At 58.2% G+C, this 115,343-nt stretch carries 96 protein-coding genes and 4 tRNA genes (1 of these 100 running past the window's edge); 59 read left to right on the top strand and 41 right to left on the bottom strand.

Translation table 11 applies throughout. The features are described 5' to 3' along the window. Nucleotides 1-783, top strand: the 3' portion of a protein-coding gene (locus tag DW937_RS09120) for a site-specific integrase (RefSeq protein ID WP_120120725.1). The gene continues 606 nt to the left of window position 1, outside the view; the window shows 783 of its 1,389 coding nt (coding positions 607-1,389); the start codon falls outside the window, past its left edge; its stop codon occupies nt 781-783. A gap of 150 nt (nt 784-933) precedes the next feature. On the opposite strand, the gene DW937_RS09115 is transcribed toward DW937_RS09120, so the two are convergent. Continuing rightward, nucleotides 934-1,010, bottom strand: a tRNA-Arg gene (locus tag DW937_RS09115). A gap of 265 nt (nt 1,011-1,275) precedes the next feature. Between DW937_RS09115 and tig the strand changes: the two genes are divergently transcribed. Continuing rightward, entirely contained in the window at nt 1,276-2,571 is a 1,296-nt protein-coding gene (tig, locus tag DW937_RS09110) for a trigger factor (RefSeq protein WP_120120724.1), read from the top strand. 74 nt (nt 2,572-2,645) lie between these two features. Here the strand turns inward: tig and DW937_RS09105 are convergent, their stop codons facing one another. The 6 genes from DW937_RS09105 to DW937_RS09080 form a co-directional block, all read right to left on the bottom strand. Beyond that, nucleotides 2,646-3,422, bottom strand: coding sequence for a sulfite exporter TauE/SafE family protein (locus DW937_RS09105; protein WP_120120723.1), 777 nt, complete (start codon nt 3,420-3,422; stop codon nt 2,646-2,648). Nucleotide 3,423: 1 nt separating this feature from the next. Beyond that, on the bottom strand, nt 3,424-3,858 hold the full coding sequence (locus DW937_RS09100; protein WP_120120722.1) for a MarR family transcriptional regulator: 435 nt from the start codon (nt 3,856-3,858) through the stop codon (nt 3,424-3,426). A gap of 133 nt (nt 3,859-3,991) precedes the next feature. Then, entirely contained in the window at nt 3,992-6,337 is a 2,346-nt protein-coding gene (gene feoB / locus DW937_RS09095; protein WP_120120721.1) for a ferrous iron transport protein B, read from the bottom strand. A gap of 378 nt (nt 6,338-6,715) precedes the next feature. Further along, nucleotides 6,716-7,741, bottom strand: coding sequence for a UDP-glucose 4-epimerase GalE (gene galE, locus DW937_RS09090; protein ID WP_005937424.1), 1,026 nt, complete (start codon nt 7,739-7,741; stop codon nt 6,716-6,718). Between the two features lie 433 nt (nt 7,742-8,174). Next, nucleotides 8,175-9,248 (bottom strand): aldose epimerase family protein, encoded by a 1,074-nt coding sequence (locus DW937_RS09085; protein WP_097776808.1) that lies wholly within the window; start codon nt 9,246-9,248, stop codon nt 8,175-8,177. Nucleotides 9,249-9,707: 459 nt separating this feature from the next. Then, nucleotides 9,708-13,652, bottom strand: a complete 3,945-nt coding sequence (locus tag DW937_RS09080; protein WP_120120720.1) for an efflux RND transporter permease subunit — start codon at nt 13,650-13,652, stop codon at nt 9,708-9,710. A gap of 413 nt (nt 13,653-14,065) precedes the next feature. On the opposite strand from DW937_RS09080, the gene DW937_RS09070 reads away from it, so the two are divergent. The 8 genes from DW937_RS09070 (at nt 14,066) to DW937_RS09035 (ending at nt 20,970) form a co-directional block, all read left to right on the top strand. Then, nucleotides 14,066-15,019, top strand: coding sequence for a stage 0 sporulation family protein (locus DW937_RS09070; protein WP_120020790.1), 954 nt, complete (start codon nt 14,066-14,068; stop codon nt 15,017-15,019). 286 nt (nt 15,020-15,305) lie between these two features. Then, nucleotides 15,306-15,473 carry a 4Fe-4S binding protein gene (locus DW937_RS09065; RefSeq protein WP_005937576.1) on the top strand — a complete coding sequence of 56 codons (168 nt, stop codon included), beginning with the start codon at nt 15,306-15,308 and terminating at the stop codon, nt 15,471-15,473. Between the two features lie 141 nt (nt 15,474-15,614). Then, complete coding sequence (locus tag DW937_RS09060) at nt 15,615-16,289, top strand: methyltransferase domain-containing protein (RefSeq protein ID WP_243111452.1); 675 nt, start codon at nt 15,615-15,617, stop codon at nt 16,287-16,289. Nucleotides 16,290-16,292: 3 nt separating this feature from the next. Further along, entirely contained in the window at nt 16,293-17,150 is an 858-nt protein-coding gene (gene rsmI / locus DW937_RS09055; protein WP_120120717.1) for a 16S rRNA (cytidine(1402)-2'-O)-methyltransferase, read from the top strand. A 40-nt stretch (nt 17,151-17,190) separates the two neighbouring features. Beyond that, a complete protein-coding gene (locus tag DW937_RS09050) occupies nt 17,191-17,682 on the top strand; it encodes a metallophosphoesterase (protein ID WP_120120716.1) in 492 nt (163 codons plus the stop codon). Beyond that, nucleotides 17,679-18,446: a biotin--[acetyl-CoA-carboxylase] ligase gene (locus DW937_RS09045; protein WP_118529175.1), complete on the top strand. Its 768-nt coding sequence runs from the start codon at nt 17,679-17,681 to the stop codon at nt 18,444-18,446. The genes DW937_RS09050 and DW937_RS09045 overlap by 4 nt, the downstream gene beginning before the upstream one ends. Nucleotides 18,447-18,727: 281 nt before the next feature. Next, nucleotides 18,728-20,617: an oligopeptide transporter, OPT family gene (locus DW937_RS09040; protein ID WP_097774115.1), complete on the top strand. Its 1,890-nt coding sequence runs from the start codon at nt 18,728-18,730 to the stop codon at nt 20,615-20,617. Further along, nucleotides 20,617-20,970, top strand: coding sequence for a PqqD family protein (locus tag DW937_RS09035; RefSeq protein ID WP_120120715.1), 354 nt, complete (start codon nt 20,617-20,619; stop codon nt 20,968-20,970). The genes DW937_RS09040 and DW937_RS09035 overlap by 1 nt, the downstream gene beginning before the upstream one ends. A gap of 119 nt (nt 20,971-21,089) precedes the next feature. Here the strand turns inward: DW937_RS09035 and DW937_RS09030 are convergent, their stop codons facing one another. Beyond that, complete coding sequence (locus DW937_RS09030) at nt 21,090-22,373, bottom strand: serine hydrolase (protein ID WP_120120714.1); 1,284 nt, start codon at nt 22,371-22,373, stop codon at nt 21,090-21,092. A 153-nt stretch (nt 22,374-22,526) separates the two neighbouring features. On the opposite strand from DW937_RS09030, the gene DW937_RS09025 reads away from it, so the two are divergent. The 3 genes from DW937_RS09025 (at nt 22,527) to DW937_RS09015 (ending at nt 24,625) form a co-directional block, all read left to right on the top strand. Further along, complete coding sequence (locus DW937_RS09025; protein WP_120120713.1) at nt 22,527-23,045, top strand: gamma carbonic anhydrase family protein; 519 nt, start codon at nt 22,527-22,529, stop codon at nt 23,043-23,045. Between the two features lie 65 nt (nt 23,046-23,110). Further along, the gene (locus tag DW937_RS15050) at nt 23,111-23,653 is read left to right on the top strand and encodes a twin-arginine translocation signal domain-containing protein (protein ID WP_097776800.1); all 543 of its coding nucleotides are present in this window, start codon (nt 23,111-23,113) and stop codon (nt 23,651-23,653) included. A 372-nt stretch (nt 23,654-24,025) separates the two neighbouring features. Continuing rightward, nucleotides 24,026-24,625: a twin-arginine translocation signal domain-containing protein gene (locus DW937_RS09015; RefSeq protein ID WP_120120712.1), complete on the top strand. Its 600-nt coding sequence runs from the start codon at nt 24,026-24,028 to the stop codon at nt 24,623-24,625. A 51-nt stretch (nt 24,626-24,676) separates the two neighbouring features. On the opposite strand, the gene DW937_RS09010 is transcribed toward DW937_RS09015, so the two are convergent. The 5 genes from DW937_RS09010 to nifJ all read right to left on the bottom strand — a co-directional run bounded on the left by DW937_RS09010 (nt 24,677) and on the right by nifJ (nt 33,234). Next, nucleotides 24,677-25,642 carry a hypothetical protein gene (locus tag DW937_RS09010; protein ID WP_097776798.1) on the bottom strand — a complete coding sequence of 322 codons (966 nt, stop codon included), beginning with the start codon at nt 25,640-25,642 and terminating at the stop codon, nt 24,677-24,679. A gap of 11 nt (nt 25,643-25,653) precedes the next feature. Continuing rightward, nucleotides 25,654-26,298, bottom strand: coding sequence for a rhomboid family intramembrane serine protease (locus DW937_RS09005; protein ID WP_120120711.1), 645 nt, complete (start codon nt 26,296-26,298; stop codon nt 25,654-25,656). Between the two features lie 610 nt (nt 26,299-26,908). After that, the gene (mgtE, locus tag DW937_RS09000; RefSeq protein WP_120120710.1) at nt 26,909-28,486 is read right to left on the bottom strand and encodes a magnesium transporter; all 1,578 of its coding nucleotides are present in this window, start codon (nt 28,484-28,486) and stop codon (nt 26,909-26,911) included. A gap of 20 nt (nt 28,487-28,506) precedes the next feature. After that, complete coding sequence (locus DW937_RS14725; RefSeq protein ID WP_133300973.1) at nt 28,507-28,881, bottom strand: hypothetical protein; 375 nt, start codon at nt 28,879-28,881, stop codon at nt 28,507-28,509. An 807-nt stretch (nt 28,882-29,688) separates the two neighbouring features. Further along, entirely contained in the window at nt 29,689-33,234 is a 3,546-nt protein-coding gene (gene nifJ, locus DW937_RS08990) for a pyruvate:ferredoxin (flavodoxin) oxidoreductase (protein ID WP_118529184.1), read from the bottom strand. Nucleotides 33,235-33,624: 390 nt separating this feature from the next. On the opposite strand from nifJ, the gene DW937_RS08985 reads away from it, so the two are divergent. The 3 genes from DW937_RS08985 to DW937_RS08975 are packed head-to-tail and all read left to right on the top strand — an operon-like array spanning nt 33,625 to nt 35,566. Then, nucleotides 33,625-34,179 carry an NUDIX hydrolase gene (locus DW937_RS08985; RefSeq protein WP_120120708.1) on the top strand — a complete coding sequence of 185 codons (555 nt, stop codon included), beginning with the start codon at nt 33,625-33,627 and terminating at the stop codon, nt 34,177-34,179. Continuing rightward, nucleotides 34,176-34,865 (top strand): RluA family pseudouridine synthase, encoded by a 690-nt coding sequence (locus tag DW937_RS08980; protein ID WP_120120707.1) that lies wholly within the window; start codon nt 34,176-34,178, stop codon nt 34,863-34,865. Before DW937_RS08985 ends, DW937_RS08980 begins: the two co-directional genes overlap by 4 nt. Nucleotides 34,866-34,888: 23 nt before the next feature. Continuing rightward, complete coding sequence (locus DW937_RS08975) at nt 34,889-35,566, top strand: GntR family transcriptional regulator (protein WP_120120706.1); 678 nt, start codon at nt 34,889-34,891, stop codon at nt 35,564-35,566. A gap of 83 nt (nt 35,567-35,649) precedes the next feature. Here DW937_RS08975 and DW937_RS08970 read toward each other — a convergent pair whose 3' ends face one another. From DW937_RS08970 to dnaA, 11 genes are all read right to left on the bottom strand, one after another. Further along, nucleotides 35,650-36,231, bottom strand: coding sequence for a manganese efflux pump (locus DW937_RS08970; protein WP_120120705.1), 582 nt, complete (start codon nt 36,229-36,231; stop codon nt 35,650-35,652). Between the two features lie 296 nt (nt 36,232-36,527). Continuing rightward, nucleotides 36,528-37,505, bottom strand: a complete 978-nt coding sequence (locus DW937_RS08965; protein ID WP_165852919.1) for a glycosyltransferase family 2 protein — start codon at nt 37,503-37,505, stop codon at nt 36,528-36,530. An 18-nt stretch (nt 37,506-37,523) separates the two neighbouring features. Continuing rightward, nucleotides 37,524-38,522: a glycosyltransferase family 2 protein gene (locus DW937_RS08960; protein ID WP_165852918.1), complete on the bottom strand. Its 999-nt coding sequence runs from the start codon at nt 38,520-38,522 to the stop codon at nt 37,524-37,526. A 27-nt stretch (nt 38,523-38,549) separates the two neighbouring features. Continuing rightward, on the bottom strand, nt 38,550-39,518 hold the full coding sequence (locus DW937_RS08955; RefSeq protein ID WP_097776788.1) for a glycosyltransferase: 969 nt from the start codon (nt 39,516-39,518) through the stop codon (nt 38,550-38,552). Nucleotides 39,519-39,661: 143 nt separating this feature from the next. Then, the gene (gene gyrA / locus DW937_RS08950) at nt 39,662-42,244 is read right to left on the bottom strand and encodes a DNA gyrase subunit A (protein WP_118529190.1); all 2,583 of its coding nucleotides are present in this window, start codon (nt 42,242-42,244) and stop codon (nt 39,662-39,664) included. Between the two features lie 12 nt (nt 42,245-42,256). Beyond that, nucleotides 42,257-44,251 carry a DNA topoisomerase (ATP-hydrolyzing) subunit B gene (gene gyrB, locus DW937_RS08945; protein ID WP_097774101.1) on the bottom strand — a complete coding sequence of 665 codons (1,995 nt, stop codon included), beginning with the start codon at nt 44,249-44,251 and terminating at the stop codon, nt 42,257-42,259. An 83-nt stretch (nt 44,252-44,334) separates the two neighbouring features. Then, the gene (locus tag DW937_RS08940) at nt 44,335-44,592 is read right to left on the bottom strand and encodes a DUF370 domain-containing protein (protein ID WP_005937016.1); all 258 of its coding nucleotides are present in this window, start codon (nt 44,590-44,592) and stop codon (nt 44,335-44,337) included. A gap of 82 nt (nt 44,593-44,674) precedes the next feature. Further along, on the bottom strand, nt 44,675-45,796 hold the full coding sequence (locus tag DW937_RS08935; RefSeq protein WP_005937019.1) for a DNA replication/repair protein RecF: 1,122 nt from the start codon (nt 45,794-45,796) through the stop codon (nt 44,675-44,677). Then, nucleotides 45,796-46,011, bottom strand: a complete 216-nt coding sequence (locus tag DW937_RS08930; RefSeq protein WP_005937022.1) for an RNA-binding S4 domain-containing protein — start codon at nt 46,009-46,011, stop codon at nt 45,796-45,798. Before DW937_RS08930 ends, DW937_RS08935 begins: the two co-directional genes overlap by 1 nt. A 12-nt stretch (nt 46,012-46,023) precedes the next feature. Next, complete coding sequence (gene dnaN, locus DW937_RS08925) at nt 46,024-47,130, bottom strand: DNA polymerase III subunit beta (protein ID WP_120120702.1); 1,107 nt, start codon at nt 47,128-47,130, stop codon at nt 46,024-46,026. Nucleotides 47,131-47,526: 396 nt separating this feature from the next. Next, complete coding sequence (gene dnaA, locus DW937_RS08920) at nt 47,527-48,849, bottom strand: chromosomal replication initiator protein DnaA (RefSeq protein ID WP_005937115.1); 1,323 nt, start codon at nt 48,847-48,849, stop codon at nt 47,527-47,529. A gap of 356 nt (nt 48,850-49,205) precedes the next feature. Between dnaA and rpmH the strand changes: the two genes are divergently transcribed. The 23 genes from rpmH to DW937_RS08810 all read left to right on the top strand — a co-directional run bounded on the left by rpmH (nt 49,206) and on the right by DW937_RS08810 (nt 71,865). Then, the gene (gene rpmH / locus DW937_RS08915) at nt 49,206-49,340 is read left to right on the top strand and encodes a 50S ribosomal protein L34 (protein ID WP_005924258.1); all 135 of its coding nucleotides are present in this window, start codon (nt 49,206-49,208) and stop codon (nt 49,338-49,340) included. Between the two features lie 212 nt (nt 49,341-49,552). Then, a complete protein-coding gene (gene rnpA, locus DW937_RS08910; protein ID WP_044953169.1) occupies nt 49,553-49,963 on the top strand; it encodes a ribonuclease P protein component in 411 nt (136 codons plus the stop codon). Continuing rightward, nucleotides 49,960-50,274, top strand: coding sequence for a membrane protein insertion efficiency factor YidD (yidD, locus tag DW937_RS08905; RefSeq protein WP_120120701.1), 315 nt, complete (start codon nt 49,960-49,962; stop codon nt 50,272-50,274). The genes rnpA and yidD overlap by 4 nt, the downstream gene beginning before the upstream one ends. Nucleotides 50,275-50,368: 94 nt before the next feature. Further along, nucleotides 50,369-51,430, top strand: a complete 1,062-nt coding sequence (locus tag DW937_RS08900; protein WP_243089102.1) for a YidC/Oxa1 family membrane protein insertase — start codon at nt 50,369-50,371, stop codon at nt 51,428-51,430. Nucleotides 51,431-51,447: 17 nt separating this feature from the next. Continuing rightward, entirely contained in the window at nt 51,448-52,611 is a 1,164-nt protein-coding gene (jag, locus tag DW937_RS08895; RefSeq protein ID WP_120120700.1) for an RNA-binding cell elongation regulator Jag/EloR, read from the top strand. Between the two features lie 303 nt (nt 52,612-52,914). Then, nucleotides 52,915-54,726: a 5'-nucleotidase C-terminal domain-containing protein gene (locus tag DW937_RS08890; protein WP_243111451.1), complete on the top strand. Its 1,812-nt coding sequence runs from the start codon at nt 52,915-52,917 to the stop codon at nt 54,724-54,726. Between the two features lie 209 nt (nt 54,727-54,935). After that, nucleotides 54,936-55,991 (top strand): GGDEF domain-containing protein, encoded by a 1,056-nt coding sequence (locus DW937_RS08885; RefSeq protein WP_120120698.1) that lies wholly within the window; start codon nt 54,936-54,938, stop codon nt 55,989-55,991. Nucleotides 55,992-56,001: 10 nt separating this feature from the next. Beyond that, nucleotides 56,002-57,372: a tRNA uridine-5-carboxymethylaminomethyl(34) synthesis GTPase MnmE gene (mnmE, locus tag DW937_RS08880; protein ID WP_120120697.1), complete on the top strand. Its 1,371-nt coding sequence runs from the start codon at nt 56,002-56,004 to the stop codon at nt 57,370-57,372. Nucleotides 57,373-57,394: 22 nt separating this feature from the next. After that, complete coding sequence (gene mnmG / locus DW937_RS08875; RefSeq protein WP_120120696.1) at nt 57,395-59,263, top strand: tRNA uridine-5-carboxymethylaminomethyl(34) synthesis enzyme MnmG; 1,869 nt, start codon at nt 57,395-57,397, stop codon at nt 59,261-59,263. A 318-nt stretch (nt 59,264-59,581) separates the two neighbouring features. Next, a complete protein-coding gene (locus DW937_RS14720; RefSeq protein ID WP_133300972.1) occupies nt 59,582-59,809 on the top strand; it encodes a hypothetical protein in 228 nt (75 codons plus the stop codon). A 31-nt stretch (nt 59,810-59,840) separates the two neighbouring features. After that, the gene (locus DW937_RS08870; RefSeq protein WP_347561902.1) at nt 59,841-60,398 is read left to right on the top strand and encodes a prolyl-tRNA synthetase associated domain-containing protein; all 558 of its coding nucleotides are present in this window, start codon (nt 59,841-59,843) and stop codon (nt 60,396-60,398) included. A gap of 19 nt (nt 60,399-60,417) precedes the next feature. Further along, nucleotides 60,418-61,125 carry a 16S rRNA (guanine(527)-N(7))-methyltransferase RsmG gene (rsmG, locus tag DW937_RS08865; protein ID WP_120120695.1) on the top strand — a complete coding sequence of 236 codons (708 nt, stop codon included), beginning with the start codon at nt 60,418-60,420 and terminating at the stop codon, nt 61,123-61,125. Between the two features lie 159 nt (nt 61,126-61,284). Further along, the gene (locus DW937_RS08860; protein WP_120120694.1) at nt 61,285-62,082 is read left to right on the top strand and encodes a ParB/RepB/Spo0J family partition protein; all 798 of its coding nucleotides are present in this window, start codon (nt 61,285-61,287) and stop codon (nt 62,080-62,082) included. A gap of 379 nt (nt 62,083-62,461) precedes the next feature. Continuing rightward, on the top strand, nt 62,462-63,295 hold the full coding sequence (locus DW937_RS08855) for a ParA family protein (protein WP_097774091.1): 834 nt from the start codon (nt 62,462-62,464) through the stop codon (nt 63,293-63,295). Between the two features lie 18 nt (nt 63,296-63,313). Further along, nucleotides 63,314-64,183, top strand: a complete 870-nt coding sequence (locus DW937_RS08850) for a ParB/RepB/Spo0J family partition protein (protein ID WP_005937142.1) — start codon at nt 63,314-63,316, stop codon at nt 64,181-64,183. A gap of 86 nt (nt 64,184-64,269) precedes the next feature. Beyond that, complete coding sequence (serS, locus tag DW937_RS08845) at nt 64,270-65,601, top strand: serine--tRNA ligase (protein WP_005937144.1); 1,332 nt, start codon at nt 64,270-64,272, stop codon at nt 65,599-65,601. A gap of 203 nt (nt 65,602-65,804) precedes the next feature. Further along, nucleotides 65,805-65,881: transfer RNA gene (locus tag DW937_RS08840), tRNA-Met, on the top strand. A gap of 92 nt (nt 65,882-65,973) precedes the next feature. After that, nucleotides 65,974-66,045 (top strand) — tRNA-Glu (locus DW937_RS08835). Between the two features lie 1,025 nt (nt 66,046-67,070). Beyond that, entirely contained in the window at nt 67,071-67,934 is an 864-nt protein-coding gene (locus DW937_RS08830; protein WP_097776774.1) for a branched-chain amino acid ABC transporter permease, read from the top strand. A 1-nt stretch (nt 67,935) separates the two neighbouring features. Next, nucleotides 67,936-68,991: a branched-chain amino acid ABC transporter permease gene (locus DW937_RS08825; RefSeq protein WP_120020815.1), complete on the top strand. Its 1,056-nt coding sequence runs from the start codon at nt 67,936-67,938 to the stop codon at nt 68,989-68,991. A gap of 2 nt (nt 68,992-68,993) precedes the next feature. Further along, nucleotides 68,994-69,743 carry an ABC transporter ATP-binding protein gene (locus DW937_RS08820; RefSeq protein ID WP_005937157.1) on the top strand — a complete coding sequence of 250 codons (750 nt, stop codon included), beginning with the start codon at nt 68,994-68,996 and terminating at the stop codon, nt 69,741-69,743. Further along, nucleotides 69,736-70,443 (top strand): ABC transporter ATP-binding protein, encoded by a 708-nt coding sequence (locus tag DW937_RS08815; RefSeq protein WP_005937160.1) that lies wholly within the window; start codon nt 69,736-69,738, stop codon nt 70,441-70,443. Before DW937_RS08820 ends, DW937_RS08815 begins: the two co-directional genes overlap by 8 nt. Nucleotides 70,444-70,542: 99 nt before the next feature. Continuing rightward, complete coding sequence (locus tag DW937_RS08810; protein WP_120120693.1) at nt 70,543-71,865, top strand: ABC transporter substrate-binding protein; 1,323 nt, start codon at nt 70,543-70,545, stop codon at nt 71,863-71,865. Nucleotides 71,866-71,928: 63 nt separating this feature from the next. Here DW937_RS08810 and DW937_RS08805 read toward each other — a convergent pair whose 3' ends face one another. From DW937_RS08805 to DW937_RS08785, 5 genes are read right to left on the bottom strand one after another with little or no spacing between them, the layout of a single operon-like run. Beyond that, entirely contained in the window at nt 71,929-72,585 is a 657-nt protein-coding gene (locus DW937_RS08805) for an HAD family hydrolase (protein ID WP_120120692.1), read from the bottom strand. A gap of 21 nt (nt 72,586-72,606) precedes the next feature. Then, on the bottom strand, nt 72,607-73,959 hold the full coding sequence (locus tag DW937_RS08800) for a PH domain-containing protein (protein ID WP_120120691.1): 1,353 nt from the start codon (nt 73,957-73,959) through the stop codon (nt 72,607-72,609). Beyond that, complete coding sequence (locus DW937_RS08795; RefSeq protein WP_097774085.1) at nt 73,956-74,387, bottom strand: hypothetical protein; 432 nt, start codon at nt 74,385-74,387, stop codon at nt 73,956-73,958. The genes DW937_RS08800 and DW937_RS08795 overlap by 4 nt, the downstream gene beginning before the upstream one ends. Next, nucleotides 74,384-75,049 (bottom strand): NAD-binding protein, encoded by a 666-nt coding sequence (locus DW937_RS08790; protein ID WP_118529207.1) that lies wholly within the window; start codon nt 75,047-75,049, stop codon nt 74,384-74,386. The genes DW937_RS08795 and DW937_RS08790 overlap by 4 nt, the downstream gene beginning before the upstream one ends. A 16-nt stretch (nt 75,050-75,065) precedes the next feature. After that, a complete protein-coding gene (locus DW937_RS08785; RefSeq protein WP_005937093.1) occupies nt 75,066-75,479 on the bottom strand; it encodes a TrkA family potassium uptake protein in 414 nt (137 codons plus the stop codon). Between the two features lie 223 nt (nt 75,480-75,702). Between DW937_RS08785 and DW937_RS08780 the strand changes: the two genes are divergently transcribed. Both DW937_RS08780 and DW937_RS08775 read left to right on the top strand, forming a co-directional pair. Next, nucleotides 75,703-76,563 carry an undecaprenyl-diphosphate phosphatase gene (locus tag DW937_RS08780; RefSeq protein ID WP_256372191.1) on the top strand — a complete coding sequence of 287 codons (861 nt, stop codon included), beginning with the start codon at nt 75,703-75,705 and terminating at the stop codon, nt 76,561-76,563. A gap of 411 nt (nt 76,564-76,974) precedes the next feature. Beyond that, nucleotides 76,975-78,099, top strand: coding sequence for a DUF362 domain-containing protein (locus DW937_RS08775; protein WP_120020820.1), 1,125 nt, complete (start codon nt 76,975-76,977; stop codon nt 78,097-78,099). Between the two features lie 78 nt (nt 78,100-78,177). On the opposite strand, the gene DW937_RS08770 is transcribed toward DW937_RS08775, so the two are convergent. Then, the gene (locus tag DW937_RS08770; protein WP_120120690.1) at nt 78,178-78,789 is read right to left on the bottom strand and encodes a hypothetical protein; all 612 of its coding nucleotides are present in this window, start codon (nt 78,787-78,789) and stop codon (nt 78,178-78,180) included. A 248-nt stretch (nt 78,790-79,037) separates the two neighbouring features. On the opposite strand from DW937_RS08770, the gene DW937_RS08765 reads away from it, so the two are divergent. After that, on the top strand, nt 79,038-80,585 hold the full coding sequence (locus tag DW937_RS08765) for a PTS transporter subunit EIIC (protein WP_120120689.1): 1,548 nt from the start codon (nt 79,038-79,040) through the stop codon (nt 80,583-80,585). A gap of 75 nt (nt 80,586-80,660) precedes the next feature. Further along, on the top strand, nt 80,661-81,638 hold the full coding sequence (gluQRS, locus tag DW937_RS08760) for a tRNA glutamyl-Q(34) synthetase GluQRS (RefSeq protein ID WP_120120688.1): 978 nt from the start codon (nt 80,661-80,663) through the stop codon (nt 81,636-81,638). 54 nt (nt 81,639-81,692) lie between these two features. Here gluQRS and DW937_RS08755 read toward each other — a convergent pair whose 3' ends face one another. The 3 genes from DW937_RS08755 to DW937_RS08745 form a co-directional block, all read right to left on the bottom strand. Next, complete coding sequence (locus DW937_RS08755) at nt 81,693-82,352, bottom strand: phosphatase PAP2 family protein (RefSeq protein ID WP_118529211.1); 660 nt, start codon at nt 82,350-82,352, stop codon at nt 81,693-81,695. Between the two features lie 183 nt (nt 82,353-82,535). After that, the gene (locus tag DW937_RS08750; RefSeq protein ID WP_120120687.1) at nt 82,536-83,903 is read right to left on the bottom strand and encodes an MATE family efflux transporter; all 1,368 of its coding nucleotides are present in this window, start codon (nt 83,901-83,903) and stop codon (nt 82,536-82,538) included. Between the two features lie 90 nt (nt 83,904-83,993). Next, on the bottom strand, nt 83,994-84,791 hold the full coding sequence (locus DW937_RS08745; RefSeq protein WP_243111450.1) for a hypothetical protein: 798 nt from the start codon (nt 84,789-84,791) through the stop codon (nt 83,994-83,996). A 232-nt stretch (nt 84,792-85,023) separates the two neighbouring features. Between DW937_RS08745 and DW937_RS08740 the strand changes: the two genes are divergently transcribed. Further along, nucleotides 85,024-86,679 carry a putative manganese-dependent inorganic diphosphatase gene (locus DW937_RS08740; protein ID WP_120120685.1) on the top strand — a complete coding sequence of 552 codons (1,656 nt, stop codon included), beginning with the start codon at nt 85,024-85,026 and terminating at the stop codon, nt 86,677-86,679. A 1-nt stretch (nt 86,680) separates the two neighbouring features. Then, the gene (locus tag DW937_RS08735) at nt 86,681-87,013 is read left to right on the top strand and encodes an acylphosphatase (RefSeq protein WP_120120684.1); all 333 of its coding nucleotides are present in this window, start codon (nt 86,681-86,683) and stop codon (nt 87,011-87,013) included. Between the two features lie 62 nt (nt 87,014-87,075). Here the strand turns inward: DW937_RS08735 and DW937_RS08730 are convergent, their stop codons facing one another. Further along, nucleotides 87,076-87,747, bottom strand: coding sequence for a hypothetical protein (locus DW937_RS08730; RefSeq protein ID WP_120120683.1), 672 nt, complete (start codon nt 87,745-87,747; stop codon nt 87,076-87,078). A gap of 421 nt (nt 87,748-88,168) precedes the next feature. Between DW937_RS08730 and DW937_RS08725 the strand changes: the two genes are divergently transcribed. The 6 genes from DW937_RS08725 (at nt 88,169) to DW937_RS08700 (ending at nt 96,258) form a co-directional block, all read left to right on the top strand. Continuing rightward, nucleotides 88,169-88,645 carry a hypothetical protein gene (locus tag DW937_RS08725; RefSeq protein WP_120120682.1) on the top strand — a complete coding sequence of 159 codons (477 nt, stop codon included), beginning with the start codon at nt 88,169-88,171 and terminating at the stop codon, nt 88,643-88,645. A gap of 397 nt (nt 88,646-89,042) precedes the next feature. Continuing rightward, the gene (locus tag DW937_RS08720; protein WP_120120681.1) at nt 89,043-89,636 is read left to right on the top strand and encodes a hypothetical protein; all 594 of its coding nucleotides are present in this window, start codon (nt 89,043-89,045) and stop codon (nt 89,634-89,636) included. 390 nt (nt 89,637-90,026) lie between these two features. Beyond that, complete coding sequence (locus DW937_RS08715; protein ID WP_120120680.1) at nt 90,027-90,551, top strand: hypothetical protein; 525 nt, start codon at nt 90,027-90,029, stop codon at nt 90,549-90,551. 406 nt (nt 90,552-90,957) lie between these two features. Continuing rightward, the gene (locus DW937_RS08710; RefSeq protein ID WP_120120679.1) at nt 90,958-92,385 is read left to right on the top strand and encodes a Wadjet anti-phage system protein JetA family protein; all 1,428 of its coding nucleotides are present in this window, start codon (nt 90,958-90,960) and stop codon (nt 92,383-92,385) included. Then, on the top strand, nt 92,372-92,968 hold the full coding sequence (locus DW937_RS08705) for a DUF4194 domain-containing protein (RefSeq protein WP_005937508.1): 597 nt from the start codon (nt 92,372-92,374) through the stop codon (nt 92,966-92,968). The genes DW937_RS08710 and DW937_RS08705 overlap by 14 nt, the downstream gene beginning before the upstream one ends. After that, the gene (locus tag DW937_RS08700) at nt 92,965-96,258 is read left to right on the top strand and encodes an SbcC/MukB-like Walker B domain-containing protein (RefSeq protein ID WP_120120678.1); all 3,294 of its coding nucleotides are present in this window, start codon (nt 92,965-92,967) and stop codon (nt 96,256-96,258) included. Before DW937_RS08705 ends, DW937_RS08700 begins: the two co-directional genes overlap by 4 nt. Nucleotides 96,259-96,404: 146 nt before the next feature. On the opposite strand, the gene DW937_RS08695 is transcribed toward DW937_RS08700, so the two are convergent. Together DW937_RS08695 and DW937_RS08690 are read right to left on the bottom strand one after the other, a co-directional pair. After that, nucleotides 96,405-97,142 carry a Type 1 glutamine amidotransferase-like domain-containing protein gene (locus DW937_RS08695; RefSeq protein ID WP_005937502.1) on the bottom strand — a complete coding sequence of 246 codons (738 nt, stop codon included), beginning with the start codon at nt 97,140-97,142 and terminating at the stop codon, nt 96,405-96,407. Between the two features lie 128 nt (nt 97,143-97,270). Then, nucleotides 97,271-98,620 carry an MATE family efflux transporter gene (locus DW937_RS08690; protein WP_120120677.1) on the bottom strand — a complete coding sequence of 450 codons (1,350 nt, stop codon included), beginning with the start codon at nt 98,618-98,620 and terminating at the stop codon, nt 97,271-97,273. Nucleotides 98,621-98,960: 340 nt separating this feature from the next. Here DW937_RS08690 and DW937_RS08685 point away from each other — a divergent pair, with 340 nt between their 5' ends. Continuing rightward, nucleotides 98,961-101,018: an MMPL family transporter gene (locus DW937_RS08685; protein WP_120120676.1), complete on the top strand. Its 2,058-nt coding sequence runs from the start codon at nt 98,961-98,963 to the stop codon at nt 101,016-101,018. Between the two features lie 5 nt (nt 101,019-101,023). After that, complete coding sequence (locus DW937_RS08680; RefSeq protein ID WP_120120675.1) at nt 101,024-102,730, top strand: hypothetical protein; 1,707 nt, start codon at nt 101,024-101,026, stop codon at nt 102,728-102,730. A 574-nt stretch (nt 102,731-103,304) separates the two neighbouring features. Here the strand turns inward: DW937_RS08680 and DW937_RS08675 are convergent. From DW937_RS08675 to DW937_RS08665, 3 genes are read right to left on the bottom strand one after another with little or no spacing between them, the layout of a single operon-like run. Next, nucleotides 103,305-103,844 carry a histidine phosphatase family protein gene (locus DW937_RS08675; RefSeq protein ID WP_120020837.1) on the bottom strand — a complete coding sequence of 180 codons (540 nt, stop codon included), beginning with the start codon at nt 103,842-103,844 and terminating at the stop codon, nt 103,305-103,307. Nucleotides 103,845-103,854: 10 nt separating this feature from the next. Beyond that, the gene (locus DW937_RS08670; RefSeq protein WP_120120674.1) at nt 103,855-104,757 is read right to left on the bottom strand and encodes a 2-dehydropantoate 2-reductase; all 903 of its coding nucleotides are present in this window, start codon (nt 104,755-104,757) and stop codon (nt 103,855-103,857) included. A 16-nt stretch (nt 104,758-104,773) separates the two neighbouring features. Beyond that, nucleotides 104,774-104,989, bottom strand: coding sequence for a hypothetical protein (locus DW937_RS08665; protein ID WP_120120673.1), 216 nt, complete (start codon nt 104,987-104,989; stop codon nt 104,774-104,776). 137 nt (nt 104,990-105,126) lie between these two features. Between DW937_RS08665 and DW937_RS08660 the strand changes: the two genes are divergently transcribed. The 5 genes from DW937_RS08660 to DW937_RS08640 all read left to right on the top strand — a co-directional run bounded on the left by DW937_RS08660 (nt 105,127) and on the right by DW937_RS08640 (nt 112,200). After that, the gene (locus tag DW937_RS08660; protein ID WP_165852917.1) at nt 105,127-106,044 is read left to right on the top strand and encodes a LysR family transcriptional regulator; all 918 of its coding nucleotides are present in this window, start codon (nt 105,127-105,129) and stop codon (nt 106,042-106,044) included. 313 nt (nt 106,045-106,357) lie between these two features. Then, the gene (locus tag DW937_RS08655; protein ID WP_097776745.1) at nt 106,358-107,857 is read left to right on the top strand and encodes a carbon starvation CstA family protein; all 1,500 of its coding nucleotides are present in this window, start codon (nt 106,358-106,360) and stop codon (nt 107,855-107,857) included. Between the two features lie 429 nt (nt 107,858-108,286). Next, nucleotides 108,287-109,792: a carbon starvation CstA family protein gene (locus tag DW937_RS08650; protein WP_120120672.1), complete on the top strand. Its 1,506-nt coding sequence runs from the start codon at nt 108,287-108,289 to the stop codon at nt 109,790-109,792. Nucleotides 109,793-110,020: 228 nt separating this feature from the next. Then, the gene (locus tag DW937_RS08645; RefSeq protein WP_120120671.1) at nt 110,021-111,043 is read left to right on the top strand and encodes an ATPase P; all 1,023 of its coding nucleotides are present in this window, start codon (nt 110,021-110,023) and stop codon (nt 111,041-111,043) included. 128 nt (nt 111,044-111,171) lie between these two features. Next, entirely contained in the window at nt 111,172-112,200 is a 1,029-nt protein-coding gene (locus DW937_RS08640; RefSeq protein WP_120120670.1) for an aldo/keto reductase, read from the top strand. A 40-nt stretch (nt 112,201-112,240) separates the two neighbouring features. Here the strand turns inward: DW937_RS08640 and DW937_RS08635 are convergent, their stop codons facing one another. Next, complete coding sequence (locus tag DW937_RS08635; RefSeq protein ID WP_120120669.1) at nt 112,241-113,605, bottom strand: MATE family efflux transporter; 1,365 nt, start codon at nt 113,603-113,605, stop codon at nt 112,241-112,243. 160 nt (nt 113,606-113,765) lie between these two features. Here DW937_RS08635 and DW937_RS08630 point away from each other — a divergent pair. Continuing rightward, nucleotides 113,766-113,842 (top strand) — tRNA-Arg (locus DW937_RS08630). A gap of 442 nt (nt 113,843-114,284) precedes the next feature. Here the strand turns inward: DW937_RS08630 and DW937_RS08625 are convergent. After that, nucleotides 114,285-115,061 carry a type III pantothenate kinase gene (locus DW937_RS08625; protein ID WP_120120668.1) on the bottom strand — a complete coding sequence of 259 codons (777 nt, stop codon included), beginning with the start codon at nt 115,059-115,061 and terminating at the stop codon, nt 114,285-114,287. Nucleotides 115,062-115,343: the final 282 nt, after the last annotated feature.

Below are 115,343 nucleotides of genomic sequence, written 5' to 3'. Positions count from 1 at the left end.
CCCATCCTGCATCTGGCGGTGCACCTGACGCTGGTGGGTGCGCTGCGGGAAGGGGAGGTGGCAGGTCTGACCCCGGAGGACATCAACTTTGATGCTGCCAACGGCATGGGCACCTTCACCGTCAACCGTTCCATGCAGCGGGTGCAGAAGGACACGCTGGCACAGGTGGACAAGGGCTGCATCCTCCGCATCTTCCCGGACAAGCTGGAGGGCAGCAAGACTTCTCTTATCCTGAAGGACACCAAGACCGAGGCTTCCTGCCGCACCATCTTTATGACCGCCGCCCTGCGGGAGGAACTGAAGCAGTGGCTGGAACGCTTGAAACGGGAAGAAGCCCTCGACCCGGAGCGCTACCGCAACAGCGGGATGCTGCTGCGGCTGCCCAACGGTCTGGCGGTGGAGCCGGTGCTCATCCGCAAGAAGTTCCTGAAATGGCAGGACGCCCACCCGGAGTTTCCCCGCATCGTCTTTCACGGTCTGCGGCATTCCAGTGCCACCTACCAGTTGATGATCTCCGGTGGCGACATCAAGGCGGTGCAGGGGACCACAGGTCACGCCAGTGCGGATATGCTGGTGAACACCTACGCTCATATCCAGCAGTCCTCCCGTGTGGAGCTGGGCAAGAAGTTTGAAAGCGGCTTCTATGCCAAGCCCAACACCCCCAGCCCGCAGGCTGTACCCGCCGCAGGCGAACCCACCATCTCCATGACGGCTCTTTTGGAATTGCTCAAGGATGCCGACCCGGAAATGAAGGCAAAGCTGCGCCTGGCCCTGCTCACCTGATGCAAAAAAGGGCACTGATTGCAATGCAATACAGCGCCCTACATCATCGGACATGGAAAATACCGACCGTGCAAAAACCGTGCAGAAACCGTGCACTCATGGCTTATAAAACAAAAAAGCCATGAAATCTTTCGATTTCACGGCATTTTCTGGTGCGATGGAAGGGACTCGAACCCCCGGCCTACTGATTCGTAGTCAGTCACTCTATCCAGCTGAGCTACCAACGCATACGTTCCGTTCGGAACATGATGTATTTTATCACTCAGACTGGGTTTTGTCAACCGTTTTTTGCAAATATTTTTGTCTTTTTCAAAAAGCAGCATTTTTTATGATTTTTCTTGTATCGTTTTTGTCGTTCTTGTGCTATAATAGCTTTACTATATGTTTTTAATCTGTGTCCGTGCAGGGGTACAGGAGCTTTACGGGCAGCACCGCGTGGAGGCTGCGCCGCCTGGTTTTCTCTGCAGCGAGGCACCACGGAGGGTAGATCCTATGAAACTGGTAAGCGTGGAAACTCCCGAAAAGAGTGTCTGCAAAATGACCTTCAGCGCCAGCCCCGAAGAGCTGGAAGCTGCATCCAACGCCGTTTACGAACGCACCCGCGCCTCCTATACGATCCGCGGCTTCAAGAAGGGCGAAGCGGACCGCGCACAGATCGAGGCTGACCGCGGCGAGCACACCTTCTGGTACGATGCCATCAACGATCTGATGGACAAGGACGTGCCCGCGCTGTATGATGCCGCCATGGCAGAGCACGGCTTTGTGGCTGTTGACAATCCTGTGTACGATCTTGTGAGCGTGAAAAAGGACGAGGGCTTTGTGGCCACTGCCACTGTTGCCCTGCAGCCTGAGCTGAACCTGACCAAGACCACCGGCTTTACCGCCGAGTGCGTCACCCCGGAAGTGACCGACAAGGAGATCGACAATGTGCTGGAGCGCCGCCGCGCTGCTGCCGCTGAGCTGGTGCCGCACAAGGGTCCGGCCGTAAAGGGCAACATCGTACATATCGATTACGAAGGTCTGCTGGAGGGCAAGCCCTTCCAGGGCGGCACCGCAAAGAACCAGGCCGTCCAGCTGGGCAGCGGCCGCATGATCCCCGGCTTTGAAGAGGGCATTCTGGGCCACAAGGCAGGCGAGGAATTCGAGATCTTCGTCACCTTCCCGAACCGCTACCACGCAAAGGATCTGGCCGGCAAACCCGTCGTGTTCAAGATCAAGCTGATCGACGTATGTGTGCGCCAGATCCCTGCTCTGAACAGCGACTTTGCCAAGAAGGTTGCCAATCTGGACACCATGGACGAGCTGCGTGCACAGGTCAAGCAGCAGCTGCACGACGGCAAGCACGCCGGTGCACTGAACCATGCCAAGGATCAGATCCTGACCCAGTTGGCCGATGCTTCTGAGGGCGAATTGCCCAGTGTGCTGGTGGAGACCACCTACCAGCAGCAGATGGAGCAGATCCAGCAGCAGCTGCAGATGCAGCGCCTGAGCCTGGATCGCTACCTGAGCCAGATCCACGAGACCCGCGAGAGCTTTACTGCCAAAGTGCGCTCTTCTGCCGAGAAGACCGCCCGTGTGCACATGGCTCTGCTGCAGATCGCACAGCAGGAAAATCTGGTGCCCACCGAGGAAGATATCGATAAGGCTCTGGCCGCTCGTGCAGAGCGCGCCAAAAAGACGCTGGAAGAGATCAAGGAAAAATCCGATATTCCCGCCATGCGCCGCAACGAAGGCATCCGCAAGGCTGCCGACTGGGTGATCGAGCACTCCACCATTGAAGAAAAGTAAGTTCTGATACAGAGAAAGCCCGTGCAGTTTCCGGCTGCGCGGGCTTTCCTTTTTCATTTGAAGGGCAGGGGATATCAGCTCAGAAGGTTGAAGCCCATAATGACCACGCCCAGCACCACCAGCACAACACCGGTGGCACGGTTCAGGGTCTTGGGGTCTGCCTTATTGGCAAACACAGCGGCAATGCGCGCCCACAACAGGGTGAACGCCACGCACAGCGCCCAGACGAACCAATTGGGCGCACCGCCGATCATGAAGTGGGAGACAGCACCGGTCAGGGCGGTGAAGGTCATAATGAACACGCTGGTGCCCACGGCGGTCTTCAGCTCGTAGCCCAGCACACTGGTGAGGATGAGCAGCATCATCATGCCGCCGCCTGCGCCGATGAAGCCGCAGATGAAACCGATGAGCACACCGCACACGATGGACTGGATGGCACGCTTTTTGGCGCTGACACCCTGCATAGCTTCCTTGGTCGTCATGACCGGGCGCACAATGAACTTGATGCCCAGCAGGAAGGTCATGAACACCGAGAAGCCGCCCATGGTGGCCGAGGGCACTCTGCTGGCCACCCAGCTGCCCACCACCGTGAACACCAGTACGCTGGCCATCATGATCAGGCCGTTTTTGATATCCAGGTTCTTGTTTTTGTGGTAGGTATAGGCCGAAACGGCGCTGGCCAGCACATCCGAAGAAAGGGCAATGCCCACCGCCATATAGGGGTCCATGTGCAGGAAGGTAATGAGCATGGGGCTGATAACTGCAGCCGCACTCATACCGGCAAAGCCGGTGCCAAGGCCGGCCCCCATGCCGGCAAAAAAGGTGACAAGAACCGTAAACAACACGTTCATTTTATGCGTTCTCCTTTATAATTTCGTCCAGATTTTTCCCGATCAGCTCCATGGTCCGGAAAAAGACCTCCTGATCGGCCGGCTCCACATGATCCAGCAGGCGCTTGAAAAAGGCATTCTGCACCACACGCCCCTTGCGGATGATCGGGTCTGCCTTGCCGGTGCAGAGAAGCTTCGTTTTGCGGCGGTCGCCGGCCACAGCGTACCGTTCCAGATACCCTTCCTTCACAAGCTTATCCACATACATGGAGACGAGATTTGCCTTGATATGGCGCACCTCCACGATATCGCGGGCGGTTTTGTAATCCGGGTTGTTGGCAAGAAACATCAAAATGTCAAATGCCGTCTGCGGCAGCTTCAGTTCCTGACACAGCGGCTTGCAGACGGCATTGTACGCCTGCGAGGTCTTGATCGCAAATTCTACGTTCGGGTTCACAGCAGGTCTGTCCTTTCATCTTTGAATGATTCATTTTTGAAGTATTATAGTGCAGATGAGGGGAGTTGTCAAGAGAAAAAGAGGTCCTGAAAAGCCCGCAGGCTTTTCAGGACCTCAAAACCAAACGAATCTTTCAGAACAGCGCCACAGCCGCCAGACGCACCAGCAAAGCGCACAGCCATGCCACGGCGCACTGGTTCACCACCATGATGACCGCCCACTTGTTGCCCAGCTCCCGCTTGACCGATGCCACTGCCGCGATGCAGGGGGTGTACAGCAGGCAGAACACCAGCAGGGGAGCCGCCTGCGCCGGGGTGAGGGCCACCGACAGCGCCGCTTCGGAGCCAAAGAGGATGAGCAGCGAGGACACCACGCTCTCCTTTGCCATAAAGCCGGTGATGAGGGCGGTGGAGATGCGCCAGTCCGCAAAGCCCAAAGGCCCGAACAGCGGGGCGATGTCGCCCGCGATGCGGGCAAGGATGCTGGCCTGCGGGTCGGCGGTCAGCCGCAGCTGCAGGTCAAAGTTCTGCAAAAACCAGATGACGATGGTGGCCGCAAAGATCACCGTGAAGGCTTTCTGCAAAAAGTCCCGGGCCTTTTCCCACAGCAGCTGCGCCACATTTTTCAGGCCGGGCAGGCGGTAGTTGGGCAGCTCCATGACAAAGGGCACTGCCTCGCCCTTGAACACCGTGCTCTTGAGCAGCAGTGCCGCCAGCACGCCCACCACGATGCCGGTAAAGTACAGCAGCACCATCACAAGGCCCGCATACTGCGGGAAGAACGCCGCCGCAAACAGGCTGTAGATGGGCAGCTTTGCCGAGCAGCTCATGAACGGGGTGAGCAGGATGGTCATTTTGCGGTCGCGCTCCGAGGGCAGGGTGCGGCTTGCCATGACTCCGGGCACCGTGCAGCCAAAGCCGATGAGCATGGGCACGATGCTGCGGCCCGAAAGGCCGATGCGGCGCAGCAGCTTATCCATCACAAAGGCCACGCGGGCCATGTAACCGGTATCCTCCAGCATGGAGAGGAAGAAGAACAGCACCACGATGATGGGCAAAAAGCTCAGCACGCTGCCCACACCGGTAAAAATGCCGTCGATGAGCAGGGAGTGCACCGCCGCGTTAACGTTCCAGTTTGTAAGCGCCGTGTCCACGATGCCGGTCAGGGCATCGATGCCCGTTTCCATCAGGTTCTGAAAGAACAGGCCGATGACGTTGAAGGTGAGGAAGAACACCAGACCCATAATGGCGATAAAGGCCGGGATGGCGGTGTATTTGCCGGTGAGGAATCTGTCGATGCGGTTGGAGCGCAGCTGCTCTTTGCTTTCGTGGGGCTTGACCACTGTCTTTGCCACAAGCTCCTGAATGAAGGAGAACCGCATATCCGCAATGGCGGCGGCGCGGTCCAGCCCGCGCTCCCGCTCCATCTGCACGATGATATGTTCGATCATCTCTTTTTCGTTCTGATCCAGCTTCAGGGCTTCCTCGATGCGCCGGTCGCCCTCCACCAGCTTGGTGGCGGCAAACCGCACCGGAATGCCCGCCGCCCTGGCGTGATCCTCGATCAGGTGGATGATTCCGTGGATGCAGCGGTGCACCGCGCCGCCGTGGTCGTCCTCACTGCAGAAATCCATGCGGCCGGGCCGCTCCTGATACTTTGCCACATGAAGGGCGTGGTCTACCAGCTCATCCACGCCCTCATTCTTGGCGGCGGAGATGGGAATGACCGGGATGCCCAGCATGGCTTCCATCTTGTTGATGCGCACCGTGCCGCCGTTGCCGCGCACCTCGTCCATCATGTTCAGCGCCAGCACCATGGGGATGTCCAGCTCCATGAGCTGCATGGTCAGGTAGAGGTTGCGCTCGATGTTGGTGGCATCCACGATGTTGATGATGCCGGTGGGCTTTTCGCCGATGATGAATTGGCGGGTGACGATCTCCTCGCTGGAATAAGGGGACATGGAGTAGATGCCCGGCAGGTCGGTGACCTCAGTCTCCGGGTGGCCCTTGATAGCACCGCTCTTGCGGTCCACCGTCACGCCTGGGAAATTGCCCACATGCTGGTTGGAACCGGTGAGCTGGTTGAACAGGGTGGTCTTACCGCAGTTCTGGTTGCCAGCCAGCGCAAAGGTGAGGGTCCTGTCCTCGGGCAGGGGATTCTCCCCCTTTTTGATGTGGTATTTTCCGCCCTCGCCAAGGCCGGGGTGATCCACCATTTTATCATCTGCCGGAGCCGCCGACATTGCCGGGGCCTTTTCGGTGGGGGTGATGCCGATCTGCGCGGCATCATCCAGCCGGAGGGTCAGCTCGTAACCATGGATGCGCAGCTCCATGGGGTCGCCCATGGGTGCCAGCTTGACCAGCGTGACCTCCGCCCCCGGGATCAGGCCCATATCCAGAAAATGCTGGCGCAGTGCGCCGCTGCCGCCGACGGTATCCACAACAGCGCTTTTTCCGATCTGCAATTCTTTTAATGTCATAAGATCGACCTTCTCATTTTATCCACTGTCAAAGTGTGTTAGTTTGTGTTAACAATAGTAATATAGGCTAACTTTGCGCGGTTGTCAATAGATAAAATGGTGAAGGTTTAACTCCCCCAGTCTGCTGCGCAGACAGCCCCCTCTGGGATGGGGCCTTTGGCATAGCGGGAAAGTTTGCAGCTAAAACGCAAAGCTTGCAGGCACGCCAGAGGCTCCCTCTCCGAGGACGACTTCCCCCGGCCGGGGGAAGATGTCACCGCAGATGACAAAAAGGGGAATCTGGCAAAACCGTCAGGTTTTGGCTGAGGGAGTTTGCGGCAACAAAAAAGCCGTGCCCCCTCTTTTTCAGAGAATGCACGGCTTTGAAAGCTTATGCGTTTACTTCACAGTGTGGTAGCCATCGGGGTTGTTCTTCTGCCAGTTCCAGCTGTCGGCACACATTTCCTCGATGCCGTATTCCGCCACCCAGCCAAGCTCGTTCTTTGCCTTGGTGGGGTCTGCATAGCACTCGGCAATGTCGCCGGGGCGGCGCGGGTCGATCACATAGGGGATCTCCTTACCGCATGCCTTGGAGAAAGCGTGGATCACATCCAGCACGCTGTAGCCCTTGCCAGTGCCCAGATTGCAGATGAACAGGCCGCAGTTCGTTTCCAGCTTCTTGATGGCGCACACATGGCCGCGGGCCAGATCCACCACGTGGATGTAGTCGCGCACGCCGGTGCCGTCCGGGGTGGGATAGTCGTTGCCAAAGACATGCACCTTTTCCAGCTTGCCCACGGCCACCTTGGCGATATAGGGCATGAGGTTATTGGGGATGCCGTTGGGGTCCTCGCCGATGAGGCCGGACTTGTGCGCACCAATGGGGTTGAAGTAGCGCAGCAGGGCCACGTTCAGGCTGGGGTCTGCCTTGCACACATCCTGCAGGATGCGCTCGGTGAACACCTTAGTCGTGCCGTAGGGGTTGGTGGTGGCACCGGTGGGGAAGTCCTCGGTGATGGGCACGCTGGCGGGGTCGCCATAGACGGTTGCGGAAGAGCTGAACACGAAGTTGTGGCAGTTGTGATGGCGCATCACGTCCAGAATGACCAGCGTGCAGTTGAGGTTGTTGTAATAGTATTCAATGGGCTTGGAAACACTCTCGCCCACTGCCTTGTAGGCTGCGAACTGGATCACAGCAGTAATGTCCGGGCACTCAGAGAAGATGTGCTCCACATCCTCGTGCTTGGTCATATCCGCCTTGTAAAAGCGGAAGTCCTTGCCGGTGATCTGCTTGATACGGTCCAGCACCACCGGAGATGCATTATAATAGTTATCTGCCACAACAACGTCGTAGCCAGCGTTCAGCAGTTCGATGCAGGTGTGGCTGCCGATATAACCGGCGCCGCCGGAAACCAAAATTGCCATAGCCTAGTACCTCTCTCGCTCATTTACATTACAGTTGATGCCGGCATTCCCCGGCCTTGCCTAAAGAATACCGCTTTTATGGCTCAGAATCAAGGGATGCGTCTTCTATTTAGATGAATTTTTGTTGCATCTTTGTTTTTGAGGTTTTGATTTAAAAGCGTTTTTTGGCATTTTGTCATGGATAAAAGGCACGGTTTGTGCAAAACATAGAAATGGTGTCAGCATCCTCGCCCTCTCAGGCATCGCGTAGCGATGCCAGCTCCCCCAAAGTGGGAGCCTTTGGCAGTCCACGCAAAGTTCCCGGTTTTGCCAAGGGCTCTCCCTTTGGGAGAGCTGGCGCGTCAGCGCCTGAGAGGGCGAGCCCGCTATAAGCAATTCCATTTACGCAAAAAACGCCTGCCGGAGCAGACGTTTTTGTGTGGTACATCATTTTTTACAATTTTCCGCACTGCTTGCCGGTGAAGAAGCGCAGGGTGGTGGTGGCGCGGAACACCTTGCCTGCCCGCAGCACCGTGGTGGGGAACTCCGGGTGGGAAGGGCTGCAGGGGTAGTGCTGGGTCTCCAGCGCAAAGCCGCCGTACTTCTGCATGGGCACGCCGCCCTTGCCGGGGGTGGGGCAGTCCTGCAAAAAGTTGCCGGTGTACAACTGGATGCCCGGCTGGGTGGTGTACAGTTTCATGCTGATGCCAGTCTTTTCACTGGTGACCCATGCGCAGATGCTCTGGCTGGAGCCGCGGGCGCGGTCGATCACAAAGCAGTGGTCGTAGCCACCGCCCACCATGGTGGTCTGGGCAAAGCCGGTATCGATATCCCGGCCAATGAGCTTTCCCTCGGTAAAATCCATGGGGGTGTTTGCCACCGGCAGAATGGCACCGGTGGGGCAGGTCTGATTGTTGCCTTCCAGATAGTTGGAGGCATAGATGCGCAGCTTCTGGCCCAGAACATCGCCCTCACCGTTCAGGTTGAAGTAGCTGTGGTTCGTGAGGTTCACGATGGTATCCGCATCCGAAGAGACGCGGTAATCCATGCGGAAGGCATTGTCCTCGGTGAGGGTATAGCGCACCGCCAGCTTCAGGTTTCCGGGGAAACCGTCCTCACCGTCCGGGCTCTCGGCCTCCATGAGCAGGGTGTCGCCAAAGGCCTTCACCCGGTACAGTTTGCGCGAAAAGCAGCCGTGCAGATGGTTGGGGCCGTTGTTGGCTTCCAGCTGGTAGGTCTTGCCGCCCACGCTGAAGGTGGCATTCTCGATGCGGTTGGCATAGCGGCCTACGAACGCGCCGCAGCAGGTGCTGCTGGAGGACGTGAAGTCATCCTCATAATCTGCCATGGTGTCGTGGCCCAGCACGACATCCACCGGGCCGTTCTTGGCCGGAACGATGATGTTTTTAATGATGCATCCGTAGTCCAGAACGCTCACCGTCAGGCCTCCGGGATTGGAAAGGATGTACTCTGTAACATTTGCGCCCTGTTTGGTCACACCGAAGGGCTTGGAGCGGATCTGTGCCATTGGGCATTCGCCTCCTCAGATTTTACTCGGACATACAGTCAGGCAGACTTCCACTGTATTCTATCTTATTTATGATTATATCACAGTTTTATACCTTTGTGGGGAACCGATTTTAGAATTTGCATCCAATTTTTCCAGCTATTTTTTGTTGAAATTATTCAGGTGGCGAGGCATGTAACACAAAAAAATCCAAGCCGCTCCGCTAAATGATTTTTTGTGTTACGCCGATTTTGAGTCGCTGCGCGACGAAACGTAAGGGCAACAGCATGTTTTCATGCTGACGCGAATGCTCCCGCAGGGAGCCAGCGTCAGCACATGCCGTTTGCCGTTATGGCCTTTCCCGTGAAAACGCAATGCCGGGCGGTCCGCAGACCGCCCGGCATTGCTCTATTATAAATAATTCTTCCGCTGATGATACGCAAAGCAAAGCGGCGCGCATTCTAAATCGTCATGCTGTCGTCAGGCTTCCGGCTGTGCCGTGCCCGCAGACTTCTGCGCCGCAATGAACTCGGCTGCATCGTCCGGGATGTCGTCCAGATCATCGTCGCTGCCAACATCCACGTTGAGCGGCGGCTTCTTGAACAGGATATCGTACAGCACCGGAACGATATACAGGGTCATCAGGGTGGCGTAGCTCAGGCCGCAGATGATGACGATGGCCATACCGCTCATCAGCTGGCTTGCCATATCGCCGCTGAACACCAGCTGCAGCATGGCCAGCACGGTGGTCAGGGTGGTCATGAGGATGGGGCGCATACGGGTCTTGCCGGTAGCCACCAGCGCAGCGCGGCGCTCCATGCCGCCAATGCGCAGCTGGTTTGCATAGTCCACGAACACGATGCCGTTGTTGACAACCGTGCCCATCAGCACGATGAATCCCATCAGGGAGATCATGGTGAGCTGCTGGCCGGTGATCAGCAGGCCCAGCAGGCCGCCGGTAAAGGCCAGCGGCACCGTGAACAGCACGATGAAGGGGGACAGCAGGCTCTGGAACTGTGCCACCATGACCAGATATACAAAGGGCAGGGCCAGAGCCATCCACTGCACCATTTCGTTCACCATGTAGTCGGTGCTCTCGGTCTCGCCGCCCAGCGTGACGCTGCAGCTCTCCGGCATTTCGCCGCTGGCTGCGTACTCGTCCAGCTTCTTCTGCAGCACGCGGGACTGCACCATGGTGTTGTAGCCATCCAGCGTATCCGCCGTCACAGTGACATACTCGGTCTGGTTCTCGCTGGTAATGGCATCCGGTGCGGTGCCGGTGGTCCAGCTGGCGATATCGTTCAGGGTGCAGGTACCATTGGTCACTGTGCCGTCTGCCGACATTTCGGTGGTCTCAAAGGTAAGCTCCATCATGTTTTCCTTGGTGACGGGGTCCAGATTATTGGTGATCTTCACCTCCATGGTGGTGCCGTTCACCGTGACGGGGGTCTGGGCCGTGGCGGTGGTGGTGAGCTTTGCCGCGATCTGCTGGTACACCTGCGCAACGGTCAGGCCGTAGGCGCGCACCTTGTCGCGGTCCACCTTCAGGATGATGGTGGCATCGCCGCTGCCAAGGCCGTTGTCCGCATTGGCAAAGCCCTCGGTATCGTTGACGATCTCCATTACCTTCTCGGAAACGGTGGTCAGCGTTTCCGGATCCTTGCCGTAGACCTTGACCGACAGGCCGGTGGCCAGCTGGCTGGTCAGATCATCGGTCATGCCGTACAGCTTGACCTCAGCGGTGCAGTTCTCGATCTGGGACACTGCATCCTCCATGGCCTGCCGGGTCTTTTCCACCTCACGGGAGGAAAGGCTCTCGCTCATCATGACGTTGATCTTGTATCTGCCGTAGGCATTGGCGGAGTTCAGGATATCAGTGATGGCAGTGGGCAGGCCCAGCTGGCTGATATCCAGACCGGCCATGCTGGTGTCGAGGGTGATGCCCACCTCTTCCACATTTTCCACATTCAGGGCCGCCTGTGCCACCTGACCCGCAATGGCATAGGATTCCTCCTTGGTCAGGCCGTCAGCGGTGGACAGGGTGATCTGCGCCTCGTTGCTGGTGATGCTGGGCAGCAGCTCCACGCCCATGTTCAGCACCTGCCAGCCGCTGAACACCAGCAGCACCACCGCCGCGATCAGGGGCAGGGCACGGTGCTGCAGGCACCATTCCAAACTATGGGCATACTTTTCCTGCACCTTTTCAAACCAGGCAAGGCGCTTGGGTTCAGCTTTTTTCAGCACAGTAGAGGATGCCGCCGGGACCACCGTGAGCGCCACGATGAGGGAGGCCATCAGGCAGTAACCGATGCACAGGGACATGGGCATCATCAGGCTGCGCACAATGCTGGCCGAGAACACCACCGGCAGGAACACGCACACCGAGGTAAGGGTGGAGGCCACCACCGACATGCCCACCTGTTTTGTGCCCTGCACGGCAGCGCGGGCCGCAGGCACGCCGCGGCTGCGCAGACGGTAGACGTTCTCAATGACGACCACCGAGTTATCCACCAGCATACCAATGCCGAGGGAAAGGCCGGCCAGGGTCATCACGTTCAGGTCCAGCCCGGTAAAGTACATGAGCACCACCGCGAACAGAACGGAAAGCGGGATGCTGATGCCGACCACGAGGGTGGGCTTGATATCCTTCAGGAAGATGGCCAGCACGATGATGGCCAGTGCAGCGCCCACCACCATGCTGGTGAGGATGCTGTTGATGACGATGGTGATGTAGTTGCCCTGATTGGACAGCACCACCATGTGCAGGCCGTCGTATTGTTTTTCCAGCTCTTTAAATGCGGTCAGGCAGTTGTCGGAGACCTCGCCTGCGCTGGAAGTCGCATTCTTATAGATTTTGAGGATGGATGCCTTTTCGCCGTTCAGGCGGGTGTAGCTGTCGGCGGAGTTATCAATGACCTCCACATCCGCCACATCAGAAAGGCGCACGTCGCCGTAGCCCTCCACATGCAGCAGCAAGGCACCGCTGATATCCTTCACACTGTCGTACTCTTCGCCGACTTTCAGCAGCCAGGACTCGCCGTCCTTATCCTGCACGTAACCGGCCGGCATGGAGAAGTTCTGGGCATAGATGAGCTGCGCCAGCGTTTCAATGTCCAGCTGCTTTGTCACATCGGCCTGTGCCAGAGCGTTGGTCTTGGCCGTCTCGTACTCTGCCTTGGCAGCCTCCAGCTGCTTTTCGTACTCGTTCAGCATTTCACGCGCTTCGGTGAACTGCATATAGGCGTTGAGCTGCTGCTGGGAGAAGCTGCCCAGTGCGCCGGAGAATTCGGTCATCAGCTGGGGCACATTGTCCATGGCCTTGATGGTGCTTTCCAGCGTGTTATAGACCACATTCAGGCTTTCCTGCAGCTGCATCTCATTGGCAAGATCCTCTGCGGTGCTGCCTTCGGAGCCGGTCTCGGTGTTCACGCGCTCCTGCAGCTTCTGCAGGGCGGTAGTGAGCTTATCGGTAATGGTGCGCAGCTCAGCCACAATATCGATCAGAGAGTCGATATCTCGCATACCGGTCTCGTTGAACTTGTCCATGACCTTCTGCAGACCGTCGCGCACCTCGATCAGGGCCTGCTGGATCTCAGGCTCCTTGACCACAGCGATCAGGCTGTTCACGCTCTCCAGAAGAGCCTGCGCCTGCGCGCGCACCGTTTCCACTGCGGCACCCACCTCGGTGCTCATCTGGCTCATGACCGAGTTGGACACCGTATTGCCAAAGTTTTTCAGCTGCTTTTCGTATTCCTTGCGTCCGGCGGTGATCTGCGCCTCGGCGCTTTCCAGCTGGGAGCGGGCTGCAGCCAGCTGGGTATCGATCAGTTCCAGCAGCTTTGCGTTGATCCCGTCGATCTTATCCTGATTGAGCTGCACCTGCACCAGCTTTTCCACCAGACCGCTGGACGAAACGCTGGACACACCGCCCTTGCGCTGCACTTCCGGCACAAGGGTGTTCTGGATAAACTCAGAAAGCTCGTACTGGTCGGCACCTTCGCGGCTGACAGCCACCGTCATGAAAGCATTCATGTTCAGGCTGTACTCAATGATGGAGGGGGTCAGACAGGTGCTGGGCAGGTCGCTTTTGGCCTGATCCAGCTTGTTGGACACCTTGACCAGCGCGCTGTTCATATCCGTATCCTCGGCAAACTCCATCAGCAGCAGGCTGTAGTTTTCTGCCGATGTTGCGGTGATCTTGGACACGCCCGGCACTGTGAGCGAGTTCTGCAGCACATCCGAGACCTCGCTCTCCACGCGCTCCGGGCTTGCGCCGGGATACACGGTGACCACCATCAGATACGGTGTGTTCACGTTGGGCAGCAAGTTCGTATCCATCTTTGTGACCGCCACAAAGCCCAGAATCAGGATCATGACCACTGCAACCAGCACCGTAAACGGCTTTTTGACACTGAATTTTTCCATTTTCTCCTACCGTTTCTCTGCCTTGCCGCAAAGCAGGACAGCTGCTTTCCCTGCGGGAAAGGCTACACTTCAACATTTTTATTATACACGCAAGCCCCCGCCTTGCAAGAGCGGGGTGGGATTCTTTTGCGATTCTTTAGATACTTTCGCAAGATTTTAACATTTGCCGTTCCATTTTTCCATTTTTCGGCTGCGGGTGCGACCAAATTCGGTCAGTCTTCCTTTATGGATACGCGGCAGCAGGGCAGATTGTTGCACCTTTTTAAAATTTTTCTGCTGAAGCGCCAGAGCCGCTTTTTGTTTTTTGCGTGGAAATGTGCATTTGAATATGTTATACTAGAGTACAGAATGGATCAGCAGGCTCTTTTTCGGGCCTTATCCTATAGATTCGACCGATAAAAACGAGGAACACTATGAAAAAAGTCATTTCCGTCCGTTTCAAAGAGAACGGCAAAAGCTATTATTTTGATCCCGCCGGGGCCGACATCAAAACCGGCGAATACGTGATCGTGGAGACCGCCCGCGGCATTGAGTGCGGCGAGGTGGTGCAGGGCGTGAGGGAGATCGCCGATGCGGCAGTGCCCAAGGCCCTCAAGCCCATTACCCGCATGGCCGACAGCGTGGATATCCGCCGGATGCGCCAGAATCGTGAGGACGAAAAGCGCGCCTACCGCACCTGTCAGGAGTGCATTGCCCGCCACGGCCTGGAAATGAAGCTTGTGGAGGCCGAGTATACCCTGGACCGCTCCAAGATCATGTTCTACTTTACCGCCGATGGCCGCGTGGACTTCCGCGAGCTGGTCAAGGATCTGGCCGGTATCTTCCACACCCGCATCGAGCTGCGCCAGATCGGCGTGCGCGACGAGAGCAAGATGATCGGCGGCCTTGGCATCTGCGGCCAGCCCTTCTGCTGCAGCCGCTTTTTAAAGGACTTCCAGCCCGTCTCCATCAAGATGGCCAAGGAGCAGGGCCTTTCGCTGAACCCCACCAAGATCAGCGGTGCCTGCGGCCGCCTGATGTGCTGCCTTGCCTATGAGGAGAGCGCCTACGAGTACCTGAACAGCATCATGCCCATGGTGGGCAGCACCGTGCGCACGCCGGACGGTCTTGGCACCGTGCTGGAGGTGAACCCGGTCTCCGGCTACCTGCGGGTGCGCTGCGGCACCGAGAGCCTTTCGCCCCGTTACTATAAGGTGGGCGTGTGCGAATATATCAGCGGCGGCAAGCGTGCGCCCCGCCGCCCGGACCCGGACGACGATTACTCCGGCGTGCGCAACCCGGCCCCGGTGGTGGCTTCCTCCGACGATGGCGAAAAGCGCTGCGCGGGCGGTGGCTGCGCCCGGAAGCGCGCTGCCGAAAAGGAGTGAGGGCCGCGCCGGCGGCTCTGAGGGGTTAGTCTGCTAAAACTAACTGTTCTTCGTGATTTTTGCTAAAAAACTCCTGCAAATTTGGCCATAAGTTAGCCTGTGCTTTTGTGCAACCCAACAAAAAACAGACTTTTGTGTTTTTCGGGTCACGGTTAGTCTTGCCTTTTCTCACCTGCTTTGTTAAAATGCAGGCAAGGATATGATTTCCAGAGAGACATGCACAGCCGTGCCATACATGACTCTTCATACAATACTTCGGGCACGGAGATAAAAAGGAGAGTTTATTATGGCACACAAGGTTTCTGACGCATGTGTTGGCTGCGGCGCTTGCGAGGGCGCTTGCCCGGTTGGCGCTATCACCGTTGATGGTGTTGCTTCTGTGAACGCAGACGCTTGCATCGACTGCGGCGCTTGCGAGGGTGCTTGCCCCACCGGTGCTATCACTGCTGAATAATTTTAGCAGCTGCACAAAAAACGCATCAAAAGCAGCAGGCCTGTCCAAAGCAGGTCTGCTGCTTTTTTGTTTTGCAGTAATTCGCACAAATTCCCCGAGCAATTCCACGCATTTTTTTGAGAGGGTACGGCACACTTATCTATGGAACATTCTACCGAAGTCTTGTATAATAGAACTATGGTTTATTGCTCGCCGGAGCATCGTTTCGCCTCCGACGCGCTGCTGCTGGCCCGTTTCTGTGAGCCAAAGCGTGCCCAGAAGGCCGCAGACCTGTGCTCCGGCTGCGGCATCGTGGCGCTGGAATGGCACGACCGGGGCCACCGCGGCCCCTGCATAGGGCTGGAGCTGCAGCCCGAGGGCAGCGCCCTGCTTTCCGCTGCGGTGCAGGAGCAGGACATCGGGCACATTGAGCCTGTCTGTGCCGACCTGCGCGCTTTCCGGCAGGGCGAGGGCAGTTTTGACGTGTGTGCGTGCAATCCGCCCTATTTCACGGATGGGCCCCAAAGCCAAAACGCAGCCCACGCCCTTGCCCGGCACGAGAACACCTGCACACTGGACGATGTGTGCCAGTGTGCGTTCCGCCTTTTGAAGGACGGCGGGCGCTTTGCGCTGTGCCACCGGCCGGAACGACTGGCGGAGGTGCTGGCGGCGCTGCGGGCTTCCCGGCTGGAGCCGAAACGTCTTGCCTTTGTAAAGAACAAGGCGGACGGCGCACCATGGCTCTTCCTTGTGGAAGCGCAGAAGAACCGCAAGACCGGCCTGCGGGTGGAGCCGGATGTGTTGATCAGCGCCGGTGCGGCGTTATATGGGAGGTAAACTATGGCAGGAACTCTTTATATCGTGGCAACGCCCATCGGCAATCTGGACGATATGCCGCCGCGCGTAGCGGCCACCTTTGGCGCGGCAGACTTTATTGCCGCCGAGGACACCCGTGTGACCATGAAGCTGCTGAACTTTCTGGGCCTGAAAAAGCCCATGGTCAGCTACTATGAGCACGCCCTGCAGAAGGGTGAGGGCATCCTGCGCCGCATTGAGGCAGGCGAGAGCTGTGCCCTGTGCAGTGATGCCGGCATGCCCTGCGTCTCCGACCCGGGCGAGGTGATCGTGCGGGACGCACTGGCCCGGGGCATCAAAGTGGTGCCGGTGCCGGCGGCCTCTGCCTGCGTCACCGCGCTGGCCGTGTCCGGGCAGGACACCTCCCGCTGGGTGTTTGAGGGCTTTCTGCCCGTGAACCGCAAGCAGAAAAAAGAGCGGCTGGCTGAGCTTTTGCAGGAAAAGCGCACCACCATCTTTTACGAAGCGCCCCACAAGCTGCGCACCACGCTGGACGATCTGGCCAATGCCTTTGGCGCAGACCGCAGCATCACCCTGTGCCGGGAGCTGACAAAGCTGCACGAGGATATCTGGAAGACTACCCTCGGCGAGGCGGTGGAGCACTACAAGACCAACGAGCCGCGCGGCGAGTATGTGCTGGTGATGGCCGGTGCGCCGGAGACCGCCGACCCGGAGCGGGAGCTGACGCTGGAGCAGGCAGCGCATCGGGCGCTGGAGCTGACCGGGCAGGGCTTTGGCCCCACCGCCGCAGCCAAGGCGGCGGCACAGGGTACACCTTATTCTAAAAGCGAAGTGTACAAGCAGCTGCTGGTATTGCAACAGGGCCAGCAGGCTGGTGAATGACAGCATCTCAGGTAAATGGTAATAGAGGAGGACCCCTTTTGTGACAAAACTTCTGGTTTTGAGCGACAGCCACGGCGGACGTGCCGCCATTGAGCGCGTGCTGATGAAAGAGAGCAAAAGCATCGATGCCCTGATTTTTCTGGGCGACGGCCTGCGGGATCTGGAACTGGCTCTGACGCAGTACCCCAAGCTGCGGGCCTACTCGGTGGCGGGCAACTGCGATTACGGCGCACTGGAACCCACCGACGGCCTTGCCGCCTTTGACGGCGTGGTGATCTTTTACACTCACGGTCATATGTACGGTGTGAAATACGATCTGGATACGCTGGCAGATGCCGCATCTGCCCGGGGAGCCGAGGTGGCCCTGTTCGGCCACACCCACATCCCCCATGCAGAGGCCCGCAGCGGGGTGTTCCTGTTCAACCCCGGCTCCTGCGGCCGGTGTTACACCGGGCCGGACACCTACGGCATCCTGACGCTGGACGAAGGCAAAGTGACCACATACGAACACAAAGAGGTACCCAGACAATGAGCATCAATGAGGTGCGCTATCTGCCGGAATGCGGCAGCACCAACGCTTACGCGAAGGAACATTTTGAAGAATTCGGCCCGGTGGGTGCGGTGTATACCGAGAACCAGACCGCAGGCCGGGGCCGTCTGGGCCGCAGCTGGGTGAACGCCGAGGGCAAGGCCCTGTATTATACAGCAGCCATCCGGGAACCGCTGGCCCAGCCTGCCACCCTGCCGCTGCTGGCAAGCCTTGCCGTGCGCACCCAGCTCAAGCTGCGCTACGGCGTGGACTGCCAGATCAAGTGGCCCAACGACCTTCTGCTCAATGGCAAAAAGGTCGTTGGCATCCTGTGCGAGAGCGTGAGCTACGGCTACCAGCAGCAGGGCAGGGGCATTTTGTGCGGCATCGGCATCAATCTGGCCCAGCCGCAGAGCTACTTTGATGCCGCCGGTCTGCCCAACGGCACCTCGCTGGCGCTGCAGGGCGCAAAGGTGGATCTTTCCACCGACCCCGCATGGCTGGCCGAGGGCCTGACCGACTTTGGCTTTGACCGCAACATGTATGTGTTTGCCCGCGATGGCTTTGCACCCTTCCGGGAGGAATACAAGGCCGCCTGCGTCAATCTGGGCCGCCGGGTCACCTTCGACCTGCCGGACGGCGGGCAGGGTGCAGGCGAAGCCGTCGATGTGGACGAAGAGGGCCGTCTGGTGGTGCGCACCGACAGCGGCGAAGTGCACGTTTTTACCGGCGAAGTATCGGTGCACGGCATCTACGGTGCCGTCTGAGTTTTATAAAGTTGTATGCTCCATGCGGACAGTTTTAAGTCTGCATGGAGTTTTTTGCACGCTTTTGCCCGAATTTCCCGCAAAATGCTTGAATAAACGAATTTTTTGTAAATTTCTTGTGTACATTTCCAGTTGCCAATTCAGTCATACTTTAGTATAATAGAGTACGTGCCAGCGCGTCCTTTTGGATGGGATGCGCGTGTTTAGGAAATCGGAAAACGGACAGCACAAGCGCCCTGCCCAAAAAGCAAGGCGCTTGTGCTGTCGCAAGGAGTGCAAGCATGAAAGATCAAGAATCCTTCAAGCCGTATATTCCTGCGGAAAAGATCACCGCAGAAATGACGGCGACCTCTGTGATCATGGGCATCATCCTGTCTGTGGTCTTCGGCGCTGCAAATGCCTATCTGGGCCTGCGCGTCGGCATGACTGTTTCTGCCTCCATCCCGGCAGCAGTCATTTCTATGGGCGTGATCCGCGTCCTGCTCAAGAAGAACTCCATTCTGGAGAGCAACATGGTGCAGACCATCGGTTCCGCAGGCGAGAGCCTGGCCGCCGGTGCCATCTTCACCATGCCCGCACTGTTCCTGTGGGCAAAAGAGGGCCTGTGCGACAAGCCCAGCATCCTGGAGATCACCCTGATCGCCCTGTGCGGCGGCATTCTGGGCGTTCTGTTCATGGTGCCCCTGCGCAACGCCCTGATCGTCAAGGAGCACGCCACCCTGCTGTACCCGGAAGGCACCGCCTGTGCAGACGTTCTGCTGGCCGGTGAAGAGGGCGGTGCAAACGCCTCCACCGTGTTCTCCGGCATGGGTCTGGCAGCCATCTTCAAGTTCATCGTCGATGGCCTGAAGATGATCCCCGCCGACATTGCCGTGGCCTTCAGCTCCTTCAAGGGTGCTCTGGGCATGGAAGTGTACCCCGCTCTGCTGGGCGTGGGCTACATCGTCGGTCCCAAGACCGCTTCCTACATGTTCACCGGTTCTCTGGTGGGCTGGATGGTCATTATCCCGCTGATCTGCCTGTTCGGCGCAAACATCTCCCTGTACCCGGCAGCAGCCGGCACCACCATTGCTGATCTGTATGCAGCAGGCGGTGCAGACGCTATCTGGTCCAACTACGTCAAGTATATCGGCGCAGGTGCCATTGCTACCGGCGGTATCATCTCGCTGATCAAGAGCCTGCCTCTGATCGCATCCACCTTCCGTGATGCCATGAAGAGCATGAAGGGCGGCAGTGCTTCCGGCACCTCCCGTACCGAGAAGGACCTGCCCATGCCCTTTATTCTGGGCGGCATCCTGCTCATCATCCTCATCATCTGGCTGGCTCCGGCCATCCCCGTCAGCCCGCTGGGTGCTCTGCTGATCGTCATCTTCGGCTTCTTCTTCTCCACCGTCTCTGCACGTATGGTCGGCATGATCGGCAGTTCCAACAACCCGGTCTCCGGCATGACCATTGCCACCCTGCTGATCGCTACCATGATCCTGAAGGCCACCGGCAACGTTGGCATCGAGGGCATGATCGGCTCCATGGCCATCGCCTCTGTCATCTGCATCTGCGCTGCCATTGCTGCGGATACCTCTCAGGACCTGAAGACCGGCTACCTGCTGGGTGCGACCCCGGTCAAGCAGCAGATCGGTGAGCTGATCGGCGTTATTGCCGCCGGTCTGGCCATCGGTGGTGTGCTGTACCTGCTGGACAGCGCATGGGGCTACGGCGGTGCCGAGGTCCCCGCACCGCAGGCTACCCTGATGAAGATGATCGTCGAGGGCATCATGGGCGGCAACCTGCCCTGGAACCTGGTGTTCACCGGTGTGTTCCTTGCCATTGCTCTGGAGGTCCTGCGCATCCCCGTGATGCCGTTCGCCATCGGCCTGTACCTGCCCATCTACCTGAACACCTCCATCATGATCGGCGGTGTTGTGCGCTGGTTCATGGACAGCCGCAAGAATGTTGACGCGAAGCTCAAGGAAGAGCAGACCACCCGCGGCACCCTGTTCTGTGCCGGTATGATCGCAGGCGAGGGCCTTGTGGGCATCCTGCTGGCTGTGTTTGCCGTGTTCGGCATCAGCACTGCCCTGAGCATTGATCTGGGCAACATTGGCGGCGTGGTCCTGATGATCGTGATGATCGCATGCCTGCTGGCCTTCTCCATGAAGAAAAAGAAGAACTGATGAGTAAGAAAAAGCAGTCCATCAACTATCTGGACCTCATTCCGCAGCGGGCGGAAACCCTGCGCTGGCACACAGACGAAGCCACCGGCCTTATCACCCTTGAGGTGGAGAACACCGGTGTGTTCAACACGATCGCGCAAAAAGTGTTTCATAAACCGCGCACCACACAGGTGCATCTGGACGAGACCGGCAGCTATCTCTGGCCGCTGATCGACGGCCAGAAGACCGTTGCAGACCTTGCTGAATGCATGAAGCAGCAGTTTGGCGAAAAAGCCGAACCGCTGTACCCGCGCATCATCAAGTATTTCCAGATCGTGGAATCTTACCACTTCATCCAGTTTCTGAACAAGTAAGCAAAAGCGGCACATCGGGCCTTTGTGCAAGGCTCCGAGTGCCGCTTTTTGCTGTTCTTTATTGTTTTTTGCAGTTTGCCGTGGTATTCTGTAATCGCCGCATCTGCGACCACGGCATTTTATCTGCGGCGCTTTCTCCTTTTAAGGTTCAGTGAACCGCCGCCGGCCGCAAGCGTGAGCACCATCATTGCAAACAGGATGAGCACCAGCGCGCACAGCAGAAGCACTGTCGCCTTTATGTCGGTGCGGAAATCGGAGACATACTCCTTGTGGGTCACAAGGTCTACCGTGCCCACCTCGTAGCCGTCCAGATAAACAGTGGCCGAGCCGATCACACTGCCGCTTTTGACGGTAGCGGAAACACTTTCCGGCAGGTCGAAGGAGTAGGTAACGATATCGTCTGCGTGGCCGTAGCCGCTGACCGGCGCAGCGGCATACAGCGCCACCGCCGGTTCGGTGCGGCACTTGGTCAGCGCCACGGTGGTGAGCTCGGTCTGGGTATCCACCAGCGGACGGTCCGCAAAGCTCTCAAAGGCCCAGTCGAACAGATCATCGCACTCGGCAAAGAGGTGGTCCAGCGTATCGCAGCCAAGGATCACCAGCCCGTAGGTGTGGCCGTCTTTTTCCGCAAAGGCCACGATGCAGCGGCCTGCCAGCGTGGTAAAGCCGCCCTTGACCCACCGGACATACTCCCGGTAGTTAGCGCTCTCGCTGTTCATCAGGCTGTTGGAGCTGCTGATGGTGTACTCGGCCTTGCGCAAGTTGGTAGCCGGCAGGACATAGCTGGCGGTGCCCGCCACCTGTGCAAAGGTCTGGTTTGCCGCACAGGCGGCGGCGATCTTTGCCAGATCCTGCGCGGTGGACACGTTGCCGTAGTCAAACAGGCCGTGGGCACAGGTAAAGTTCGTGCCGGTGCAGCCCAGCTCCTGGGCACGGGCGTTCATCTGCTTGACGAAATCCAGCACGCTGCCGCCCACATCGTAGGCAATGACGCTGGCGGCGTCGTTGGCGCTGACGATGAGCATGGCGTTCAGCAGGTCGATGCGGCGCACCGTCTCGCCGATGCGCAGGCCCATAGTGGTGCCGTTGGCGTTCTGGATATCCCGGAACTCCTGGGTCAGCGCGGTGGGCACGGTCACTTCACCGTTCAGGTCCTTGCCGCTTTCCAGCAGCAGCAGGGCCGTCATGAGCTTGGTCAGGCTGGCAACATACTGCTGCTGGTCAGCATTCTGGTTCAGGATGGTCTTGCCGGTGTCGGCGTTGAACAGGTACACCGCCTCGGTCTCGCTGGCGGTCTGGATGGGCATGGGATATACCGCAAGGCCCGGCAGTGCAGCAGCAGCGGCCAGTGCCAGCGTGAGCACCAGCGCCGTCATGCGGCGGAAGATGGTGTTTTTGAACATGAGCGTGCCCCCTTGTATCTGCTTGCCGACGCACGGCAAAAATTTTTGTTTTGAAACAGCTCCTACTTGCCGGAAAGGCTCTGGCTTGCTATACTACTTTAAAGAATACCATAAACCAGCCAAAAGAGAAAGAGAGAAAGGCGGTTTTTAACAATGTTTCTGTCCTTTTGTGGAAAATCTCCCCGCGACGAGGGGGCTGCTTTTGTTGCGCCCAACGCCACCGTGCAGGGAGATGTGATCCTGAAAGCCGGTTCCACGGTGTGGTACGGTGCTGTGCTGCGCGGCGACGACGGCACTTTGACCATTGGCGAAAACTCCAACGTGCAGGATAACGCCGTGCTGCACTGTGATGTGGGCGGTGCTGTAATGCTGGGCAAAAACGTCACCGTGGGCCACAGTGCGCTGGTGCACGGGTGCACGGTAGGGGACGGCAGCCTGATCGGAATGCACGCCACCCTGCTCAACCACTGTGTCGTGGGCAAAAACTGCATCATCGGCGCGGGTGCGCTGGTGCCGGAGGGCATGGTCATCCCGGACGGCTCGGTGGCCGTGGGCGTGCCCGCAAAGGTCATCAAGCAGGTGAGCCCCGCACAGATCGAGGCCAACCTGCACAACGCCGCCCACTATGTGGAGCACGGCAGAGTGCACGCAGCACAGTGCAAAATGGATTGACCCCCGTTTTTAGCCATGGTATACTGTACAAAAAGCCCTTGTTTTGGGGGCAGGAGGTAAAAAACATGAAAAATCTTTCAAGACGCGCATTCCTTAAGCTTTCCGGCGCAGCACTGCTTGCGGCAGGGCTCACCGGCACCCTGACCGCCTGCGGCGGCACAGGCAGCATTGACATCCCCGGCACTGTGAACGGCATCGGATACGTAAGCGGAAGCGCAAACCGCACGATCCTTGGCACGCAGGAATACGGCACCATCCATGTGGTCAAGGTGGTTGTCACCCTGAAAAACGTCAGCAGCCGTGCCGTCACCCTGACCGCCGACAACTTCCCGGCTGAGATCGACCATTCTGCTGCATCGCCCATCTACTTTGGCTTTGCGGACAACGCCAGCGGCGACAGCTGGTGGACCCAGAAGGACTACGAATTGCAGCCGAACGAAGAAAAGACCTTTGTGCTGATCTACCGCATCAGCGAGAGTGCCTACAACAGCTGGTTCAAGCAGGTTCATACTGTCAGCCTCACCTTTACCAGCGGCCACCAGAAGGTGACCGGCAGCTACTCCTCCGAGACCGGTGAGCTGGTGGTGGGCGAAGTAGAAAAAGCATAAGGGAAAAACTGCGATTCAGATTGACACTTTGCACCTTATCTACTATAGTGAAAGTGACAGTCTGCCGCATTCTGGAATACCAGAATTTTTGTACACCGCGCTGTTTGGTTTTTATCATTGGGGGAATTTTGTAAAAAGTTCATTGCGGGATGTTTTTTCACAGAAATGTAATGACTTTTCACTTAAAATCGGGTATACTATATCCTGCGGGGAGGCGGGGCCGCAACCGTCTTTCCGCACATGATTCCTCCTCACACCAAAGCAATACCCCAAACAGAAACTCCCTCCGGTGTACCGCAAGCGCCGGAGGGAGTTTCTGTTTGCATCAGCTTTTGTATTTTATGATTTCCTGCAATCAAAGGAGAGATTTTTATGTCTGAACTGATCACTCGCCGTACTTTTTTAAAGGCCACTGGTGCCGCCGCACTGGCCGTTGCCGCAAGCGGTATGCTGGCAGGCTGCGGCGATGGAGCGTATGCTTCCACTCCCGAAAATCTGGTTGCCCCTCCCATCGATAATAGCGATTTCGCTAATTTTGGCTCTTTTACCGCAGATATCGGCCCCTTGAGCGGGCAGTGGACTTCCAGCTCCATCTATGAATCTGATACCCGCCACAACTATTTCTACACCGGCTTCAAACTGGATAATGGCAGCGGCACCAGTGCTGTCACTGTCAACATCAGCAACTTTGCTTTCAACCATGCCGCTGGCGGCACTGGTAAGGTATGTGGTCTTGGATACAAAGGTCTGAACAGCAGCAAAACCGCCTATGTATTCAACCAGTCTCTTACTGTTCCTGCAGGCCAGTCCAGAACCGTTATTCTTTTCATCGACATCGGCCCCGTCACTACCTCTTCTTTCGATAAATTCTATAGAGGAGCCATAACCATCACGCTGGGTAAATTTAATCAGCAAACGGCCACCTTTACTTTTAACGGCCTGATCGGCGACCCTTCCTCTACCGTTTCCTGACAGCAAAACTCCCCTGAAATGCCGTAAAAAGCTTTTCAGGGGAGTTGTTGTTTACAGCGCGCGGAACTTTGCCGCAAACACGCTGAGCACGATCTTGGGGTTCACCTGCGCGCCAAGGCGCTGGATGGCGGCTTCGGCCAGCCGCAGGGCACGCTGGGCGGCAATGCCCTGCACCGGTGCGTGGGGGCTTTGCCGCAGGCCCGCTGCCGCCACCGCACGGAAGTCCGTCAGCAGGGCGGCGGCACCGGCCTTGTCTTTTTCGTAGGCGGCCAGCAGGCAGGCGGCGGCATAGCTGTCACGGTCGGCAGCGGCCTTTGCCAGCTGCAGGGCCTTTTCCACCTGCGCGGTGCGGGCTTCGTCCTGTGCGGCGGCAAGCACCGTGCCAATGTGACCGTCGAACAGTTCGCTGTACAGCGCGGCCGTCTTTTTGTCCACCCCCTGTGCGGCGCAGTAGCGGGCGCACTGCTCCGGCGAGACAGGAGCCACTGCAAAGCTGACGCAGCGGCTTCGGATGGTGGGCAGCACGCTTGCCAGCGAATCCGCCGTAAGCAGGAACAGCACCCCCTCCGGCGGCTCTTCCATCACCTTCAGCAGGGCATTGGCGGATTCCTCGTTCATCTTTTCCACATGGTAGAGCAGCACGGCACGGCCCTCGGCCGAAAGGCTGGTGTTAAAAATCTCGCTGCGCATAGCCTTGACCTGACTGACCAGATATTTGCCGCCTGCGCCCATACCGGCAACGCTGATCGCTTCACGCACGATGCCGGTCTCCACATGGCCGCTGTCGCGGTCGCCGGGCTTACCCACAGCACGGCAGCATTCGCCCCGCAGAAGGGCCTCAGCGGGCGCTCCGCCTGCAGGGTAAAGATAATCTGCCGCAATGCAGCGGGCCGCAAAACCGGCTCCAAGGCCCTCTTCACCCACCAGCAGCACGCTGTGGGTCAGGCGGCGGGCTGCCAGCATCAGCTGCACGCTGCTTTTCAGTTCTGCATTGCCCTCCATGCGGTCCAGCATCATGGTGTTTCTCCTTACCTTCTGTTTCTCCGCTTCCACTGCTCACGGCGTACCCAAGCGCGGACGGAACGATAGGCCATCGGGCCAAAGAACAGCCAGACGTTCGCCATGCTGAGCAGCAGGCTCAGCTTTTGCGGCAGCGGCGCGCCCAGAAAGCTGAGCACCCACAGTGCTGCCGCAAAAAAGCCAAAGTATTTTACCCGGATGGGGATGACAAAGAACAGCAGCACCTGCACCTCCGGGTACAGCATGGCAAAGGCCAGCAGCAGCGAAAGCGACAGGCAGTAGGTGCTGCCGGTCACGCCGGTGAGCAGGCAGGCCAGCACAGTGCCCAGCATCCCGGAGAGCAGATACACCGTATAGCGGAAATCGCCCCACTCCTGTTCCAGCGCTGTGCCGATGAACCATGTGAAATAGATGCCCAGCACCGCGCTGAGGATGCTGCCGCCGTAAGAGGGGATGAACGCAAAGGTGATGATGCGCCAGATCTGGCCGCGCAGCAGAAAATAGCGGCTGAGTGCCAGCCAGACACTGATGGTCTGGTTGACAAACAGCTCGATGGCCAGCACAAGGATCTGCCCGCCCACCAGAATGTTGGTCAGGTTCGGGATGCCGAAGCGGCCGTATTTGCGCTCCAGCTGGTTGAGCCAATTGTTCATATAGGGTGCCTCCAACGCATTGTATTCCGATATCGGTGAGTTTTGCCGCATTTTTCTGCTGTTATTGTACCATGATTGGCCGGGGCATTCAAGGCAATGCCCCCGTGTGGAAAACTGCTGCATCTTCCGCCCAAAAATACAGCTGTCAAGCGGATCTTGCGGCACAAAAGCACAACCGGAAAGTGTATGGATTTTCCTGTCTGGAATGAACTTTTCACTTTTTCCACCGGGTTTTCCACCGTTTTTGTGAAGAAAAGGGCAAGTTTTCCATGAGGTTTTCCACTTTTTCCACCGGGTTTTCCACAACAAAAGGGCATCAGCCCTATACACACCGTAATTCAGGCCGCAGCTTTCTGGTAAGTTTTGGGCAAAAATGCGGGCATTCTGCCTTTTATAAAAAAGAAAGTCGAAGGATTTTCTTTGCATTCTACAAACCGTTCCTGAGCGGCGATTTATTTTTCTCCAATCTGGAATGAACCGGTCACAAGTTTTCAACACCGGACCGCTGCCGTTTTTCTGTGTGGAAAAGGCGGGGAAACATGCAGTTTTCCACACCGGAAAAAGCAATGCCGGGCAGTCACTTCAAGACTGTCCGGCATTGCTCTATTCTTTACATCATATTGTGGAACACCAGCTGTGCGATCTGGAAATACAGGATCAGGCTGCAGGCATCCACGATGGTGGTGATGAAGGGGGTAGCCATGATGGCCGGGTCTGCACCCAGCTTCTTGGCTGCCAGCGGCAGCATACCGCCCACCAGCTTTGCCAGAATGACGCTGAAGAACAGCGAAACGCTGACCACGATGGCATAGCCCATCACGTTGGCGTACTGGCCGGGGAAGAGGAAGGTGTACATCAGGTAGATACGCAGGCCGTTCACGATGCCCAGCACCGCGCCCACGATGGCCGACACCCGCAGCTCCTTGCCCAGCACCCGCACAAAGTCGGCGGGCTCCACCTCGCCCAGAGCCAGACCACGCACCATCAGGGTGCTGATCTGGTTGCCGCAGTTGCCGGCGGTATCCATCAGCATGGGCATGAAGGAAACCAGCAGCGGCAGGCTGACAAAGGCCTCCTCATAGTGGGTGGTGACCATGCCGGTAAAGGTGGCGGAAAGCATCAGGATCAGCAGCCATGGGATGCGCTGCTTTGCGTGGGTCCAGACGCTGGTGCCAAAGTAGGTGGTGGCATCGTCGTCCGGCAGAATGGCGGCCATCTTCTGCATATCCTCGGTGCTCTCGTCGGTCAGAACGTCGATTGCATCGTCGATGGTGATGATACCCACGAACATGCCCTCGTTGTCCAGAACAGGCATGGCGGTAAAGTCGTAGCGCTGCATCTCACGGGCCACGTACTCCTGATCGTCGGTCACTTTCACAGTGACCACGTTATCATCCATGATCTCGGTGATGGAAGTATGCGGCTCTGCCAGCAGCAGGCTTCGGGCAGAAACAACACCCTTCAGGCGGTTGCGCTCCACCACGTAGCAGGTGTACACGGTCTCTGCGTTTTCGCCCTGCTTGCGGATGGCTTCAAAAGCCTGCGCCACGGTCATATCCTCGCGCAGACGGACATATTCGGGGGTCATCAGGCTGCCGGCAGAGCTTTCGGGGTAGTTCAGCAGCTTGTTCAGGCTCTCACGAGTCTGCTTGGAGGATTTCTCCAGCACCCGCTTCACCACGCCTGCAGGCATATCCTCCAGCAGGTCGGCGGCATCGTCCAGACTCATCTCTTCAATGGCGCCCACCAGCTCCACATCTGAGAAGGCGTTCACCAGATCGTCGCGGGCTTCGTCGGACATATAGGCAAATGCCTCGGTGGCCACTTCCTTTTTCAGCAAGCGGAACACCACAAGGCGGTTGTTTTCGTCCAGCTCTTCCAGCAGCTCGGCCAAGTCGGCAGGCTGCTCTTCTTCGGTGACTTCGCGCAGCTTGACGTACTGCTTCTTGATGAGCAGCTTGAGCAGGCGGCTCTTGGTGAGCATCTCAGGGTTGGCCTTGACCTCTTCGTCGTTGGCTTCCTCTTTTTCGGCCTCGCGCATATCCTGCTTGAGGTCTTCCGTAGCTTCCTCATTCAGATCTTCAGCCAGCTTCTGGCGGACCTCGGCGGGGATATCAGCAGGCAGCTCCTGCACCGGCAGCGCCTGTTCCGCAGCATCAGCCGTCAGCTTCTTTTCTTCCATATCCATTGGGCGTACCTCCTCAGTTTTTACGGAACAGGAGCAGCTCCTGTATCCGGAGGACGCAGCAGATCGGGAAACAAAAAACGCGCCGCCTTGCCTGCCGGAATGCCGCAAACGCCGCATTCTGCGCACACAAAGCCGCGCCTTCCTCTGCCGTTTTGCGGAAAGCGACACCGTTGAAGCGGTGCTTTTCCGCAGGACTCAGCGAAGGAGGCGAACGGTTGGGGAAAACGCAGTTGTTTTTGTTTTCTGATCCACCGCGCCGGTGGTTCTACTTCGACTATGATCCGGGTCCATTTTCCTGCGTTCACCTCCAAATTTTCATATTCATTTTTATTATAGCGCCGCAAAAAAACGGGGTCAACCCTAAACCACCGATTTACCAGAATTTTGCAAAACAAAACACCCTCTTCCGTGTTGCGGCACACGAAAAAGGGTGTTTTGCTTGGATATTGCCTTGGTGTGAGGAGGAATCATGTTACTTGGGTAAGCGGTTGCGGCCCCGCTTCCCATGGCAAAAGTATAACAGCTTTCACAATTGAATTCGTTAAGAAGCTATGAAGAAACTGTAAAAAGGGAATGGTATCTTTTGGAAGATTTTGTGATAACATTTTTTGATTGACCTTCGTTTTTTCACATGCTAAAATGGAACTGTAAAAGCAGCTGTAAGGGAGGGCATCCATGAGTGAAAACGGCTTCTTTGGAGAGAACTGACGCAAAATAATATTTTATAATTCAGCAGAGGCTGCTGCATCGGACAACGTGCAGCAGTCCCTGCTGTTTTTTTGCACAAAAAAATACGCCCCGGTCACCTTACGGTGAACGGGGCGCTAAAAACGATATTCGTTTTTTACTGCGGCAAGATCCCTGCAAAGCAGGTCTTATGCAGCAGGCGGAGCAAGGTATCTGCAAGCAGACCTTATGCTCCTGACACACGCGGGGTGTGCTTTCAAGGACCCTCGCGGGCGCTTTGGTATCTCATATCCCGCTGCGGTGCTCCGCACGGAACAAAGCACCGCCCGGGAAGTGAAATCAGATAGAACTCGTTCGGTAGATGCTGTACTTCAGCACATCACCTGCATGGATGGATGCGTTTCTCCGCTTCGTACCGCTGCATTGCGCAGTAACCGCCGGTACGGGGCAGCCGCCCTCTTGCATTGTGGGGCTAAGGTGCCGCAAATATCTGCATCCAAAGCGCAGAAGAATGCTTACTTGTACAGGTCGACCAGACGGGTCAGGTGCTCGTAGCGGTCGTTTGCAACTTCCTGGTTGCGTGCGAACAGCTCCTTAGCACGGTCGGGGAATGCACGAGTCAGGCGGCTGTAACGGGTCTCGTTAGCCAGCAGTGCCTGATACTTCTCGTTATCCACAGCCTTGGAGGTCAGGGTGAACGGATTCTTGCCCTGAGCCTTGTTTGCCGGGTTGAAGGTGAACAGGTTCCAGTAACCGGCCTCAACTGCCTTCTTCATCTCGTTCTGGCAGTTGGTCATGCCGCCCTTGACACCGTGCAGCTCGCAGGGAGCGTAGCCGATGATCAGAGACGGGCCGGGGTAAGCCTCAGCCTCAGCGATGGCCTTGACAGCCTGAGCCGGGTTAGCACCCAGTGCGATCTGAGCAACATAGATGTAACCGTAGGTCATAGCGATCTCGGACAGGCTCTTCTTGCTGATTTCCTTACCAGCAGCAGCGAACTGGCAGACTTCACCAATGTTGGAAGCCTTGGATGCCTGTCCACCGGTGTTGGAGTACATCTCAGTATCGAAGACCATCACGTTGACATCCTCGCCGGAAGCCAGAACGTGATCCAGACCACCGAAGCCGATGTCGTATGCCCAGCCGTCACCACCGAAGATCCAGACGGACTTCTTGGCGATGTACTGCTTGCTCTTCAGGATCTCTGCAGACTTCTCGCAGCCGGCAGCAGCAGCCTTCTCCAGCTCAGCGATCAGGGCCTTTGCGGGCTCGTCGTTGGCCTTGGTGTTGTTCTTGGTTGCGATGAACTGCTCGTAAGCAGCCTTCAGCTCAGCAGAAGCCTTGTCGGAACCAGCAACCTCTGCGATCTCCTTGATCAGGTTCTCGCGGATGGTCTTCTGGCCGATGTACAGGCCCAGACCATGCTCTGCGTTATCCTCGAACAGGGAGTTGCACCATGCAGGACCATGGCCGCTGTCCTTGTTGACGGTGTACGGAGAGATGGAAGCGGTGCCGCCCCAGATGGAGGAGCAGCCGGTAGCGTTGGAGATGTACATCTTCTCGCCGAACAGCTGAGTGATCAGGCGAGCGTAAGAAGTCTCGGCACAGCCTGCGCAGGAGCCAGAGAACTCCAGCAGCGGCTGGTTGAACTGAGAACCGATGACGGTATCGTCAGCAAACTTGGAAGGCTTCTTGGAGATGTTGGCCACGCAGTAGTCGAACACTGCCTGCTGATCGGCCTGGCTGTCCTGCGGCACCATGGTGATAGCCTTGGTGGGGCAGACGGTGACGCACTCGCCGCAGCCCATGCAGTCCAGAGGAGACACAGCCATGACAAACTTGTACTCGTTTGCGGGCTTGTTGTCGCGGCTCTTGGTCTGTGCAGGAGCAGCTGCCAGCTCGTCGGCGGTCAGCTGGAAGGGACGGATGGTAGCATGAGAGCAGACGAATGCACACTGGTTACAGCCAACGCACTTTGCAGCATCCCACTCGGGGACGTTGACAGCGGTGCCGCGCTTCTCGTATGCAGAAGCGCCCTGCTCCCACTCGCCGTTTGCATTTGCCACGAAGGAAGAGACAGGCAGGCTGTCGCCGTCCATACGGGCAATGGGCTCCATGACCTCGCGGATCTGCTTGACCAGCTCCGGACGGCCGGTGAGAGCCTTGGGTGCGGGATCAGCCTCGGGGTTGGACCAGGATGCGGGCACGTCCACCTTGTGGATGGCATCAACGCCTGCATCGATAGCCTTCCAGTTCATCTCAACGACGTCCTGGCCCTTCTTGCCGTAGCTCTTCTGAGCTGCCTGCTTCATGAAGTTGACGGCATCCTCGATGGGCATGACGTCAGCCAGCTTGAAGAATGCAGACTGCAGGATGGTGTTGGTGCGCTTGCCCATGCCGATCTCGATAGCCTTATCGATTGCATTGATGGTATACAGCTGGATGTTGTTGTCAGCAATATACTTCTTTGCCTCGGCGTTCAGGTGCTGGCCCAGCTCCTCATCGGACCACTGGCAGTTGATCATGAACACGCCGCCGGGCTTGACATCCTGGACCATCTTCATGCCCATGTGGATGTAAGCGGGGTTGTGGCAGGCCACGAAGTCAGCCTGGTTGATGTAGTAGGGGCTGCGGATGGGCTTGTCGCCGAAACGCAGATGGCTGATGGTCACGCCGCCGGTCTTCTTGGAGTCATACTGGAAGTATGCCTGAACATACTTGTCGGTATGGTCGCCGATGATCTTGACGGAGTTCTTGTTAGCACCGACAGTACCGTCGCCGCCCAGACCCCAGAACTTGCACTCCTTGGTGCCAGCAGCTGCGGTGATGGGAGCGGGCTTGACTTCCGGCAGAGACAGGAAGGTGACATCATCGGTGATACCCAGAGTGAAGCGCTCCTTGGGCTGATCCTTCTCCAGCTCCTTGAACAGAGCAAAGATGGAGGACGGCGGGGTATCCTTGCTGCCCAGACCGTAACGGCCGCCGGTCAGAACGACATCGTTCAGGCCAGCCTCACGCAGGGTAGCGGCAACATCCAGGTACAGGGGCTCGCCCAGAGAGCCAGGCTCCTTGGTGCGGTCCAGCACAGCCACCTTCTTGGCGGTCTTGGGCAGGACCTTCAGCAGGGAAGCGGAGACCCAGGGACGGTACAGGCGGACCTTGACGATACCGACCTTCTCGCCCTTGGCGTTCAGGTAGTCGATGACCTCATCAGCAACGTCGCAGATGGAGCCCATAGCCACGATCACACGGTCAGCATCGGGTGCGCCGTAGTAGTTGAACAGATCGTAGTTGGTGCCCAGCTTTGCGTTGATCTTGGCCATGTACTTCTCAACAACAGCAGGCAGAGCGTTGTAAACGCTGTTGCATGCCTCACGATGCTGGAAGAACACGTCGCCGTTCTCGTGGGAGCCGCGCATCTTGGGGTTCTCGGGGTTCAGAGCCTTCTTACGGAACTCCTCCACAGCCTCCATGTTGCACATTTCCTTCAGATCGGCGTAATCCCACTTCTCGATCTTCTGGTACTCATGAGAAGTACGGAAGCCATCGAAGAAGTTCAGGAAGGGAACCTTGCCCTCGATGGCGCACAGATGTGCGACAGGGGACAGATCCATGACTTCCTGCACGCTGCTCTCGACCAGCATTGCAAAGCCGGTCTGACGGCATGCCATAACGTCGCTGTGATCACCAAAGATGTTCAGGGACTGGGTAGCAACGGTACGTGCAGAAACATCGAACACGCAGGGCAGCTGCTCAGCAGCGATCTTGTACATGTTGGGGATCATCAGCAGCAGGCCCTGAGAAGCGGTGAAGGTGGTGGTAACAGCACCTGCACCCAGAGAGCCGTGCACAGCGCCAGCAGCGCCGGCCTCAGATTCCATCTCGACGACCTTGACCTGATTGCCGAAGATGTTCTTCTGGCCAGCTGCGGACCACTGGTCCACAGAGTCAGCCATCGGAGAAGACGGGGTAATGGGGTAGATGGCAGCCACGTCCGTGTAGGCATACGCTACATGGGCGGCAGCGGTATTGCCATCCATAGTTTGCTTTGCTCTAGGCATTTTTCTTCCTCCATTATTCAGAATTTGGTACCTTTTGCGCGGGGCAATATGCCCCACATGGGACCGGAGAACCCCATAAAGGCACTATTGCTTGTATACTATAATAGCAAATTCCGCCCATAAAGTAAACGCAAACCGCTCAACAAACGCACCAAAAATAAAGAATTTTTTTTAGCGCTTTTGTACGTCTTTAGTTCGTTAAAGTGAGCAATGGCGCGGATTTTCCGGTTTTGGCCTGTCTGCTTTGCCAGATCCTGTAATTTTTTTCGCAAAAAGGGGAGGGAACCCTCTCCCTTGTATTTATCACATCTTTATTGACAACAAACCTCATTTTGCCGTAAACTGAAGCCATAGAAAACCGGCGCTGTGCCGGGCAAAGAGGGTAATAGAATGGAGAAGACCGTGCATTACGAAAAAACACTCACCAGCGAAGTGCTCTTTGAGGGCCGGGTGATCACCCTGACAAAAGACACTGCCCTGCTGGAAAATGGCAAGACCGCCGAACGCGAAGTGGTGCATCACCACGGCGGTGCGTGCATCCTGCCCTATTTTGAGGACGGCACCATCTGCATGGTGCGCCAGTTCCGCTACGCCATGCAGCAGGAGCTGTGGGAGCTGCCTGCCGGCAAGCTGGAAAAGGGTGAGGACCCCTTTGAAGCCGCCAAGCGGGAGCTGGACGAGGAGTGCGGCCTGACCGCGGACAATTATATCTCTCTGGGCCAGTTTTTCCCCACCGTGGGCTATGACACCGAAGTGATCTACACATGGGTCGCCACCGGCCTGCACAAGACCCAGATGCATCTGGATGCCGATGAATTCCTGACCCCTGACCGTGTGCCGCTGGATAAAGCTTATGAGATGGTCATGAGCGGCGAGATCCGGGACGGCAAGACCATTGCCGGTATCCTGAAGCTCAAGGCCCTGATCGCCGAGGGCAGGCTGTGAACATCCTGTACGAAGATGCCGCCCTTGTGGTGCTGGACAAGCCCGCCGGACTTTCCAGCGAAGAGGGCGTACCCGCAGCCCTGCGGCAGCTGTGGGGCCAGCCGGATGCCTTTGTGGGGGTGGTGCACCGGCTGGACACGGGTGTGTCCGGCCTGATGGTGTTTGCCAGAACGCCCGGGGCTGCGGCCGCACTCAGCCGTCAGATCACCCAGAGCCAGAACGCCTACGCTGTGCAGGATGGCAGGGCCGAAGGGAAGCCGGAAGTGCCGCAGTTCATCAAGCGGTATCGGGCCGTCATTGCAGGCGGGCCGGACGAAGCACTGCCCGCCGAAGGCACCCTGCGGGACTGGCTGTTCAAGGACAGCCGCAAAGGCCGGGTATTCCCTGTGAGCCGCCCGCGCAGAGGTGTGCGGGAAGCCGTGCTGGAATACCGCATCGTGAAAACGGCAGGAGAGATGAGCCTTGCTGAGATCACGCTGCACACCGGCCGCACCCATCAGATCCGGGTGCAGTTTGCATCCCGGAAGCATCCGCTGGCCGGAGACGGCAAATACGGAAGCCGCGTAAAAGGCAGCATTGCCCTGCAGAGCTGCGGCCTGCAGTTTTTGCACCCGGAGACCGGAAAGCCCATGGCATTCACGCTGCCGCTGCCGGAGGGTGCGTTCTGGAAACCGTTTGAAGGATAATGCATTTCCATTAGGTGAGAGGTATGGAACAATACAAAACTGATGCTGAGATCTATGCTGTGCTGGAGCGGGAGATCATTGACCTGACCATCCGCCCCGGCTCTTCGCTGAGCGAAAATCCGCTCTGTGCCCGCTTTGGCGCACCGCGCACCCTGATCCGGGTGGTGCTGCAGAAGCTGCAGGAAAACGGGCTGGTAAAGATTGTGCCTTACAAGGGCACCACCGTTACCCGGCTGAACCGCCGCATCGTGGACGAGCTGATCTACGAGCGCACCGCCGTGGAAGCCCGCGTATTGCGGGATTTTTCGCCCCGGTGCACCCCGGAGCAGCGGGCGTTGATCCGCAGGCGGGTGGAAGCCTACGAGGCCCTTGCGACCATGGAGAACCCGGATTACAACAAGCTGTACGAGGCCGACCGTGCCCTGCACGGGACATGGTTTGCGGCCATGGATAAAATGTACCTGTGGAGCACCCTGCAGAACGCCCACGCCGACTACAGCCGCTTCCGGATGCTGGACACCATGACCACCGGCGGTCTTGCCGAGGTGATCGCAGACCACCGCAACCTGATGAACGCCATCGAGCGGTGCGACCTTGCCGCCTTTGAACCGTTGGTGGAACGGCACCTCTACGGCGGCATCCGGCGGCTTGGCTCCAAGCTGACCGAGGAATATGCCGATTATTTTGAGCCGGAAAAGTAATTGTTCTATGTGGAACATTTTATAAAACGAAAGGGCACAGCGCATTGCAGCGCCGTGCCCTTTTGTTTTATGCTGTCTGAATTTCAGAACACCCCGGAAATAAAAATTTCCAGACCAATGCCAATGAGGATGATGCCGCCCAGAATGGATGCCTTGCCGGAGAGCTTGGTGCCAAACTTTTTGCCGATGCGCAGTCCCGCCATGCAGATAAAGAAGGTGACCACCGCAATGATGAGCGATGCCACAAGTGCCATCAGCCAGCCGTATTCCGAAATGGTGAAGCCGACGGAAAGAGCATCGATGCTGGTAGCCACGCCCTGCATGAACAGTGCACCCGCACTCAGCTCTGCGGCCTCTTCGGCCTCTTCGCCCTTGATGCCATCCACCAGCATTTTGCCGCCGATGTAGCCCAGCAGTGCCAGCGCGATCCACGGGATGAACTTTTCAAACGAAGAGAACAGCTCCACAATGGTGTGCACGCACACCCAGCCCGTCATGGGCATCACGGCCTGAAAAATGCCAAAGGTACCCGCAATTTTTACCATGGTGCCCTTGCTCATGCGGGGGTCGTGCAGGCCGTTTGCCATAGACACCGAGAACGCATCCATTGCAAGGCCCACGCCCAGCAGGGCACTGTTGAGGAAAAATACAAAGCTCCATTCCATATTGTCTGCCTCCTGAATCTGACCAGAATATCGGGCAATACAAAACCCGGTCCCGGGCGCACATGTACGTCCGGGACCGGGTGATTTTTTTAAAACCAACTCCATGTGCACGGGCGCTGTTCTATGCGCCAAAAACACATGAGTCTCGCAAATGAAAGCAAGCCAGACCGGAACCAACGGTCATCATGTTGACTTGCTGCGCCCTGCAAAAGCGCCTGCTACTCCCCCACGGGTATTTGTGATTGTTTTGCCATTGTAGCATATCTTTGCAGGGAAGTCCAGACAAACCTGCGCGGTTACACGGTATTTTTCCATCGGCGGGCAAAATACCAGTCCTGTGAAATAATAAAACACAGGGTGTTGCCCAGTGCCCTCAGGGTAACAGCATGTTCCTGACGCAAGGCCCGGCGGGCGCAGCGCTCGTACTCCCGCGCCTGCTGCATCCGGACACTCCGGCGCTCTTCGGCGGTCAGGTGCATTCCCACATCGATCAGGGAGTGCAGCAGTGCCCAGTACAGCTCACACAGCGAACCCGTGATGCCATGGCGGCGGACGCACTCGAACACGGTATAGTTTGCTTCCACACGGTCGAGATTGCGCAGGGTGACTTTGCTGTTGACGATGCTGCCCGCCACCTTGCGGTAAAGGTACAGCACATCCGGGATATTAGCGATTCTGTCCGCTTTTTCGTAGGCGTAGGCGATCAGCAGGGTGTCCTCGTTCAGCTTGCCCTCAGCAAAGCGCAGTCCTTCAAAGATGCTTTTGTAATACAGCTTGTTCCACACCACCATGTAGGGCAGAAGGGTGCTGTGCTCCAACGCCTGCTCCGGGGTCAGCACCTCCCGCCGCACATGCAGATACTGCTCCCGGATGGGGGTCAGGGCTTCGTCCACCTGCCGGTAATTGCACACGGCCATCTGTGCACCGGTCTCCTGCGCCGCATGGTAAAGCTTTGCGCAGAAGTCCGGCGTGATGGTGTCGTCTGAATCCACAAAGGCGATCCATTCGCCCTCTGCCGCGTCCAGCCCGGCATTGCGGGCCCCGCTCAGACCACAGTTCTTCTGGTGGATGACCCGGATGCGGCTGTCCTTTGCCGCTGCGGCATCGCACAAAGCAGGGCAGCTGTCCGGAGAGCCATCGTCCACCAGAATCAGCTCAAAATCCGTGAAGGTCTGGGCAAGGATGGAAGCGATGCAGGCATTCAGAAAACGCTCTGTCTTATATACCGGCACGATAATGCTGATCTCCGGCTGTTTTTTATGTTGTTCCTGCACAATAAACTCCTCATTGCTTCAGGTCGTTTTTTGCCGTCTTTCCGCCCTTTTGCGGCATAGATCCAGATAACTGCAGGCCGATGCAGCGCAGACCACTGCCGCCCACAAATTTTTTAGTGTTACGCCGCGGGCTTGCATCAGCCGATGGCGGGCTGTACGCTCATACGCAAAGGCTTCCTTCATCCGGGGGCTTTTGCGCTCTTCCGGTGTCAGGTGCAGCCAGATGTCCCACACGGCAGTCAAAATCGGGCGATAGGCCGCACACAAAGCATCCCGGATGCCGTTTTGGTACAGCACATCAAACAGGCGGTACCATGCTTCCACCCAGTCCAGTGTTTTCAAGGTAGTCTTGCGGTGCATGGCACTGCCGGTAACGATGCGGTAATTGTATAAAAAATCCCATACACCGCAGGCAGAAGCCGCTCTTGCGTAAATGACCGGCATGAGACAGGTATCTTCAAACGCCTTGTTTTCTGGATAGCGCAGATTTTCCAGCAGTTTTCGGCGATAAAGCTTATTCCACGGAACCTGAAAATCCGACACCACCATCCGGCGCAGAACTTCCTCCTGCGGCAAAAACTCGTTCAAAAGGCGATGTTCCCCGCCTGCAAGCGTTTTGCCCGTTTCATCAATGCACTGACTGCTGCAGATTGCAAAATCTGCACCCATTTCCAGCGCTGCCTTATGCATTTTTTCCAGATACTCCGGTTCCACCGTATCATCCGAATCCACAAACGCGATCCAATTTCCCTGTGCTGCATCCAGACCCGCATTGCGGGCTGTGCTTACACCGCCGTTTTGCTTATGGATCACCCGCACGCGGCTGTCCCTTTTGGCTGCTGCATCACACAGGGCAGGGCAGTTGTCCGGTGAGCCATCGTCCACAAGGATCAGTTCAAAGTCCGTAAAGGTCTGAGCCAGAATGGAATCAATGCACTCATTCAGATATTTTTCCACCTGATACACTGGCACGATGATGCTGATCTCCGGTCTTCCGATTTCTGCTCTTTCACTCACAGTATTTCTCCCATTCGGAATTCAGTTTTATTTCCGGTACTTGAAGTTGAAGTAGAACTGCGGGTTTGCAATGCAGAGTGCGGTTTCTGCTGCGTTGCGCAGGGTACAGGCCCCCTGTTGACGAACCTCTCTGCCTGCTTTTTTCAAGCACGCTTCCGCCTGCTGAACCCGTTCACTGTTTCTCTGTTTGGGTGGCAGATTTTTTTTTGTGTTTCGGAGCATGCGTTTCATCAGTACATACTGCAGGAATGCTGTGTCTTTTTTTCCATACTTGAGTGCACAAGCAAGAAGGCCGTAGTTTGCATCGATCTCATCCAGATTTTTCAAGGTGACCTTTCCATGCATGATGCTTGCCGGATGCAGCCGGTAATGGTACAGTTTTTCCTTTATACAAGCCACAGCTGTTGCATGTTCAATGATTTCCGGTGTGGTAAATGCATCTTCATAGTTTTTGCCCACAGGAAAAACGATTCCTTCCAGCACATCTCTCCGATGCAGTCTTGTTGCTGCCTGAATCAACGGCGTAAGGCGGATGCGGTGTATTGCTTCCTCACGGGAAAGCACTTCTGTACGTAAAGGCTGTTCCTGATAATCACAAAGACTTCCATCCTCTTCCATAAAAACTTCGTTGCAGACTGCAAGTTCAGCACCTGTCTGCTTTGCTGCCCGCAGCATTTTTTCGTAGTAAGTCTTGTCTACAAAGTCATCCGGGTCCACAAAGCCGATCCAATTTCCCTGTGCAGCTGCCAAACCCGCATTGCGGGCTGTGCTTACACCGCCGTTTTGCTTATGGATCACCCGCACGCGGCTGTCTTTTTCCGCCGCTGCATCACACAGAGCAGGGCAGTTGTCCGGTGAGCCATCGTCCACAAGGATCAGCTCAAAATCCGTAAAGGTCTGTGCCAGAATGGAATCAATGCATTCGTTCAGGTATTTTTCCACCTTATACACCGGCACGATGATGCTGATCTCCGGGGATTTTTTTTGCTCTGTCATGTTCCTTAAACCACTTTCTGTGTTTATTTTTATTCCTCACACGCTATTTCTATTATACATGGTTTGGATGGATTTGAAAAGAAGCCGCCGTACAGAAATCTCTGCGCGGCGGCTTCTTTCAAATCTTATTGTGTTTTCAAGGTTTACTCTTCGCCCTTATCATCGGCTTCCGGGGCTTCTGCAGCGGCGGCAGCATCCGCAGCTTCCATTGCGGCAAGCTGCTCTGCGGTGGGTTCTGCATCGGCATCGGAGGTGTCGATCTGCTCGGTCTGGGCCTCGTCGTCGTGGTCGGTGCGGGCAAGCACCATCACCTTGTCGTTCTCACCCAAGCGCATCACCCGCACGCCGGAGCCGTAGCGGCTCTGCAGCGGGATCTCGTTGGCGTGCAGACGGATGATGATGCCCTCCTGACTGCTCAGCAGCACATCATCCACGTCGTCCACGATCTTGACCGCAGCCACCTTATCCTTAGCGGCATCGTAGTTGCGGATGCCCTTGCCGCCGCGGGCGGTGATGCGGTAGGTGTCGATGTCCGACCGGCGGCCCTTGCCGTTCTCGGTGACGGTGAGCACCGTGCCGCCCTCGCGGCAGATGCACACGCCCACAACTTCATCGCCCTCGGCCAGACGGATGGCGCGCACGCCGTGGCCGCTGCGGCCCATGGGACGTGCATCGGCTTCGTTGAAGCGGATGGCCTGACCGTTGCGGGTGGCAACGATGAGCATATCGTGGCCGGAGGTCAGGCGGGTCCATGCCAGAGCGTCGCCCTCGTTCAGGGCAATGCCGATCAGGCCGGACTTACGGATGTTAGCATACTGTTCCAGCGGGGTGCGCTTGATGAGGCCCTGCTTCGTGACCATGGTCACAAAGCCGCCCTCGGTGTCGGCTTCCTTCGACTGGCAGATCATGTTGGTGACCTTTTCGCCCTCGGCCAGCTGCAGCAGGTTGACGATGTTGCTGCCCTTGCTGGTGCGGCTGCCCTCGGCGATGGTGTAGCCCTTGATGCGGAACAGACGACCCCGGTCGGTGACAAAGAGCACATAGTCGTGGGTGGAGCCAACGAACATCTCCTGCACGATATCCTCTTCCTTGCGGGTCATGCCGGAGATGCCGCGTCCGCCGCGGCGCTGTGCCTGATAGGTGGCCTTGAGCTGGCGCTTGATATAGCCGGCCTCGGTCAGGGTGTAGACGCACTGCTCCTCGGCGATCAGGTCCTCGATATCCACCTCACCGGTCACGGACTGGATCTCGGTGCGGCGCTCGTCGCCGAAGCGCTTCTTCATTTCCAGCAGCTCTTCCTTGACGATGGCAAGCACACGGGCATCGTCGGCCAGAATGGCTTCCCAGTTCTCGATCTTGGCCTGCAGGCTGGCAAGCTCTTCCTCGATCTTCAGGATCTCAAGGCCTGCCAGACGGCCCAGCTGCAGCTTGACGATGGCATCTGCCTGCGGGTCGTCAAAGCCGAACTGCTCCATGATGGCAGCCTTGGCCTCTGCCATGCCGCCCTTGCAGGCGCGGATGGTGGCGATCAGCTCGTCCACGATGTCGGTGGCCTTCTTCAGGCCTTCCAGAATGTGGGCGCGCTCCTTGGCCTTTTTCAGGTCGTACTGGGTGCGGCGGCGCACCACCTCGTCCTGAAATTCCACGTATTTCTGAAGCATCTGCTTCAGGGTGAGAACTTTCGGCACCTTGTGGTCGATGGCCAGCATGATGACGCCCACGGTATCCTGCAGCTGGGTGTACTGGTACAGCTGGTTCAGGATGACCTGTGCGTTGGCATCCTTGCGGATGTCCACCACGATGCGCATACCCTTGCGGTTGGTCTCATCGTTCAGGCCGGTGATGCCCTCGATGCGCTTATCCTTGACAAGGTCGGCCATGTTCTCAATGAGGCGGGCCTTGTTGACCATATACGGAATTTCCGTAATGATGATTTGGGTGCGGCCGTTCTTGGTTTCCTCGATGGTGGCGCGGCCCCGCAGGGTGATCTTGCCCCGGCCGGTGGCGTAGGCGGCGCGGATGCCGCTGCGGCCCATGATGATGCCGGCAGTGGGGAAGTCCGGGCCCTTGATGTATTCCATCAGGCCGGGCAGGTCGATGTCCGGATCGTCGATATAGGCGATGCAGCCGTCAATGACCTCGCTCAGATTGTGGGGTGGGATGTTGGTGGCCATGCCGACCGCAATGCCCTGACTGCCGTTGACCAGCAGATTGGGGAAGCGGCAGGGCAGCACGCTGGGTTCCTTCTTGGTCTCGTCAAAGTTGGGGTCCCAGTCGATGGTGTCCTTCTCGATATCGGTCAGCATCTCCACCGCCATGCGGCTCATGCGGGCCTCGGTGTAACGGTAGGCAGCCGGGGGGTCGCCATCCACAGAACCAAAGTTACCCTGACCATCCACCAGCGGATAGCGCAGAGAGAAGTCCTGTGCCAGACGGACCATGGCATCGTAGACCGATGCGTCGCCGTGGGGATGGTAGGAACCCAGCACCGCACCAACGGTGTCGGCGGATTTGCGGTAGGGATGGCTGGGATCATTGCCGCGCTCGTGCATGGTGTACAGAATGCGGCGGTGAACAGGCTTCAAACCGTCGCGCACATCGGGCAGGGCGCGGGACACGATGACCGACATGGAGTAGTCCAGGAATGCGGTCTCGATCTCCTTTTTCACATCGCGGATGATCTTTTTGGTTCCGCTGCCCGGTATCATCACATAATCTTCTTCCATTGTTTCCTCCAATTACACGTCCAGCTTTGCGTACTGGGCGTTGGTCTCGATAAAGCGGCGGCGCGGCTCCACCTGATCGCCCATCAGGATGGTAAAGGCTTCGTCGGCCTTTTCGGCATCGTCAATGGTGATCTGCACGATCACGCGGTTATCGGGGTTCATGGTGGTCTCCCACAGCTGTTCGGGGTTCATCTCACCAAGGCCCTTATAGCGGTTCACCTTGGCACCCGGCATCTCCTGCGAAAGCACGGCCATTTCGGCATCGTTGTAGGCGTACTTGATGGTGTTGCCCTTCTGCACCTTGAACAGAGGCGGCTGGGCCACATACACATGGCCCTGCTCAATGAGCGGGCGCATATAGCGGAAGAAGAAGGTGAGCATCAGGGTGCAGATGTGGGAGCCATCCACATCGGCATCGGCCATGATGAACACTTTATCGTAGCGCAGCTTGGAGATATCGAACTCGTCACCAATGCCGCAGCCCAGCGCCAGCACAACGGGCATCAGCTTATCATTGCCGTAAATTTTGTCGGCGCGGGCCTTTTCCACATTCAGCATCTTGCCCCACAGCGGCAGGATGGCCTGAATGGCAGAATCACGGCCCATCTTGGCGGAACCGCCTGCAGAATCGCCCTCGACGATGAAGATTTCGGTGCGGCTGGGGTCTTTTTCGCGGCAGTCTGCCAGCTTGCCGGGCATCCGGCTGGTCTCCAATGCGCTCTTGCGGCGCACCAGTTCGCGGGCCTTTTTGGCAGCGGCGCGGGCGCGGGCGGCTTGGGTAGCCTTTTCAAAGATGGCCTTTGCCACGCCGGGGTTCTCCTCAAAGAATTCCATCAGCTTAGAGTAGACCATGTTGGAAACAAGGGTGCGGATCTCCGTGTTGCCCAGCTTTGCCTTGGTCTGGCCCTCAAACTCCGCCTCCTGCAGCTTGACCGAGATCACGCAGATCAGGCCCTCGCGCACGTCCGCACCGGACAGGTTCTCGTCCTTATCCTTCAGCAGGCCGTGGCTGCGGCCGTAATCGTTGAACACGCGGGTCAGGCTGTTCTTGAAGCCCTCCTCGTGGGTGCCGCCGTCCGGGGTGTTGACGTTGTTGGCAAAGCTCAGCAGCAGCTCGTTGTAGCTGGAATTGTACTGCAGTGCGATCTCTGCCATGCCGCGGTCGGTCTGGCCCTTGAGGTAGATCACATTGGGGTGCAGCACGTCCAGTTTGCGCTTCTCGCCCAGATAGGTGACAAAGCTCTTGATGCCGCCCTCGTAGCACATGACCTCGGTGCGGTAGCAGGGTTCACCCTCCTTGCCGTCCTCCAGTACGGGAGTGTACATCTCGCGCTCGTCGGTCAGAGTGATCTTGACACCGGCGTTCAGGAAGCTTTCCTCCCGCAGGCGCTTTTCCAGCGTGTCGAAGTCGTACACGGTGGTATCCCGGAACATCTCCGGGTCCGGCTTGAAGGTGACCCGGGTGCCGGTGACGCCGTCGGCTACGGTGCCGATGCACTTGAGCGGGCCGTCCGGGTCGCCGCGGCGGAAGGTCTGCTCGTACTCGTGGCCGTCGCGGCGCACGTTGACGGTGAGCCACTCGGAACAGGCGTTGACCACCGAAGCGCCCACGCCGTGCAGGCCGCCGGCCACCTTGTAGCCGGAGTTCTCGCCGCCGAACTTGCCGCCGGCGTGCAGGATGGTGTAAACGACGGTGACGGCGGGCAGGCCGGTATCGGCCTGAATGTCCACAGGGATGCCGCGGCCGTTATCCGTGACCTGAATGATGTTGTCTTTCAGGATCTTGACCTCGATGTGGTCGCAGTAGCCGGCCAGTGCTTCATCGATGGCGTTGTCCACGATCTCGTAGACCAGATGATGCAGGCCGCGCTCGCCGGTGGAACCGATATACATGCCCGGGCGCTTGCGCACCGCCTCCAGACCCTTCAGGACCTGGATCTCGCTGGCATTATACTCATGGTCGGTAGCGGTTTCGGCATTTGTGCTGGTAATGATTTCTTCTGCCATTTCCTTTCTCCCTTTTGTTCAATGTTTGCATTTTTGTTCGATCTATCGTAAAAGCAGAGCATATTCTCCGCCTGTTGGCTGGTTTACTCGATCATTTTTTCGGCTCTGCGCCGCATGGCAGCAGGCGACAGCTCCGAAAGATACACCGTGTCCACCACGGCCCCGTCTGCCAGAACATAGCTCTGGGGCAGCTCGTCCGAAAGGCTCACCACCGCGCCGTTCTTCTGGGCGTAGTTCAGAAACTCCCGGCCCCGGGGGGTGATGGTGGTGGTTTCCAGATTGAAGATGCCGATGATGTCCCGGTCATTCAGCACGTAGTCACGGCCCAGATGAATATACATACAGTATTTTCCTCATTCTGGCAGTTCATGCATAAAACGCCGTTTATTCACCGGCAGCTGCATGTACTTTTGCATCATTTCTTCATGCTTTGCTCAGCACGCCGCCGTTCATGCGGTATACCTCGCCGTCCGTTTTCAGGAACGCGGTGTCATCGCAGCTGGTCACAAAGGTCTGCTTTTCCTTCATGCGGGTGAGCAGATACTGCTTGCGGCCCTCGTCCAGCTCGCTGAGCACATCGTCCAGCAGGAGCACCGGGTGCTCTCCGGTGATCCGGGCAGCGGCAGCCGCTTCGGCCATTTTCAGGCTCAGCACCACGCTGCGCTGCTGTCCCTGACTTGCAAACACCTTTGCGGGCTGGTCGTCCAGCAGCAGCTCAACGTCCTCGCGGTGGATGCCGCACAGGCTCTGCCCGGCGCGCAGCTCTTCGTTCTGGCGCTGCTTCAAAAGTGCGGACAGCCCACCCGGCTCAAACTGGGCAGCATACCGCACCGCCATGCGCTCTGCCCCGTGGGAAAGCTCGGCATAGTTGGCGCAGGCCAGCGGTGTGAGCAGGGCCAGATACTCCCGCCGCCGCTTCTGGATGGCCTCGCCCTGCGCTGCAAGCTCCACGTTCAGCACTTCCAGCAGGGCGCATTTTTCTGCCCACGGGCGCTCCGTGCCGCCTGCGGAATGACGCAGAAGCGCGTTTTTCTGCTGCAATGCCCGCACATAGCGGCGGTAGGTGGCAAGGTAGCCGGGGTACAGCTGGCACAGCGCCGCGTCCAGAAACCGCCGCCGTCCTTCCGGTGCACCTTTTACAAGGCTCAGGTGCCCGGGGTCGAACACCACAGCCGGAAAGCTGCCCGCAAGGCCCGCCGCCCGCTTGGGCGGAGAGCCGTTGACCGATGCATACCGGCCGGGGCGCTGTGCATCCGGCGTGCCCACCGTAATGCGCACATTTGCCGGTTCGTCCGGTTCCTGATCCTCCTGCCGGGTGCGCTGGGTGACGGCCTCCAGTACCGCGAATGTTTCTCCGCGGCGCACAAGCTCGGCATCCTTGCCGCCCCGGAAGCTTTTGCCGCCGGTCAGCAGCCAGATGGCCTCCAGCAGGTTCGTCTTGCCCTGACCGTTGTTGCCGCAGATCACGGTCAGCTCCCGGCCCGGTTCCAGCTGCGCTGCCGCAATATTGCGGTAATTCGCAACTTCCAGTGAAAGCAGACGCATTACTGGCCCTGACCCACTTCTACGGTCTGGCCGTCCAGCTCGATCACATCACCGGCACGGCACTTCTTGCCGCGCATGGTGCACACCTCGCCGTTCACCTTCACAGCACCGCCCTGCACCAGCTCCTTGGCTTCGCCGCCGGTCTCGCACAGGCCTGCATATTTCAGCAGGGCATCCAGCTTGATAAATTCCGTATGGATGAGAATTTTCTGCATAATTTCGCCCTCTTAATCGTTCTTGAAGCGCACCGGCAGCACCAGATACAAAAAGTCGTTGCCCTCGGCAGGCAGCACCTTGACCGGGCTCAGAGGGCCGCTGATTTCCATGCGGACCTTCTCGGTGCGGGCGTTGCGCAGCGCATCCAGCAGATAGCGGTTGTTGAAGCCGATCTCCACTTCGTCGCCCTCGCAGTCGGCGTTGAACTCGTCCACCACTCGGCCAAGGTTGGTCTGGCAGCGCACCACGACTCTACCCTCTGTAAAGGAGATGCGGAGGGGATTTTTTAAACGCTCTGTAATAATCAGCGAAGCACGCTCGATGGTCTCGATGAATTCCTTGGTGTCAATGGTCACGCGGGTGCGGCTGTCGGCGGGGATCACATTGCGGTAGTTGAGGAACTCGCCCTCGATCAGACGGCTCATGATGGTGTAGCCGCCAGCCATAAAGACCACATAGCGGCGGTTGGCGCTGATGTGCACCGGCTCTTCGTCGTCGTTGGGCAGCAGGTGGGCGACCTCGGTCATGGTCTTGCTAGGCACGATGATGCGGATATCCTTTACCGCCGTCACCGGGCGTTCCACGATGGCCAGACGGTAGCCGTCCAGTGCCACCACAGTCAGCTTATCGGGCAGGATCTCGAACAGCTCACCGGTGTGGGCGGGCTTTTTCTCGTCCTGACTGACAGCATATAACGTACGATCGATCATATCTTTCAGTACGCCGGTCTTGATGGTCAGGGTCTCTTCGGCTCCGGTATTGGGCAGCTCGGGGAAATCGTTGGCCGGCATGGACTGGATCTCGAACTGGACTACGCCGCTCTGGATGGTGGTTTTGCCGTTCTCGGTAGAGAGGATGCTGACCTGACCGGCGGGCATCCGGCTGATCATGCTGCTGAGCAGCTTTGCATTCAGCACCACCTCGCCGGCTTCCTTGACATTGGCTTCGATGGTGGTCACGATGCCCATTTCCAGATCGTAGCCGGTGAGGTTGAGCTGGAAGCCTTCGGCTTTCAGCAGGATACCTTCCAGCACAGGGATGGCAGAACGCATGGTGACGGCTTTGGACACACCATCGATGGCTGCGCTCAGCAGAACTTTATCACATACGATGTTCAAACTGAATTCTCTCCTTTGTTTTTCGTTTCTGATGTTGTTTTGTGTTTGAAAACAGTTTCAGAACCGGTCTATCTTATTGAACTTGTTGTAGTAACCGTAGTAGGGGGTGGGGAACTTGTGGAAAACCCCGAAAAGCCTTGTCGGAATGCGGGGGTTTTGGTTTCCACGGGGTTGTGAATGTGTTGTGAATGGATCGTGGAAAGGTTGGGATCGGTCTTTCTTTCCACAGACCATGTGGAGAACGGAGGTTGAATGTTGAAAACTCTGTGGAAAGTGTGGAAAGGTTTGCGTTTTTACCACAAGATATAGGTTCTTTTTTCCCGTTTTGTTCCGTTTTCTCCCCATATTTTGGGGTTTCACCCATAAATGAGTACGACTTTTACACGATTTCTGCGGTCAGGCCTTCACGTTCTTGATGATGTCGCTCACGGTCTCGCGCAGGTGCTGGTCGTTCTTCATGTCACGCTCCATGGTCTTGAGGGAGTAGACGATGGTGGAGTGGTCACGGCCAGAGAATTCACGGCCGATCTCTTCCATGCTCATGCCGGTGACCTCGCGCAGGATGTAGATGGCCACACGGCGGGCAGAGGCAACGTTGGCGTTGCGCTTGGTGCCGCGGATGTCGGCAGGGGAGACGTTGAAGGTGCGGGACACCTCGCCAATGATCTTCTCGATGGTCACGGGCACCGGCTGGGTCTCGTTGAGGATGTCCTTGATGGCATTCTGGGCCACACTGATGACCGGCTGGATGCCCTCCAGCATGTAGTAGGCGTTCAGTTTTTTTACAGCGCCTTCCAGCTGACGGATGTTGTTCTTCAGGTGGTTGGCAATGAACTCGGCCACATCCTCGGGCAGGTCCAGATGCAAAAGCTCTGCCTTGCGCTTGACGATGGCCACGCGGGTCTCAAAATCCGGCGGCTGCACATCGGCGGTCAGGCCCCACTCAAAGCGGGTGCGCAGACGCTCTTCCAGACTTTTGATCTCCTTGGCCGGGCGGTCGGAGGCAATGACGATCTGCTTGTGGGCATCGTGCAGGGAGTTGAAGGTGTGGAAGAACTCCTCCTGCGTGGACTCCTTGCCGGCGATGAACTGGATATCGTCCACCAGCAGCAGGTCTGCCACGCGGTACTTCATGCGGAAGTCCTCGGTGCTGCCGGCGCGGATGGCGGCGATCAGCTCATTGGTGAACTGCTCGCAGGTAACGTACATGATGACGAAATCGGGGTGGGTGCGCTTGATCTCGGTCTGGATGGCCGTAAGCAGATGGGTCTTGCCAAGGCCGGAGCCGCCGTAGATGAACAGCGGGTTGTATGCGCCGGAAGGATTGGCCGCAACCGCCTGTGCAGCAGCAAACGCAAACTGGTTGGAGGGGCCTTTGATGAAGTTTTCAAATGTGAACTCGTAGTTGCCCTGCGGGGAGGCGGGGTTCGCCTCGTACTGCTGGGCCAGCACCACCTCGTGGGGCGGCGTGCTGGGCACCACCAGCGTGATGTCCACGTCGAAGCCCAGCACGGTCTTGAAGGCTTCCTTGAGCAGGCCAAGGTAGCGGTCCGTCACGATCTTGCAGATGAAGTCGTTGCGCACCGAAAGGGTGATGTGGCTGGAATCCTCAAAGCTGATCGGCTCCAGTCCGTCGATATAGAGATTATAGGTCGGCTCGGCCATCTGCGTTTTGCAGTACGCCTGGGCGGCCTCTAAAACGTCCTTAAAAGAATCCATAAAACATCCACTCCGTTAAAGTTTTCAACAATGCTGCTGATACTAGGTTAGTATACCACAAAAAACGCTGTGCGTCCATATTTCTATAATGTAATTTATAATACATAAGAAAAGCCCCTGCACGGCCGTTGTGGCATGGTCAAAACAGGGCCACAATATCTTGTGGCAAAAGAGTTTTCCACGGCAGAATTGTGAAAAAGTTGAAAATCTTTTCACAAAAAAGTTTGAAGGAAAGCGAAAAAAATGCTTGACAGAACGCCATACTATGCGATATACTGTTGAATTGCAAGCCTGTCCCCAATCTGGGACCACATCAGACCCCATACCGGGGATAAGTTTTTACGGAGGATACAACCATGAAGAGAACTTTTCAGCCCAAGAAGCGTCAGCGCAAGGAAGTTCATGGCTTTCTGACCCGCATGAGCACCAAGAACGGCCGTAAGGTCATCAATGCTCGCCGTGCAAAGGGCCGCAAGAGCCTGACTGTCTGATCCGGCCTTTTATGACGGGATCCGGCGCAGAAATGAATATGCGCACAAAAGACCGCTGATATTGGATTAGCGGTCTTATTTTTTTTGAAAATTGAAAGAATTTTCGTAAAAATGCCCGTATGGGCTTTCAAAGTCGAAAAATTTTTGATATACTGGCTGAAGAATGCACTCTTCGGGGCGTGTTCTCAGCCACAGAAAGGAGGCGCGGAACCATGCGCTATCGTCCCATCCGCCGCAACAGCGAGTTTGGAAGAGTGTATGCCCGCGGCAAATCCTATGTAAACCCCGGTCTTGTGATGTATGTGCTCAAGACCCGCAGCAAAAAGACCCGCGTGGGTCTGACCGCCACCAAAAAGATCGGCCACGCCGTGCAGCGCAACCGCGCCCGCCGCGTGATGAAGGCGGCCATCGACGAGCATCTGGACTACAACATCGGCGGCTATGATCTGATCTTTGTAGCCCGCGGTATGACCCCGCGGCTGAAGAGCTGGCAGCTGAGCAGCGTTGTGGCAAAGCTGTTTGCACAGGCCGGTCTGCCGGATAAGGCCAAACGGCCGGATGCGCCGCCCCCTGCCACCGTGCCCCCGGCACGCAGGGCACAGGCGGAAAAGCCGGACGCATGAACCGCCTGCAGTACATCTGCCGCCGCGCGCTGTGCGTGCCCATCCGGGCCTACCAGTACACTCTCAGCCCATGGATCGGCCGCAGCTGCCGTTTTACGCCCAGCTGCAGCAACTACACCATGCAGGCCATCATGACCCATGGGTGCGTAAAGGGCATCCTGCTGGGGGCATGGCGCATCGCCCGGTGCAATCCCCTCGGCAAATGGGGCTTTGACCCGGTGCCGGAACAGGGAAGATGGCAGAACCCTGCCCGCCGGCTGCAGCCCGCAAAGCTGTTTTCCACACGGCACAAGCAAAAGGTGGAAAAGTAAATATGCTTCTTGTGACGCGGTGCACTGTGGGCAGCGTGTCCTACGATAAAAATAACAAGTCCCGTGCCACAGACGGGGCAGAATGGACAAAGGTATGAACTTCTTTTACATCCTGAGCGGTCCTCTCGGCTATGTCATGGAGTGGATCTACAAGCTGCTCCCGAGCTACGGCTGGGACATCATCATCTTCACGCTGCTCATCAACATCGTCAAGATCCCTCTGCAGCTGAGCCAGCAGAAGAGCATGGCTAAAATGTCGGCCTTCCAGCCCATGATGATGGAGATCCAGACCAAGTACAAGGACAAACCCGAAAAGCAGCAGGAAGAAATGCTCAAGCTGCAGCAGGACTACGGCTATAACCCCACCGCAGGCTGCGTGCCCATGCTGTTGAACTTCCTTGTCATGTTCGGCGTTATCGGTGTCGTGTACAATCCGCTGGAGCGCATCTTCCACATCAGCGCTGCGGCTCTGACCGCCGCCGGTGAGGCCCTGACCGCCTCCGGCGTCGCCTTTACCGCCATCACCCGCGATACCAACATCATCGCACAGGTGGTTGCTGGCAACGGCGGTGTGCTGGGCTGCTTCAGCGCCGAGCAGATCGCTACCATTACCGAGTTCAGCCAGCACATGAACTTCCTCGGCATCGACCTGACCCGCATCCCCAAGCTGGGCCTTTCTCTGGACATCGTGCTGCCGCTGCTGTCGGTCATCACCATGCTCCTGTCCACCCACATCAGCATGAAGGCCAGCGGCCAGCAGATGCAGGGCAGCATGAAGCTGACCATGTATATGATGCCGCTGATGTACCTGTTCTTCTGCTTCACCTATCCTCTGGCATTCTCTCTGTACTACGTCGTTTCCAACATCGTGATGACCGTGCAGACTCAGGTCATGCGCAAGGTGTACGACCCCGAGAAGATGCGCAAGGAGATCGAAGCGCAGATCGCAGAAAAGAAAAAGCAGGAAAAACGCGGTGTGAAGAACACTACCGTCAAGGTCACCGATCCCAAGACCGGCAAGACCACGGAAAAGAACCTTTCTGCCAGCGAGATGAACAAGCACCGTCTGGAGTATGCCCGCCGGCTGGACGAGGAACGCTACAAGGACGAGCGCACCGTGCCGCTGAGCGAGCTGAACAAGCAGGATAAAGAATAAGAGGAGGATGAACGGTTATGATCCGTAAGCAGGAAGCGACCGGCAAAACGGTCGATGAAGCCCGCGCAAAAGCCTGCGCTCTGCTGGGCGTGCAGGCCGATGATCTGAATGTCAGCTGCGAAGTGCTGGAAATGCCCCAGAAGACTGGTTTTCTGGGCCTGAAGCTCACCCCCGCCAAGGTGTGCGTGAGCGTGGAGGAGCCGGACGCTCCGGCTGCAGCACCCGCTGAGCCTGTTGTTGAGAAAAAGACTCCCGTGCAGGAGGCTGTCAAGGCCGCTCCCGTGGCAGAGGAGCCTGCCGCTGCGGCAGCACAGCCGGAAGCAAAGGCCGAAGAGCCTGCTGCCCCCGCTGCAGAAGCTGCTGCAGAGCAGCCCGCTGCCGAGGAAGAGGAGCCGGAAGTCCCCATCGTGATCGAAGAGAACGCTAAGGTCAAGGCTGCTGTGGACTACCTGCGTGAGGTCATTGCCCTGATGGGCGTGGAGAATGTCACCTTCAGCGCTGTGCAGAAGGGCGAAGCTACTATCATCCGTCTGGACGGTGAAAAGCTGGGTGCCCTCATCGGCCGCCGCGGCGAGACCATGGAGAGCCTTTCCTATCTGGCAAGCCTTGTGGCAAACCGTCTGGAGGGCGATTACATCAAGCTGGGTCTGGATGTGGCCGGCTACCGCGATAAGCGCGAGAGCGACCTGACCGCACTGGCACAGCGCATTGGTGCCAAGGTGCGCAAGACCGGCCGCAGCTTTGCCATGGAGCCCATGAACCCCTACGAGCGCCGCATCATCCACTCTGCCATCAGCAAGATGGAGGGCGTGCGCAGCGAGAGCAAGGGCGAAGGCCGTGACCGCCGTGTGGTCATCTACTCCACCGCACCCGATGCACAGACCGAGAACACCTATGGTGAGCGCCGTCCCCGCGGCGGACGCGGCAATGGCCGTCGTCCCGGCGGCAGCCGCAATGGCGGCTATCGCGGCGGGAACCGTTCTGAGCATGGCGACCACAATGGAAGCCGCGGCGGCTACCGTGGCAGCCGCAATGGTGCACCCCGCGGCCCGCGGCCTTCCGGTGTGCCGGAGCGCACCTATGCACCCCGTGATGCAGAGAATGCAGCGCCGGTAGCACCCAAGCGCACCGAGCGCGTGGACGATTTTGCCGATTTCAGCTTTGGCAAGATCGAGCTGTAATGCGGAATTACTTTTGAAATCAGGGTCTCCGGAAAATCTGCGGATTTTCCGGAGACCTTTTTTCACGCAAAAAGGATTTTACCAAAATCTAACGCCAAGGTGGTTTCGGGTCGGGCAGCTGTTGCGGTATACTGAACACGAAAAAAGTCATTCTTCTCAAAATTTGGAGAACCTGCCTGTTTTTTGCCGAAATCTTTCTCTTAAATGGCAATTGTAAAACAATTGGTCAAGGCTTTATACTGTAGTCAAGAGCGTTCTGTTCGTGAAGAACAGACAGAATGATGAAAAGAGAGGTATTCAACTATGGCTCAGAACAAGATCTCCCGCCGCAGCTTCCTGCGTGGTGCAGGGGCATCCGCAACCATCGCAGCCGCCAGCTGCATGGCACCCTCTGCAGCCGCCTGTGATATCAAGTCCCTGTGGAGCATGGATCTGCAGATCCTTGCCACCAGCGATACCCACGGCAAATTCGATCCATGGGACTACGCCGCCAATAAGGCAGATGCTTCCGGCAGTGTGGCCCAGCAGGCGACCGCCATCAAGCAGTGCCGCACCCGGAACACGCTGGTGGTGGATGCAGGCGATACCATTCAGGCCAACTCCGCAGAGCTGTTCCTGAACGATGACCTGCATCCCATGGTCGCTGCCATGAATGCCATCGGCTATGATATCTGGACCACCGGCAACCACGAGTACAACTACGGCATGGATGTGCTGAAAAAGGTCATGGGACAGCAGAAGGCCAAGGTGCTTACCGGCAACGTTTACGCACCGGACGGCACCCCGCTGGCCGACGGCTACACCATCATCAAGAAGGGCACCGTCAAGATCGGTGTCATCGGCATGGTCACCCCCAACATCATCCGCTGGGATGCCAAGAATCTGGAGGGTTGGACTGTCACCAACCCCGTGGACGAGAGCCGCAAGATCATTGATAAGATCAAGGATCAGGTGGATGTTCTGATCGGCGTCATGCACATGGATACCGAGAACGAGTACGGTGTGTACGGCTCCGGCGTTACCGATCTGGCAAATGCCTGCCCGGAGTTTGATGTGATCGTGGGCGGCCACGGCCACAGGAGCATCCCCAACATGATGATCAACAACGTGCTGGTGGTGGAGAACAAGAACGCCGGTGCCACCCTGTCCGAGATCCACGTCTATCTGGAGCGCCAGCTGGACGGTAAGTGGAAGGTCGTGAACCGCACCTCTGAAAACCTGCAGATCAAGGAGTACGAGCCCGATCCGGAGCTGACCGCTTTGCTGGCCTCCTACGACACCCGCGCCAAGGAAGACGCTGTTACTCCCATTGGCGAGCTGAAGGGCGGCGATCTGGCCCCCGAAAACGAGATCGACTGCCTGCCGCAGGCCATGGTGCAGGATACCGCGCTGCTGGACTTCATCAACGAAGTGCAGATGTACTACACCGGTGCGCAGGTCTCTGCTACCGCCCTGACCTCCATGACCTCCCAGATGCGCGCGGGCACCATCCGCAAGTGTGATATGGCCAGCATCTACACCTACCAGAACACCCTGTACAAGCTGCAGATGACCGGCGAGCAGCTGCGCCGCTTCATGGAGTGGTCTGCTGCCTTCTTCAAGACATGGAAGCCGGATGAAGTGACCATTGCCTTTGATCCCTCGGTGCGCTATTACCTGTACGATGCTTTTGAGGGTGTCAGCTACGAGCTGGACATCTCCAAGGAGCCGGGCCACCGCATCAAGAACCTCAAGTGGCCGAACGGCAAGGCCGTAAAGGACACCGACACCTTTGTTGTGGCAGTGAACAACTACCGCGCCACCACCCAGCTGCTGACGGCTGCGGACATCTTCCTGCCGGGCGAAGAGCTGCCCAAGCTGTTGGAGATCGATGTGCGCGGCGACGTGGGCGGCATCCGCGAGCTGCTGGGCGAGTACATCCGCACCGTGAAGGGCGGCACCATTGAGCCGCACGTGAACAACAACTGGAAGATCGTGGGCAACAACTGGAAGGCTGCCGATCACCAGAAGGCTGTGCAGCTGCTGCGCGAAGGCAAGCTGGCCCTGAATGAGAACGCCGATGCACGCACGCTGCCCGGCAAGGCCATCACCACGGCGGATATCGCCAAGTTCTAAAAAACAGATCTCTGTAAAAACGGGGGCTTTCCGGTTTGGGCCGGAAGGCCCCTTTTGCGTAATAGAAGACGCTTTTTTCAACCTTTTCCCGGGAAATGGTTGAAAAACAGTATCATTCTGTGAATTTTCGTGGTACAATAAAAAAGTATTGGTATCTTTTTTGAAAGAAAAAGGATCACAGGGATCTTGCAGAAAGAAGGCAGACAGCGTTGAACCAGATCCAAAAGCTCCTGTGTTATAGCGGGCTGGAAGTGCAGGATTACAGGGACTGTCAGCCGGAGATCGAGGAAGAGAACCGCAGAAAGATGCATGTGTACCTGAACATGGCGTGCGGCCTGTTGTTTGCAATCACCTGCCTGTCGGGAGGGATCGGTGTTCTGCGAGAGCACAGCCTGTTCTATTGCATCGCCCTTGTGGTGTGCGCGGGCCTGCGTGTTGTGGATCTGATGTTCCCGGATCAAAACGGCCTGCTTCTGCGGTGGCTGATGTATGCCTTTGCAGCTATGTTGTATGCGCTGGGCATTGCGGAAGCGGTGCACGCGCCGGAAGAGCTTTCTGTCACCTTCATTGCATTTTTGCTGGCGGTGCCACTGCTGTTCATGATGCCGCCCATCCAGCACATTGCCAATGCGCTTCTGTTTGACGGCATCTTTATCGGGATGGTGGTCGTGTTTGAAAGCGGCCGCACCGTGACGGTGGATATCGTCAATGCGGTGTTTTTTGGGGTGATCTCCTGCATCATTTCAACATTTACCATGATCACCATGTACCAGAACGCACTCTCCCGCAAAAGGATGCGCGAAATCGCCAGTTTTGATATCCTTACTGGCATGAAGAACCGCAATGCTTACGAACGGGAGCGGGAGGACTGGGCTTCCCGCTGCTCGGTGTCGCTGAGTTGCATCTATATGGATGTGAACGGCCTGCATGACCTGAACAACAGCGAAGGCCACGACAAAGGTGACCGGATGCTGCAGGTGGTGGCGCTGGAAATACGGGAAATGTTTGGCAAAAACAACTGCTACCGCATTGGCGGCGATGAATTTTTAGCCTATGTGACGGACCGGCAGGATCCGGCTGTGCGCAAATGTGTAAAGGATTTTGTCTCCATCGTGGGCAGCGCGGGTTACTCGGTGGCCGTGGGGGTTGCCACCGAGAGTGCGGGCGGCATCGATGTCGGTGCGCTGTGCCGCAAGGCAGAAAAGCGGATGTATCTTGATAAGGAAGAGCATTACCGCGTCCTGCGAGAGCAGCAGGGACGCTGAAAGGAAAACCATGCAGGAAACGACCATTGCAGCCATTGCAACAGCGCCGGGCGCAGGCGGTATTGCCGTCGTGCGGCTCTCCGGTGCGGAGAGCTATCCCATAGCAGCCCGGGTGTTCCGCCCGGCCAACGCCGCAAAAAAGGTGGAGGATGCCAAAGGCTACACCGCCATGTACGGCACATTCCGGGAAGGGGACGAAGCCTTTGATGAGGGCGTGGCCCTGTTTTTCCGCGCGCCCCACAGCTATACCGGCGAGGACGTGGTTGAGCTTTCCTGCCATGGCGGCAGCGCCGTGGCCCGCCGTCTGGTGGAAGCCTGTCTTGCTGCCGGTGCTCAGCCTGCCGCGCCCGGCGAGTACACCCGCCGCGCGTTCCTGAACGGCAAGCTGGGTCTGACGCAGGCCGAAGCGGTGATGGATCTGATCTCGGCGGATGGCCGTCAGGGTGCCGCGCTGGCCAATGCCGCGCTGGGCGGTGCGCTGGCAAAGAAGATCAGTGCCCAGAAGGAAGCGCTTACCGCCATTCAGGCTCACCTTGCCGCATGGGTGGATTTTCCCGAAGAGGATGTGCCGGAGCTGGACGGTGACCATCTGCACCGCGTACTGAGTGGGGTAAAGGCAGAGCTGGACGAGTTGATCCATAATTATCAGGCGGATACCGTCCTGCGCGAAGGTGTGGACTGCGCCATTGTGGGCAGACCAAATGCGGGCAAATCCACACTGCTCAACCTGCTGGCCGGGTTCGACAGGGCCATCGTCACGCCGGTGGCTGGCACCACCCGTGACGTGGTGGAGCAGGCGGTACAGCTGGGGGATATCCAGCTGAATCTGTTCGATACCGCCGGTCTGCGCGAGACCGAAGATGCCATTGAAGCCGAGGGCATCCGCCGCAGCTGGAAAAAGCTGGAGGAGGCAGGCCTGATCCTGGCTGTGTTCGATGGCTCTGAGCCGCCCACGCGGGAAGATCTGGAGCTTGCACAGCGTTGCACAGGCCGTCCAGCCATTGCACTTATCAACAAAGAGGATAAACCAACGCAATTTGACGCAGAGTTCATAGCGCCCTGCTTTGCCATGGTGCTGCCGGTGTGCTGTCAGGAGGAGGAGAGCCGCAAGGTGATCTCCGCTGCGGTGGCCCGCCTGCTGGGTACCAGCCAGATCGACCCCCATGCCGCCAGCCTGTCCGGCCAGCGTCAGCTTTCCGCCGCACTGCGTGCGCGGGACGCTGTGGCCGGTGCACTGGATGCTGCCGCAGGCGGCTTTGGGCTGGATGCCGTTTCCGTCTGTGTGGACGACGCACTGGCCGCCCTGTGCGACCTGACCGGTGAGAACGCCTCGGAAGCTGTGATCGAACAGGTGTTTGAACGTTTCTGCGTGGGAAAATAAAAGAAAAACCAAGGAAAAGTATATGAACCACTTAGGAGATTATGACGTTATCGTCATCGGTGCCGGCCACGCTGGTATCGAGGCAGCTCATGCCGCCGCAACGCTGGGCGCGAGAACGGCCGTGTTTACCATGAGTCTGGATGCCATTGGCAACATGCCCTGCAACCCCAGCATTGGCGGAACGGCAAAAGGCACGCTGGTACGTGAATTGGATGCGCTTGGCGGCGTGATGGGCCTTGCTGCAGATGCCACCTATCTGCAGAGCCGGATGCTCAACAAGGGCAAAGGCCCGGCGGTGCACGCCCTGCGTGTGCAGACCGACCGCAAGCGCTACCATGAATATATGAAGCATGCATTGGAACTCACGCCCGGCCTTGCCATCCATCAGGCTGAGGTTGTGAGCATCGAGACCGAGAACGGCCGTGTGAAGGGCGTTGTGACCCAGCTGAACGGGGAATACAGCGCCAAATGCGTGGTCATTGCCACCGGCACGAACCTTGGCGGCAAAATTTTTGTGGGCGATGCGTGGTACGCCTCCGGCCCGGACGGGATGCACGCCGCTAACGCCCTGACCGACAGCCTGAAGGCTGCCGGGCTGCCGCTGCGCCGGTTCAAGACCGGCACCCCTGCCCGGGTGCACCGCCGCAGCATCGATTTTTCCAAGCTGGAATGCCAGCCCGGCGACCCGGACAATGAGCTGCAGCCCTTCAGCTTTATGACCGATGCACCCATGCATAACAAGGTGGAGTGCTGGATCGCATATACCAACCCCGAGACCCACAGGATCATTCTGGATAACATCCAGCGCAGCCCGCTCTACGGCGGCATGATCGAGGGTGTTGGCCCGCGCTACTGCCCCTCCATTGAGGATAAGGTGGTGCGTTTTGCGGGCAAGGACCGCCACCCCATTTTTGTGGAACCCTGCGGCGAGAACACCGAAGAGATGTATCTGCAGGGTGCCTCCAGCAGCCTGCCGGAGGATGTGCAGAATGCCTTCTACCGCAGCATCAGGGGCTTTGAGAACATTGAGATCATGCGCCCGGCCTACGCCATCGAGTACGACTGCATAGACCCCACCAGTCTGGAAGCCACGCTGGAAAGCAAGGTGGTGCGGGGACTGTACGGTGCGGGTCAGTTCAACGGCACCTCCGGCTACGAGGAAGCCGCCGCCCAGGGCCTGCTGGCCGGACTGAACGCCGCCCGCAATGCGCTGGGCAAAGAGCAGCTCATTCTGCCGCGCCACACCAGCTATCTGGGCACACTGGTGGATGATCTGGTCACCAAAGGGGTCATGGACCCCTACCGCATGATGACCAGCCGCAGCGAGTACCGCCTGACCCTGCGTCAGGACAACGCCGACCAGCGGCTGACCCCCATCGGCAGGGAATACGGCCTTGTGCAGGATGACCGCTGGGCCAAGTACCAGCACACCCAGAGCATTCTGGAAGCGGAGCGCCGCCGCCTGCACGAGACGCATCTGCGCACCGCCGACCTGCGCACCGCCATGGAAGCGGCCGGTCTTGCCCCTGCTGCCGAGGGCGGCATTGCGGAAGAGCTGCTGCGCCGCCCGGAGATCAGCTATCCGCTGCTGGCGGGTATGATCGGCTGGGGAGAGCAGATCACCCCCATGCTGGCCGAACGGCTGGAGACCGAGATCAAGTATGCGGGCTACATTGCCCGGCAGGATCGGATGATCCGGGACGTGGCCCGGCACGAAAAGACCCTGATCCCAGATGATTTTGAATATTCCGACCTGACCGGCCTGACACTGGAAGCCCGCGAAAAGCTGGCCCGCATCCGGCCGAAGAACCTCGGTCAGGCGGGGCGCATCCCGGGCGTATCGCCCTCCGATGTGGCGCAGCTGAGCATTGCACTGGCAGCGAGGAAGTGAGCCTGCTTCCCGCACAGAGAGTATTCGTGTGGGGCGGGCTTCATGCCTTTTACAAAATGCATCGCCGCCGGGGATGTTCTCTTTTGCGTGCCAAAAGAGAACCAGAAAGGACGGCGGTGCCCACAGGGCATGAAAGCCCCAGTGGGGCTTTTAAGCCGCAGACCGGTTTGCAAAGCAAATGCCGCGTGTTCAGCGAGGCAAGGTCTCCGCTACTTTCGAGGCGCGGGAGGCACGAATTAAGGGCTACTCGCCCTTAATAATCCCAAAGAAGATGGGCTCCATACAAAAAATCCAAGTCGCTTCACTAGAGGATTTTTTGTGTTCCGCCGATTTCGAGTCGCTTGCGCGACGCGCCGTGCGGATAAGCTTGTGCATTTTCTGCTGCGTGAATGCTCCCGCAGGGAGTTAGCGGCAGTAGATGCCGTTTACCATTACGACCTTCCGTGTGAAAAAGCAAATCAGGAAAATCCGCAGATTTTCCTGATTTGCAAATATAAAAATAATTTTTCCGATGAATTTGCCCAGAGCAACGCGGAGGGCATTTGAAATCGTTAAACATAGAAAGAAGCTGCAACCAATGGAAGAACTGAAGCTTTACGAGGGCCGTCCTGCCGACTGCACCGGGCGGCTGGAAAAAGAGATCCGTACCTATGACCTGCTGGACAAGCTGGGCATCCAATTCTGGCGCACCGACCACGGCTGGATGAAGGCCGACACCATGGAGGACTGCCATGTGATCGATGCCTGCCTGAATGCCACCGTGTGCAAGAACCTGTTCCTGTGCAACCGGCAGAAGACGAACTTCTATCTGCTCATGATGCCCGGGGACAAGCCCTTCAAAACCAAAGAGCTTTCCCATCAGCTGGGCATTGCCCGCCTGAGCTTTGCCTCGCCCGAGGATATGGAGCAGTATCTGGACTGCACGCCCGGCTCATCCTCCATTATGGGCCTTGCCAATGATGCTGAAAATAAGGTGCAGCTGCTGATGGATGAGGACATAAAGGCAGGGGATTACCTCGGCTGCCACCCCTGCATCAACACCTCCTCGCTCAAGCTGCGAACGGCAGATGTGCTGGAAACTTTCCTGCCTGCCGTGCACCACGAGCCGATCTTTGTTCACTTGACCGGCGAATAACAGAAAGGAAAACCTGCGTATGATCGATAAACCGCGCCTTGAAGCAAAATGTTCCACATGGAACATCACTCTCACCGGCACCCAGCTGGACCAGCTGGATGCCTTTGCCGAAATTCTGGTGGACTACAACCAGAAGGTCAACCTGACCGCTATCACCGACCCCGAGGGGATCGAGGATAAGCACTTCCTCGACAGCCTGCTGTTTGCCAGCCAGCCGGAAGTGGCGGGCCGCATGGTGGATGTGGGCGCAGGCGCAGGCTTCCCGGGCATCGTGACCAAAATCTACAAGCCGGAACTGGAGCTGACCCTGATGGAACCCACCGGCAAGCGGGTGGAGTTTTTGAAGTACGCCTGTGCCCAGCTGGGCTTGACCGGCGTGGAGTTTGCAAAGGAGCGCGCCGAGGAAGCCGCCCGCAAGGCGTGGCGTGAACAGTTTGATCTGGCATCTGCCCGGGCTGTGGCTGCGCTGCCCATGCTGACCGAATACTGCCTTCCGCTGGTAAAGGTGGGTGGCAATTTCCTCGCCATGAAAGGCTCTTCCGGTGAGGAAGAACTGGCCGCAGCGCGCGGTGCCATCAAAAAGCTGGGCGGCGAGTACAAAGAAACCCGCACTCTGCACCTTCCGGGCGGCGACACCCGCACCCTGATCCTGTGCAAAAAGATTTCGCAAACTCCGACAGCCTACCCCAGAAACGGCGGAAAAATTGCGAAAAGCCCGTTGAAATAACGAAATATCGATAGAATTTTGTAAAACCCTGCCGAACGAAACTTCTGGCAGGGCTTTTATTTGTGTGATACACTGTGCCTGAAGCCTGAGTTTTCCACGCTTTCCCGGGAAAATGTGAAAAACAAAACCCATCCACCACGCGAAAGGAGCCGTGTATCCATGTTTGAACGCAAAAAGCAGGCGGGCAAGATTTATTTCCTGCCCATCAATCAGATCAGGCCGTCGCCGTTTCAGGCACGGCGGGAGTTCAGCGAGCAGGAGCTGGCTGCGCTGGCCCAGAGCATCCGAGAAAATGGTCTGCTGCAGCCCATCTCGGTGCGAAAAGTGTCGGATGGCGGCTACGAGCTGGTAGCCGGGGAGCGGCGGCTCCGTGCCTGCCGCCTTGCTAAAATGAACACCATCCCTGCCATCCTCTGTGATTACGACGATGAGCGCACCGCCGCGCTCGGTCTGCTGGAAAACATCCAGCGGGCCGACCTGAACCCATTTGAGCAGGCGCAGGGCTTAAAGGATGTGATGGTGCTGTGGGACTGCACCCAGGCCGAAGCCGCCAAGCGTCTGGGCATGGCGCAGCCCACCCTTGCCAACAAGCTGCGGCTTTTGCAGCTGAACGCCGACCAGCGGCAGTTCGTGCTGGACAACAGCCTCACCGAGCGACATGCCCGGGCGGTGCTGCGTCTGCCGGAGAACCGCCGCAGCGAAGCCTTGATCAACATTGCCAAACGTCGTATGAATGCCCGGCAGACCGACCTCTACATTGAACAGCTGCTGAACACCCCTGCAAAAGGCAGGCACCGCATCTCGATGGTCAAGGATGTGCGTATTTTTGTGAACACCATCGACCATGCCATCCGTCTGATGACCGATAATGGTGTGCCCGCCACTGCCCACCGGGAGGAGAAGGACGGGTATATCGAATATACGGTGCGCATCCCAACCACCGCCGCCGAACGGTAAAATTGTTCCATGTGGAACAGGGGACGAACTCCCTCAGTCAAAACCTGACGGTTTTTCCAGCTCCCTCGGAGAGGGAGCCTCTGGCGTGCCGGAAACTTTGCAATTTATCCGGCAGCTTTCCCGCCATGTCAAGGGCCCCATCTCCGAGGGGGCTGTCTGCGCAGCAGACGGGGGAGTTTTCTCCCCAAAGTGTCCGCTTTTCCGTTTTCCCACCTCTAAAAGTTAAAAATCCAGCGGAAAAACGCTTCAGATGGTTCAAAAACCGATTTGGATGTGCTATACTAGGTGTTAAGGTGTCTGTATGGACGGGAAACCGGCGGGCATGACTGCGAATGTTCCACATGGAACAATTAAATTTTCCCGGAAGGAAGAATTGTGCGTGGCAAAAATTGTAGCAATTGCGAACCAGAAGGGCGGCGTTGGCAAAACCACCACCGCCGTCAACCTGTCGTCCTGCGTTGCGGCGCTGGGCAAGCGGGTGCTCATCGTAGACCTTGATCCGCAGGGCAATACCACCACCGGCTACGGCATCCCGAAGCGCAGCGTGGAAAAGGGAACCTACGAGATCCTGATCGGTGAGGCGCGGGCATCCGAGGCCATCCGTAAGACCGAGTACCGCACCGATGTCATCGGCTCCAACACCCGTCTGGCCGGTGCCAGTCTGGAAATGATCGACCTGCCCGCTCGTGAGAGCCGCCTGCGCAAGGCGCTGGCCGAGGTGCAGAAGGACTATGACTTCATCTTTATCGATTGTCCGCCCAGTCTGGACCTGCTCACCCTGAACGGCCTGAGTGCCTGCGACAGCGTTCTCATTCCGGTGCAGTGCGAATATTACGCGCTGGAGGGTCTTTCGGAGCTGATCAGCACCTTAAAGACCATTCGCAAAAAGTACAATCCGTATCTGGATATCGAGGGCGTGGTGTTCACCATGTTCTCACTGCGGTATAATCTGACCGTGCAGGTGGTGGAGCAGGTGCAGAAGTATTTCGGCTCCAAGGTGTACAAGACCACCATCCCGCGCTCCATCCGCATTTCGGAGGCACCCAGCTACGGCCAGCCCATCAATTTCTATGAACCCAAGGGCAAGGGCAGCGAAGCGTACATGGATCTGGCAATCGAATTTGTCAAGAACAACCGCCCGCACGAGCCCAAGAAGGCCCGCAGCAAAAGTGCACCCGTCGCAGAGCAGACGAAAAATGCTCTGGAAGATTAAACCTCAGGGGGAACATGAATGGCAAGAGGAAAAGGAGGACTTGGCCGCGGGCTGGACAGTCTGTTTGAAGATGCCGCCCCGGTTTTTGAGTCCGGTGCAAAGGTAGACACCTTGCCCCTGCGTGAGATCGAACCGGACCCGGAACAGCCGCGCAAGACCTTTGACGAACAGGCGCTGGGTGAGCTGGCGGCCAGCATTGCAGAGCATGGTCTGCTGCAGCCCATCGCGGTGCGTCCGCGTCCGCGGGGCGGCTACAGCATCGTGGCGGGTGAGCGCCGCTGGCGTGCCTGCCGCATGGCAGGGCTGAACGATGTGCCGGTGGTCATTAAGGAAGTCAGCGACGAGCAGGCCATGGAGCTGGCTCTGGTGGAAAATCTGCAGCGCGAGGATCTGGACCCGGTGGAAGAAGCAACCGGCATCCGGGAGCTGATGACCCGCTGCGGCCTGACGCAGGAGCAGGCGGCACAGAAGCTGGGCAAGAGCCGCAGCGCACTGGCCAACAGCCTGCGCCTGCTGAACCTGCCGGAAAACGTGCTGGAACTGCTGAAAAGCGGCTTTATCAATATCGGCCACGCAAAGGTGATCCTGAGCCTGCCCACGCCGGAGCTGCAGGAGCAGGCGGCGCAGATCATCGCAGACAACCAGCTGAACGTGCGTCAGGCCGAGGCACTGTGCAAAAAGCTGGCAAAGCCCGCAAAGGAGCCCAGAGAACCCCAGCCGCGCGGCACCCTGCCGGTGGAGGTGGAAGAAAGCCTCAAGCAGGTGCTGGGCAGCGAGGTGAACGTGGCCTACCACGACGGCAAGGGCAGGCTGACCGTGCATTTCTATTCAGACGAGCAGCTGCGGGCCTTTGCCAACCTGCTGGGACAGTACCAGAACGAAGAATAAAGCGATCCAAGGCGGGCGACCGTCTTTGAACGGCACAGGGGAGGGGATCTTCTGTGCGAACCGAAATAGAGCAAGGAGAGTCAATCATGCTTGATATCAAATTTGTCCGTGAAAACCCGGACGCTGTCAAGGAAAACATCAAGAAGAAGTTTCAGGATGCAAAGCTCCCGCTGGTGGACGAGGTCATCGAGAAGGATGCCAAGTACCGCGCATGCCTGAAGGAAGTGGAAGCCCTCAAGGCTGCCCGCAACAAGCTGAGCAAGGCCAACGGCCCCCTGTTCGGCCAGCTGAAGAAGTGCACCGATGAGGCGCAGAAGGCTGAGCTGCAGGCTCAGATCGATGCCAACAATGCCGCCGTCAAGGCCGATGCCGACAAGATGGCTGAGCTGGAAAAGGAAGAAGAGACCCTGTCCGCACGCATTCAGGAGATCATGTACACCATTCCGCAGATGATCGATCCCAGCGTGCCCATCGGCCCGGATGATACCTACAACGTGGAAGCACAGCGCTTTGGTGAGCCTGTGGTGCCCGATTTCCCCATTCCGTACCACACCGAGATCATGGAGAGCTTCGACGGCATCGATATGGACGCCGCAGGCCGCGTGGCCGGCAACGGTTTCTACTATCTGCTGGGCAACATCGCCCGCCTGCACGAGGCTGTGCTGGCCTATGCCCGCGACTTTATGATCAACAAGGGCTTCACCTATGTGATCCCTCCCTTCATGATGCACGGCAACGTGGTGCAGGGTGTCATGTCCTTCCCGGAAATGGATGCCATGATGTATAAGATCGAGGGTGAGGACCTGTACCTGATCGGTACCAGCGAGCACACCATGATCGGCCGCTTCATCGACCAGACTCTGGACGAGGCCACTCTGCCCCTGACCCTGACCTCCTACAGCCCCTGCTTCCGCAAGGAAAAGGGCGCTCACGGCATCGAGGAGCGCGGCATTTACCGCATCCATCAGTTCGAGAAGCAGGAAATGATCGTGGTCTGCCGCCCCGACGAGAGCGCTGACTGGTACGAGAAGCTGTGGAAGAACTCTGTGGAGCTGTTCCGCAGCATGGAGATCCCGGTGCGTCAGCTGAACTGCTGCTCCGGCGACCTGGCCGACCTGAAGGTGAAGAGCTGCGATATCGAAGCATGGAGCCCCCGCCAGCAGAAGTACTTCGAGGTCTGCTCCTGCTCCAATCTGGGCGATGCACAGGCACGCCGCCTGCACATCCGCGTGAAGGGCAAGGACGGCAAGACCTATCTGGCCCACACCCTGAACAACACCTGCGTGGCACCTCCGCGTATGCTGATCGCCTTCCTGGAGAACCATCTGCAGGCCGACGGTACCGTGACCATCCCCGAAGTGCTGCAGCCGTATATGGGCGGCCTGAAGGTCATGGTTCCCACCCATAAGAAGGGTTGAAGAATTGACCGGCTTTTCCACAAGGTTCGGATAAATGGTTGAAAAATCCCGCTTTCTATTCAATGGAAAGCGGGATTTTTGCGTATCTTCGTTTGTATTTTGGACGATACGAAAAAATATGATTTTTTTAAAAATATGTGTTGACAAAAGGGGTATCTGTGGGTATAATAATAGAGCACTGTTCGAGTGCACAAACAATATGTGGCGGTATAGCTCAGTTGGCTAGAGCATTCGGTTCATACCCGAAGTGTCACCGGTTCAAATCCAGTTACCGCTACCACTTTTACAGAGTTTCGCTAAGGTTAGGGGGACGGTCGTCTGCAGTAGTGGACGATGGAAGTCGGAGGTTTTAGCGAAGCTCTGTATTTCTAAGGCCCGTTGGTCAAGCGGTTAAGACACGGCCCTTTCACGGCTGTAACATGGGTTCGATTCCCGTACGGGTCATAAAAAATCCCTGATCTTAGGATCAGGGATTTTTTTATGCAACCCGTACGAGGAATCGAACAGGGCGGCGGTGCGCAGCACCGCAACCAAAGCCCCAGTGGGGCTTTGGTTAGCCCGCGGGTCCCAACGGCCAGGAATGTCTACCGTGGTTGCTGCCGTTTTGACCCGTACGAGGAATCGAAGGAACACGGCCGCCCGCAGGCGGCAAAAAAGAGCCCAGTGGGCTCTTTTTTAGTGCCCCGGGTTGCGGCTCCCAGCATCCGCGCGTGCCTTGGGCGGCACGTGCGTCTTGCTGGCCGCTGCCCCAACAACTCCTCCCTGCATCGGCCACTGGCCGCGGTCGTCGTTGTTGCAGGTCCCAACGACTAGGAATGTCTAATGTGCTTGCTGTTTCATGCAACCCGCACAGGAATTGCAGCTGAGCTGACCGCCGCCAGCGAGCAAAGACTTCCCCCGGTCGGGGGAAGATGTCGCATAGCGACAAAAAGGGGAGTACAGGGAAGCGAAGCTGGGGCCGTGGTCAGCGGGATGCGAACGCCGCTCCAAGGCGTGAAGCATACGCTGGGAACCACAACCCGAGACAGGGCGGCGGTGCGCCTTCGTCTTGAATACTACATACCAGATCACGGATAAAAGATCCGGCAGAGGAACACGTTCAAGTGCTCTTCTGCCGGGTCTTTCTACATTTTTTCGCAGATTTTCGACCTGAAATAGTAACAAAATTATGTCATTGAGACATCAATCCTCTATTTTTTACCGCGAAAATTGACTTGCACACCAAAAAATCCGGGATATTCTAGCACTTTCCATATAAATTAATGACAAAGTTTGGTGGAAATAATATCTTGTATACAGGCTGCACTTACGTTACAATACAGATGATATATCAATTGTACGAGCAGAAGGGAGGAAATGGAGTCCACAAGGGCAATTTTCAATCACGAGTACGGGCCGATGGCGGATGCAGCGTGCAGTTTTTGCATCATCTGTTCCCATCGCCTGATGCTTAGAACGGGAGGATGTCAATGGAAGTCTTTTTGCAAGCACTGGTAAACGGGATCCTGCTGGGCGGTTTCTACTCCCTGATGGGAATGGGCCAGAACATCATTTTCGGTGTTATGAACATCGTCAACTTCTGCCACGGCGAGATGTTGATGGTGGGCATGTACATCACCTATGTTCTGTATACCTACTTTGGGGTGGACCCCTATGTAGCCCTTCCTATCGTCGCAGTGCTCATGTTCGGTCTGGGTGCGCTGATCCAGTCCACCCTGATCACCCCTTCGCTCAAGACCAAGAGCTTTACGAACCTTTTGTTCCTCACCGTCGGTCTGGGCCTGCTGCTCACCAACGGCGCTCTGGTCATCTTTGGTTCCACCTATTATAAGATCATTACCCCTTATGCCCAGACCTACATTCCGCTGGGTCCGGTCACGATCGCGCTGCCCCGTCTGATCAGCTTCCTGATCCTGATTGTGGTCGCGATTGCGCTGTTTGCCTTCCTCAAGTATTCCACCACCGGCAAGCAGATCCGCGCCGTATCCCAGAACCCCATTGGTGCTGAGGTCGTGGGTATCAACGTCAAGAAAATTTACATCCTGACCTATGGTCTGGGCGTTGCTCTGGCCGGTATCGCCGGTTCTCTGCTCACCCAGTTCTACACCATCTATCCCACCGCAGGTGCAAGCTTCGGCTTCCGCGCACTGATCGTCGTGGTCGTGGGCGGTCTGGGCTCCATCCCCGGCGCATTCTTCGCCGGTATTTTCCTGGGCCTGCTGGAGCAGATGAGTGCATTGTTCATCAGCCCGTCCTACAGTGATATGATCGTGTTCGTCACCTTCATCATCATTCTGGTCGTGCGTCAGGTCATGATTCTGAGGAGGCGATAAGATGGATACCAGAAAAGCAGTTAAAACCTATCACCGCAATCTGGCGATCGTTCTGGCTATCATCATCGCCATCTTCGCAGCGATCCCGCTGGTCGTGGATAAACCCTACATCATCAACATTTTCGTTCTTACCTTCTATATGTCCACCCTGTCCATGGCATGGAACATTCTGGGCGGCATCACCGGCCAGAACTCGCTGGGTCTGGCCGCTTACATGGGTCTGGGTGCCTATGTGTGCTGTCTGGTGGTCACAAAGACGGGCATGAACCCCTGGGTGGCCGCTGTGCTGGATATGCTCGTTGTGGGCGTTGTGGCCGGTGTCATCTTCTTCCCCAGCCTGATCCTGCGCGGCCCCTACTTCACGCTGGTGTCCATCGCGTTTGCCGAGTCCATCCGTCAGTTCATCATCAACTCGGAGTTCTTCGGCCGCGCATCCGGTGTGGGCCTGCCCTTCGGCAAGGACTCCTTTGCGCAGTTCCGCTTTACCAGCAAGGTGCCGTACTACTACATCGGCTTCATCATGATGGTGGGCGTTTACCTCATCATGAAGAAGATCGGCCGCTCCAAGCTGGGCTTTGCGCTGCGCACCATCCGCGAGGATGAGGACGCAGCCGCCGCTATCGGCATCAACCCCACCAAGTACAAGGTCATTGCCGTTGTCATTTCGGCTATCATTGCCGGTCTGGTCGGCTTCTTCTACGTCAGCTACATCCGCTACATCGACCCGGATGTTATGATCCAGTCCAAGTCCACCGAGATCGTGCTGCCCGCAGTCGTGGGCGGCGCTGCCTACATCGAAGGCCCGCTGATCGGCGGCCTCATCATGATCCCGCTGAGCGAACTGCTGCGTGCAAACTTTGCCGCCATCCTGCCCGGCATCAACATGCTGATGTACGCCATCGTGCTGATCGTGGTCATCCGCTTCCGTCCGTCCGGTATTCTGGGCTGGTACATGAACTCGAAGGTCAAGACCTTCATCGATGAAAAGATCCTCAAAAAGCCGTCTCTGGACGTGCTGGAAGAGTATGAGCTGATGGCAGACAAGGGAGGGAAGTAATCATGGCAGAAAAGCCTATTATTGAAGTCCAGGGCCTGACCAAGCGGTTCAAGGGTCTGACCGCCGTGCATGATGTTTCTTTCTCGGTGGAGAAAGGCTCCATCACCGGCATGATCGGCCCCAACGGTGCTGGTAAATCCACCACCTTCAACATGATCTGCGGCTACTACCCGCCCACCGAAGGCAAGATCTTCTACAATGGTGAGGACATCACCAACAAAAAGGCGTATGAGTACACCAACATGAAGATCGCCCGCACCTTCCAGATCATGAAACCTCTGAAGAACCTGAGCGTTCTGGATAACGTCACCGCAGCAGCCTACTTCGGCCACGCCGGTGCAAAGAGCGAAAAAGAGGCCAAGGAGCGCGCCATGGAGGTGCTGCACTTCACCGGCCTGTACGAAAAGCGTCATGTGATCTCCAAGGACATGGGCACGCCGGACCAGAAGCGTCTGGAGATGGCCCGCGCTCTGGCCACCAAGCCCGAAGTGCTGTTTCTGGACGAGAACATGGCAGGCTTGAACCCGGCTGAGACCGAAGAGGCCATCCAGCTGATCCGCAAGATCAACGAGTCCGGTGTCACTATCCTGCTCATCGAGCACATCATGAAGGCGGTCGTGAGCCTGTGCGAGAAGGTCATCGTCCTTCACCACGGCGAAAAGATCGCTGAGGGCACGCCCGAGCAGGTCATGAACGATCCTTACGTCATGGAGGTGTATCTGGGCACCAAAAAGGAGGGCGCAAGTGCTTAAAGTTGAAGGTCTGAACGCCGGTTACGGCTCTGTGAACATCCTGTGGGACATCGGCTTTGAGGTGAAGGATGGCGAGATCGTTGCCATCCTTGGCTCCAACGGTGCCGGTAAGACCACCATGGTGCGCACCATCACAGGCATGGTCAAGGCCAGCTCCGGCAAGGTGGAGTTCAACGGGGAGGACCTCTCCGGCAAAAGCTCCCGCGTTATTCTGGACAGCGGCATCGTGCAGGTGCCGGAAGGCCGTCAGCTCTTTACCGAGATGACCGTGCTGGAAAATCTGGAACTGGGTGCATTCAATAAGGAGACCAAGGCGCATTTTGCAGAAAATCTGGAAAAGTGCTATAACTGGTTCCCCAAACTGCGCGAGCGCGCAAAGCAGGCTGCCGGCACCCTGTCCGGCGGCGAGCAGCAGATGGTGGCCGTGGCCCGTGCGCTGATCGGTATGCCCAAGCTGCTGATCCTGGACGAGCCCAGTCTGGGCCTTGCCCCCAACATTGTGGACGACATTCTGGAAGTGGCCAAGACCATGGTGAAGAATGACGGCATCTCGGTGCTGCTGGTGGAGCAGGACATTACCAAGGCCCTTGCAGCGGCTGACCGCGGCTATGTTATTGAGAATGGCCGCGTGGCGCTGGAAGGCACCGCCGCCGAGCTTTCGGCAAACGAGCACGTCAAGAAGGCGTACCTCGGCATCTGATTTTGGAAACTGGATGTCCGGCGGGCACTACTTCACACGGTGCGGCGGGGCATCTCGGATTAACAAGCTGTTTTTTACAAACAGAATTGGAGGACAATTATGAAAAAGATCTCTCGTAGAAGCTTCCTGAAGGCATCTGCCGTTCTGGGCGGTGCAGCTGCTCTGACCGCCTGCGGCGGCTCTTCCGCTTCCACCAGCACTGCAGCATCTACCAGCACCGCAGCATCCGGCAGCACTGCAGCAGCCAGCGGTGACACCATCAAGATCGGTACCATCTACGCAATGTCCGGCGGCAACGCAGCCATCGGCGAGAACATCCTGCGCGGCATCGACTTCGCAGTGGACGAGATCAACAAGGCAGGCGGCGTGAACGGTCAGATGCTGGAAGTTGTCCGCGGCGACCATGCAGGCGACGCAGCCACCGGTAAGTCTGAGGCAGAGCGCCTGATCACTCAGGAAGGCGTCAACGTCATTATGGGCTGCCATATGTCCGTTGTTACCGAGGTCGTGGCTCAGGTCTGCCAGCAGTACGGCATCCCCATGATCACCGCTATCTCCACGCTGGACCGTCTGACCGACGAGGACCACAAGGACTACGATTACTTCTTCCGTCTGTGCCCGCTGAACTCCGTCTACGTGGAAGATATGCTGAAGTATCTGCAGGACTCCAAGGAGCAGACCGGCAACGAGATCAAGAAGGTCGCCATCTTCACCGATAAGGCTGCCATCGGTCAGGAGCTGATCCGCTGCGTCAACCTGTTTGCACCGGACTACGGTCTGGATGTTGTGGCCGAAGTGGACTACAGCTCCAACGCGACCGACCTGTCCTCTCAGATCCTGGCTCTGAAGCAGGCTGATCCCGATGCCATCCTGTGCGACTCCTATATCGGCGACGCTACCCTGTTCGTCCAGACCCTGAAGGAGCAGAACTACAAGCCCAAGATGATCGTTGCCAAGGCAAACGGCTTCACCGATCCTTCCTTCATCCCGAACCTGGGCGCATCCGCAAACGGCGTGGCTTCTGTTGTCGAGTTCAACCCCGACCTGACCAACGGCGTGGAGATCAACGAGGACTTCAAGAAGGTCTACAATGTCAACATGAACGGCCACTCTGCTGAGTCCTACACCGTTGTGTGGCTGTTCAAGTCCGCCATCGAGAAGGCCGGCTCCACCGACGGTGCCGCTGTCCGCGACGCTCTGGCAGAGCTGTCCATCGACGGTGCATTCGAGGGCGGCCGCAAGATCGTTCTGCCCTACTCCAAGATCGAGTTCACTCCCGAGTACGAGATCGGCGGCGTAAAGCACTACCGTGACAACACCTACGCTTCTGTTGCAATCGCACAGGTGCAGGATCAGGAGTGGAAGACCGTCTGGCCCTTCGAGTTCGCTTCCTCCAAGATCCAGGAAGTCACTCTGGGCTGATAAAGTTCCCCCAAAGAACACAGCAGGCGAGCCGCCCATTGGGCGGCTCGCCTTTTTGCATCTTCAGTTGTTTTTGATATAGGTGAAAATATCCTCCGGCACTGCCGCCAGTGCATCCGCACCGGCAGCGGTCAGCTCTGCACGGCCCCGGAAGCCCCACAGCGCGCCCATGGCGGGCAGCCCGGCATTGTGTCCGGTGAGGATGTCCACATCGCTGTCGCCCACGAACAGGGTGGCAGAGCGGTCTGCACCGATCTCGTCCATCAGCGCATAGAGCCCGGCAGGGTCCGGCTTTGTGGGCACACCGGGCCTGCTGCCGCGCACGGCAGCAAAGCGGCCTGTGCCGAAATAGTGGGCGATGATCTTGCCGCAGAGCGGGTCGGCCTTGTTGGAGAACACTGCGCACGGAACACCCTTTGCCCGCAGCTCATCCAGCAACTCCGGGATGCCGGGATAGGGGGCCGTCTTGTCCTCCTTGTGGGCATCGTACCGGGCGGTGAACTCGGCCAGCGTGGCCGCCAGCTGCTCCGGCGTGCGGGCATTTTCCGGGGAAAAGCGCTCCACCAGCTTCGGGATGCCGTTGCCCACCATGTGCTTGAACTGTTCCACCGTAAAGGTGGGCCAGCCGTGCTGTGCACACACCCAGTTGCCTGCATCGGCAAGGTCGTCGATGGTGTTCAGAAGGGTGCCGTCCAGATCGAATAATACAGTTTTTATCACAGAAAAAGACTCCTTACAGTTTCAGAAAAGTAAAAAAGGCAGTTCACTGCACTTCACGCTGCGCACCCTGCACTTCACCCCGCCCGGAAAGGTGAGGGTGAGGTTCGTGTGGTGCACCGCTGCGGCCCACGGCGACTGCATGGCCGTCAGGGCCGGTGCAGGGCACAGCACGCAGATCTCGTGCAGATGGAAGCCGTGCTGCCAGCGCAGGGTCAGACGGCCGTTTTGCAGCCAGATGCCCTCCTTGCGCCAGCCGTTGTACGCACCCACCAGCAGGGCCGCAAACACGGCGGTGACCACCAGCAGCGGCACCGTGAGGGCAGGCAGGGTGTAGCGGGATACCGCTGTCAGCAGCAGGCACAGCCCGCAGGGGATGCCGGCAGGCAGAAAAAACGCCGGGATGCTGCGGCCTGCGGTGTCCACCGGGGCTTTTGGCGGCAGGGCAAAGCCGGGCAGAAGCTCCTGTAGAAAAGGGCCGTTCTCCCGCCAGACCAGCAACGGGATCTCCGGCTGGCAGCTGCCTGCTGTAACGAACACCGGGCAGTAGCCCAGTGCCCATGTAGCAGGCGAGCGGCGCAGGTCCGCATAGCTCAGATGTTCCAGCGCAAGGCGCATCTCGTACTGGCGCACAAAGCCGCCCCTGCTGCCAAGGTGACTCTCGGTGTGCCACACGGTGTAATGGGCCGCATGGGCCGCACTGCGCACAAGGCTTGCGCAGAACAGCACACCGCCCAGCACCAGCAGCCATGCTGTGCCCATGGGCAGCCAGCGCGCCGCCCACGCCGCAATGCGGTTCAGGTGGGCAAAGGCCGCCGTCTGGGCATCCGGCGCATAGGGCCTGCTCTGTTTGATGGCCAGCGCCAGCAAAGCAAGGGTGGAAAGGCCGTTGGCACCCAGCACCGCAAAGGCCAGCTTTTCGCCGCCGCGCGGGGTGTGGGCCACAGCATCCCGGCGCGGCATCATGCGGTCAGCTAAAAACTGCGCGTTCTGCGCGCTCAAAAGCAGGGTCAGGGTGCGCTTCTGCCCGGCAGGGTACAGCACCACCCGGCTGGCACCGGCCAGCCGGTAGAGCAGGGGCCGATCGATGGTGAGCGCTGCCAGCTGGCTGGCTTTCAGGCAGCGGTCCAGCCGCACGCCCAGCCGCCAGCGCACCCGCAGGGTCCCCTGTACATCCACCCGCCAGCGGCCTGCGTGCAGCACAGCGGCGCTCACAGCGGCAAGCACTGTCAGCAGCGCCGCGCCCTGCACCAGAGCCGTGCGCAGCGCCGCCCAGTTGCGGGCAAACAGCACCTGCAAAAGCGGCAGCAGATACAGCAGAATGGTCTTGCGCAGAAAATGCAGCACCGCAAACGGGTGGAAGCCGCGTTCGGTCATGGCGTTTCCTCCATCAGCACAGCGGCAAGGGCCTGCGCCTGCAGGGCATCCACGCCCGGCAGAAACAGCTGTACGCCCGGGCCGTGCACCACCAGCACGCTGCACCCGGCCAGCCACAGAAGCGGCGTGCGCAGGGTCCACACGCCAGTCACGGCCCGGCGGGGAAGCTGCCGTGTGATGGGAACGGCGATACCGGCCCGCACGGCAGTGTTCCGGGCGGTGAGCACTGCGGTAAAGCTGCAGGCTCTTGCCCACGCGGCGAACACAAGGCACGCCCACAGGGCACAGAAAATACACCCGGCAAACAGGCTCTGCCAGAACACAAAAGGCGCGCAGAACACGCCGGGAACAGCGGCCCAGACGCACAGTACGGCCCGGCCCTTGGGCGGAATGATCAGCGCCGTGCGCAGCAGGTCACGTTCGGTCATTTGCCGGAAAGGCCCCATGCATCCATCAGCAGGTGCAGGGTGTCATCCTGCGTCAGGCAGAGGATGCGGTCCCACGGCAGTAAGGTGGTATTGCCGTGGGGGATGATGAACTCCGCATCGCGGGTGATGCACACCAGAATGACGTCGCCCGGCATAGGGATGTCCTTGACCGCCTGCCCTGCAAACTGGAAGTTCTCCGGCAGCAAAATTTCGTTCAGGCTGGCAGTGCCGCCGCCCAGCGAGAGCAGCTGGCGGATGGTATCCGTCTCGATCTCGCGCTCAAGGATGTGGCTCAGGTTGTCGGTGCCGCACACTACGGTGTCCACGCCTAAGGTGTGCAGCAGCTCGCGGTTCTTGGGGTTGGAGGCCCGGGCCACGGTGCGGTTCACGCCAAACTCCCGCTTTGCGATCTGGCAGGCCACAAGGTTGTTCTCGTCCGCACCGGTCACGGCCACAAAGGCATCGCAGCTGGCAACGTCGGCCGTGCGCATGGTGTCAAAGCTGATGGCATCGCCGCAGATCACCGGGATATCCAGCGAATCGGCCAGCGAACGGCACAGCATTTCCTGCGGTTCAATGATGGTCACTTTGTGGCGGTGGGCCAGCAGGCTCTGGGCCAGATACATGCCCACCTTGCCGCCGCCTGCGATACAAACTTTCATATGCTTCCCTCACTTTTTACTTTGCCAGTGCGCGGAACACCGATTGCTCGGTGAGCACCGTGGGGCAGATGGTGTCGATCTCGTAAGCCTTGTGGTACAGCACCTGCAGGTGCGGGTCAGACACGCGGCAGATCACCTTCTCACGGCGGAAGATGCTTTTTGCGATCTGTGCCGCCATCAGATTTACCGAGTCGTCCTCGCTCACAGCGGCCACGGCATCGCAGCTGTCAATGCCGCCCTGCCGCAGGGTATCCGGGTCGGTGGGGTCGCCCACCAGTGCCGTGCCGCCAAAGCTGTAGTCGTCAAAGGCATCCAGACGCTTGAGCTGTTCGGGATCCTTTTCGATCAGCGAGATATCATGGCCGATGCGTTCCAGATCGCGGATGAGGGAAGCACCCACCTGGTCGCAGCCGATCACCAGAATATTCATATGGATTCACCTCGTTGTAGAATGGTTCAACAAAAATACCAAAAGTGTTTAAACTCTGTTTTGATTTGCGGATAAAATAGAAGGAAAAGGGTCTTTGCATCAGTATAACACATTTCCCGACGCAGTAACAGCCTGCAGGGCAAAAGTGGCGGCGGGCGTAAAAATTTTCGCATTCTGCGTGCGTGCAGAGACATAGTATGGTATACTGGAAGAAAATAAGCTGCTGTGCCTTTGTGCACAAGGAGGGGTACTTACGTTTTTTGAGATCATCAAAGCCATCCTGATGGGCATTGTGGAGGGCATTACCGAGTGGCTTCCCATTTCGTCCACCGGTCATATGATCCTGCTGGAGCAGATCATCAAATTCAACGCAAGCGAAGAGTTCATGTCCATGTTCCGTGTGGTCATCCAGCTGGGTGCCATCATGGCCGTGGTGGTGCTGTTCTGGGGCAAGCTGTGGCCCTTTGGCATGAAGCAGGGCAGGGTCATTTCCAAGCCCAGTGTGTGGAACCTGTGGTTCAAGGTGGTAGCGGCCACGATCCCGGTGCTCATCATCAGCCCGCTGGACGACTGGATGGAAGCTCACTTCTACAATTACATCACGGTTGCCGCGATGCTCATTCTGTACGGCGCGCTGTTCTTTGTTGTGGAGAACCGCCGCGCCGCGCCGCACGTGAGCCGACTGGAGCAGATCACCTACCGCGATGCCATCATCATTGGCCTGTGGCAGTGTCTGGCCATCATTCCGGGCACCTCCCGCTCCGGTGCCACCATCGTGGGCGGCCTGCTGCTGGGCCTGTCCCGCGCCTGTGTGGCAGAGTTCACCTTCTATCTGGCCATCCCGGTCATGGCGGGTGCATCCCTGCTCAAGGTGGTCAAGTTCGTTGTCGGCGGTTCTGTGATGACCGGCACCGAGGTGGCTGTGCTGGCAGTGGGCTGTGTGGTGGCCTTTGGCATGAGCCTTGCCGCCATCCGCTTCCTGATGGATTACGTCAAGCGCCACGATTTCAAGTTCTTTGGTGCCTACCGCATCGTGCTGGGCATCATCGTGCTGGCAGTGGCGGCTGCGACGGCAATCTTCTGATTTTAAGCGGAAGAATTATTTTTATAATTTACAACCCCGGAAAATCTGCGGATTTTCCGGGGTCGTTTTTTCACGGGAAGGGTCGTGAAGGCAAGCGGCATTTGTTTTTTTACGGTGCTGTGAGCGGCAAAAAATTTCGATGCAGCCAAGGCGGGTGCGCCCTCTGCGGCAGCGCTGACGCGATGCCATTGTCTGCCAAAGGGCACAGGACTTTGCCAGATTTAAAGATGCCGTTTTTACGGAGTGCGAGGGCTTTCCGCGCTGGATGGACTGGCACCCGGAAGCGAGGACGTGGAGGGCGTGCCCGCCGCCCTTTACGACAGCACTTTTTCTTTGCAAAAAGATGTGCTATACTACAAAACAAGAGAGTATGCGGCAGCGTGCCGCGCAAACAAAATGGAGGAACCTGCTATGGAAGCATCCAAGGTCTATTATACAGATTTCCGCTGTCCCGTGGGCACCAGCCTGCTGGACAAGCTGCGCCGCGTGTGCATTGCTGCCGGCATCAAGGACATTGATATGGACGGAAAGTTCGTTGCCATCAAGATGCACTTTGGTGAGTTGGGCAATCTGGCATTCCTGCGCCCCAACTACGCCAAGGTGGTGGCCGACCTGTGCAAGGAGCAGGGCGGTCTGCCATTCCTGACCGACTGCAACACCCTGTATCCGGGCAGCCGCAAGAACGCACTGGAGCACCTCACCTGCGCCCAGCTGAACGGTTTCTGGCCCATGACCACCGGCTGTCAGGTCATCATTGCGGACGGCCTGCGCGGCACCGATGAAGCAGAGGTGCCGGTGCCGAACGGCGAATACTGCAAGACGGCAAAGATCGGCCGCGCCATCATGGACGCAGATATCTTTATCAGCCTGACCCATTTCAAGGGCCACGAAGCCACCGGCTTCGGCGGTGCCCTCAAGAACATCGGCATGGGCTGCGGCTCCCGCGCAGGCAAGATGATACAGCACGCCGCCGGACACCCGGAGGTGCAGCAGAGCCTGTGCCGCGGCTGCCACCGCTGCGCGAAGGAGTGCGGCTCCGATGCCATCACCTACGATGCAAACAACAAGGCCGTCATTGACCAGACCAAGTGCAAGGGCTGCGGCCGCTGCATCGGTGCCTGCAACTTTGACGCGATCTATTCCCAGTGCGACAGCGCCAATGAGATGCTGGACCGCAAAATGGCCGAGTATGCGGCTGCCGTATGCGCAGGCCGTCCCTGCTTCCATATTTCTCTGGTGCAGGACATCAGCCCCAACTGCGACTGCCACGGCGAGAACGATGCTCCCATTCTGCCGGATATCGGCATCTTTGCGTCCTTTGACCCGGTGGCGCTGGATCAGGCCTGCGCGGACGCCTGCCTGAATGCACAGCCGCTACCGAACAGCCAGCTGGGCCAGAACCTTGCAAAGCCCGGCTGGAACTGCCACCACGACAACTTCAAGGATTCCAACCCCAATATCGAGTGGAAGGCCACGCTGGAGCAGGCCGAGAAGATCGGCATGGGCACCCGCCAGTATGTGCTGAAGAAGGTCTGATGCCGCAGGCGGCCCCGGCCTTTTCCGCAAAAACAAAAAGAAGCTGACCAGCCCGGTCAGCTTCTTTTTCTGTTGGGTTCACTGGCCCGCTGCGGGCACGCAGTCGTCCAGCACGGTCTGCAGGGCCTGCCAGTTCTTCAGGGTGCAGCCGGGCAGGGTGTCCGGGTCAAGGCCGGCATCCTCAATGCGGCCAGCCATGCTGTCCTTGTCGCTCAAAAGGCTCAGCGCGTCCGGCTCGATCATCGTCCAGGCCTCGGCAAAGCTTTCCTGCTCATCAGCGTCCAGCGTGTCGTACCAGCTGTAGAAAGCTTCCTGCACGGCTTCCGGGGTGCGGGAGGCAAGGCGGGCGTTTTCTGCCCACTGCAGCAGGGATGCCGCTGCGATCACCGATTTGAGCGAGCAGCCGGAAACACCCGGCCCCCAGCCCAGACAGGGCTCAAAGGCGGCAGCGGTGCCGGTGATGGAGAAGATGGAGTTCTCGTCAAAATCGCCGGGGTTCAGGCCGGAGGTGTCGGCCCGGGTGGTGGAATCGGGCAGGTCTTCGCCGGAAGCAGCAGAGCTTGCAGAACTGCTGGCAGAGCTTGGCGCTTCGGAACTGCTGGCGGTTGAGCCGCCGCAGCCTGCCAGAATGCTGCAGGCCAGCGCTGCGCAGAGCAGCAGCGAGAGGATGCGGGTATATCTTGATTTCATAGTAGTGTCCTCCTTGAGCGGTGCCGCAGCCGGGCCGCAGCACTTCAAAACGATACACCCTAAGTATACGTTCTGCCGCGGCGGTTGTCAATCGGACAGCGCAGAACGAATTTCAAGCAGAAAATATGCACCCTGCACAAAGAAGGAATGTATTTTTGGGAACTTTGCATTCTTGACATTTTTTGCAAAAATCGGTTGACTACAAGTATAGTGTCTGCCCACGTCAGCCGGAAAGGAGGGAAACGCCCATGAAGCACCGCATCACAGCCGCATTGGAGCGGTTCTCCCGCGCAATGCTGGCACCGCTGAGCTATCTTTCGGCGGCGGGCCTGCTGCTGGTGGTGGGCGCACTGCTCACCAGTGCGCCGCTGGCCGGGGTGCTGCCCTTTCTGCGGTGGGAGCCGGTGCAGCTGGCGGGCAGGATCATTTACAAATGCCTCACGGCGGTCATTTCAAATCTGAGCGTGCTGTTCTGCACCGGTCTTGCGGCGGCGCTGGCAAAGCGGGAAAAGCATCAGGCGGCGTTCATCGCCCTGATGAGCTATCTTGTCTACCTGACAGCGGGCAATGTAACGCTGACCGAGTTGGGCCTGCTGGCGCAGCCGGATGCGCTTACCGGCCTGTACAGCGCAGGCCAGACCATGGTGCTGGGCATCCAGACTGTGGATACCGGCGTGTTCGGCGGCATTCTGCTGGGCCTGCTCACCGCCTTTGTGTATGACCGCACCTGCGAAAAAGCCCACCGCGGCATTCTGGGCGGTGTGTTCTCCGGTGTGCGGTGGTCCTTTGCCTGCATGGCGGCACTGGCGGCGGTGCTGGGCTTTGGGGCCTGCTTTGTCTGGCCGCCTGTCCAGAAGGCCATTGCGGCCGTCACCGGCTTCATTGCCGCTTCCGGCAATATCGGGTTGTTTTTGTACGGCTTTCTGGAACGGCTGCTCATCCCTACAGGGCTGCATCATCTGGTGTATATGCCGTTCCAGTTCTCGCAGCTGGGCGGTCAGCTCACGGTGGGCAGCATCACCTATACCGGTGCCTATGTGGTCACGATGACCGAATATAACCTCGGCCTGCCGTTTTCGGATGGCATCGTGTGGATGTACACCGGCTTTACCAAGACCTTCGGCTACTTTGGCATTGCGGCGGCATTCATCTTCTGTGCCCGGCGGGGCAGCCGCAAAAAGACTGCTCTTCAGCTGCTGCCGCTGGCCTTTACGGCATCGCTGGCTTCCATTACGGAGCCGCTGGATTTTCTGTTCTGCTTCTCGGCACCGGTTTTGTGGCTGGCGCACGCAGCCATCTCCGGCATCTTCATCGTGCTGCTGCACCTGTGCGGAGTCACGGCGTTTACCTCGAACCTTCTGGGGTCGCTTGTGATGAACCTTTCCGCTGGTGCGGCCCGCACGAACTACCCGGTGCTGTATCTGCTGGGCCTTGCCCAGATCGCGGTGTATTTTGTGGTGTTCACTGTGCTCATCAAGGCGCTGGACCTGCCCACACCGGGCCGCCGCCCGGAAGAGCCGTCCCGGCCGGAAAAGGCCCTGCCGCTGGACGAGCAGGGAGTAGAAAAGCTCATTGCAGCCTTTGGCGGGCGGGAGAACATCCGCACGGTGGACAACTGCTTTACCCGCCTGCGTGTCACGGTGAACGACCCGGCCTTCGTCAAGGAGCAGGCCCTGAAAGCCCTGCCCTGCAGCGGTGTGGTGCAAAGCGGCTGCGATGTGCAGATCGTGTACGGCATCCGCGCGCCGGAGGTGCGGCAGGCGGTGGAGCGGCGGCTGGACAGGGCACTTTTCTAGGCAGGACGGCGGAGAAAGCTCCACGATGGCCTGCCAGTACAGAGAAAGCTTACAAATTGCGAAAGGAAATTTTCAATGCAGGAAAAACCGTTTCTAAACCAGAAAAAAACACCTGAGGTGGTTGGCCGCTTTGCCCCCAGCCCCAGCGGGCGGCTGCATCTTGGCAATCTGGCCTGCAGCCTGCTGGCGTGGCTCAGCGCAAAAAGTCAGGGCGGGCGTATCGTGCTGCGCATTGAGGATCTGGATGCCGAGCGCTGCCCGCGCATCTATGCCGACCTGCTGGAACAGGATCTGGACTGGCTGGGCCTTGCGTGGGACGAGGGCGGCAGCACCGGTGGGCCGAACGGCCCCTATTACCAGAGTGAGTGCGCGGAGATCTACACCGCAAGCTACAAAAAGCTGGAAGAGCGCGGCCTTGTGTACCCGTGTTTTTGCTCCCGCGCCCAGCTGCACGCGGCCAGCGCGCCCCATACCTCGGACGGCAACGTGGTCTATCCGGGCACCTGCCGCGGCCTGACCGCTGCCGAAATTGAGGAAAAAAGCAAAAAGAAGGCCCCTGCCTACCGTCTGATGGTGCCGGACGAGGACATCACATTTGTGGATGGCTGCATGGGCCTGCACACCGAAAATCTTTTGCACGACTGCGGTGACTTCTACCTGCGCCGGGCAGATGGCGTGTTTGCCTATCAGTTGGCCGTGGTGGTGGACGATGCCCGCATGGGCGTTACCGAAGTGGTGCGCGGTGCAGACCTGCTTTCGTCCACGGCACGGCAGCTGTATTTGTACCGCCTGCTGGGCCTGCAGGCACCGGGGTTTGCCCACTGCCCGCTGCTGCTGGCCCCGGATGGGCGGCGGCTCTCCAAGCGCGACGGCGACCAGAGTCTGGAAAACCTGCGGGAAAAGTATACCGCGCAGGAGATCGTGGGCAAGCTTGCCTACGCCTACGGCCTGCAGCCGGAGCCTGCGCCCCGCACACCGGAAAGCCTGATCAAGGACTTTTCCTGGGCAAAGGTGCCAAAGCAGGATGTCTGCCTGCCGGAGGATCTGTTCTGAACAAAAAAGAAATGCGCTGCCCCCGATGACAGCGCATTTCTTTTTTATAGAGATTCAGATGCGGCGCATCTGCGGCAGATCGTTGGTGTCCATCATACGGCTGAACGCGGTATCCAGTGCCAGCGCCAGCAAAGCGCCCAGCGCTGCATCGATGCAGCTGTGCTGCTTGAGCAGCATGGTGGAGCATACAATGGAGATGCACAGCACATCAGCGGCCGGGCGCATCCAGCGGAACCGGGGCTGCTCAAAGATGCGGCAGCGGTGATAGGCCAGCATCAGCGTGACCGAGTTGAACACATGGATGGACGGGCAGACATTGATGGGTGTGTCGGTGCTGTACAGGAACCGCACCGCACGGGCGAAGATGTCTGTGCCCGGCACATAGCAGGGGCGCAGATTCAGCCCGGTGGGCAGGATCACGTAGCAGGCCAGCGCAATGGTCATACCGCTGAACAGCGGCATACACAGCCGCCAGAAGTCCTCCCGGGGTGCCTTCCACAGAAGGAAGAACAGGGTGAACGGGATCCACGGAAACCATGCAAAATAGGGGATGGCCGCATATTTGCAGAAGGGAATCAGATCGTCCAGCCGGCAGTGCACGAGGATGTGCGGCATATGGATCTGGGTGTTCAGGAAATTGAATGCGGAAAGATAAAGTATGAGATACAGCGCCATGAAGCAAATCGGATGGCGCGAAAACCAACTGCGTTTCATTGAAAAAGCCTCCTTTTTGCAGAAGTGAAAGCTCTTAGCACTGTGAAATTATACGCCGGGAATGTGACAAAAACAAGAACGAAAGCAGACAACATTGCTGAAAAACAAATAAATTATTTGTGCGTATTGCGTAAAAAAGAGCCTGCCTTCGCGGCAGGCTCTTATAAAATGCAGAGGAAAGATTCAGATGACCTGCTGTTCCAGCCACTTGCCGCGCAGGAAGCGTACAAAGAAGCACAGGGAGCGGAACGCCCAGTCCAGATACATGCCCATCCAGATGGCCAGCAGGTCGCCGTGGAAGGCCAGCACACACAGGTAGCAGAAGCCCACCCGGAAGGCCCACATGGACACGATGCTCACGGTCATGGTAAAGCGGGCATCGCCTGCCGCACGCAGGATGTTGGGCATGGTAAAGCTGGAAGGCCAGATGAACAGCGAAACGATGTTGAACCACACCATCACTTCCAGCGCCATGGCGTAGGCCTCCGGCGAGAGGTTGAACAGGCTCAGCGCAAACCTGTTGGCAAACAGAAAGGCCGAAAGGTTCATGAACCATGCGCCGCAGTAGGCAAACAGCATCAGGCGGCGGGAGTAATACACGGCCTGATCCTTTTCGCCTGCGCCAAGGCACTGGCCCACCACGGTCAGCGCAGCCATGCCCACGGCGTTGGCCGGGATGTTCAAAAAGGTGGTGGTGGTGTTTGCCACGGCGTTGGCCGCAATGGCGGCGGTGCCCAGAGTGGAGGTCAGGCTGGAAACGGACAGCTTGCCGATCTGGAACATGCCGTTTTCAATACCGGCCGGGATGCCCACCCGCAGGATCTGCTGGATGAGCCGTGCCTTCGGGGCAAGGGCCTGCAGGCCGTCCACCCGCAGCGGGCAGGCGGGCCGCTGCAGCAGGTACAGCACAGCCACGCAGGCAATGGCGCGGGACACAAGGCTGGCCAGTGCGGCACCCATCACGCCCATTTTGAAGCCGTAGATCAGCACGGCGTTGCCGCCAATGTTCACCACATTCATCACAAGGCTGGACATCATGCTGATCTTGCTGTTGCCCTGCGCCCGGAACAGGGCCGCACCGGCGTTGTACAGGCCGATGAACGGGTAGCTCAGGGCCGAGAGAAGGAAGTAGGTCTCGGCATAGCGCATCACGTCCACGTCGATGGAGCCGAAGATGCCGCGCAGGATGGCATGGCGGCCCGCCACCACAACGGCGGCCACCAGCAGGCTGAAGCTGGACAGGATGAACAGGATCTGCGCCGCTGCATTCTTGGCATCCTTTGGCTCCTGCCGGCCGATGTACTGGCTGGTGACCACCGCGCCGCCGGTGGCAAGGGCGCTCATGATCTGGATCATCAGGGTGTTGAAGCTGTCCACAAGGCTCACGCCGGAAACAGCGGCTTCCCCCACCGAGGAGACCATCAGCGTGTCGGCCAGACCGATGGTCACGCTGAGCGCCTGCTCTGCGATCAGCGGCAGCAGCAGGGCAATGAGCTGCTGCCGGGTGAACAGCGGCGGCTTATGGAACGCGGGCGTTTTGGTTGCTGTCATAGGTTCCTCCGTGACGGTGACAAGATACACTTGGATACATGACCTATATCATACAGCAGAACGCGCAGAATTACAAGAGAAAATCTTCTGTCAGGAAAATTCCCGACTGGGGGTCAGGCTGGTGCCGTAATATACGATATAATCATACGGGACGGTCGGCCCGAACACCGTCTTGTCTGGGTACTTCCTCAGCATGTCCGCTTTCAGGTCGGCCGGGGTCTCGGGCACACCGGCGCAGAGCGTATCGGAGCACACGGCATTCCAGAGGCCCGCAGAGAACGAGGTGCAGTTGTAAATAGCCGACCAGTGGTCTGCGTTGGCCAATGCCTGATTTACAGTGTCTAGCTGGCTCTGGTCCAGTGAGACCTGAATGCCGTAAAGATTCTGATAGTAAGAAGCGTTCAGGTAATATTTGTAGTAGCCCTCCAGATTGTACCAGATGCCGGAATGCTCGCAGCGGTTGCCGCGGGTGCTTACGGTGATGGACGTATCCGGCGCAATGAGCAGTCCGCCCACATTGATATCCTGCTCCGAGACATTGGTGATGGTGAGGAAGCTGTGTCCGCTGGTGTTGAGGGGAACATCGCCGTGGTCATCGGCGCGGGCAAAAAGCCGCAGCACCGCAACGGCTCCCTCGGCAGGGGCATCACCGTAGGCCTGCGCAGGGGACTTGTGGTCTGCCTGCGCAAAGTGGTACGGCCCGCCAAAGTTGGTGGTAAAGCCAACGATATTGAGCATCAGGTCGGCAGAACCGGTGATATCTGTTACCACCTTATCCTCTTTTGCGGCGGGCTGTGCGGCCTTGGGCTCCTGTGCGTAGGCGGGCAGGGCGCACAGGCAGGCCAGCAGCACGCAGCAGGAGAGGATGCGGAAAAACTGTTTTTTCATAGATGCCTCCATTTATGTTTTTTTCAGGTAAAGCTTACCGTTTTTTGCAGGGTCTGTCAAGGACTGCGGCAGGCGGAAAAGCCGCGCCGCAGCGTGTTTGTTCCACTTTACCCGTGCAGGCAATTGTGCTAAAATAAACCTGAGGTGCACCGCGCTTTGCAGGAGCGGGGAGTGCACTGTGGTAAATGAGATAAGAAATAAAAGGTAAATCAGAACCCAAAGGGGGAACAATATGCCAAAAGCAGCCCATAAGGTGGTCGTGATCGGCCACCGCAACCCGGATACCGACTCCATCTGCTCGGCCATTGCCTATGCAGAGCTGAAAAATAAGACCAGTGATCTGGTCTGTGAGCCCCGCCGTGCAGGCAAAATGAATCAGGAGACCGAGTTCGTGCTCAAAAAGTTCGGGGTAAAGCCCCCGCGCATGTGCACGGACGTGAACCCGAAGATCCGCGATGTGGACTACCGCGAGATGCCCGGCATCCCCGGCTCCACCAGCCTGCGCAAGGCGTGGGAGATCATGCGTGACCAGCAGATCGACACCTTGCCTGTTACCAGTGCAGACAACGAGCTGGAAGGCGTGATCACCGTGAAGGATATCGCCACAGCCAACATGGACGTGTTCGATACCGGCATCCTTGCCAAGAGCCGCACCAGCTTCCGGAACATTCTGGAAACGCTGGACGGCACCATGGCGGTGGGCAGTGAGGATGACGTGTGCACCACCGGCCACATCCGCATCGGCACCGCTACGCCCGAAATGCTGGAAAGCACGGTGGAAAAAGGGGACATCGTGATCCTGACCAACCGCTACGAGAGCCAGCTGTGCGCCATCGAGAAGGAAGCGTCCCTGCTCATCCTGTGCAACAACGCCAAGGTGGGCCGCACCATCCAGCGCATTGCCGAGGAGACCGGCGTTGCCATCATGACCACCCCGGTGGATACCTATGCTGCCGGTAAGCTCATCAGCCAGTGTGCGCCCATCTCCTACTATATGACCCGCAGCGACATCATGAAGTTCACCCTCGTCACGCCGGTGGCCGATGTTACCCGCGTGATGGCCAAGGTGCGCCACCGCTATTTCCCCATCCTCGACGAGGACGGCAAATACTGCGGCATGGTCAGCCGCCGCAACATCATCAATCTGCGCAAGCGCCGCATCATTCTGGTGGACCACAACGAAGCCACACAGGCCGTGGAGGGTTTCGACCAGGCCGAGATCCTTGAGATTATCGACCACCACCGCATCGGCAGTCTGGAAACCAGCGGCCCGGTGTACTTCCGCAACCAGCCGGTGGGCTGCACCGCCACCATCGTCACCCAGATGTACGACGAAAACGGCGTGGAGATCCCGCCCCAGACGGCCGGTCTGCTGCTGGCGGCTATCCTGTCGGATACCCTGATGTTCCGCAGCCCCACCTGCACCCCCGTGGATGAAGCCAGCGCCCGCCGCCTTGCCAAAATTGCAGGGGTGGACATCAACGAGTTTGCTAATGAGATGTTCGAAGCAGGCGAAAAGCTGGACGGCAAGACCGCCGAGGAGGTGTTCCTGCAGGACTTCAAGGTGTTCATGTGCGGTGATATCCGCTTTGGCGTGGCACAGGGCAGCTACATGACCCGCAAGAACCTGCTTGCCGCCGAAGCGCTGCTGCAGCCCTATCTGGAAGAAGCCCGCAACAAGCAGAACGTGGAGGACATCTACATGCTGCTTACCGATGTGCCCAAGGAAGAAAGCGTGGTCATCAGCAATGGCCGCTATGCCTCCGAGGTGCTGGCCGACGGCTTTGAGACCCAGCCCGCCGAGGACGGCAGCTTTACCCTGCCCGGTGTGGTGAGCCGCAAAAAGCAGTTCATCCCGGCGCTGATGACCGCCTATCAGGAGCTGTAAGATGTTTGATTTTCTGCATAAAAAAGCACAGGATGCCACGCCGCCCTCCCTGCCGGAAGGCACTGTGCGCCGCCGCTATTCCATCGAAGGGCAGGTGCAGGGGGTGGGCTTCCGCTACCGCGCCCGCTATGCGGCCCAGACGCTGGAACTGACCGGCTGGGTGGAGAACGAGGACGACGGCAGCGTGACGCTGGAAGTGCAGGGCGACCCGGAAAAGTTTCTGCGGCTGTTCGCCATGATCCAGAAAAGCGATTACATCCAGATCACCGGCATCCGCCAGAAGGATCTGCCGCCCGACCCATGGGAGCGGGGCTTCTCGGTAAAGGGGTATTGATCTGAACTGCAAACAAAAAAGCTGACGCGAAAGCGTCAGCTTTTTTGCTCTTTCTAAATTTATCAACCTGCTGTTTTTAGCGGGGAATTGTCTGTCCAGATGGTGCCGTCCAGCAGCCGGGTCACAGCCAGAGTGCCGTTTGCGGAAACACGGGCCGGGTCCAGCGCGTAGAAATCGCTCTCCTTCAGGTTCGCGGGGTCTGCATCCGGGCGGATGCCCACCACGCAGACCCAGTGGCCATAGGCGGCGCTGGTGGCGATATGGGGGTAGTTCACCTCGTTCCAGCCGGAGCCGGTCAGGTGGTATTCATAGCTGGAGGTGCGGTTCGTGTGCCGTTTTACGCCGCTCACCGCGGTGTTTTTCAGGTGCACGATCACCGGCTTCCCGGCGGAAAGCTCACTGTAAAGCTTCTGCAGGCACTCGGACAGGCTGCCGGAATAACCGTAGTAGCCGCCCGCAGACCAGACCGCACCGTTTGACCACATGCCGCTGCCGGAGGAAACTTTTCCATCCAGAATGGTGCGTGCATAGCGCAAGGCGTACCAGCTGCATTTGCCGGAGGTCTGGTTGCCGATGGAAAGGATCTGGCTGGTGCTGAAGTCCAGCATCCGGATGCCGTGCGTTTCCTGCAGGGCAGCTGCGTGTGCGTGGGGAACGGCCAGAGCCAGCACAAGGCACAGCGCCAGAACTGCCGCCGCCAGCCGCTGTGCCGCGCGGGCGGGACAGTGTTGCATATTGAGCCACATCCTTTGTTTTTTCTACGACCTTATTTTACCATGCAAAAATGGTAGAATTGTGTAAAATCGTAATTTTTTGAAAGAATTCTGAAAGATGGATCGGAACACAACATCTGTCCAAACCGGGAAGGACTGTGCCCCGGAAAAGAACAGCATGGAGCTTCCGGCCGGAAGAAGATTTTCCAGTACGGTAAAGAACCTTTGCGAAATAAGGACGGTGTATCTCAATACTGCAACAAAAAGCCGCTGTTTCGTTGATTTTGAACGAAAATGTTTCGGAAACTTTATGCATCTTCTCAATTGACAAAACCAACTGCTGTCGGATACAATAAGGCCAGAAAAACCCCCCGTGACACAAAGGGGGTCACCCCCCAAAAAAGAAACATAACCACAAAAAACAAGACTGGAGGGATACCTTATGAAGAAATTGTCAAAGATCGTTGCCCTGCTTCTGGCAGGCGCGCTGACCATGCTCCTGTTCACCGCCTGTGGCGGCGGTGGTCAAACCGAAGAGCAGAAAGTGATGGCCAAAATCAGTCAGGAGAAGGGCGTCCAGGCGACCAATGACGCAGAGCTCCGCGCAGTGGCTGAAGGGCACTTGAACGAGGATCGCAAGGATCTTGATGCGAAGTTCAAGATTGCTGGCTACTTGACAGCGTTCAATTTCCATTCGGAAAAGGTGGGAAATGACCGGGTCATTACCATCACCGCCCGGTATGATTATAAGGATACCCTTCTGAACGCTGTGCTGAAGAAAATCTCGGAGTACGTTGACACGAATACTGGTGTCACGGTGAACCAGAACGGCGACTGGTCGAATATAGGCGTTGTGGTCCAGAGCAACAACGAGCAGAGCTACATTGGTATTTCCATCCGCCTCAAGGGCAAAAAGTAAAAAAATTCCTCACCCTTTCCCCCGGAGCGTGGCCGCAAGGCCGCCCTTCGGGGCTTTTTTGCGTTTAGGAGCAAACTCCCCCAGTCGCCTGCGGCGACAGCCCCCTCAAAGAGGGAGCCTTTCCCGGCGGCAAAGCTTCCGGCTCAGGTGCAAAGCTTCCGGTTTCGCCAGAGCCTCCCTCACTGAGGGAGGTGGCAAACCCGCAGGGTTTGACGGAAGGAGTCTGCCCCGCCCCGGGGCTTTTTTGCGTTTGGGGACAATTGCCAAAAAGAACTGCGGAATTTGGGCGATCTGCCTGTTGACATGCGGGGGGGGTATGGATAAAATAAATTCAGACGGGTAAAGCGATTTGGGGTCGCCCAAACCGTCAGAATTTGAAAGCAGGAGGAACATTACAATGAAAATGTTCAAACGTTTCGCAGCCGCCCTTCTGGCCGGCGTGATGGTTCTGGCAATGCTGACCGCTTGCGGCGGTGGCGCTGGTGGAAGCAGCTCGAATGAGATCGAGAGCAAGGTGCTGAAGTATCTGAATACTGTCAATGGCACAAGCTACAGCAATAATGCCGATCTGCAGAGCAAGGTTCGTGCCGTTCTGGCCAAAACGGATGATACTGGCGTTATCAAAGCAGAAGATGTTCCGTATGTGCAGAATGATGAAAGCGGAACGGCCCAATACATGCAGTGTGTTTCTGACCTCAATATGAATGAAGCTGAAAATACTGTTTCTTTTGTGATGTATGTATTTGACCCGAATAAAATGGATGAAATGCTGAGACCGGTTACAAAAGCTGAACTGAAAGATGTAAAGCCGCTGGAAGTTAACGATGAATTCAAGGCAAAACTGGATGATGTCCTGGAGAATGCGACCCCCGGCACTCCTTCTGGAAAGCTGTCTACCATGAAAGATGTCGGTGTTGCAACCTACACGGCCTCCAATGGCAAGACTTATATTGGCATTGCCATCAAGTGTGAAGGTACGATTCGTAGTTAATAAAGTTTTGTTGCCCCGAGGAGCACCCGCTCCCCGGGGTTTTTTGCGTTCGGGACAAACTCCCCCAGTCGCCTGCGGCGACAGCCCCCTCAAAGAGGGAGCCTTTCGCGGCGGCAAAGCTTCCGGCTCAGGTGCAAAGCTTCCGTTTTCGCCAGAGCCTCCCTCACTGAGGGAGGTGGCAAACCCACAGGGTTTGACGGAAGGAGTCTGCCCCGCCCCGGGGCTTTTTGTATCCAACAAACTGACGTATTGGCTCAAAAATGATTGGAAACGATAGGTAGTCTGTACATTGACGCGGGGGAGGGGAAAACTGTAAAATATACATAGGCCCTCCGGGCATTTGGGACGCGGAAAAGGCCTGTAATTCATTTTATGATGGAGAGACCTAACATGAAAAAGTTGAAACGTCTTGTGGCCGTTCTTCTGACCGGCATCATGGCGCTGGCAATGCTCACCGCTTGCGGCGTTACCCCCAGCGCACCTTCAATGCGCGATACTGCGCTGGAAAGGGATGTTGCCAAGTGGACTGTGGAATGGGGCAAGAACCAAAACCCGACACTGACCGTTGATTCGGAATTGACAGAGATCAGCAATAAGTGCCTGCCTGTTGCTGTCAAGGCGGTGGATGCTAGGCTTACTTCTCCGATTGATCAGAAGGCTTATTTTGACGCAGTGAAAAAGCGGGAGACGTTTTTTGCTGAAGCAAAGAAGGGCAAAACGGCTGCGCTGGTGCCCGTGGACTTTTCGAGCGAAGAGGAAGTCACCAAGGATACTCTGGCCCATGCCTATGCCGCTTTGAGACCGGATATTCAGAGTAACTTGGAACAGGCTGGCGTTATGAATCCGACCAAGTTCGGCGTTACCGTTACCAAGCAGAAGGAATACACTCTGGTCCTCTTCGTGGTCAGCCAATAAGCGTACCTTCTCAAAACTTGCATCCCTGCCCCGCAGAGCACCCGCTCTGCGGGGCTTTTTTGTGTTTGGGGGCAAACTCCCCCAGTCGCCTGCGGCGTGCCAGATTCCCCCTTTTGTCGCTGCGCGACATTTTCCCCCGGCCGGGGGAAATCGTCCCTCAAAAAGGGAGCCTTTCGCCTTCCGGTCAGATGCAATAAACCTCCCCCTTTCGGGGGAGGTGGCATCGCGCAGCGATGACGGAGAGGGTTGCCTCCCTCACTGAGGGAGGTGGCAAACCCGCAGGGTTTGACGGAAGGAGTCTGCCCCGCCCCTCCCGGCGGCAATTCTGAATGGTTTCTCTGTCAAACCGTGTCGTTTTGTGGTACAATAAAAACGTATTCTGATGTGAACAGGAAAGGACGTTTCCATGCAGCTGTTTGAACTGGTGTCCCCGCGGCTGTTCCGCCCGCTGGCGGGGCCGAACCGGGCTTTTTATGCGGAATTGCTGCTTCTGCTCTGGGAGGAGTGCCGCCACACGGCGGATTACAGCATTTCCCGTGCGGAGGCCGTCTGGCGTGCCGAGGATTACTTTGCCGCACTGGCAAAGCCCCTTGCGCTGGATGCCGACGGTGCGGGCGATGAGGACGAGCAGCCCACCCGCGACCCTCACACGCTGGCCGTGGGCTTTCTGCTGCGGCTGCGCCGCACCGGCTGGCTGGAAGAGCAGCCCGGCAGCTACGAGGGGGAAGCGTCCCTTGCCTTTGTGCCGGAGGTAACGCCGCTGCTGGAAGCGCTGGAAGAGATCCTGAACCCCCGCGTAGTTACCTATACCGGCAAGCTGTACAAGGCATGGCAGCTGCTGGGCAGCATCGGGCAGGAAAAAAGCCCCTATGAGAACGTTCTGCGGGAGGTGGACGCAGACCTCGAAGCGCTGAACCGCTCTCTCCGGGCACTCAACGCCTCCATCGGCCACTATATCGACCGGCTTACCCGCAACCGCACCCCGCAGGAGGTGCTGGAACTGTTCGACCAGTACGAGGAAAAGGTGGTGGCGGCGGCCTACCACCGCTTCAAGACCAGCGACAACCTGTTCAACTACCGCGCCTATCTGGAAGAGGAGCTGGACGACTGCGAGGAGAACTACCTGCCGCAGCTGGCCTTTGATTATGCCCGGGTGGAGCGCTGCGCCCCGAACGAAGCGACACCTGCCGTGCGTGCACTCATCCAGAAGCAGCGGGACGCGCTGGAAGAGATGAGCCTGCTCATGCGCGAGATCGATGCAAGCCACATCCGCTACCGCAAGCGGGCTGTGCAGCGGGCACAGTTCCTGCTGCTGAGCGACCGCTCTTCGCAGGGCAGCGTCACCGCCCTGCTGCGCCGCTACGCCGAGGACATCCGCACCCCGGAGCAGCTGTTTGAGCCGGACGACGGCCCGGTGGCAAAGCGGCTGCATCTGTACCCGGCGGCAGTATTCGGGGAGAAATTTCTGTACCCGCCCGCTGCCCAGCGCACCGCCGAGCCGCTGGCCCCGGTGCGCACCGAAGGATTCGATCCGGAACAGCTCAAAAAAGAGCAGCAATTGCTGCTGGATTACGCCCGCCTTGCCGTCACCGAAGAGAACGTGGCCCTGCTGGTCCGGCAGGCCCTTGCCGCCCGCCCGCAGGTGAACGCGTCGGTGCTGGCAGAGGAATACCCGAACGATTTTGCCCGCATCATCGGCCTGCACACCTACTCGCAGTCGCCGCACCGGGATTATGACATTCAGCTCACCGGCAATTGGGTGGAGCGCGGCGGTTTCCGCTTTGAGGACTTTATCCTCACCCGCCGCAGGGAGGAAGAAAATGGCAACCATTAACATGCTGGAAGAAACCGCGAATTACCTGCTGAACCACTGCTTCGTGCTGGGCGGCGTGGAGGATCAGCGGGCAAAATATCTTTATGTGCAGGATCATCTGGACGAGGTGCGCGCTGTGTTCGCCCCGCTGGGCTATTCTGTATTGCTGTACCCGGCACCCTTGCAGGCGGCGGCTCTGGTCAACGGCCACGAGGGCAGTCAGGCCCGGCTGCTGAAATACGAGAGCATCCTGCTTTTGGTATTGCGGCTTTTGTACCTGCAAAAGCGCGAGAGCCTTGCGGCCAATGCCGACGAGGTGCTGGTGACGGTGGAAGAGGTGCAGACCGAGCTGCAGAAGATGAATCTGCCCCGCCGTCTGGACCAGAAAACGCTGGAAAACCTCATGCGCACCCTGCGCCGGTACAATCTGGCGCGGCCTGTGGGGCGGCTTTCCGGGCTGGACAGCCGCATTGAAGTATTTCCCACCGTGCTGCTGGCCCTGCCGGATGCCGACCTTGCGGATGCAGCGGCAGAATCTGCCCGCACCCGCACAGAGCTTGGCCTTTATGAACGACCGGAAGAAGCAGGGGAGGGTGAAGAATGATCGAACTCAAACGGCTGAAGCTTATCAACTGGCACAACTTTGAAAATGTCACCTTCGACTGCGCACGGCTCACTTATATGATCGGCGTGAACGCCGTGGGCAAGACCACCATTCTGGATGCCATCCGCTACTGCCTGACCACCAACCGCAATTTCAATGCGCTGGGCAATAAAAAGAGCGGCCGCACCCTGCAGGGTTCGGTGCACGCAAAGCAGCGCGGCGAGAACGCCTACCGCCGCCCGGGCCATACCGTGGCCTACATCGGGGCGGAGTTCTGGGACAGCGTCAAGCGCACCCCCTTCGTCATCGCGGTGCGGGTGGAGTCCGAAGGCCCCATGCAGGAGCTGCACCCCGGCGATCAGACATGGTATCTCTCGGAGGACGGCTGCACGCTGGAACAGCTGCCCTTCATCGACCCGCGCACCGGTGCACCCAGCGCAAAGGAGGACTTCAAGCCCGCAACGGGCCGTCTCTCCTACACCCGCAGCCCCAGCGAAGCGCGGGACCGCATCTGCCGTGCGCTGGGCATCGGGCGCGCCTCCAGCCCCTTGGGCAAAAAGTTCAACGAGGTGTTCCAGATGGGCACCAGCATGGACGAGATCCCCAACTTCCGGGAGTTTTTGTACCAGTACATCCTGCCCCAGCCGGAGCTGGATCTGGACGCTTTGCAGGGCGACCGGCTGGAACTGGAAAATCTGCACGCCGTGCTGGCCGAAGCACAGACCCGCGCCGACGCGCTGGAAGAGATCGTGGATTTTGGCCGCGAAGCTGCCGAAAAGCAGACCCAGACCCTTGTGAACCGGGGCGCAGCGCTGCTGGCCCGCGCCGCTGCCGACGGCGGCGAACAGACCGCCTGGCAGGAGCATCTGGATGCGGGCCGCCGCCAGCTGGAACAGCTGAGCGCCCGCTATGCCGAGGCCAAAAATGCCGAAGCGGAAGCCCGCCGGGCCTATCTTTCCGCCCACGGTGCCGCCAGCGCCAGCGGCGAGGGCCGGGCACTGGACGCCCTGACCGAGGAGCTTTCCCGCCGCAAAACGGCGCTGGATACCGCCGCACGCAAAGCCGAAAAGGCAGAAAGTGCCCTTGCCCGCACCCAGAGCCTGCTGGCTATGCTGCGCCGCAGCGGCTTTGCTGCCGGCATCAAGGCCGAAGAGCTGACGGCGGACACTCTGCCGCAGCTCACCGCATGGCTCTCTGCGCAGGAAAAACCGCTGGAGGAAGCCTATTTTGCTGCCCGCCAGAACACTGCTGCTTTGCAGAAGGAGCAGGCCGGCAAGCGCGCCGAGCTGGACGCGGTGTCCGGCGGCAAGTGGGTCTACCCCCACGGCGATGCCGCCACCCGGGTGCGGGATGCCGTGAATGCGGAACTCAAGAGCCGGGGCATTCAGCCGGATGCGAAAATTTTCTGTGAACTGTTGAACGTGGAGGACGAAAGCTGGCAGGACTGCGTGGAAGCCTGCCTTGGTGACCGCCGCTTTGATATCCTTGTGCCGCCCGCCCACTACGAAGCCGCCAAGAGCGCCTTTGTGGCCCTGAGGGACAAGGTGGGGCCTATCAGCCTGCTGGACACCCCGGGCATCCGCAAGGCCAACCGCCGCGCCGACAAGTACGGCCCGGACAGCCTTGCCGCGCAGGTGAGCAGCGAAAACCCGCTGGCTGCACAGTATGCCCAGACCATTCTGGGCCGCATCGTCTGCTGCGACACCCCCGATACGCTGGAACAGTACCCGGACAGCGCCACCCGCGACCTTCTGCGCCACCACCCCTTCCGGCTGGAACGGCTGCGCACTCCCCAGCGGTATATCGGTCTGGACGCACGCCGCGCCCGCGCCGGGGCGCTGGCGGCCGAACTGGAAGCTCTGGGGGAAAGCGCCCGTGCTGCCGCCCAGACAGAACAGAACCTGAAAGCCGCCTATAACCAGTACCAGACCCTGCTGCGGGGCACGGCACTGGACGAGCTGGCTGCGCTGTGGGATGCCCGCGCCGCACTGACTGCCGCACAGAATGCTGTGACCGAACAGGAAGCAAAGCTCACCGAGTGCCGCGAGAACCCGCTGCTGCAGCAGCTTTACAAGGAGGAAGAAGCCCGCGAAGCCGCGTGGGAGGCTGTCCGCGCCGCCGTGGAGCAGGCGGGCGGCGACATCCGCGTGTGCCAAAAGCAGATCGCCTCCTGCGAAGCAGAGCAGAAAAAGACAGGGGAAACGGCACAGCAGAGCGCCGATGCTGCCCGGAGCTTCTTTGCGGCGCATCCGCTGGTGGAGCCGCTGGCCCGCACCCGGATGCTGGCGCTGGCCCCGGCAGATAAGCCCCGCGCCGCCGCACAGGCTGCGGAAAAGGCGCAGGCCAAGCTGGACGATGCGCTGGCCGTCTATCTGACCGGCACGCTGGAACCGGCCCAGAAAGCCTACAACGAGCACTATGTGTGCGATTATCCGCTGGGCCTTGCAGGGCTGGACCAGTACCGCGCCCAGCACGAGAGCCTTGTGCGCATCGATCTGGAACGCTACGCCGCCCGTCTGGAGCAGGCCCAGCGGGACTGCAAGGACCGCTTCCGCAAGGATATCCTGTTCCGCATGAAGGACGATATCTTCAACGCACGGCGGCAGTTCCGGGAGCTGAACAAGGTGATGGAGCAGCTGACCTACGGCGAGGAGGTCTACCGCTTTGAGCTGGAGCCAAGCCGCGACCCGCAGCTGGCGGCCTTCTATCAGGTCATCGTGGACAAGGGCAACCAGCAGATGACCGAGGGCGACTCGCTGGACAACCTTGCCGCCACCGCCGACCCGGCCTACGAGCGTCAGGTGGACGAGCTGATGGAAAAGATCATGGCGGATGTGGACGAGAACACCCGCGCCCGGCAGGAGGGCCGCACCGGCGGCGTGACCCTGTCGGACTATGTGGACTACCGCACCTATCTGGACTATGACATCAAGGTGACGAACCGGGTCACCGGCCAGCAGGCGTATCTGTCCCGCGTCAGCCGCGATTCCTCCGGCGGCGAGAATCAGGCCCCCTTCTATGTGGCCATCTGCGCCAGCCTTCTGCAGATCTATGAGAAGAGCGAGAACAGCATCCGCCTTGTGCTGCTGGACGAAGCCTTCAGCAAGATGACCAGCGACCGCATCCGCCCCATGATGGAGCTGTTCCGCCGCCTGCAGCTGCAGGTGCTGCTCATCTCCACCGTGGAAAAGAGTACCGCCATCCAGCCCTACTGCGACATCACCTACTCCATCGTCCGCCACGGCGACGCTAACGCAATAGCGCCCTTTATCCGCCTTGCGGCGGAATGATGTGCGCATTGTATGCGCAATGATGTCTGCCTGCGGGGCATGATAGAATGTGCGATAGCACACATCATTTTGCGCAGCAACCTCATTTCTGCGCAGCAGAACATCATAAAAAAAGAAGCACGCATCTGCGTGCTTCTTTTTTATTGCTACCGCAGTGGCAGCACATCTTCATCCTCGTTGATCTCTTCCATCATCCCATCCGCAAAGTACCAGCCTCTGCCGTACAGCGCCTCGCTGCCGTCGGCGCACAGGATATACGAGCCGTCCGGCAAAGCGAGAAAATGCCGCTTTTTGCTGTCGGCAAGGGCGATGTCCTCCACCTTCTGTCCGTCCAGCACATGATCCCGGATGAACTGGTAGTGGGGCAGGATGCGGGTCTCGGTCAGGCCAAGGCCGTTCATCCAGCGGGAGTAGTGCGGGTCGGCGGCTTCGCCCGGTTCCTCGGGCGCGGCGTACACGATGTGGGCGGCGTTCATGCTGCCGGCACTCACGCCCAGCACGATGCCGTGGTAGTTGTGGAACAGCCCCGGCAGGCCCAGCTGAGCAAAAAAGTGGTTCTGGGTGGGCACGTGCCCGCCGCACAGCATCACAAAGCCGCTTTGGGGCAGAAGAGAACCGATCTCCTCGGCATTGCGGGCATCGCAGGGGATGAGCGCCGTCAGGGGCAGGTGGGCGTTCGCAAAGCTCTGAGCAAACACCCGGCACATCTCGTCGTTCTGCTCGTAGGCATAGGGGTCTGCCGCAATGGCAAGGCCCAGCACGGCGTGATCCGGCCAGACGGCCCGCAGGTTCGCCACAAAGTGGTTGCGCGTGTCCAGCACCGGAATATCCGGCCCCGGCTCAAAGGGGCAGCCGCTGGGGCTGCTGGTCAAAAACAATGTCATAATGATTCCTCATAAAAAGTGAATAAAGGCTGTGTCCATTTTAACACGATTTTGCTGCCAGCGGCAGAGCCAGAATCACCAAAAAAATCCCCCGCTTTTCGCCGTTTCGCAGAAAGCAGGGGATCTTATCAGGCCTTTCGGTAATGGAACACCTTGTCCTTGGCAAGGAGCATGGCAGCGCTCACGGCCAGAGCCGCCAGCTCGGCGGCGGTGACGGCCAGCCAGATGCCGTCGATGCCCAGCAGCAGCGGCAGCAGGAGAATGGCGATCACCTGAAATACCAGCGTGCGCAAAAAGGAGATCAACGCGCTGGTCACGCCGTCGCCCAGCGCCGTGAAGAAGGAGGACGCATACACGTTGAAGCCCATGATGAGGAAGCTCAGCGCATACAGCCGGAAGGCCCGGCTGGTCAGGGCCAGCAACTCCGCATCGTAGCCCACGAAAATGCGCGCTACACAGGGGATGATGAACATGGAAGCCAGCGTCAGGGTCACAGCCACCACGGCGATGAGCCGCAGGCTCTTGCGGTAGAGGTTGTGCACCTCGGCGTGGTTGCGGGCACCGTAGTGGAAGCTGACGATGGGCGCACTGCCTACGGCATAGCCCACGAACACCGCCACGAACAGGAAGGCTGCGTACATGATGACACCGTAGGCGGCCACGCCGTTCTCACCGGCCAGACGCAGCAGCTGGTAGTTGTACAGGATATTGACCAGCGACATGGAAAGGTTGGTCATCAGCTCGGAAGAGCCGTTGATGCAGGCGTCCCGCAGCACGCCGCCATAAACTTTCGTCTTGCACAGGTGCAGGCGGCTGGAGTTGCTGCGGTCGATGAAGTAGAACACCGGCAGTACGCCGCCCACCAGCTGGCTGATAAAGGTGGCAATGGCAGCGCCCTCCACGCCCCAGCCCCAGATACCCACCATCAGCACATCCAGCACCATGTTGGTGCAGCCCGCGCCCACGGTGAACCAGAAGCCGAGGTGCGGCTTTTCGGCGGTGACGAAAAAGCTCTGGAACATATTCTGCAGCGCAAAGGGCGGCAGAGCCAGCATCAGGATGCGTCCATAGCGCACCGCATAGTCCAAAAGCTCCCCCTTTGCGCCCAGCAGCACGGCAATGGGCCGCAGGAACACAATGCCCAGCACGGCCAGCACACTGACCGAGACCAGAGCCGCCAGCAGGAACAGGGTAAAATAGCGGTCGGCCTTTTTCTGGTCGCCCTCGCCCAGCGTGATGCCCACGATGGCGCTGCCGCCGGTGCCCAGCATAAAGCCGATGGTGCCCAGCAGCATGGGCAGCGGCATGATGAGGTTGACCGCCGCAAAGGCCGTCTTGCCCACAAAGTTGGAGACACACAGGCCGTCCACGATGCCGTAGATGGAGGTGAACAGCATGGTGCCGATGCAGGGCAGCACGAACCGCAAAAGGCGGGAATAGGTAAAATGATCGGAAAGCTGGATCCGCTGCTTGGACATGGCGTCCTCCTTTCTGCACAAGGTGCAAAAAACGGGCCGGATAAATGTCCGTGAGTGCACGCCCGGCCTCGATCTGCTTCGTCACTACGGCAACGAAACCTCCGGCGGGGCGCTGTCTGCACGGCATCTTATCCGGCCCGTTTCAAATTACGTTGAAAACGGTCCTCCGATGAACCGAAAAAGAGCATATCAGAATTTATTTTTGTTGTCAAGGCAGAAAAATCAAAAAAATCGGCATTTGAGGGTCAAAATTCATAAACTGTCTCTTTCCAACGTTTATCAAACCTGTTAGAATGATAAAAGTTTTTTTATGGATCCGGAAAGGAGAACTCCTGTTTTGATGAAACGTTTTTATACCGCCATCGTGCGCCGCCGCAGGCTGGTGCTGGCGGTGTTTGCACTGGCGGCTGTGCTGAGCGTGTTCGCTGTGCGTCAGGTAAAGGTGGATTACGATATCAACGACTACCTGCCGCCGGAATCCCCCTCCACCACCGCCATCGAGGTGATGAACGGTGCTTTCACCGGCGGCATCCCCAACATGCGGGTCATGGTGCGGGATGTGACGGTGCCGCAGGCGCTGGAGTACAAGGAGAAGCTTGCCGCCATCGATGGAGTGTCCTCCGTTGCATGGCTGGACGACAGTCTGGATGTGACGGTGCCTTTGCAGATGCAGGACACCGCCACGGTGGAGAGCTATTATAAGGATGGCTGCGCCCTGTTCACCGTGACGGTGGAGGACGAGAAGCGTCTGGAAGCCGTGGCTGCCGTGCGGGATCTGATCGGGGAGGGCAACGCGCTGGAGGGCGCGGCAGTCTCCACTGCCGTTGCCACCAACTCCACCGTGACCGAGGTGGCAAAGATCGCCGCCATCGCGGTGGTGTATGTGCTGTTCATCCTGATCCTGACCACCGATTCCTGGGCGGAGCCGCTGCTGGTGCTGACGGGTCTGGGGGCGGCCATCCTGCTCAACAACGGCACGAACCTCATCTTCGGCACCATCTCCTTTGTCACCAATGCGGCGGGCAGCATCCTGCAGCTGGCGGTGTCGCTGGACTACTCGGTGTTCCTGATCCACCGCTTTGCGGAGTGCCGGGCTGAAAACCCGGATGCCAGCCCGGAGGAGTGCATGGTGGATGCCCTGTGCAGATCCACCGGCTCCATCCTGTCCAGCGGCCTGACCACCGTCATCGGCTTTCTGGCACTGGTGCTCATGCAGTTCCAGATCGGCCCGGATCTGGGCCTTGCGCTGGCAAAGGGCGTGGTGCTGAGCCTTGTCACCGTGTTCACCTTTATGCCCGCGCTCACGCTGGCGTGCTACAAGTGGATGGATAAGACCCACCACAAGCCTCTGCTGCCCAGCTTTGATAAGTTTGGCCGCTTTGTAGCCCGCATCATGCTGCCCATGGCGCTGGTGCTGGTCATCCTGATGGTGCCCAGCTATCTGGCCTCCAACTCGAACCAGTATTACTACGGTGCCGCCCACATGTTTGGCGAGAACACCCGTCTGGGTGCGGACACCGCCGCCATCGAGGAGACCTTTGGCCGCAGCGACACCTACGTTGTACTGGTGCCAGAGGGCGACACCGCCACGCAGCAAAAGCTTTCGGATGCACTGCACGCCATCCCGGAGGTGACCGGCATCCTTTCCTATGTGGACAACGCAGGCGCGTCCATTCCGCCGGAGTTCGTGCCCGGGGATACGCTGGGGCTGTTGGTCTCCGGCGGCTACACCCGCATGGTGCTTACGGTGGATGCCGACACCGAGGGCGATGGGGCCTTTGCGTTGGTGGAGCGGGTGCGCGCCACGGTGCAGCAATATTACCCGGACAATGATTATCTGGCCGGTCAGGGCGTGAGCACCTATGACCTGATGGACACCATCACGGCCGACATGGTCAAGGTGAACCTGCTGGCCATCGGTGCTGTGTTCCTGATCCTGCTCATCATGAAGCGTCAGCTGCTGCTGCCGGTGATCCTGGTGCTGAGCATCGAGACCGCCATCTGGATCAATCTGGCCATCCCGTACTTCCGGGGCCAGTACGTGTTCTACATTGCCTACCTCATCATCAGCTCGGTGCAGCTGGGCGCTACGGTGGATTACGCCATCCTCTTCTCCGACCGCTATCAGGAGTTCCGCGAGACGCTGGGCCGCAAAGAAGCCGTTGCGGCCACGGTGTCCGCCGTGACCACCTCGGTCAGCACCACCGGCAGCGCCATGGCGGTGGTGGGCTTCCTGATGGGAGCCATTTCCACAAACCAGCTGCTGGGCCAGCTGGGCAATTTTCTGGGCGTGGGCAGTCTGGTGTCGCTGGCCATCGTGCTTTCGGCACTGCCGGGCTTTTTGTATCTGGCCGACCCGCTCATTATAAAAAAGAAAAAACAGCCGAAGGAGGCTTGACCGAGATGAAACATCGATTTGTGCGCCGGGTGTCGGCGCTGGCGCTGGCAGGCTGCCTGCTGGCGGGCAGCAGTCTGCCGGCTTTTGCAGCAGCCTCCACTGCCAAGGAAGAGGTCATTTATGCAAATCTTACGGCCTCCGGTGCTGTGACCGGCGTGTACGCCGTGAACAGCTTTTCCGTGCAGGCGGGGGACACCGTTGCGGACCATGGCAGCTACACTGCCGTGCGCAACATGACCACGAGCGATGCCGTGGAGCAGAGCGGCGATACGGTCACGGTGCATGTGACAGAGGACGGCAAGCTCTATTATGAGGGCACCATGGATGCCGCCACGGCCCTGCCGTGGGTGGTAAAGCTGACCTATACGCTGGACGGGGCAGAAATCAGCCCCGACGAGCTGGGCGGCAAAAGCGGTGCCCTTTCCATCCGGCTGCAGGTGAGCCGCAACCCGGACTGCACCGGCAGCTTTTTTGACGACTACGCGCTGCAGGTGACCATGGGTCTGGACACCGGCCTTGCCCGGAACATCAGCGCGCCGGGCGCTACGGTGGCGAATGTGGGCAGCAAAAAGCAGCTTTCCTACATCCTGCTGCCGGGCGCGGACAGCGATGTGACCGTCACTGCCGATGTGACGGATTTTGCCATGGAAGCCGTTTCCCTGAACGGCGTGCGGCTGAACCTGAACCTCGACCTCGGGGATATGGACCTGACGGGGATGCTGGAACAGCTGCAGAGCGGCTCTGTTCAGCTGGACGATGGTGCCAACGCGCTGGCAGACGGCATTGCGCAGGTGCAGGCGGGCATCGACACCCTGAACGGCAATTCCGGTGCCTTGACCGGCGGCTCAGCCCGGGTGCGTGCCGCCCTCACCCAGATGCAGACCGCGCTGAACGGCATCTCGGCCTCCACCGACGAGCTGAACACCCTGCTGGATGCCTCCACCCAGATCCGGGACGGCATTGCCCGGCTGGATGAGGGCGCGGCACAGCTGGAGCAGCAGGTGAGCTTTGAAGCCTACAAGGCCATCCTGAAAGAGAACGGCCTTGACCTTGACGTGGTAAAGGATGGCAATGCCAAGGCCATCCAGCAGCTGCAGGGAATGGTGTGGATGATGCCGCAGCTCAAGGATGTGATCCTGCTTTTGCAGGGGTCTACGGCCAACATCGATGCCATGCAGACCTATCTCGACACCGTGAACGGCGGAATTGCCCAGCTGCACGAGGGCAGCAGCACCCTGAACGGCAGCTACGGCGAGTTTGATGCCGGGGTGCGTCAGCTGGCCGGTGTGCTTACTGGGATGCTGGGCAATCTTTCGGTGCTCACCGACGGCGTGAACCAGCTTGCCGCCCAGTACGTCCAGCTGGACGACGGCCTGAACGCCTACACCGACGGTGTAGCCCAGCTGAAGGCGGGCGTTGCGCAGCTGGCGGAGGGTGCATTGCAGCTGACCGGCGGCACCGGCGAGCTGCGCAGCAGCGTTTCCGGCATCGACATGGGTGCCCAGCTGGACGGCCTGCTGAACAGCCTTTCCGGCGGCGGGGAGGTGCAGAGCTTCACCTCGGCAGAGAACACCGAGGTGGGCGCGGTGCAGTTTGCGTTGCAGACCACTGCCATCACGGCCCCGGCCCCGGCAGCCCAGCCGGAACCGGCAGCTGTGACCCTGACCTTCTGGCAGAAGCTGCTCAAGCTGTTTGGGCTGTATAAAGGCTGATTTTTATGATACGGGGGATGCTTCCCGCGCAGAGAGTGGTCGCGTGTTTAAAGTTTGATGCCTTTTGCAAAATGCATCGCCGCCGGGTATGTTCTCTTTTGCGTGCCAAAAGAGAACCAGAAAAGCACCCGCTACTTTCGAGGCGCGGGGGGCACGAACTAGGGGCTGCACGCCCCTAGTAACCCCAAAGAAGATGGGCTCCATACAAAAAATCCAAGTCGCTTCGCTAAAGGTTTTTTTGTGTTACGCCGATTTCAAGGCCCCTCAGCCGCTGCTGCGGCAGCTCCCCGCAGGGGAGCTGGCGCGCTCGTAAGCTTTGTACTCGAGCCAGTAACTTTGCCGCTATGCCAAGGCCTCTCCCTTTGGGAGAGGTGGCAGTGAGTGTAACGAACTGACGGAGAGGGCTAGCCTGCTTTCTCCCGCGCTGCCGTTTGCCGTCCAGTTCTCTCCCGTGAAAAGCGAAAGCCGGAAAATCCGCAGATTTTCCGGCTTTCTTTCTATAAAAATAATCGTTCCGCTAAAGATGCCCAGAGCGAAGCGGAGGGCATTTTAAATCGTCTGCTTCCCGCTGATATCATTCAAAATGGTATTCCACCAGTTCGCAGTTCCTGATACCCGCAGCTGCGTATTCCTCGTTGGTCATATCGTAGAAATAGGACTGCACCACCCGGGCGATGCCGTTGTGGGCCACCAGAAGATAGGTCTTGTCGGTGTCAGCCTTCAGCTCGTCCAGCAGGTTATAGATGCGCTGGGCCAGCTGCATCATACTCTCGCCGCCGTCGTAGCGGTCGGCGAAGTGGGTCTTGGAAACGCGGAACTCGCCGCCGTTGCGGGGCGTGCCCTCGTATTTGCCAAAGCACTGCTCCCGCAGGCGCGGCTCACACCGGGCGGGCAGGCCGGTGGCCTCGGCAATGGCCATGGCGGTGTCGGCGGCGCGGGACAGGGGAGAGTACAGGATCTCATCGATGTGCACCCCGCTGGCTTTGACGGCTTCGCCCAGCTTCCGGGCCTGCTGGCGGCCCCGCTCGGTGAGGGGGCTGTCGGTCATGCCGCAGATCTTGTTTTCAACGTTCCAGACGGTCTCTCCGTGGCGGGTGAAATAAAGCGTATGCATGGGTGGCTCCTTACTGGTCGTATCCCGCCTCGATCTCGCGGATGCGGGTGTAGAAAAAGTCGTTGGCAGGGGTGGGCATCCCGTACTTCTTGGCCCGCTGGCGCACCACACCGGCAAACTCCTCCACCTCGGTGGGGCGCTTTGCCAGCACATCCTGCCGCATGCTGGGCATGCCCTCGGGGTTAAAGGTGGGCATCATGGCATCGATGAACTGCACATCGTTGTCCGGCGGCAGGGGCACGCCCTCAAGGTTCGCCAGCCGGATGACCTCCTGCATGGCCGCGCGCATCATGTCCTGTGCCTCGCCGGGCTGGCGCAGGCCGCCGTAGGGCTGGTCGAAGGCGGCTGCGGCCTGATTCAGGCCGTCGTTCACCATCAGCTTGTTCCACTGCTTGTAAAGGATATCCCCACAGGGCTCGTTGGCAATGCCGCACTCGTCCAGATAGTCAGCCACGGCCTGCACACGGTCGGTCATCTCGCCGCTGCGCTCACCGAACTGGATCTTGCCCGCCTGATTGAACACCAGCGTGCGCCCGGTGCGGGTGGCGTCCATGCCGATGGCAACGCTCCACAGGGTGTGGCCGGGATAGGCTGCATCAATGTGCTCCTCGCTGGTGATGCCGTTCAGCACGCTGAGGATCACGGTGTCCGGCCCTACGAACTTTGCAATGTCCTGAATGGCCTGTTCCAGCACCGTAGCCTTGACGGCCACCAGAAGCAGGTCTACCGGCCTGCCCTCGGCGGGGGTGACATAAGAGAACTTGCATTCTTCGCCGTTGCAGACGACCGGTTCGGCAGAGTAGCGGGCAATGCGGCCCGCATCGGCAATGACCTGCACGCCGGGCATTTTGCGGCCGAACAGGATGCCCAGTGCGCCCAGACCGATCAGGGCAGAGGTTTTGATCTTTTTCATGTGTTCCTCCTGTGTTTTATGCCTTTTTCAGCGTTCCGTCTGCGGTCAGGACGACCATGCTGCCCTCGTCGATGCCAAGGCGGGTGAGCTCTTTGTCCGGGTAGGGCAGGGTGCGCCGGGCCCCGGCGGGGTCGGCCAGCGTGACATCGCACAGCACCGGCTGACCGGCGGGCAGCTCCTCGCAGCCATACATCTGCTCTTCAATGCGCAGAACGCGGTAGGTAGTCTCCATAGCAGCTAAACTCCTTTTTGTAAATACAGCATTTTTATTATAAAGCTCTGCGCGGGGCGCGTCAACCGCATTTGGCTTGACAGCCAGCCGCCCGGCTTGATAAAATAGGAATGATTTTTGGAACAGGGGGCAGTCACATGAATATTACGGAACTGCGTTATCTGGTGGCCATCCGCAAGTGGGGCTCCGTGAGCGCGGCGGCAAAGCAGCTGTATGCGGCCCAGCCCAATGTGAGCAAGGCGCTCAAGAATCTGGAAGAGGAATACGGCATCCGCATCTTTGAGCGCTCGTCCACCGGCATGATCCCCACCGAACAGGGACGGCATTTTATCCGGCAGGCAGAGCGGGTGCTGGACGAGGTGGACCGGCTGGATCTGGATGCCCGCAGCCGGCAGAGCAGCTGTGCGGAGCTGCGGGTGGTGCTGCCCCACGCCACCTACGCTTCCTACGCGACGGTGGATTTTTTGCAGCAGATGGCAGACAGCCAGCAGCTGCGGGTGCATATCCGGGAATCCGGCACCATGGAAGCACTGGACCATGTACTGCGGCGGGGCTATCATCTGGCCCTGCTGCGCTACGCGGAGGAGGATGAGGATTATTACCGCCGCTACTGCGACCGTCACGGCCTGCACCGGGAGCCGGTGATGGAGTTTGAATACCGGCTGCTGACCAACCGCGAAGGCCCGCTGGCAAAGTGCGAAGTGACCGATATCACCCAGCTGAACAGCTATATGGAAGTCCTGCACGGTGATTTCCAGCTGCCCGGCGGTGAGGACAGCGGCTTGCGCTGGCATACGAACCCGAACCGCCGCATCCATGTGTATGAGCGGTGCAGCCAGTTTTCCATCCTGCAGAACCTGCCCAATGCCTATATGTGGGCTTCGCCCATGCCAAAGCGGGCGCTGGAACAATACCATCTGGTGCTCAGGAAATGCCCGGCCCAGCGCCAGCGCATGAAGGATGTTCTAGTCTATCCGGACAGGGGGACCCTGCGCCCGGAAGAGCAGACCTTTGTGCAGCTGCTGCACAAGCAGGCGGCGCTGACCGTGAAATGACCGCCGAAACCGGTTAAGAACTGGCAAAACATCCCGGAAAAGAAACCGGTGCAAAGCAAAGAAATTTGGCAGACAGCCGTGACGGATGAACCGCTGCGACTGTCTTTTTGTTGGTGAATCGCACGAAAAAGAGACGAAACATCAGCTAAAAAACTTTGCGGCTATATGGTCTTTGATATGCCCCCATACCAGAAGCATATTATCACTTTTATGAAAAATATGTTAACATAGACCCAGAAAGCTGGCCGGGATGAATGGAAAATATGGAAAATACTTCCATAATTCCGGCACAAAGAAAAAGGAGGTTTCTGGTATGATCAGTTTCTTACTCTGTCTGGCGATCCTGATCGTGGGCTACTTTGTCTATGGTAAGATCGTGGACAACACCTTCGGCCCGGACGACCGCGAAACGCCTGCTGTGCGCATCAATGACGGTGTGGACTACGTTGTGATGCCCCAGTGGAAGTTGTTCCTCGTTCAGCTGCTGAACATCGCCGGCCTTGGCCCCATCTTTGGTGCCATGCAGGGCGCATTGTGGGGCCCGGTGGTGTTCCTGTGGATCACCTTCGGCACCATCTTTGCAGGCGGCGTGCACGACTACTTCTCCGGCATGATGAGCGAGCGCAACGACGGCGCTTCCATCGCCGAGATCACCGGCAAGTACTTAGGCCCTGTGATGCAGAATGTCATGCGCGTGTTCTCGGTGGTGCTGCTCATCATGGTGGGTACTGTGTTCGCGGTGGGTCCCGCAGGCCTGATCGTGGAGCTGTGCAGTCAGAGCGGCGCTTCCGGCGTGCTCACCTCGCTGCTGTTCTGGCTCATCATTATTCTGGTGTACTACTTTATTGCAACCTTTATCTCCATTGATGCCGTCATTGGCAAGATCTACCCCATCTTTGGCATCTGCCTGATCATCATGGCCATCGGTGTCATCTTCGGCATCTTCACCAATCCCGCCTACACCATCCCGGAGATCTGGGATCACTTTGGCAGCATGCATCCGTCGGGCACTCCCATCTGGAGCTTCATGTTCATCACGGTGGCCTGCGGTGCGATCTCCGGCTTCCACTCCACCCAGTCGCCCCTGATGGCACGCTGCATGAAGAGTGAAAAGCAGGGCCACTTCGTGTTCTACGGCGCAATGGTCTGCGAGGGCGTTATCGCTCTGATCTGGGCCGCTGCTGGCTGCAGCCTGTACGAGGTGACCGGCGGCCTGAACACCGGTCTGGCCGAAGCACTGGCCATGGGCCAGTCCAAGGCTATTTATGATGTCTGCTCCAAGACCATGGGCGGCGTGGGCATCGCGCTGGCAATGGTCGGCGTTGTGGTGTGCCCCATCACCTCCGGCGATACCGCATTCCGTTCCGCCCGTCTGACGCTGGCCGACTGGTTCAAGATCGATCAGGACGGCTACGCAAACCGCCTGAAGCTCTGCATCCCGGTTCTGGGCGTTGGCGCTTTCCTGGGCATCGGCAACGCGCTGGGCTTCATCAACTACACCGTGATCTGGCGCTACTTCAGCTGGACCAACCAGACGCTGGCCATGATCGTTCTGTGGGCTGCATCCATGTACCTGTTCAAGGAGAAGAAGAACTACTGGATCACCGCTGTGCCTGCCACCTTCATGAGCGCGGTCTCTTCTACCTACTTCATTCTGGCTCCCGAATGTCTGGGCGGCCTGCTGAACGCCAAGACCGCAGAAGGCGCAACCATCTACAACACCGCCGTTGCATACCCCATCGGCATCATCTTTGCCATTGCAATGCTGGCAGTCTTCCTCCACGCAACGAAGAAGGCAGCCCAGAAGGCATGACACGATATATACAAAGATATATACAAATAATCTGTTGAATAAGGCATCCTCCGCTGAACTGGCTCGGCGGAGGATGCCTTGTATTTTGCGGCGTTTCAGGCAGAGAAATCACGATTTGCGGAGAAAATTGAAAACGATTGAGCAATTTGCACAAAAGCGGGCCAGAAAGTTTGGCAGCAGCGGCTTTGACTGGTCCCGGAAAAGGTCTTTACCGGAGAATTAAGAAAATTTGCCGTAAATTCGATAAAAACTCTTTTTCGGTATTCTACAGGAGTATCTTGTCATATACTTTTTGATATGGGAACTATACCAGAAAAATATTAACCGTTTTATGAAAAAAGTGTTAACATGAAGCCAGAGATTGGTCAGAGCCGTGGTCAGGCACGCAAAATGCTGGCTGCGGTTTGAATCAAAAAGGAGGTTTCTGGTATGATTAGTTTCTTACTCTGTCTGGCGCTCTTGATCATCGGCTACTTTGTCTATGGCAAGATCGTTGACAACACGTTCGGACCGGACGACCGCGAAACTCCTGCTGTGCGCATCAACGACGGCGTTGACTACGTTGTGATGCCCCAGTGGAAGCTGTTCCTCGTCCAGCTGCTGAACATTGCAGGTCTGGGCCCCATCTTTGGTGCACTGCAGGGTGCTCTGTGGGGTCCCGTGGTGTTCCTGTGGATCACCTTCGGCACCATCTTTGCAGGTGGTGTGCATGACTACTTCTCCGGTATGATGAGCGAGCGCAACGATGGCGCATCCATCGCTGAGGTCACCGGCAGATACCTCGGACCTGTCATGCAGAACATCATGCGTGTGTTCTCTGTTGTGCTGCTGATCATGGTTGGTACCGTGTTCGCAGTGGGCCCCGCAGGCCTGATCGTTACCCTGTGCAAGAACAGCGGCATGTCCGGTCTGCTGACCACCACCCTGTTCTGGCTGATCATCATTCTGGTGTACTACTTCATCGCAACCTTTATCTCCATTGATGCCATCATCGGTAAGATCTACCCCGTGTTCGGCATCTGCCTGATCATCATGGCTGTGGGCGTTATCTTCGGCATCTTTACCAACCCTGCCTACACCATCCCCGAGATCTGGGCAAACTTCAGCAACATGCATCCGTCGGGCACTCCCATCTGGAGCTTCATGTTCATCACCGTTGCCTGCGGCGCTATTTCCGGCTTCCACTCCACCCAGTCGCCTCTGATGGCCCGCTGCATGAAGAGTGAGAAACAGGGCCACTTCGTGTTCTACGGCGCAATGGTCTGTGAGGGTGTCATCGCTCTGATCTGGGCCGCTGCCGGCTGCGCACTGTACACCATCACCGACGGCAAGATGGCTGGGCTGGCCGAGGCTCTGGCTGCTGGTCAGTCTGCTGCCATCTACGACGTGTGTGCAAAGACCATGGGCGGCGTTGGCATTGCTCTGGCAATGATCGGCGTTGTCATCTGCCCCATCACCTCCGGCGATACCGCGTTCCGTTCCGCTCGTCTGACTCTGGCCGACTGGCTCAAGATCGATCAGGACAGCTACGCAAACCGCCTGAAGCTCTGTGTCCCTGTGCTGGGCGTTGGTGCTTTCCTGGGCATCGGCAACGCACTGGGCTTCATCAACTACACCGTGATCTGGCGCTACTTCAGCTGGACCAACCAGACGCTGGCCATGATCGTTCTGTGGGCTGCATCCATGTACCTGTTCAAGGAGAAGAAGAACTACTGGATCACCGCTGTGCCCGCTACCTTCATGAGCGCTGTGTCCTGCACCTACTTCGTGCTGGCACCTGAGTGCCTGGGCAAGATGATCAATACTTACGCAGACGGCAAGCTGGTCGCTTACAACACTGCCGTTGCATACCCCATCGGCATCATCTTTGCAATCGCAATGCTGGCACTCTTCATCCATGCCACCAAGAAGCACACCGCTTCTCAGAAGGCATAAGGATGTCTGCCGCACCGCATACGCCTTAAACTTTGACCCCCCCGCCGCTGCACCCCGCAGTGACGGGGGTGTTTTGACATAACAGACAAACCTTTTGTGCAAATCTTAGCAGCAGAAGGGGTTGCATTTTGAGGGCTGAGGTGCGAAAATAGAACCGGTGATTTTATTTTGGAATGGCTGCAGCATCTGCGGCTGGACCGGAAACTAACAGTAAAGAAGGGAACTTCCATGATCTTCAAACCTGCACAGCTGGGTATGGCAAAGCTTGATAAACAGGAGCTGGTGGAGGACAGAAAGTCCTGCAAAAAGATCGGCCCCTGCGGCGTTGGCAAAAAGGCGCTGTACCTCAACAGCTTTTACATCGACCGCCGCTATTATCTGCCCTACGGCAGCATCAGCCGCGTGTTCAAGCGGGTGGCTATGAGCTCCGGCGGCTTTACCGGCAAGGGCATGTTTGCCTCCATGGCCTACCTTGTGGTGGAGTACGATGGCGGCAAGCAGAAGCAGTGCAACTTCAAGGACGAGCGGGATGTGGACAAGCTGCTGGAGGTGCTGGCCAAAGAGCAGCCGCAGATCCATCTGCTCAGCGCAGCCGGTGAGCAGATGCTGCAGAAGAAGGAAGCCGAAAAGGCCTCCCGCAAGCTGCCGGAAAGCGAGCTGACCGACGATGCCCGTCACAGCATCACCGTGCTGCGCAGGGCAAAGGAATATCTGGAAGCAAAGCCGGAAATCGCCGATGAGCTGAGTGCAGCCGAGCGCCGCAAGCGCGCCCAGCTGCAAAGCAAGCCGGTGTACCGCTATGTGGCACTTGCCATCTTTGTTATGGGCATCGTCTCCGCGGCCTACGGCCTGTATGCCGTTACCAACCACACAGGCGGCTATGGCATCTACTTTGCACTGTTTGGCTTTGCAGCCATCTTCCTGTTCTCCAGCTACAACATGCTGCCCACCGCCCACAACAACCACAGCGCCATCATGAAGCGGGCCGAGAAGGCCGAAGCTGCCATGGCGGAGTACGTGAAGCACTACCCCAGCGGTGCGTTCCCGGTACCCAGCCGGTATGCCCATCCCATCGTGCTCAAGCAGATGAGCGATGCCATTGAAGAGGGCCGCGCCGTCACGGTGCCGGAAGCTTTGACTGCCGTGGAAAACCGCCTGAAGTCCCTGAACGCAGACGTGCAGGTGGAACAGGAGGAATACGACGAGGTGGTGGTCATCAAGGCAATGTTCCTGAACCACGATTATCAGTAAAAAGTAAGCAAAGAGGGCTTTTCCTTCGGGGAAGGCTCTTTTGTTTTGCCTAACTTCTTGCACAGCAGAATTGTTCGTTTTATAATGAAAAAGGAGAGTCTTTACACCCACGAGTGGAGGAAACAGCTATGGATATGGTCACCCTTGGCAGCACCGGCATCACGGTGAACAAAAATGGCTTCGGCGCACTGCCCATCCAGCGCATCTCGCAGGAAGATGCCGTCTATCTGGCCCGCAAGGCTTACAAGGCAGGCATCCGCTTTTTTGATACCGCCCGCGCCTACACCGACAGCGAGGTGAAGCTGGGCGAAGCCTTTGACGGCATCCGCACGGAAGTGTATATCGCCACCAAAACGGCAGCGCAGAACGCAGAGGAGTTCTGGAAGGATCTGCACGTCTCACTCACCAACCTGCGCACCGATTACATTGACCTGTACCAGTTCCACAATCCCGCATTCTGCCCGAAGCCCGGCGACGGCTCCGGCCTCTACGAGGCTATGCAGGAGGCCAAAGCCAAGGGCATGATCCGGCATATCGGCATCACCAACCACCGCCTGAAGGTGGCCCACGATGCCATTGACAGCGGTTTGTACGAGACGCTGCAGTTCCCGTTCAGCTATATCTCCGGTGAGCAGGAGCTGGAATTGGTGAACAAGTGCAAGGCGGCAAATATGGGCTTTATCGCCATGAAGGGCCTGTCCGGTGGACTGATCACCAACAGTGCCGCAGCCTATGCCTTTGAGGCGCAGTTCGATGGAGTTCTGCCCATCTGGGGCGTGCAGCGTGAAAGGGAACTGGACGAGTTCCTCTCCTATATCGACAACCCGCCGCGCATGACCGACGACATCCGTGCCGTCATTGAGGGGGATCGTGCCGAGCTGTGTGGCGAGTTCTGCCGCGGCTGCGGCTATTGTATGCCCTGCCCGGCAGGCATCGAGATCAACAACTGCGCCCGCATGAGCCTGCTGCTGCGGCGTTCGCCCTCGGCAGAGCATCTCAGCCCCGCAGGTCAGGCCAAGATGAAAAAGATCGAGGGCTGCCTGCACTGCAACCGGTGCAAGGCCAAGTGCCCATATGGTCTGGATACCCCCGCCCTGCTGGCCCGCAACTATGAGGATTACAAGCGCGTTCTGGCCGGTGAAGTAAAAGTTCAGTAACACAAAAGCTCCTGCCCATTCAGACAGGAGCTTTTGTGCTTTATGCGGCAGCTTTTGGCTGCTCAAAAATCCTCATCGATTCCTTATAGCAGTGTGCGAAGTACACGATCTCGGCAAGGGCGGTCAGCGCCCAGCTGCAGGGGTACAGTGCGTACAGCGAGGGAATGGTGTGAAAGTGCGCGAAGATGGTGTATACCCAGATCACCCGGAATACGCAGGAACCCATTACCACAATAATGGTGGGCACCACCGTCTTGCCAAGTCCGCGGGAAGCGGCGATGGTGCAATCCATAAAGGCGGAGATGCAGTAGGCAAAGCCCATCACGCCCACGCGCTTCATGCCGGCATCAATGACGGCGCTCTCGGTGGTGAACAGGGCAAGGAAGGTGCGGCCAAAGAGGAACAGGCTTCCGCCCAGGATCAGGCCCACACCAAAGGAGTAGGCCAGACTGATGAAATAACTCTTCTTTACGCGGTCTGGCTTGCCAGCGCCGTAGTTCTGGCTCATAAAGCTTGCACAGGCCATATAGAATGCGGCCATGCAGTCGTAGATCATGGCATCGGCATTGGCGGCGGCGCTGTTGCCCTTGACCATGAGAGAGTCGAAGGAGTTGACCCCTGCCTGAATGAACAGGTTTGCAATGGCGAAAATGGCATTCTGGAAACCGGACGGAAGACCAAGGCCCAGAATGCTCTTTGTTGTGGCGGGGTCCAGATGCAGCTTTTTGGTGTCCAGCACGTAGCAGTCATGCACTTTGGTCAAAGCGTGCAGGATCAGCCCGGCAGAGACGCACTGCGAAATGGCACTGGCCAGCGCCACGCCCATGACGCTTAACTGGCACACGATGACAAAGAACAGGTTCAGTGCAATGTTCAGTGCGCCCGCAATGGACAGGTACATCAGCGGCTTTTTGGTGTCGCCGATGGCGCTGAACACAGCGTTGCCGAAGTTGTACAAGGCCAGAGCGGGCATACCAAGGAAGTACACCCGCAGGTACAGGATGGCACCGGGCAGCAGGTCGTCCTTGGTGTTCAGCAGCCGCAGCATGAAGGGGGAACCCAGCAGGCCGACGAACAGCAGCACCACACCCGCGATCAGGCTGACGATGGCGGCGGAGTGGACAGTCTTTTCCACATCGTGCTCGTGCCGTGCACCGTAGAAGCGGGCCACCAACACGTTGATGCCGCCGTTCAGGCCGATCAGGAAGCCGGTGAACAGGCTGACAAGGATGCTGGTGGAACCCACCGCGCCCAGCGCCGTGGAGCCTGCAAACCGGCCTACCACGGCCACGTCCGACATGTTGAACAGCACCTGCAGCAGGTTGGAAAGCGCCAGCGGCAGACTGACCAGAAAGATCTGTTTGGCCAGAGGGCCTTCGGTCAGTGTTTTGGTATTTGATTTCATATTCTCTTTGTATCCTTTAACCTAAACCGTGCCCGCGCACACCGGGGCACACCTCTATTATATGGGCCGCTGCGGCTTTTGCAAGATAGCATCGACATTTCATATTTGATTTTTTTGTGCGGCTGTGCTATACTACTTTACACCGATGAAATGAATATGTGCGATCGTAGCTCAGCTGGATAGAGCGTTCGGCTCCGACCCGGAAGGCCAGAGGTTCGAATCCTCCCGGTCGCACCAAGAATCCCCGACACACTTTCGTGTGCCGGGGATTCTTTTTGTGCAACCGGAGAGGATTCGAACAGGGCGGCGGCGCACAGCGCCGCAAGCAAAGCCACAGTGCGGCTTTGCTTAGCCCGCGGTTCCCAACCCGTAGGAATGTCTAACAACAGGCTGCGATTTACAGTGCGCCGGGAGGATTCGAACAGCAACGACGACGACCGCAGCCAGCGGCTGAAACAGGGAGGAGTTGTTGGGGCCGCGTTCTGATTTTTTAAAGCCCTGCCAAGGGGCTGCAGAAAAATCAGCAAACGCAACCCGTCAGGCCCTGCGGTTGCCAACCTGTAGGAATGTCTAACAAGAGGACTACCGTTCATCCGGGGAAAAATCGAACTGTCCTGAAACCCGTAGAACACATTCGTGTTCTGGTTTTTCTTTTTTCAGTGCGCCGGGAGGATTCGAGCTATCCTTTTTTGTTTTTCATCCAGATGCGGTACAGCCCGTCTGTGATGAGGGTCTCCCGGTATAGAATGGGGGTGCAGCATGCTTCCCGGATGGGAATGGGCAGATTGCCGGTGGCGTAGAATGCTGTCTGCGGGCCAAGCTCTGCGCAGAAACGTTCCGCCAGACCGTCCAGCAGGCTGGCGGTGCCCAGCACAAAGCCGTTCTGCAGGCAGGAAGAGGTGCTCTTGCCCAGAATGGATGCAGGAGCCTTTGCAGCGAGGTCAATCTGCGGCAGCTGAGCGGTGTTCTTTACCAGTGCGCTCAGCGAGAGCTGCGGCCCGGGCAGGATCACGCCGCCCACAAGCTCCTGCTTGGCATTGACTGCCATCATGGAGATAGCGGTGTCGGCTGAGATCACCACCAGCGGCCCGGAACACTCTGCCAGTGCAGCAACAGCACCGCATAAAAGCTCGGCGCCCAGCTGGGCGGGGTTGTCCAGCCGAAGCTTGATGCCGCTTTTCAGGCCGGGGCCGACCGTCAGGATGCGTACATTGCAGAGGATACGCAAAGCGGAAAGAACCCGGCCGCTCAGCACGGGCACTACACTGCCCAGAATACCGCCTTCAATTTGTGCCGGTGATGCACCGTGCAGAGAGAGCAGATTCACTAGACGGATGGCGTATTCGTCCACCGTTGCGGCGGTATCAGAGTGCAGCCGTCCACAAAAACGCAGAGTATCCTGCTCGTAGCCGCCCACGGTGATGTGGGTGTTGCCAATGTTGACGGTGAGTATCATAAACAAAGCCCTCCTCTGCAGCGCAATATAATGTATATATAATATAATAGCGCGCCCGAATAGCGCGCCAGCCGCGGATGTTGACACAGGACATGGCGCTTCTCCCTTATAGAATAAGTATAGCTATATAACACAGGATACGGGGATGATTCCATAATACGTTCTGTGCACTGTCTTGTCAAGAAAAAGGCACGCCCTGAAACGGGTGAAAAACAGGAGGATTCTTTGTTCTGCAAAGAAATTGGAAAAAAGTTGTCAAAAAGTGTTGACAAGGAGGCGGGG

Origin of the sequence: Faecalibacterium sp. AM43-5AT (assembly GCF_003603345.1) — a bacterium.
GTDB lineage: Bacteria > Bacillota > Clostridia > Oscillospirales > Ruminococcaceae > Faecalibacterium > Faecalibacterium taiwanense.
Note: the sequence above shows the minus strand (reverse complement) of the source record. Positions and strands in the feature narration are given on the sequence as shown.

Coding starts and splice junctions, on each gene's coding strand:
- tig (WP_120120724.1), top strand. CDS start 1,276: ATGAAACTGGTAAGCGTGGAAACTCCCGAAAAGAGTGTCTGCAAAATG.
- DW937_RS09105 (WP_120120723.1), bottom strand. CDS start 3,422: ATGAACGTGTTGTTTACGGTTCTTGTCACCTTTTTTGCCGGCATGGGG.
- feoB (WP_120120721.1), bottom strand. CDS start 6,337: ATGACATTAAAAGAATTGCAGATCGGAAAAAGCGCTGTTGTGGATACC.
- galE (WP_005937424.1), bottom strand. CDS start 7,741: ATGGCAATTTTGGTTTCCGGCGGCGCCGGTTATATCGGCAGCCACACC.
- DW937_RS09085 (WP_097776808.1), bottom strand. CDS start 9,248: ATGGCACAGATCCGCTCCAAGCCCTTCGGTGTGACCAAACAGGGCGCA.
- DW937_RS09080 (WP_120120720.1), bottom strand. CDS start 13,652: ATGGAAAAATTCAGTGTCAAAAAGCCGTTTACGGTGCTGGTTGCAGTG.
- DW937_RS09070 (WP_120020790.1), top strand. CDS start 14,066: ATGAAAAAAGTCATTTCCGTCCGTTTCAAAGAGAACGGCAAAAGCTAT.
- DW937_RS09065 (WP_005937576.1), top strand. CDS start 15,306: ATGGCACACAAGGTTTCTGACGCATGTGTTGGCTGCGGCGCTTGCGAG.
- DW937_RS09060 (WP_243111452.1), top strand. CDS start 15,615: ATGGAACATTCTACCGAAGTCTTGTATAATAGAACTATGGTTTATTGC.
- rsmI (WP_120120717.1), top strand. CDS start 16,293: ATGGCAGGAACTCTTTATATCGTGGCAACGCCCATCGGCAATCTGGAC.
- DW937_RS09045 (WP_118529175.1), top strand. CDS start 17,679: ATGAGCATCAATGAGGTGCGCTATCTGCCGGAATGCGGCAGCACCAAC.
- DW937_RS09040 (WP_097774115.1), top strand. CDS start 18,728: ATGAAAGATCAAGAATCCTTCAAGCCGTATATTCCTGCGGAAAAGATC.
- DW937_RS09035 (WP_120120715.1), top strand. CDS start 20,617: ATGAGTAAGAAAAAGCAGTCCATCAACTATCTGGACCTCATTCCGCAG.
- DW937_RS09030 (WP_120120714.1), bottom strand. CDS start 22,373: ATGTTCAAAAACACCATCTTCCGCCGCATGACGGCGCTGGTGCTCACG.
- DW937_RS09025 (WP_120120713.1), top strand. CDS start 22,527: ATGTTTCTGTCCTTTTGTGGAAAATCTCCCCGCGACGAGGGGGCTGCT.
- DW937_RS15050 (WP_097776800.1), top strand. CDS start 23,111: ATGAAAAATCTTTCAAGACGCGCATTCCTTAAGCTTTCCGGCGCAGCA.
- DW937_RS09015 (WP_120120712.1), top strand. CDS start 24,026: ATGTCTGAACTGATCACTCGCCGTACTTTTTTAAAGGCCACTGGTGCC.
- DW937_RS09010 (WP_097776798.1), bottom strand. CDS start 25,642: ATGATGCTGGACCGCATGGAGGGCAATGCAGAACTGAAAAGCAGCGTG.
- DW937_RS09005 (WP_120120711.1), bottom strand. CDS start 26,298: ATGAACAATTGGCTCAACCAGCTGGAGCGCAAATACGGCCGCTTCGGC.
- mgtE (WP_120120710.1), bottom strand. CDS start 28,486: ATGGATATGGAAGAAAAGAAGCTGACGGCTGATGCTGCGGAACAGGCG.
- nifJ (WP_118529184.1), bottom strand. CDS start 33,234: ATGCCTAGAGCAAAGCAAACTATGGATGGCAATACCGCTGCCGCCCAT.
- DW937_RS08985 (WP_120120708.1), top strand. CDS start 33,625: ATGGAGAAGACCGTGCATTACGAAAAAACACTCACCAGCGAAGTGCTC.
- DW937_RS08975 (WP_120120706.1), top strand. CDS start 34,889: ATGGAACAATACAAAACTGATGCTGAGATCTATGCTGTGCTGGAGCGG.
- DW937_RS08970 (WP_120120705.1), bottom strand. CDS start 36,231: ATGGAATGGAGCTTTGTATTTTTCCTCAACAGTGCCCTGCTGGGCGTG.
- DW937_RS08955 (WP_097776788.1), bottom strand. CDS start 39,518: ATGACAGAGCAAAAAAAATCCCCGGAGATCAGCATCATCGTGCCGGTG.
- gyrA (WP_118529190.1), bottom strand. CDS start 42,244: ATGGAAGAAGATTATGTGATGATACCGGGCAGCGGAACCAAAAAGATC.
- gyrB (WP_097774101.1), bottom strand. CDS start 44,251: ATGGCAGAAGAAATCATTACCAGCACAAATGCCGAAACCGCTACCGAC.
- DW937_RS08940 (WP_005937016.1), bottom strand. CDS start 44,592: ATGTATATTCATCTGGGCCGTGACTACGTGCTGAATGACCGGGACATC.
- DW937_RS08935 (WP_005937019.1), bottom strand. CDS start 45,796: ATGCGTCTGCTTTCACTGGAAGTTGCGAATTACCGCAATATTGCGGCA.
- DW937_RS08930 (WP_005937022.1), bottom strand. CDS start 46,011: ATGCAGAAAATTCTCATCCATACGGAATTTATCAAGCTGGATGCCCTG.
- dnaA (WP_005937115.1), bottom strand. CDS start 48,849: ATGGATTCTTTTAAGGACGTTTTAGAGGCCGCCCAGGCGTACTGCAAA.
- rpmH (WP_005924258.1), top strand. CDS start 49,206: ATGAAGAGAACTTTTCAGCCCAAGAAGCGTCAGCGCAAGGAAGTTCAT.
- rnpA (WP_044953169.1), top strand. CDS start 49,553: ATGCGCTATCGTCCCATCCGCCGCAACAGCGAGTTTGGAAGAGTGTAT.
- yidD (WP_120120701.1), top strand. CDS start 49,960: ATGAACCGCCTGCAGTACATCTGCCGCCGCGCGCTGTGCGTGCCCATC.
- DW937_RS08900 (WP_243089102.1), top strand. CDS start 50,369: ATGAACTTCTTTTACATCCTGAGCGGTCCTCTCGGCTATGTCATGGAG.
- jag (WP_120120700.1), top strand. CDS start 51,448: ATGATCCGTAAGCAGGAAGCGACCGGCAAAACGGTCGATGAAGCCCGC.
- DW937_RS08890 (WP_243111451.1), top strand. CDS start 52,915: ATGGCTCAGAACAAGATCTCCCGCCGCAGCTTCCTGCGTGGTGCAGGG.
- mnmE (WP_120120697.1), top strand. CDS start 56,002: ATGCAGGAAACGACCATTGCAGCCATTGCAACAGCGCCGGGCGCAGGC.
- mnmG (WP_120120696.1), top strand. CDS start 57,395: ATGAACCACTTAGGAGATTATGACGTTATCGTCATCGGTGCCGGCCAC.
- DW937_RS08870 (WP_347561902.1), top strand. CDS start 59,841: ATGGAAGAACTGAAGCTTTACGAGGGCCGTCCTGCCGACTGCACCGGG.
- rsmG (WP_120120695.1), top strand. CDS start 60,418: ATGATCGATAAACCGCGCCTTGAAGCAAAATGTTCCACATGGAACATC.
- DW937_RS08860 (WP_120120694.1), top strand. CDS start 61,285: ATGTTTGAACGCAAAAAGCAGGCGGGCAAGATTTATTTCCTGCCCATC.
- DW937_RS08850 (WP_005937142.1), top strand. CDS start 63,314: ATGGCAAGAGGAAAAGGAGGACTTGGCCGCGGGCTGGACAGTCTGTTT.
- serS (WP_005937144.1), top strand. CDS start 64,270: ATGCTTGATATCAAATTTGTCCGTGAAAACCCGGACGCTGTCAAGGAA.
- DW937_RS08830 (WP_097776774.1), top strand. CDS start 67,071: ATGGAAGTCTTTTTGCAAGCACTGGTAAACGGGATCCTGCTGGGCGGT.
- DW937_RS08825 (WP_120020815.1), top strand. CDS start 67,936: ATGGATACCAGAAAAGCAGTTAAAACCTATCACCGCAATCTGGCGATC.
- DW937_RS08820 (WP_005937157.1), top strand. CDS start 68,994: ATGGCAGAAAAGCCTATTATTGAAGTCCAGGGCCTGACCAAGCGGTTC.
- DW937_RS08810 (WP_120120693.1), top strand. CDS start 70,543: ATGAAAAAGATCTCTCGTAGAAGCTTCCTGAAGGCATCTGCCGTTCTG.
- DW937_RS08800 (WP_120120691.1), bottom strand. CDS start 73,959: ATGACCGAACGCGGCTTCCACCCGTTTGCGGTGCTGCATTTTCTGCGC.
- DW937_RS08795 (WP_097774085.1), bottom strand. CDS start 74,387: ATGACCGAACGTGACCTGCTGCGCACGGCGCTGATCATTCCGCCCAAG.
- DW937_RS08790 (WP_118529207.1), bottom strand. CDS start 75,049: ATGAAAGTTTGTATCGCAGGCGGCGGCAAGGTGGGCATGTATCTGGCC.
- DW937_RS08785 (WP_005937093.1), bottom strand. CDS start 75,479: ATGAATATTCTGGTGATCGGCTGCGACCAGGTGGGTGCTTCCCTCATC.
- DW937_RS08775 (WP_120020820.1), top strand. CDS start 76,975: ATGGAAGCATCCAAGGTCTATTATACAGATTTCCGCTGTCCCGTGGGC.
- DW937_RS08770 (WP_120120690.1), bottom strand. CDS start 78,789: ATGAAATCAAGATATACCCGCATCCTCTCGCTGCTGCTCTGCGCAGCG.
- DW937_RS08765 (WP_120120689.1), top strand. CDS start 79,038: ATGAAGCACCGCATCACAGCCGCATTGGAGCGGTTCTCCCGCGCAATG.
- gluQRS (WP_120120688.1), top strand. CDS start 80,661: ATGCAGGAAAAACCGTTTCTAAACCAGAAAAAAACACCTGAGGTGGTT.
- DW937_RS08755 (WP_118529211.1), bottom strand. CDS start 82,352: ATGAAACGCAGTTGGTTTTCGCGCCATCCGATTTGCTTCATGGCGCTG.
- DW937_RS08750 (WP_120120687.1), bottom strand. CDS start 83,903: ATGACAGCAACCAAAACGCCCGCGTTCCATAAGCCGCCGCTGTTCACC.
- DW937_RS08745 (WP_243111450.1), bottom strand. CDS start 84,791: ATGAAAAAACAGTTTTTCCGCATCCTCTCCTGCTGCGTGCTGCTGGCC.
- DW937_RS08740 (WP_120120685.1), top strand. CDS start 85,024: ATGCCAAAAGCAGCCCATAAGGTGGTCGTGATCGGCCACCGCAACCCG.
- DW937_RS08735 (WP_120120684.1), top strand. CDS start 86,681: ATGTTTGATTTTCTGCATAAAAAAGCACAGGATGCCACGCCGCCCTCC.
- DW937_RS08730 (WP_120120683.1), bottom strand. CDS start 87,747: ATGCAACACTGTCCCGCCCGCGCGGCACAGCGGCTGGCGGCGGCAGTT.
- DW937_RS08725 (WP_120120682.1), top strand. CDS start 88,169: ATGAAGAAATTGTCAAAGATCGTTGCCCTGCTTCTGGCAGGCGCGCTG.
- DW937_RS08720 (WP_120120681.1), top strand. CDS start 89,043: ATGAAAATGTTCAAACGTTTCGCAGCCGCCCTTCTGGCCGGCGTGATG.
- DW937_RS08715 (WP_120120680.1), top strand. CDS start 90,027: ATGAAAAAGTTGAAACGTCTTGTGGCCGTTCTTCTGACCGGCATCATG.
- DW937_RS08710 (WP_120120679.1), top strand. CDS start 90,958: ATGCAGCTGTTTGAACTGGTGTCCCCGCGGCTGTTCCGCCCGCTGGCG.
- DW937_RS08705 (WP_005937508.1), top strand. CDS start 92,372: ATGGCAACCATTAACATGCTGGAAGAAACCGCGAATTACCTGCTGAAC.
- DW937_RS08700 (WP_120120678.1), top strand. CDS start 92,965: ATGATCGAACTCAAACGGCTGAAGCTTATCAACTGGCACAACTTTGAA.
- DW937_RS08695 (WP_005937502.1), bottom strand. CDS start 97,142: ATGACATTGTTTTTGACCAGCAGCCCCAGCGGCTGCCCCTTTGAGCCG.
- DW937_RS08690 (WP_120120677.1), bottom strand. CDS start 98,620: ATGTCCAAGCAGCGGATCCAGCTTTCCGATCATTTTACCTATTCCCGC.
- DW937_RS08685 (WP_120120676.1), top strand. CDS start 98,961: ATGAAACGTTTTTATACCGCCATCGTGCGCCGCCGCAGGCTGGTGCTG.
- DW937_RS08680 (WP_120120675.1), top strand. CDS start 101,024: ATGAAACATCGATTTGTGCGCCGGGTGTCGGCGCTGGCGCTGGCAGGC.
- DW937_RS08675 (WP_120020837.1), bottom strand. CDS start 103,844: ATGCATACGCTTTATTTCACCCGCCACGGAGAGACCGTCTGGAACGTT.
- DW937_RS08670 (WP_120120674.1), bottom strand. CDS start 104,757: ATGAAAAAGATCAAAACCTCTGCCCTGATCGGTCTGGGCGCACTGGGC.
- DW937_RS08665 (WP_120120673.1), bottom strand. CDS start 104,989: ATGGAGACTACCTACCGCGTTCTGCGCATTGAAGAGCAGATGTATGGC.
- DW937_RS08660 (WP_165852917.1), top strand. CDS start 105,127: ATGAATATTACGGAACTGCGTTATCTGGTGGCCATCCGCAAGTGGGGC.
- DW937_RS08655 (WP_097776745.1), top strand. CDS start 106,358: ATGATCAGTTTCTTACTCTGTCTGGCGATCCTGATCGTGGGCTACTTT.
- DW937_RS08650 (WP_120120672.1), top strand. CDS start 108,287: ATGATTAGTTTCTTACTCTGTCTGGCGCTCTTGATCATCGGCTACTTT.
- DW937_RS08645 (WP_120120671.1), top strand. CDS start 110,021: ATGATCTTCAAACCTGCACAGCTGGGTATGGCAAAGCTTGATAAACAG.
- DW937_RS08640 (WP_120120670.1), top strand. CDS start 111,172: ATGGATATGGTCACCCTTGGCAGCACCGGCATCACGGTGAACAAAAAT.
- DW937_RS08635 (WP_120120669.1), bottom strand. CDS start 113,605: ATGAAATCAAATACCAAAACACTGACCGAAGGCCCTCTGGCCAAACAG.
- DW937_RS08625 (WP_120120668.1), bottom strand. CDS start 115,061: ATGATACTCACCGTCAACATTGGCAACACCCACATCACCGTGGGCGGC.